The 115,343-nt window shown below is 36.5% G+C and carries 109 protein-coding genes, 3 pseudogenes and 1 riboswitch (2 of these 113 only partly in view); of the genes and pseudogenes, 102 read left to right on the forward strand and 10 right to left on the reverse strand.

The features are described 5' to 3' along the window. The 3 genes from AC3WVZ_RS27760 to cls form a co-directional block, all read right to left on the reverse strand. Nucleotides 1-291, reverse strand: the 5' end (the start) of a protein-coding gene (locus tag AC3WVZ_RS27760) for a DUF4084 domain-containing protein (protein WP_002184091.1). It extends 2,388 nt beyond the left edge of the window; 291 of the gene's 2,679 nt are visible here — the first part of the coding sequence; it begins with the start codon at nt 289-291; its stop codon lies beyond the left edge, outside the window. A gap of 123 nt (nt 292-414) precedes the next feature. Then, on the reverse strand, nt 415-1,368 hold the full coding sequence (uvsE, locus tag AC3WVZ_RS27765) for a UV DNA damage repair endonuclease UvsE (protein WP_002184090.1): 954 nt from the start codon (nt 1,366-1,368) through the stop codon (nt 415-417). A 32-nt stretch (nt 1,369-1,400) separates the two neighbouring features. Further along, entirely contained in the window at nt 1,401-2,594 is a 1,194-nt protein-coding gene (gene cls, locus AC3WVZ_RS27770; RefSeq protein ID WP_233935711.1) for a cardiolipin synthase, read from the reverse strand. A gap of 446 nt (nt 2,595-3,040) precedes the next feature. Here cls and AC3WVZ_RS27775 point away from each other — a divergent pair, with 446 nt between their 5' ends. The 8 genes from AC3WVZ_RS27775 to pyrG all read left to right on the forward strand — a co-directional run bounded on the left by AC3WVZ_RS27775 (nt 3,041) and on the right by pyrG (nt 12,956). Beyond that, nucleotides 3,041-5,152 (forward strand): (Fe-S)-binding protein, encoded by a 2,112-nt coding sequence (locus tag AC3WVZ_RS27775; RefSeq protein WP_001086776.1) that lies wholly within the window; start codon nt 3,041-3,043, stop codon nt 5,150-5,152. Between the two features lie 9 nt (nt 5,153-5,161). Beyond that, complete coding sequence (locus tag AC3WVZ_RS27780) at nt 5,162-6,445, forward strand: acetyl-CoA C-acetyltransferase (protein ID WP_002195957.1); 1,284 nt, start codon at nt 5,162-5,164, stop codon at nt 6,443-6,445. 49 nt (nt 6,446-6,494) lie between these two features. Continuing rightward, the gene (locus AC3WVZ_RS27785) at nt 6,495-7,346 is read left to right on the forward strand and encodes a 3-hydroxybutyryl-CoA dehydrogenase (RefSeq protein ID WP_048656349.1); all 852 of its coding nucleotides are present in this window, start codon (nt 6,495-6,497) and stop codon (nt 7,344-7,346) included. Between the two features lie 73 nt (nt 7,347-7,419). Continuing rightward, nucleotides 7,420-8,550, forward strand: coding sequence for an acyl-CoA dehydrogenase (locus AC3WVZ_RS27790; RefSeq protein WP_001011179.1), 1,131 nt, complete (start codon nt 7,420-7,422; stop codon nt 8,548-8,550). Between the two features lie 21 nt (nt 8,551-8,571). Continuing rightward, nucleotides 8,572-9,711 carry an acyl-CoA dehydrogenase AcdA gene (gene acdA, locus AC3WVZ_RS27795; RefSeq protein ID WP_233935712.1) on the forward strand — a complete coding sequence of 380 codons (1,140 nt, stop codon included), beginning with the start codon at nt 8,572-8,574 and terminating at the stop codon, nt 9,709-9,711. A 62-nt stretch (nt 9,712-9,773) separates the two neighbouring features. Beyond that, nucleotides 9,774-10,403 (forward strand): TetR/AcrR family transcriptional regulator, encoded by a 630-nt coding sequence (locus AC3WVZ_RS27800; protein WP_000238605.1) that lies wholly within the window; start codon nt 9,774-9,776, stop codon nt 10,401-10,403. 154 nt (nt 10,404-10,557) lie between these two features. Beyond that, nucleotides 10,558-11,091, forward strand: coding sequence for a DNA-directed RNA polymerase subunit delta (gene rpoE / locus AC3WVZ_RS27805; protein ID WP_000346278.1), 534 nt, complete (start codon nt 10,558-10,560; stop codon nt 11,089-11,091). Nucleotides 11,092-11,348: 257 nt separating this feature from the next. Further along, nucleotides 11,349-12,956: a CTP synthase gene (gene pyrG / locus AC3WVZ_RS27810; protein ID WP_000170460.1), complete on the forward strand. Its 1,608-nt coding sequence runs from the start codon at nt 11,349-11,351 to the stop codon at nt 12,954-12,956. A 31-nt stretch (nt 12,957-12,987) separates the two neighbouring features. On the opposite strand, the gene AC3WVZ_RS27815 is transcribed toward pyrG, so the two are convergent. Further along, on the reverse strand, nt 12,988-13,512 hold the full coding sequence (locus AC3WVZ_RS27815) for a DUF2529 domain-containing protein (protein WP_000912402.1): 525 nt from the start codon (nt 13,510-13,512) through the stop codon (nt 12,988-12,990). A gap of 201 nt (nt 13,513-13,713) precedes the next feature. Between AC3WVZ_RS27815 and spo0F the strand changes: the two genes are divergently transcribed. The 14 genes from spo0F (at nt 13,714) to AC3WVZ_RS27885 (ending at nt 27,029) form a co-directional block, all read left to right on the forward strand. Continuing rightward, nucleotides 13,714-14,082: a sporulation initiation phosphotransferase Spo0F gene (spo0F, locus tag AC3WVZ_RS27820; RefSeq protein WP_000398594.1), complete on the forward strand. Its 369-nt coding sequence runs from the start codon at nt 13,714-13,716 to the stop codon at nt 14,080-14,082. 210 nt (nt 14,083-14,292) lie between these two features. Beyond that, the gene (locus AC3WVZ_RS27825) at nt 14,293-15,150 is read left to right on the forward strand and encodes a class II fructose-bisphosphate aldolase (RefSeq protein WP_001131855.1); all 858 of its coding nucleotides are present in this window, start codon (nt 14,293-14,295) and stop codon (nt 15,148-15,150) included. Between the two features lie 332 nt (nt 15,151-15,482). Then, the gene (gene murA / locus AC3WVZ_RS27830; RefSeq protein ID WP_000413254.1) at nt 15,483-16,772 is read left to right on the forward strand and encodes a UDP-N-acetylglucosamine 1-carboxyvinyltransferase; all 1,290 of its coding nucleotides are present in this window, start codon (nt 15,483-15,485) and stop codon (nt 16,770-16,772) included. Nucleotides 16,773-16,888: 116 nt separating this feature from the next. Next, a complete protein-coding gene (gene glpX / locus AC3WVZ_RS27835) occupies nt 16,889-17,854 on the forward strand; it encodes a class II fructose-bisphosphatase (protein WP_000442340.1) in 966 nt (321 codons plus the stop codon). A 379-nt stretch (nt 17,855-18,233) separates the two neighbouring features. Beyond that, nucleotides 18,234-19,505, forward strand: a complete 1,272-nt coding sequence (rho, locus tag AC3WVZ_RS27840; protein ID WP_001053903.1) for a transcription termination factor Rho — start codon at nt 18,234-18,236, stop codon at nt 19,503-19,505. Between the two features lie 499 nt (nt 19,506-20,004). Continuing rightward, complete coding sequence (locus AC3WVZ_RS27845; RefSeq protein WP_000643433.1) at nt 20,005-20,250, forward strand: type B 50S ribosomal protein L31; 246 nt, start codon at nt 20,005-20,007, stop codon at nt 20,248-20,250. A 108-nt stretch (nt 20,251-20,358) separates the two neighbouring features. After that, nucleotides 20,359-20,946, forward strand: coding sequence for a thymidine kinase (locus AC3WVZ_RS27850; protein WP_000280859.1), 588 nt, complete (start codon nt 20,359-20,361; stop codon nt 20,944-20,946). Between the two features lie 393 nt (nt 20,947-21,339). Beyond that, nucleotides 21,340-22,407 (forward strand): peptide chain release factor 1, encoded by a 1,068-nt coding sequence (gene prfA / locus AC3WVZ_RS27855; protein WP_000887064.1) that lies wholly within the window; start codon nt 21,340-21,342, stop codon nt 22,405-22,407. Then, the gene (gene prmC / locus AC3WVZ_RS27860) at nt 22,407-23,258 is read left to right on the forward strand and encodes a peptide chain release factor N(5)-glutamine methyltransferase (protein ID WP_233935713.1); all 852 of its coding nucleotides are present in this window, start codon (nt 22,407-22,409) and stop codon (nt 23,256-23,258) included. Before prfA ends, prmC begins: the two co-directional genes overlap by 1 nt. Nucleotides 23,259-23,370: 112 nt before the next feature. Continuing rightward, on the forward strand, nt 23,371-24,237 hold the full coding sequence (gene spoIIR / locus AC3WVZ_RS27865; protein WP_233935714.1) for a stage II sporulation protein R: 867 nt from the start codon (nt 23,371-23,373) through the stop codon (nt 24,235-24,237). Between the two features lie 49 nt (nt 24,238-24,286). Then, nucleotides 24,287-24,745 (forward strand): GNAT family N-acetyltransferase, encoded by a 459-nt coding sequence (locus AC3WVZ_RS27870; protein WP_000758437.1) that lies wholly within the window; start codon nt 24,287-24,289, stop codon nt 24,743-24,745. 108 nt (nt 24,746-24,853) lie between these two features. Then, nucleotides 24,854-25,894, forward strand: coding sequence for an L-threonylcarbamoyladenylate synthase (locus AC3WVZ_RS27875; RefSeq protein WP_000557354.1), 1,041 nt, complete (start codon nt 24,854-24,856; stop codon nt 25,892-25,894). A gap of 77 nt (nt 25,895-25,971) precedes the next feature. Then, complete coding sequence (locus AC3WVZ_RS27880) at nt 25,972-26,520, forward strand: manganese efflux pump MntP (RefSeq protein ID WP_000142475.1); 549 nt, start codon at nt 25,972-25,974, stop codon at nt 26,518-26,520. A gap of 230 nt (nt 26,521-26,750) precedes the next feature. After that, complete coding sequence (locus AC3WVZ_RS27885; protein ID WP_000197472.1) at nt 26,751-27,029, forward strand: DUF3935 domain-containing protein; 279 nt, start codon at nt 26,751-26,753, stop codon at nt 27,027-27,029. A gap of 192 nt (nt 27,030-27,221) precedes the next feature. On the opposite strand, the gene AC3WVZ_RS27890 is transcribed toward AC3WVZ_RS27885, so the two are convergent. Together AC3WVZ_RS27890 and AC3WVZ_RS27895 are read right to left on the reverse strand one after the other, a co-directional pair. Further along, complete coding sequence (locus AC3WVZ_RS27890; protein WP_000949055.1) at nt 27,222-27,833, reverse strand: flavin reductase family protein; 612 nt, start codon at nt 27,831-27,833, stop codon at nt 27,222-27,224. Between the two features lie 158 nt (nt 27,834-27,991). After that, a complete protein-coding gene (locus AC3WVZ_RS27895; protein WP_000968616.1) occupies nt 27,992-28,378 on the reverse strand; it encodes a DoxX family protein in 387 nt (128 codons plus the stop codon). A gap of 375 nt (nt 28,379-28,753) precedes the next feature. On the opposite strand from AC3WVZ_RS27895, the gene AC3WVZ_RS27900 reads away from it, so the two are divergent. From AC3WVZ_RS27900 to AC3WVZ_RS27990, 19 genes are all read left to right on the forward strand, one after another. Next, nucleotides 28,754-29,251, forward strand: a complete 498-nt coding sequence (locus tag AC3WVZ_RS27900) for a PTS sugar transporter subunit IIA (RefSeq protein ID WP_000473665.1) — start codon at nt 28,754-28,756, stop codon at nt 29,249-29,251. Between the two features lie 242 nt (nt 29,252-29,493). Beyond that, on the forward strand, nt 29,494-29,934 hold the full coding sequence (locus tag AC3WVZ_RS27905) for a low molecular weight protein arginine phosphatase (protein WP_000832373.1): 441 nt from the start codon (nt 29,494-29,496) through the stop codon (nt 29,932-29,934). 97 nt (nt 29,935-30,031) lie between these two features. Beyond that, nucleotides 30,032-30,475, forward strand: coding sequence for a ribose 5-phosphate isomerase B (rpiB, locus tag AC3WVZ_RS27910; RefSeq protein WP_233935715.1), 444 nt, complete (start codon nt 30,032-30,034; stop codon nt 30,473-30,475). A gap of 66 nt (nt 30,476-30,541) precedes the next feature. Further along, complete coding sequence (locus tag AC3WVZ_RS27915; protein WP_000136379.1) at nt 30,542-31,114, forward strand: TIGR01440 family protein; 573 nt, start codon at nt 30,542-30,544, stop codon at nt 31,112-31,114. Between the two features lie 253 nt (nt 31,115-31,367). Beyond that, nucleotides 31,368-32,609: a serine hydroxymethyltransferase gene (gene glyA / locus AC3WVZ_RS27920; protein ID WP_000349806.1), complete on the forward strand. Its 1,242-nt coding sequence runs from the start codon at nt 31,368-31,370 to the stop codon at nt 32,607-32,609. A gap of 271 nt (nt 32,610-32,880) precedes the next feature. Continuing rightward, the gene (gene upp, locus AC3WVZ_RS27925) at nt 32,881-33,510 is read left to right on the forward strand and encodes a uracil phosphoribosyltransferase (protein WP_233935716.1); all 630 of its coding nucleotides are present in this window, start codon (nt 32,881-32,883) and stop codon (nt 33,508-33,510) included. Between the two features lie 379 nt (nt 33,511-33,889). After that, on the forward strand, nt 33,890-34,003 hold the full coding sequence (locus tag AC3WVZ_RS27930; protein ID WP_000232962.1) for a DUF4024 domain-containing protein: 114 nt from the start codon (nt 33,890-33,892) through the stop codon (nt 34,001-34,003). Nucleotides 34,004-34,029: 26 nt separating this feature from the next. Next, nucleotides 34,030-34,254 carry an AtpZ/AtpI family protein gene (locus AC3WVZ_RS27935; protein ID WP_001171223.1) on the forward strand — a complete coding sequence of 75 codons (225 nt, stop codon included), beginning with the start codon at nt 34,030-34,032 and terminating at the stop codon, nt 34,252-34,254. After that, the gene (locus AC3WVZ_RS27940; RefSeq protein ID WP_000567600.1) at nt 34,254-34,646 is read left to right on the forward strand and encodes an ATP synthase subunit I; all 393 of its coding nucleotides are present in this window, start codon (nt 34,254-34,256) and stop codon (nt 34,644-34,646) included. The genes AC3WVZ_RS27935 and AC3WVZ_RS27940 overlap by 1 nt, the downstream gene beginning before the upstream one ends. A gap of 7 nt (nt 34,647-34,653) precedes the next feature. Beyond that, complete coding sequence (gene atpB / locus AC3WVZ_RS27945; protein ID WP_233935717.1) at nt 34,654-35,373, forward strand: F0F1 ATP synthase subunit A; 720 nt, start codon at nt 34,654-34,656, stop codon at nt 35,371-35,373. Nucleotides 35,374-35,429: 56 nt separating this feature from the next. After that, nucleotides 35,430-35,648 carry a F0F1 ATP synthase subunit C gene (gene atpE / locus AC3WVZ_RS27950; RefSeq protein ID WP_000052064.1) on the forward strand — a complete coding sequence of 73 codons (219 nt, stop codon included), beginning with the start codon at nt 35,430-35,432 and terminating at the stop codon, nt 35,646-35,648. 129 nt (nt 35,649-35,777) lie between these two features. Next, a complete protein-coding gene (gene atpF, locus AC3WVZ_RS27955) occupies nt 35,778-36,284 on the forward strand; it encodes a F0F1 ATP synthase subunit B (RefSeq protein WP_001142624.1) in 507 nt (168 codons plus the stop codon). Further along, entirely contained in the window at nt 36,281-36,823 is a 543-nt protein-coding gene (gene atpH / locus AC3WVZ_RS27960) for a F0F1 ATP synthase subunit delta (protein WP_000064683.1), read from the forward strand. The genes atpF and atpH overlap by 4 nt, the downstream gene beginning before the upstream one ends. Before the next feature lie 11 nt (nt 36,824-36,834). Beyond that, on the forward strand, nt 36,835-38,343 hold the full coding sequence (gene atpA, locus AC3WVZ_RS27965) for a F0F1 ATP synthase subunit alpha (protein WP_000027518.1): 1,509 nt from the start codon (nt 36,835-36,837) through the stop codon (nt 38,341-38,343). 213 nt (nt 38,344-38,556) lie between these two features. Then, nucleotides 38,557-39,417, forward strand: a complete 861-nt coding sequence (gene atpG / locus AC3WVZ_RS27970; protein ID WP_000157696.1) for a F0F1 ATP synthase subunit gamma — start codon at nt 38,557-38,559, stop codon at nt 39,415-39,417. Between the two features lie 240 nt (nt 39,418-39,657). Beyond that, nucleotides 39,658-41,064: a F0F1 ATP synthase subunit beta gene (gene atpD / locus AC3WVZ_RS27975; protein ID WP_001032595.1), complete on the forward strand. Its 1,407-nt coding sequence runs from the start codon at nt 39,658-39,660 to the stop codon at nt 41,062-41,064. A gap of 20 nt (nt 41,065-41,084) precedes the next feature. Further along, nucleotides 41,085-41,486 (forward strand): F0F1 ATP synthase subunit epsilon, encoded by a 402-nt coding sequence (atpC, locus tag AC3WVZ_RS27980; RefSeq protein ID WP_000847211.1) that lies wholly within the window; start codon nt 41,085-41,087, stop codon nt 41,484-41,486. A 139-nt stretch (nt 41,487-41,625) separates the two neighbouring features. Further along, nucleotides 41,626-42,411 (forward strand): DUF975 family protein, encoded by a 786-nt coding sequence (locus AC3WVZ_RS27985; RefSeq protein ID WP_000578820.1) that lies wholly within the window; start codon nt 41,626-41,628, stop codon nt 42,409-42,411. 49 nt (nt 42,412-42,460) lie between these two features. Then, a complete protein-coding gene (locus AC3WVZ_RS27990; protein WP_000622462.1) occupies nt 42,461-43,105 on the forward strand; it encodes a DUF975 family protein in 645 nt (214 codons plus the stop codon). Nucleotides 43,106-43,128: 23 nt separating this feature from the next. Here AC3WVZ_RS27990 and AC3WVZ_RS27995 read toward each other — a convergent pair whose 3' ends face one another. Beyond that, complete coding sequence (locus AC3WVZ_RS27995; protein WP_233935718.1) at nt 43,129-45,858, reverse strand: EAL domain-containing protein; 2,730 nt, start codon at nt 45,856-45,858, stop codon at nt 43,129-43,131. A gap of 254 nt (nt 45,859-46,112) precedes the next feature. On the opposite strand from AC3WVZ_RS27995, the gene nuoA reads away from it, so the two are divergent. From nuoA to AC3WVZ_RS28155, 32 genes are all read left to right on the forward strand, one after another. Next, on the forward strand, nt 46,113-46,481 hold the full coding sequence (nuoA, locus tag AC3WVZ_RS28000) for an NADH-quinone oxidoreductase subunit NuoA (protein WP_000179273.1): 369 nt from the start codon (nt 46,113-46,115) through the stop codon (nt 46,479-46,481). Then, nucleotides 46,472-46,990, forward strand: a complete 519-nt coding sequence (nuoB, locus tag AC3WVZ_RS28005; protein ID WP_000236331.1) for an NADH-quinone oxidoreductase subunit NuoB — start codon at nt 46,472-46,474, stop codon at nt 46,988-46,990. Before nuoA ends, nuoB begins: the two co-directional genes overlap by 10 nt. Continuing rightward, on the forward strand, nt 46,987-48,348 hold the full coding sequence (locus AC3WVZ_RS28010; RefSeq protein WP_233935719.1) for an NADH-quinone oxidoreductase subunit C: 1,362 nt from the start codon (nt 46,987-46,989) through the stop codon (nt 48,346-48,348). The genes nuoB and AC3WVZ_RS28010 overlap by 4 nt, the downstream gene beginning before the upstream one ends. A 2-nt stretch (nt 48,349-48,350) precedes the next feature. Then, nucleotides 48,351-49,451, forward strand: coding sequence for an NADH-quinone oxidoreductase subunit NuoD (gene nuoD, locus AC3WVZ_RS28015; protein ID WP_000621434.1), 1,101 nt, complete (start codon nt 48,351-48,353; stop codon nt 49,449-49,451). Continuing rightward, nucleotides 49,451-50,452 carry an NADH-quinone oxidoreductase subunit NuoH gene (nuoH, locus tag AC3WVZ_RS28020; RefSeq protein WP_000568570.1) on the forward strand — a complete coding sequence of 334 codons (1,002 nt, stop codon included), beginning with the start codon at nt 49,451-49,453 and terminating at the stop codon, nt 50,450-50,452. The genes nuoD and nuoH overlap by 1 nt, the downstream gene beginning before the upstream one ends. Before the next feature lie 25 nt (nt 50,453-50,477). After that, on the forward strand, nt 50,478-50,897 hold the full coding sequence (gene nuoI, locus AC3WVZ_RS28025; RefSeq protein WP_000677191.1) for an NADH-quinone oxidoreductase subunit NuoI: 420 nt from the start codon (nt 50,478-50,480) through the stop codon (nt 50,895-50,897). Then, complete coding sequence (locus AC3WVZ_RS28030; RefSeq protein WP_001012812.1) at nt 50,894-51,418, forward strand: NADH-quinone oxidoreductase subunit J; 525 nt, start codon at nt 50,894-50,896, stop codon at nt 51,416-51,418. The genes nuoI and AC3WVZ_RS28030 overlap by 4 nt, the downstream gene beginning before the upstream one ends. Further along, nucleotides 51,411-51,725: an NADH-quinone oxidoreductase subunit NuoK gene (gene nuoK, locus AC3WVZ_RS28035; RefSeq protein ID WP_000100079.1), complete on the forward strand. Its 315-nt coding sequence runs from the start codon at nt 51,411-51,413 to the stop codon at nt 51,723-51,725. The genes AC3WVZ_RS28030 and nuoK overlap by 8 nt, the downstream gene beginning before the upstream one ends. Nucleotides 51,726-51,755: 30 nt before the next feature. Further along, entirely contained in the window at nt 51,756-53,618 is a 1,863-nt protein-coding gene (gene nuoL, locus AC3WVZ_RS28040) for an NADH-quinone oxidoreductase subunit L (protein ID WP_233935720.1), read from the forward strand. Then, nucleotides 53,615-55,117 (forward strand): NADH-quinone oxidoreductase subunit M, encoded by a 1,503-nt coding sequence (locus AC3WVZ_RS28045; RefSeq protein ID WP_000998925.1) that lies wholly within the window; start codon nt 53,615-53,617, stop codon nt 55,115-55,117. The genes nuoL and AC3WVZ_RS28045 overlap by 4 nt, the downstream gene beginning before the upstream one ends. 7 nt (nt 55,118-55,124) lie before the next feature. Beyond that, nucleotides 55,125-56,639, forward strand: coding sequence for an NADH-quinone oxidoreductase subunit NuoN (gene nuoN, locus AC3WVZ_RS28050; protein ID WP_345743023.1), 1,515 nt, complete (start codon nt 55,125-55,127; stop codon nt 56,637-56,639). A gap of 202 nt (nt 56,640-56,841) precedes the next feature. Continuing rightward, nucleotides 56,842-57,078, forward strand: a complete 237-nt coding sequence (locus AC3WVZ_RS28055) for a DUF1146 family protein (RefSeq protein WP_000057889.1) — start codon at nt 56,842-56,844, stop codon at nt 57,076-57,078. A gap of 51 nt (nt 57,079-57,129) precedes the next feature. After that, complete coding sequence (locus AC3WVZ_RS28060) at nt 57,130-57,834, forward strand: YwmB family TATA-box binding protein (RefSeq protein WP_025688661.1); 705 nt, start codon at nt 57,130-57,132, stop codon at nt 57,832-57,834. A 39-nt stretch (nt 57,835-57,873) separates the two neighbouring features. Further along, entirely contained in the window at nt 57,874-59,178 is a 1,305-nt protein-coding gene (gene murA / locus AC3WVZ_RS28065) for a UDP-N-acetylglucosamine 1-carboxyvinyltransferase (RefSeq protein WP_000411274.1), read from the forward strand. A 206-nt stretch (nt 59,179-59,384) separates the two neighbouring features. Further along, entirely contained in the window at nt 59,385-60,404 is a 1,020-nt protein-coding gene (gene spoIID, locus AC3WVZ_RS28070; protein ID WP_086401092.1) for a stage II sporulation protein D, read from the forward strand. Nucleotides 60,405-60,504: 100 nt separating this feature from the next. Further along, nucleotides 60,505-61,512: a LytTR family transcriptional regulator DNA-binding domain-containing protein gene (locus tag AC3WVZ_RS28075; protein ID WP_233935722.1), complete on the forward strand. Its 1,008-nt coding sequence runs from the start codon at nt 60,505-60,507 to the stop codon at nt 61,510-61,512. 180 nt (nt 61,513-61,692) lie between these two features. Continuing rightward, entirely contained in the window at nt 61,693-62,535 is an 843-nt protein-coding gene (locus AC3WVZ_RS28080; protein ID WP_000170866.1) for an ABC transporter ATP-binding protein, read from the forward strand. Beyond that, nucleotides 62,535-63,239 carry an ABC transporter permease gene (locus tag AC3WVZ_RS28085; protein WP_016125742.1) on the forward strand — a complete coding sequence of 235 codons (705 nt, stop codon included), beginning with the start codon at nt 62,535-62,537 and terminating at the stop codon, nt 63,237-63,239. The genes AC3WVZ_RS28080 and AC3WVZ_RS28085 overlap by 1 nt, the downstream gene beginning before the upstream one ends. Nucleotides 63,240-63,401: 162 nt before the next feature. Next, on the forward strand, nt 63,402-64,307 hold the full coding sequence (spoIIQ, locus tag AC3WVZ_RS28090) for a stage II sporulation protein SpoIIQ (RefSeq protein WP_001214926.1): 906 nt from the start codon (nt 63,402-63,404) through the stop codon (nt 64,305-64,307). Nucleotides 64,308-64,448: 141 nt separating this feature from the next. Beyond that, nucleotides 64,449-64,583 (forward strand): hypothetical protein, encoded by a 135-nt coding sequence (locus AC3WVZ_RS28095; RefSeq protein ID WP_000008901.1) that lies wholly within the window; start codon nt 64,449-64,451, stop codon nt 64,581-64,583. 308 nt (nt 64,584-64,891) lie between these two features. Then, on the forward strand, nt 64,892-65,164 hold the full coding sequence (spoIIID, locus tag AC3WVZ_RS28100) for a sporulation transcriptional regulator SpoIIID (RefSeq protein ID WP_000544012.1): 273 nt from the start codon (nt 64,892-64,894) through the stop codon (nt 65,162-65,164). Between the two features lie 160 nt (nt 65,165-65,324). Beyond that, on the forward strand, nt 65,325-66,326 hold the full coding sequence (locus AC3WVZ_RS28105) for a rod shape-determining protein (protein ID WP_000457978.1): 1,002 nt from the start codon (nt 65,325-65,327) through the stop codon (nt 66,324-66,326). Between the two features lie 428 nt (nt 66,327-66,754). Further along, entirely contained in the window at nt 66,755-67,189 is a 435-nt protein-coding gene (gene fabZ, locus AC3WVZ_RS28110; RefSeq protein WP_000931959.1) for a 3-hydroxyacyl-ACP dehydratase FabZ, read from the forward strand. Between the two features lie 344 nt (nt 67,190-67,533). Next, nucleotides 67,534-68,211: a CpsD/CapB family tyrosine-protein kinase gene (locus tag AC3WVZ_RS28115; RefSeq protein ID WP_233935723.1), complete on the forward strand. Its 678-nt coding sequence runs from the start codon at nt 67,534-67,536 to the stop codon at nt 68,209-68,211. Nucleotides 68,212-68,469: 258 nt separating this feature from the next. Continuing rightward, entirely contained in the window at nt 68,470-69,213 is a 744-nt protein-coding gene (locus AC3WVZ_RS28120) for a YveK family protein (protein WP_098955269.1), read from the forward strand. Continuing rightward, a complete protein-coding gene (locus tag AC3WVZ_RS28125; RefSeq protein ID WP_205172915.1) occupies nt 69,203-69,904 on the forward strand; it encodes a CpsD/CapB family tyrosine-protein kinase in 702 nt (233 codons plus the stop codon). The genes AC3WVZ_RS28120 and AC3WVZ_RS28125 overlap by 11 nt, the downstream gene beginning before the upstream one ends. A 107-nt stretch (nt 69,905-70,011) precedes the next feature. After that, on the forward strand, nt 70,012-70,779 hold the full coding sequence (locus AC3WVZ_RS28130; protein ID WP_233935724.1) for a tyrosine-protein phosphatase: 768 nt from the start codon (nt 70,012-70,014) through the stop codon (nt 70,777-70,779). Nucleotides 70,780-71,020: 241 nt separating this feature from the next. Next, nucleotides 71,021-71,902, forward strand: coding sequence for a UTP--glucose-1-phosphate uridylyltransferase GalU (galU, locus tag AC3WVZ_RS28135; RefSeq protein WP_205172910.1), 882 nt, complete (start codon nt 71,021-71,023; stop codon nt 71,900-71,902). Between the two features lie 17 nt (nt 71,903-71,919). Further along, complete coding sequence (locus AC3WVZ_RS28140) at nt 71,920-72,600, forward strand: sugar transferase (protein WP_098955260.1); 681 nt, start codon at nt 71,920-71,922, stop codon at nt 72,598-72,600. Between the two features lie 56 nt (nt 72,601-72,656). Further along, nucleotides 72,657-73,628 (forward strand): glycosyltransferase family 2 protein, encoded by a 972-nt coding sequence (locus AC3WVZ_RS28145; protein ID WP_205172907.1) that lies wholly within the window; start codon nt 72,657-72,659, stop codon nt 73,626-73,628. Between the two features lie 44 nt (nt 73,629-73,672). Further along, on the forward strand, nt 73,673-74,506 hold the full coding sequence (locus AC3WVZ_RS28150; protein WP_233935725.1) for a glycosyltransferase family 2 protein: 834 nt from the start codon (nt 73,673-73,675) through the stop codon (nt 74,504-74,506). Nucleotides 74,507-74,511: 5 nt separating this feature from the next. Next, the gene (locus AC3WVZ_RS28155) at nt 74,512-75,807 is read left to right on the forward strand and encodes a hypothetical protein (RefSeq protein ID WP_233935727.1); all 1,296 of its coding nucleotides are present in this window, start codon (nt 74,512-74,514) and stop codon (nt 75,805-75,807) included. Nucleotides 75,808-75,924: 117 nt separating this feature from the next. Here AC3WVZ_RS28155 and tnpC read toward each other — a convergent pair. Beyond that, nucleotides 75,925-77,327, reverse strand: a pseudogene (gene tnpC, locus AC3WVZ_RS28160) (IS66 family transposase). A 179-nt stretch (nt 77,328-77,506) separates the two neighbouring features. On the opposite strand from tnpC, the gene AC3WVZ_RS28165 reads away from it, so the two are divergent. From AC3WVZ_RS28165 to AC3WVZ_RS28205, 9 genes are all read left to right on the forward strand, one after another. Continuing rightward, entirely contained in the window at nt 77,507-78,595 is a 1,089-nt protein-coding gene (locus tag AC3WVZ_RS28165; RefSeq protein WP_098955250.1) for a glycosyltransferase family 4 protein, read from the forward strand. Nucleotides 78,596-78,608: 13 nt separating this feature from the next. Further along, nucleotides 78,609-79,736 (forward strand): glycosyltransferase family 4 protein, encoded by a 1,128-nt coding sequence (locus tag AC3WVZ_RS28170; RefSeq protein ID WP_098955247.1) that lies wholly within the window; start codon nt 78,609-78,611, stop codon nt 79,734-79,736. Between the two features lie 47 nt (nt 79,737-79,783). Further along, nucleotides 79,784-81,157 (forward strand): sugar phosphate nucleotidyltransferase, encoded by a 1,374-nt coding sequence (locus AC3WVZ_RS28175; protein ID WP_205172895.1) that lies wholly within the window; start codon nt 79,784-79,786, stop codon nt 81,155-81,157. A 36-nt stretch (nt 81,158-81,193) separates the two neighbouring features. After that, nucleotides 81,194-82,141, forward strand: coding sequence for a mannose-6-phosphate isomerase, class I (manA, locus tag AC3WVZ_RS28180; protein WP_233935728.1), 948 nt, complete (start codon nt 81,194-81,196; stop codon nt 82,139-82,141). A 111-nt stretch (nt 82,142-82,252) separates the two neighbouring features. After that, nucleotides 82,253-83,164 (forward strand): polyisoprenyl-teichoic acid--peptidoglycan teichoic acid transferase TagU, encoded by a 912-nt coding sequence (tagU, locus tag AC3WVZ_RS28185; protein ID WP_098955241.1) that lies wholly within the window; start codon nt 82,253-82,255, stop codon nt 83,162-83,164. Nucleotides 83,165-83,308: 144 nt separating this feature from the next. Further along, nucleotides 83,309-84,250: a polysaccharide pyruvyl transferase family protein gene (locus AC3WVZ_RS28190; RefSeq protein ID WP_098955238.1), complete on the forward strand. Its 942-nt coding sequence runs from the start codon at nt 83,309-83,311 to the stop codon at nt 84,248-84,250. Nucleotides 84,251-84,323: 73 nt separating this feature from the next. Further along, nucleotides 84,324-85,730 (forward strand): lipopolysaccharide biosynthesis protein, encoded by a 1,407-nt coding sequence (locus AC3WVZ_RS28195; RefSeq protein WP_322371700.1) that lies wholly within the window; start codon nt 84,324-84,326, stop codon nt 85,728-85,730. Nucleotides 85,731-85,773: 43 nt separating this feature from the next. Beyond that, the gene (locus AC3WVZ_RS28200; RefSeq protein WP_233935730.1) at nt 85,774-86,574 is read left to right on the forward strand and encodes an SGNH/GDSL hydrolase family protein; all 801 of its coding nucleotides are present in this window, start codon (nt 85,774-85,776) and stop codon (nt 86,572-86,574) included. Between the two features lie 234 nt (nt 86,575-86,808). Beyond that, entirely contained in the window at nt 86,809-87,516 is a 708-nt protein-coding gene (locus tag AC3WVZ_RS28205; RefSeq protein WP_233935731.1) for a LicD family protein, read from the forward strand. 100 nt (nt 87,517-87,616) lie between these two features. Here the strand turns inward: AC3WVZ_RS28205 and AC3WVZ_RS28210 are convergent, their stop codons facing one another. Beyond that, entirely contained in the window at nt 87,617-89,068 is a 1,452-nt protein-coding gene (locus tag AC3WVZ_RS28210; RefSeq protein WP_233935733.1) for an oligosaccharide flippase family protein, read from the reverse strand. A gap of 235 nt (nt 89,069-89,303) precedes the next feature. On the opposite strand from AC3WVZ_RS28210, the pseudogene AC3WVZ_RS28215 reads away from it, so the two are divergent. The 18 genes and pseudogenes from AC3WVZ_RS28215 to yknW all read left to right on the forward strand — a co-directional run bounded on the left by AC3WVZ_RS28215 (nt 89,304) and on the right by yknW (nt 111,561). Next, nucleotides 89,304-91,183 (forward strand): annotated as a pseudogene (locus tag AC3WVZ_RS28215) (phosphotransferase). Further along, a pseudogene (locus tag AC3WVZ_RS28220) lies at nt 91,164-92,135 on the forward strand (DMT family transporter). The pseudogenes AC3WVZ_RS28215 and AC3WVZ_RS28220 overlap by 20 nt, the downstream one beginning before the upstream one ends. Then, a complete protein-coding gene (locus AC3WVZ_RS28225) occupies nt 92,132-92,830 on the forward strand; it encodes a sugar phosphate nucleotidyltransferase (RefSeq protein WP_205172857.1) in 699 nt (232 codons plus the stop codon). Before AC3WVZ_RS28220 ends, AC3WVZ_RS28225 begins: the two are co-directional and overlap by 4 nt. Nucleotides 92,831-92,860: 30 nt before the next feature. After that, nucleotides 92,861-93,874, forward strand: a complete 1,014-nt coding sequence (galE, locus tag AC3WVZ_RS28230; RefSeq protein WP_233935741.1) for a UDP-glucose 4-epimerase GalE — start codon at nt 92,861-92,863, stop codon at nt 93,872-93,874. A gap of 120 nt (nt 93,875-93,994) precedes the next feature. After that, a complete protein-coding gene (gene galE, locus AC3WVZ_RS28235) occupies nt 93,995-94,984 on the forward strand; it encodes a UDP-glucose 4-epimerase GalE (protein WP_233935743.1) in 990 nt (329 codons plus the stop codon). A gap of 95 nt (nt 94,985-95,079) precedes the next feature. Further along, a complete protein-coding gene (locus tag AC3WVZ_RS28240) occupies nt 95,080-96,804 on the forward strand; it encodes a phospho-sugar mutase (protein WP_233935744.1) in 1,725 nt (574 codons plus the stop codon). A 161-nt stretch (nt 96,805-96,965) separates the two neighbouring features. Next, nucleotides 96,966-98,912, forward strand: coding sequence for a BglG family transcription antiterminator (locus AC3WVZ_RS28245; protein WP_205172448.1), 1,947 nt, complete (start codon nt 96,966-96,968; stop codon nt 98,910-98,912). Nucleotides 98,913-99,055: 143 nt separating this feature from the next. Next, on the forward strand, nt 99,056-101,008 hold the full coding sequence (locus AC3WVZ_RS28250; RefSeq protein WP_205172446.1) for a PTS fructose transporter subunit IIABC: 1,953 nt from the start codon (nt 99,056-99,058) through the stop codon (nt 101,006-101,008). Nucleotides 101,009-101,025: 17 nt separating this feature from the next. Continuing rightward, nucleotides 101,026-101,970: a mannose-6-phosphate isomerase, class I gene (gene manA, locus AC3WVZ_RS28255; protein ID WP_205172444.1), complete on the forward strand. Its 945-nt coding sequence runs from the start codon at nt 101,026-101,028 to the stop codon at nt 101,968-101,970. Between the two features lie 120 nt (nt 101,971-102,090). Next, complete coding sequence (locus tag AC3WVZ_RS28260; RefSeq protein WP_000699553.1) at nt 102,091-102,762, forward strand: response regulator transcription factor; 672 nt, start codon at nt 102,091-102,093, stop codon at nt 102,760-102,762. Nucleotides 102,763-102,773: 11 nt separating this feature from the next. Beyond that, complete coding sequence (locus AC3WVZ_RS28265; protein WP_000054014.1) at nt 102,774-104,204, forward strand: HAMP domain-containing sensor histidine kinase; 1,431 nt, start codon at nt 102,774-102,776, stop codon at nt 104,202-104,204. A 66-nt stretch (nt 104,205-104,270) separates the two neighbouring features. After that, complete coding sequence (locus tag AC3WVZ_RS28270; RefSeq protein WP_000826616.1) at nt 104,271-105,053, forward strand: DUF3919 family protein; 783 nt, start codon at nt 104,271-104,273, stop codon at nt 105,051-105,053. After that, nucleotides 105,050-106,084, forward strand: a complete 1,035-nt coding sequence (locus AC3WVZ_RS28275; protein WP_001225641.1) for an ABC transporter substrate-binding protein — start codon at nt 105,050-105,052, stop codon at nt 106,082-106,084. The genes AC3WVZ_RS28270 and AC3WVZ_RS28275 overlap by 4 nt, the downstream gene beginning before the upstream one ends. A gap of 19 nt (nt 106,085-106,103) precedes the next feature. Continuing rightward, a complete protein-coding gene (locus AC3WVZ_RS28280) occupies nt 106,104-107,438 on the forward strand; it encodes an MFS transporter (RefSeq protein ID WP_000477602.1) in 1,335 nt (444 codons plus the stop codon). A gap of 243 nt (nt 107,439-107,681) precedes the next feature. Then, nucleotides 107,682-108,875, forward strand: a complete 1,194-nt coding sequence (locus AC3WVZ_RS28285; RefSeq protein WP_000937319.1) for an efflux RND transporter periplasmic adaptor subunit — start codon at nt 107,682-107,684, stop codon at nt 108,873-108,875. Beyond that, nucleotides 108,872-109,552 carry an ABC transporter ATP-binding protein gene (locus AC3WVZ_RS28290; RefSeq protein WP_000631603.1) on the forward strand — a complete coding sequence of 227 codons (681 nt, stop codon included), beginning with the start codon at nt 108,872-108,874 and terminating at the stop codon, nt 109,550-109,552. Before AC3WVZ_RS28285 ends, AC3WVZ_RS28290 begins: the two co-directional genes overlap by 4 nt. After that, nucleotides 109,549-110,748: an ABC transporter permease gene (locus AC3WVZ_RS28295; RefSeq protein WP_233935746.1), complete on the forward strand. Its 1,200-nt coding sequence runs from the start codon at nt 109,549-109,551 to the stop codon at nt 110,746-110,748. The genes AC3WVZ_RS28290 and AC3WVZ_RS28295 overlap by 4 nt, the downstream gene beginning before the upstream one ends. Before the next feature lie 114 nt (nt 110,749-110,862). Then, complete coding sequence (yknW, locus tag AC3WVZ_RS28300) at nt 110,863-111,561, forward strand: YknW family membrane protein (RefSeq protein ID WP_233935748.1); 699 nt, start codon at nt 110,863-110,865, stop codon at nt 111,559-111,561. Nucleotides 111,562-111,695: 134 nt separating this feature from the next. On the opposite strand, the gene AC3WVZ_RS28305 is transcribed toward yknW, so the two are convergent. Beyond that, nucleotides 111,696-112,526 carry a helix-turn-helix domain-containing protein gene (locus AC3WVZ_RS28305; RefSeq protein ID WP_233935750.1) on the reverse strand — a complete coding sequence of 277 codons (831 nt, stop codon included), beginning with the start codon at nt 112,524-112,526 and terminating at the stop codon, nt 111,696-111,698. Between the two features lie 484 nt (nt 112,527-113,010). Continuing rightward, a riboswitch (purine riboswitch) is annotated at nt 113,011-113,113 on the forward strand. Nucleotides 113,114-113,242: 129 nt separating this feature from the next. On the opposite strand from AC3WVZ_RS28305, the gene AC3WVZ_RS28310 reads away from it, so the two are divergent. Both AC3WVZ_RS28310 and AC3WVZ_RS28315 read left to right on the forward strand, forming a co-directional pair. After that, a complete protein-coding gene (locus AC3WVZ_RS28310) occupies nt 113,243-114,568 on the forward strand; it encodes an NCS2 family permease (RefSeq protein WP_000833082.1) in 1,326 nt (441 codons plus the stop codon). Nucleotides 114,569-114,713: 145 nt separating this feature from the next. After that, nucleotides 114,714-115,343, forward strand: the 5' portion of a protein-coding gene (locus AC3WVZ_RS28315; protein WP_000929885.1) for a response regulator transcription factor. The gene runs 72 nt beyond the window's last position; the window shows 630 of its 702 coding nt (coding positions 1-630); the start codon lies at nt 114,714-114,716; its stop codon lies off the right edge, out of view.

Below are 115,343 nucleotides of genomic sequence, written 5' to 3' on the forward strand. Positions count from 1 at the left end.
TGAAAATATAGATTGATCATGTATAGAAAGTGAACTAAGAAATAGGGTTATCTCCATAACTAACCCACATAGGCAAGTACATAGTAATAAAATCCAAAATAGTTTATCGCTGCGTTTCATTCTCTTAATAGCTTTATATAAACAGTGACAAGAAAAAAGTGCAGCGAAACAGAATAAGAAAAGAATTCCAATCTCCTTTATATGCGATTCATTTGGAATAAAGAGTATCCAAAGAGCAAATATAGATATGTATATTATGACAAATTGTACATATTTTTTTTGATTAATCATATTATGACTCCGTTTCAATAAAGTTGAATCTCGAGGGAATGCTAATTTAAATAATAGCATATAAAATAGGATGTTTTTTACTATAAAAATTACTTTTTTGAAAAAATGGTGCAAAGTTACAATTTACCACTGTAACATTGCACCACCTATTCTTTTAATTCCTCTTATAGCAGAAAGTTCATCTATTAATTGGAATAGTGCTAAGTCTTTTTGTTTACTTTCAATCATAATATCGAAATTATGATTGTGTTTTTTTGCAATGTGTAAGAAAGGCTTAATAAACTCTAAATCGATATATTCAGCATGAGCCCTAAATTCTTTTTCCGATCTCGGGGAGGAAATGTGAACTTTAGGAGAGATATTTGTATGTGACCAAGTTTCAAAAATTGCAGGAAGCAACTCTTCTAGTGGTTCCTCGCAAAGATTGGCCATATGATGATGATAATCAAATACAAATGGAATATTTTCTTTTTGGCAAATTGATAAAGTTTCAGCGGTTGTATAGGTTTTATCATCATTTTCAAGAGTCATTTGTTTTTTTATATGTGTAGGAAGTTTTTTTATGTTTTCATGGAAGCGCTCAATTGCCTTTTCTTTATTTCCATAGGCTCCACCTACATGAATATTAATGTAAGAAGAATCTGCAATGCCTATAGCATCCAATATTTTATAATGATAAGTCATATCCGTAATAGCGTTAGTAGTAATATGTGGCTTGTCGCTTGTAAATAGCGTAAATTGATTTGGATGAAAACTTATTCGTAAATTGTGTTCTTTAATTAAAGCCCCTATTTTACGCCAAAGTGGTGTGAATACCCCAATATAGTCAAACTCGACTTCGGGATGTGTTGCAAGTGGGACGATGGAAGACGATAGGCGATATAGTGGGATTTCATGCGCTATATTGTAATGAAGGATACGTATTGTGTGCTCTAAATTTTGCCTTATAACATGGTACAGTTTGTCTTCTCGCTCTTGCTTGCTGAGTTTCTTAAAGCTTGTAAACGTCATTGTTTTGGCAGGAGAACAGTCCCAGAGTGCCATTGCATGTGAGACATATCCAAACCGTATAAGCATATGAGATACACCTCTTTTATTCATTGTCTTTCCTATAAAAAGAAAGCAAACATTGTTCCAATCCATTCCTTTCCTCTATCGATAAGAGAAGGCGGGTTTACATCGCTATAGGAAAGTACAGATGCATTCTCTAGATCTTCATGGAATTTCTTTTTTACTGTTTGAATGAAATGTTTATTATATAACAGGCAGTTTATTTCATGGTTAATATATAAACTTCTCATATCAAAGTTTGCTGTTCCGATATCGCAAATATCATCGTCTACTATAATAATTTTGGCGTGAAAAAAACCTTGTTGAAATGCATAAATATTGCAACCAGCCTGTATTAATTTTCGGCAGTACGGAAATTTGGCTTCTCGAACAAGAGGGTGATCAGCTTTTTCTGGAACAAGAATTGTGATTTGAACCCCTCTTTCTCTTGCTTTTAATAAGGCATTCATAATTTTTTTTCCAGGAATGAAATATGGTGTACCGATACAGATTTCTTTTTTTGCCGCGTTAATTAAATGTAAAAAAGTATGCTGTAAATAAGCCCCATCAGTCGGAATAAATTGATGCAGGATGGTACCTGGGTTTTGTTTTGGAAAATAAAGAGAAGCATCTAATACATTTTGTTTCGTATCATCAAACCAGTCATGCAAAAATTGCTTTTGTAAATCTTGAACCCCTTCTCCTGTAAGACGTAAATGGTAGTCTCGCCATAATCCTAAATATTCATTATGCCCTAGATACTCTTCACCGATATTAAATCCCCCGATATAGCCGGTTTTCCCATCAATCACTGTAATTTTCCTATGATTTCGTTGATTGGCAGAAAAGAAAGGCAGAGGAAATTTTACCTTATGACAAAATGAAAAAGATACACCATGTTTTTGCAGGGAGCGAATAGCTTCGTTTGATAAAGAATGGCTGCCAAATCGATCAAGTAAAAGTCGTACTTCAATTCCTTCCTGAGCCTTATCAATCAGCAATTTTAAAAATTCACGACTGATTTTATCGTTTTTTACAATGAAGAATAAAATATGAATGTGATGCTGTGCTTGTTTTATATCAGTAAATAAAGCGTCATACAAATCTTTCCCGTATGTATAAAGGTGAAAATCACTTTGACGTAAAGGGAAAGTGCGAGAGCTTACTCGTTTTAAATGAAGAAGTCTCCCGTATGAAAGGTCAATTGTAGTCCAAAGAGCAATGGATATTAACAAAAGAGATAAGTAGAGCATTAGTGAATTCCCTCCTTCGCATTCTTTTCACCTTCAGTGTGTTACAAATGATACGGGTAGCACGGCTGTTATTATAAATTTCTTTAGAGGATAGATCTTGTACTGGTTAAAGTTTCACTTTATCCCGTTTTAACGGGCAGTAAGCTTCCTATTTCAAAAATTGATGAATAAGCAGAAGCTAGTTTGGAAATCAACTGCCCGTAAAAGCCCGATTGGTTCAACTAATAATCAGCGGGGGATGAACCACCCCTGCTGATTAAAGTTTCACTTTATAGTTTCACCGAAATAAACAGCTTTATGAAAAAATGTGTTGTTCTATAACAAAAAACTGTTGACTGAATGCTCACTCATTATATAATGGGGATAGGGGATATAATTCAGAAAATTATATATTTTTGAAGATTCAAAAAAGAAAGAGGGCTTACAAAGAGAGGGGTAGCATAAAAATGAATAGCTTACTGATCATTAATTGGCTGGCTGCCATTGCTGTTATTGCTTATGCAGGATATTTGTTTGTATATCTTATACGGACGAGAATGGCCTACATACAATTAGGAAAAAAAATTGAATTTGACCGTCGTTTTAAAGAGCGTTGGGATCTCCTTAAGGTCAATGTTTTCGGTCAAAAAAAGCTGCTGAAAGATAAGAAAAGCGGCATCATTCACGTTATGTTCTTTTACGGATTTATTCTTGTCCAATTTGGAGCAATTGACTTCGTTTGGAAAGGACTCGCACCAGGATCACATCTTCCACTTGGACCACTATACCCTGCATTTACATTCTTCCAGGAAATTGTCACACTTGTTATTTTAATTGCAGTATTTTGGGCTTTTCATAGACGTTATGTAGAAAAGCTTGTTCGTTTAAAACGTAACTTCAAATCAGGTCTTGTTCTTATCTTTATCGGTGGCTTAATGATTTCTGTGCTACTTGGTAACGGTATGGGACTTATCTGGCATGGCGAGGAGCTTTCATGGAGTGAACCAATTGCTTCTGCAATCGCTTACGTTTTTAGCGGGATAAATGAAACCGTAGCCATTTCAGTGTTCTATTTTTCTTGGTGGGTGCATTTACTAATTTTGTTAACGTTTTTAGTGTATGTTCCACAATCAAAACATGCGCATTTAATTGCAGGACCAGCTAATGTATTCTTCGGTCGTCTTTCAAACCCAGGGAAGCTTGAAAAGATTGATTTTGAAGATGAAACGCAAGAAACATTTGGTGTTGGTAAAATTGAAGACTTTAGACAAAATCAACTTATTGACTTATACGCTTGTGTAGAGTGTGGCCGTTGTACAAATATGTGTCCGGCAACAGGAACAGGAAAAATGTTATCGCCGATGGACTTAATTTTAAAACTTCGCGATCATTTAACTGATAAAGGAGCTGCGGTAACATCAAAAGCACCGTGGGTTCCAGTAGTTGCCTTCAATAATACACAAGGAAATCAGTTAGCGATGATGGCAGCTGGAAAAGGACAACAAGAATCAGCGTCTACAACGCTCGCTTACGATCCGAGTTTAATCGGAGATGTTATTACAGAAGAAGAGATTTGGGCATGTACAACGTGTCGTAACTGTGAAGATCAATGCCCAGTTATGAATGAGCATGTTGACAAAATTATTGATTTACGTCGATATCTCGTTTTAACAGAAGGAAAAATGGACGCGGAAGCACAACGCGCGATGACAAATATCGAGCGTCAAGGGAATCCGTGGGGTCTGAACCGTAAAGAGCGTGAAACATGGCGCCAAGGTGATGACGAAGTAACAGTTCCAACTGTAAAAGAAAAATCAAAAGCTGGGGAGGAATTCGAGTATTTATTCTGGGTTGGTTCAATGGGATCATACGACAATCGTAGTCAGAAGATTGCGATATCGTTTGCGAAGTTAATGAACGAAGCAGGCATTTCATTCGCAATTCTCGGTAATAAAGAAAAGAATTCTGGAGATACACCACGCCGCCTCGGAAATGAATTTGTATTCCAAGAGATGGCGACAAAGAATATCGAAGAATTTGAAAAGGCAGGAGTGAAGAAAATCGTTACGATTGATCCTCATGCTTATAACACATTTAAAAATGAGTATCCGGACTTTGGCTTGCAAGCAGAAGTCTATCATCATACAGAATTGTTAGCTCAGTGGGTGAAAGAAGGGCGCTTAAAGCCTGTTCACGCTATTGAAGAAACAGTTACGTACCATGATTCCTGTTATTTAGGAAGATACAACGAAGTGTACGAAGCGCCACGTGACATTTTGAAAGCGATTCCTGGAGTGAATCTTGTAGAAATGGCACGTAACCGTGAAACTGGAATGTGCTGTGGCGCAGGTGGTGGCTTAATGTGGATGGAAGAAACAACAGGTTCTCGTATTAACGTTGCTCGTACAGAACAAGCATTAGCTGTACAGCCATCCATTATCGGTACAGGTTGTCCATATTGCTTAACGATGATCAGTGATGGAACGAAAGCGAAAGAGGTAGAAGAGAAAGTTCAAACTCTTGATGTGACAGAGATTTTAGAACGATCTGTTATCGGACAGAAAAAAGAAGCAATGTAGTTTGTAAGAATGTATACAACTTTAGAAGGAGGTGCAATGATTGCACCTCTTCTCAACGTAGGGATACCGAGCGAGCGCTCAGTGTTAAAAAATGAAATGGGGGAAAGAAACATGAGTAAAACAGTTATTTTAAGTGCTGCAAGAACACCAGTTGGAAAATTTGGAGGATCTTTAAAGGATGTAAAAGCGACGGAACTTGGAGGAATTGCAATTAAAGCAGCACTTGAAAGAGCAAATGTTGCGGCTAGTGATGTTGAAGAAGTTATATTTGGAACGGTTATTCAAGGTGGGCAGGGACAAATTCCATCGCGCCAAGCTGCGAGGGCTGCTGGAATCCCTTGGGAAGTGCAGACGGAAACAGTGAATAAAGTTTGTGCATCAGGGCTTCGTGCGGTTACGTTAGCGGATCAGATTATTCGTACTGGCGATCAATCACTGATTGTAGCTGGCGGTATGGAGTCGATGAGTAACAGTCCTTACATTTTACGTGGAGCAAGATGGGGATACAGAATGGGCAACAACGAAGTTATTGATTTAAACGTTGCTGACGGTTTAACATGCGCATTTTCAGGTACACACATGGGCGTTTATGGTGGAGAAGTTGCAAAGGAAGATGGAATTTCTCGTGAAGCACAAGATGAATGGGCATATCGTAGCCATCAGCGTGCGGTTTCAGCGCATAAAGAAGGGCGTTTTGAAGAGGAAATCGTGCCAGTAACGATTCCGCAAAGAAAAGGCGATCCTATTGTCGTTGCAAAGGATGAGGCGCCACGTGAAGATACAACGATTGAAAAGTTAGCAAAGTTAAAACCTGTATTTGATAAGACAGCGACGGTGACAGCTGGTAATGCGCCGGGACTAAACGATGGTGGTGCCGCACTTGTATTAATGAGCGAAGACAGAGCGAAGCAAGAAGGAAGAAAGCCATTAGCGACAATTTTGGCGCATACAGCAATTGCAGTGGAATCTAAAGATTTCCCAAGAACTCCAGGTTATGCAATTAACGCATTGCTTGAAAAAACAGGAAAGACAATTGAAGACATTGATTTATTCGAGATTAATGAAGCCTTTGCAGCGGTAGCAATTGCAAGTACAGAAATCGCAGGAATTGATCCGGAAAAATTGAATGTAAATGGCGGCGCGGTAGCGATGGGACATCCAATTGGAGCAAGCGGAGCGCGCATTATCGTTACACTAATCCATGCACTTAAGCAGCGCGGCGGCGGAATTGGAATTGCTTCGATTTGTAGCGGTGGCGGTCAAGGGGACGCAGTGATGATTGAAGTTCACTAATTAAAGTTCGAGGGTATAAAATTTATTAACAATTAAGGGGGAAGAAAAAATGGGTGTACAAAACATTGTTGTAATTGGTGCAGGGCAAATGGGATCAGGAATTGCACAAGTATGTGCAATGGCAGGATATGACGTGAAGGTACAAGATTTAAAGCAAGAGCAATTAGATAGAGGATTGGCTATCATTACGAAAAACTTAGCACGGCAAGTAGAAAAAGGACGTATGAAGGAAGAAGAGAAGGAAGCCATATTAAATCGTCTTACAGTAACGCTTGATTTAGATTGTGTGAAAGAAGCGGATCTTATTATTGAAGCAGCTGTTGAGAAAATGGATATTAAAAAGAAAATCTTTGCGAATCTAGATGAAATTGCTCCAGAACACGCAATTTTAGCAACGAATACGTCATCTCTGCCAATTACAGAAATTGCAGCGGTAACGAAGCGTCCGGAAAAAGTAATCGGTATGCACTTTATGAATCCAGTTCCAGTTATGAAGCTTGTTGAGATTATTCGTGGTTTGGCTACCGATGATGCGGTATATGAAGCAATTGAAGATATTACGAAAAAAATTGGGAAAGTACCAGTTGAAGTGAATGATTTCCCAGGTTTTGTATCAAATCGTATTTTGCTACCGATGATTAACGAAGCAATTTATACGTTATATGAAGGTGTAGCGACGAAAGAAGCAATTGATGAAGTCATGAAGCTTGGTATGAACCATCCGATGGGGCCTTTGACACTCGCCGATTTTATCGGTTTAGATACGTGTTTATACATTATGGAAGTGTTGCATGAAGGATTAGGAGATAGTAAATATCGCCCATGTCCGTTATTACGTAAGTATGTGAATGCAGGATGGTTAGGGCGTAAAACAGGTCGTGGATTCTACGTTTACGAATAAATGCCCCCTTTGTTACAACATAGTGGTCTTACCAAATTATTTAAAGGATATATAGCAAATGGAGGCGGAATATATGAACTTTCGTTTTAATGAAGAGCAGCAAATGATGAGGAAAATGGTTCGGGATTTTGCACAGAAGGAAATAGCTCCCTTTGTTCCTAGTATGGAACAAGGGGTGTTCCCGAAAGAGATTTTGCAAAAGATGGGTGAGCTTGGATTAATGGGTATTCCAGCGCCTGCAAAATACGGTGGGGCAGAAATGGACTTTATATCTTACATTCTAGCAATTGAGGAAATCTCAAAGGTAAGTGCAACAGTTGGTGTAATTTTAGCTGTACATACGTCAGTTGGAATGAATCCGATTTTATATTTCGGAACAGAAGAACAGAAGAAAAAATATGTTTCCAAACTTGCAACTGGGGAATATTTAGGTGCATTTGCTTTAACAGAGCCAAATGCAGGATCAGATGCAGGGAGTTTGAAATCAAGAGCTGTGAAAAAAGGTGATCATTATATTATTAATGGATCGAAAGTGTTTATTACAAATGGTGGTGAAGCAAGTACATACATTGTATTCGCTTCTACAAATCCAGAGGCAGGAAAAAGTGGTATTTCTGCATTTATAGTAGAGAAAGATACACCTGGTTTAATCATCGGAAAAGATGAACATAAGATGGGACTTCTCGGTTCTCGTACAGTACAACTTACTTTTGAAGATATGAAAGTGCCAGCTGAGAATTTACTTGGGGAAGAAGGACAAGGATTTAAGGTGGCAATGGCGAATTTAGATGTTGGGCGAATTGGAATCGGTGCGCAGGCGTTAGGAATTGCTGAAGCGGCGCTTGGCTGTGCAATTGATTATGCAAAAGAAAGAGAGCAATTCGGGAAGCCAATTGCGGCGCAGCAAGGGATTGGCTTCAAGCTTGCAGATATGGCAACAAGTGTCGAAGCAGCAAGGTTACTCGTATATAGAGCGGCATCTCTTAGGGCACAGGGATTACCATGCGGTAAAGAAGCATCTATTGCGAAATTATTTGCTTCTAAGACAGCGGTTGAAGTCGCGATTGAGGCGGTGCAAGTGTTCGGTGGTTACGGTTATACGAAAGACTATCCAGTAGAACGATTTTTCCGTGATGCGAAAATCACGCAAATATATGAAGGAACAAGTGAAATACAGAAACTTGTTATTAGCCGTGCTTTATAAAAGGGCGAGGGGGAGACGGAGATGCATTTTAAACTATCAGAAGAACATGAAATGATAAGAAAAATGGTTCGAGATTTTGCTAAAAATGAAGTGGCACCAACAGCAGCTGAGCGTGATGAGGAAGAGCGATTTGATCGAGAATTATTTGATCAAATGGCAGAGCTTGGTTTAACCGGTATTCCGTGGCCTGAAGAGTACGGTGGAATTGGAAGCGATTACTTAGCGTACGTAATCGCTATTGAAGAATTATCCCGCGTTTGTGCTTCAACAGGCGTAACACTGTCCGCGCATACTTCACTTGCGGGATGGCCAATTTTTAAATTTGGGACGGAAGAGCAAAAGCAAAAGTTTTTACGACCGATGGCTGAAGGAAAGAAAATTGGTGCATACGGCTTAACGGAGCCAGGATCTGGATCGGATGCTGGTGGAATGAAGACAATCGCAAAGAGAGATGGAGACCATTATACTTTAAATGGATCAAAAATTTTCATTACAAATGGCGGTATTGCTGATATTTACGTTGTTTTTGCGCTAACTGATCCTGAATCAAAGCAGCGCGGTACGAGTGCATTTATTGTAGAAAGTGATACACCGGGATTTTCAGTTGGGAAGAAGGAGAGCAAGCTAGGGATTCGCTCTTCACCAACGACTGAAATTATGTTTGAAGATTGCCGTATTCCTGTAGAGAATCTACTTGGAGAAGAGGGGCAAGGGTTTAAAGTTGCGATGCAAACATTAGATGGAGGTCGTAACGGTATTGCGGCGCAAGCTGTTGGTATTGCACAAGGGGCTTTAGATGCTTCTGTAGAATATGCAAGGGAGCGCCATCAATTTGGAAAACCAATTGCGGCGCAGCAAGGGATTGGCTTTAAACTTGCGGATATGGCAACAGATGTAGAAGCGGCACGCCTTTTAACATATCAAGCGGCTTGGCTTGAATCAGAAGGGCTTCCGTATGGAAAAGAGTCAGCGATGTCAAAAGTATTTGCAGGAGATACAGCGATGAGGGTGACGACTGAAGCGGTGCAAGTATTTGGTGGTTACGGTTATACGAAAGATTATCCAGTAGAGCGTTATATGCGAGATGCAAAAATTACACAAATATATGAAGGAACACAAGAGATTCAGAGGCTTGTAATTTCTCGTATGTTAACGAAGTAGGAACGAAAGCGTAGGTATTTTCCTACGCTTTTTCCTTCCAAAAAATAAGAGAGGTGAAGGGAATGGTTAAACATAATGTACATGCATCGGTGAAAGATGAAAAATTAGTTGCGTTAAGACGTGAGCAAATGATTAAAGGTGCGGTGCAACTGTTTAAACAAAAAGGATTTCCGCGTACAACAACGAGAGAAATTGCAAAAGCGGCTGGATTTAGTATAGGGACACTTTATGAGTACATTCGTACAAAAGATGATGTTTTGTATTTAGTTTGTGATAGTATTTATGAACATGTAAAAGAAAGATTAGAGGAAGTAGTTTGTACAGAAAAAGGGAGTGTAGAAAGTTTAAAGATAGCAATAACGAATTACTTTAAAGTGATGGATGAATTACAGGAAGAAGTATTGATAATGTATCAAGAGGTACGCTTTTTACCGAAAGAATCACTTCCGTATGTATTAGAAAAGGAGTTTCAAATGGTAGGAATGTTCGAGAATATTTTAGAACAGTGTACGGAAAATGGAACATTTACATTAAATAAAAAAGAAATACAGCTTCTTGCCCATAATATTTTTATACAAGGACAGATGTGGGGATTTAGACGCTGGGCGCTGCAAAAACTGTATACGCTCGAAGAATATACAGAAATGCAAATTAGGTATGTATTGCAAGGGGCCCATATGCTTCCGAAATAAGGAACAGACAAATTATAATTTTACTACCCTATAAAAGTTTCCCGTTTTTTTTGTAGCATATTTGTGCGACTTTTGTTTATAATGAATAGTATGGATTTTTTTAAGCAGGCCGTTATATATAAGGTTATATTTGATGAAAGGAAGTGCCGCATAAGTGGATTTTAAGCAATATTCACCAGAAGAGCTAAAAGAATGTTCAATGATTGAAGTTGTACATAGCGTTTTAGGGGATAAAAAACAAGCAACGACATTCAACGAGTTGGTTCAAGAAATCGCTCAAGTGCTGGGACTATCTCAAGAGCAAGTTAATGCGAAAATCGCACAATTTTATACAGACTTAAACATCGATGGACGTTTCATTAATTTAGGAGAAAATCGTTGGGGGCTACGCAGCTGGTACCCATACGAGCAAATTGATGAAGAAATCTTGCCTCAACCAAAACCGAAGAAGAAACGTAAAGTTGAAGAAGACGGTTTTGACGACTACATTGAAGAAGATGAAGATGACTTCGACGATGCAGATGTAAATGAAGACGAAGATGATGATGTAGAAGATTTGGACAAGGTTCTTGAAGAAGAAGACGGAGATGACGACGATCTTGATGATTTAGACGAAGATGACGACGACTTCGCTGAAGAAGAACTTGAGTATGACGAAACTGAAGAAGAAGAAGAGGAAGAACTGTAGTTCTTGACTTTTCATTATCGTCCATGTAGAATCATTTTTGGGCTCTTTAAAAAAGGACGATAATACTTTTAAAGTGTAAATATAAAAGAAAATTGCTCCCTACTTATTACTTTTTGTGATGAGGGGAGCAATTTTCTTTTTTGTTTTTTGTTTAGAAAATAAAAAGAGTCTAACAATAAGATGGATACAGTGTTATCTACATACGTTGCGCTTTGCAACGGTGATTATATAACAGCAAAATAGAAGGGAGCTTTTTCATGACTAAGTATATTTTTGTAACAGGCGGTGTAGTATCGTCTTTAGGAAAAGGTATTACAGCAGCATCTCTTGGAAGACTTTTAAAAAATCGTGGTTTAAACGTAACGATTCAAAAGTTTGATCCATACATTAACGTAGACCCAGGGACTATGAGCCCATATCAACACGGTGAGGTATTCGTAACAGATGATGGCGCAGAAACTGACTTAGACCTTGGTCACTATGAGCGTTTTATCGACATTAACTTAAACAAATACAGCAACGTAACAACAGGTAAAATTTACTCTTCAGTTCTTCAAAAAGAGCGTCGCGGTGAATATTTAGGAGGAACAGTTCAAGTTATTCCTCACATTACTAACGAAATTAAAGAACGCGTATATCGTTCTGGTCGTGAAACAAATGCCGATGTTGTTATTACAGAAATCGGTGGAACTGTTGGTGACATCGAGTCTCTACCATTCTTAGAAGCAATCCGTCAAATTAAGAGCGACATCGGTCGTGACAATGTAATGTACATTCACTGTACGTTAATCCCGTACTTAAAAGCAGCGGGTGAAATGAAGACAAAACCAACACAACATAGTGTTAAAGAACTTCGTAGCTTAGGTATTCAACCAAACATTATCGTTGTTCGTACAGAAATGCCTGTTTCTCAAGATATGAAAGACAAGCTTGCATTATTCTGTGACATTGATACAAAAGCGGTTATCGAAGCTCGCGATGCAGATACTTTATATGCGGTTCCATTATCTCTTCAAGAACAAAATATGGACCAAATCGTTTGTGACCACTTAAAATTAGACAATCCAGCTGCAGATATGACAGAGTGGACTGCTCTAGTTAACAAAGTGCGTAATCTTTCTAAGAAAACAAAAATCGCTCTTGTTGGTAAATATGTAGAACTTCAAGATGCTTATATTTCTGTTGTAGAAGCACTTCGTCATGCTGGTTACTCATTCGACACAGATGTAGAAGTAAAATGGGTAAATGCTGAGCACGTAACAGCAGAAAACGTAAAAGAATTAGTTGGCGATACAGACGGTATCCTTGTACCAGGTGGCTTCGGCGATCGTGGTGTAGAAGGTAAAATCGTTGCGATTCAATATGCTCGTGAAAACAAAGTTCCATTCTTAGGAATTTGCTTAGGTATGCAACTTGCATCAATCGAATTCGCACGTAATGTATTAGGTTTAGAAGGTGCTAACTCTTCTGAAATCAACCCTGACACACCATATGCAATCATCGACTTATTACCAGAACAAAAAGATGTAGAGGACCTAGGTGGTACACTTCGTCTTGGTCTATACCCATGTAAGCTTGCTGAAGAAACAAATGCTTACAATGCTTATAATGAGCCGGTTGTATATGAGCGTCATCGTCATCGTTATGAGTTCAACAATCAGTTCCGTCCGGATATGGAAAAAGAAGGATTTGTATTCTCTGGTACAAGCCCAGACGGTCGTCTAGTTGAAATCATTGAATTAAAAGATCATCCTTGGTTCGTGGCAGCACAGTTCCACCCAGAACTTGTTTCTCGTCCAAACCGTCCACAACCATTGTTCCATGACTTCGTAAGAGCTTCTATTACGAATAAAGAGAGCAAGTAATAAAAAAAGCGCCTGAAATAAGGCGCTTTTTTTAATATTCATTTAACATTTCATCGATTGTAAATTTAATCCCGTGATAAGCAAATAAAGCTACTATTAAACTTGGGAATCCGTAGCGATTACCTTCATCGTCTGGAATAAGACCTTTTAACAGTTTTGTATCAATATGTACGTCTGTATATCGTTCCAGTGATTCTGTCCCTTCTTGAAGAGCAGAAATGCCCACAATAGAGTGTCCCTCTTCTTGTAGTTTTTTTGCAATTTCTACAACCGCTTCATCTGTTGAAAAACGGCTAATAAGAAGTACACGATCCGCAGAGGTTACTTCTGCTTCTTTACCATTTTCAAATAAGCGTTTTGCTTGCTTCATTGGTTCAGCACCGAATAGTGCCTCGGCAACAACGCCCTCCATTTCATTTGTACCATGTAAATAAATGAAACCATCGCCAACTAGTGCTTGAGCAAGTAAACGAGCGCTATCTTCTATATTCATTTCTTCTTTTTGAGAAACTCTGGAGAAATAACCACTTAATTGAGTTGAAAAAATTTTTAACATAATGTTACTCCCTTCGTACGTGTTTGCCGGCTTTCATTATAATTTATTTTTTTAGAAAGGTGAAATCGTAGGGTAGCATAACAAAATAGGAAACGGTAAAATAAGAAAGAATAGGAAGGAATTTGCCAAAGAATAGCGAAATTAAATCGTTAAGATATAAGAAGCTTTAAATCTTGTACTTACACAGAAAGGTTGGGAATTATGGAAGGTAAAATTTTAATCGTTGATGATCAATATGGGATTCGTGTGTTATTACATGAAGTGTTCCAAAAAGAAGGTTATCAGACATTCCAAGCAGCGAATGGATTTCAAGCTTTAGATATCGTGAAAAAAGATAATCCAGATTTAGTAGTGTTAGATATGAAAATTCCAGGCATGGATGGTATAGAGATTTTAAAGCATGTAAAAGAAATTGATGAGAGTATTAAAGTAATTTTAATGACTGCTTATGGAGAGCTTGATATGATCCAAGAAGCAAAAGATTTAGGAGCTTTAATGCATTTTGCTAAACCATTTGATATTGATGAAATTCGTCAAGCTGTGAGAAATGAGCTCGCTGTAGAGGCATAAAAATGAATTTTTTATAAAAAATATGGAAAAAAGCGTTTACATGGACTATTGTGCAGGTGAATACGGTTGAGTTTTTGAGTACAAGTTGTTATCCTATTGAGTGTAGAAAAAAGTCCGGTATGTAGATATACATATTTTACCTTATTCTGGTCATACTACCAGCGATAAGAACTTATCGGATACAAAAAACGTTTTTTAGGAGGATTCACCATGCCTTTAGTTTCTATGAAAGAAATGCTAAACAAAGCACTAGAAGGAAAATACGCAGTTGGTCAATTCAACATGAACAACTTAGAGTGGACTCAAGCTATCTTAGCTGCTGCGGAAGAAGAAAAATCTCCTGTAATCCTAGGTGTATCTGAGGGTGCAGCTCGTCATATGACTGGTTTCAAAACAGTTGTAGCTATGGTTAAAGCTTTAATCGAAGAAATGAACATCACTGTTCCTGTAGCGATTCACCTTGACCATGGTTCAAGCTTCGAAAAATGTAAAGAAGCAATTGATGCAGGTTTCACATCTGTAATGATTGACGCTTCTCACCACCCATTCGAAGAAAACGTTGAAACTACTAAACAAGTAGTAGAATACGCACACGCTCGTAACGTATCTGTTGAAGCTGAGCTTGGAACAGTTGGCGGACAAGAAGACGACGTAATCGCTGAAGGCGTAATTTACGCTGACCCAGCAGAGTGTAAGCACCTTGTTGAAGCAACAGGTATCGATTGCCTAGCTCCAGCTTTAGGTTCTGTACACGGTCCTTACAAAGGTGAGCCTAACTTAGGATTCGCTGAAATGGAACAAGTTCGTGACTTCACTGGCGTACCTTTAGTATTACATGGTGGTACTGGTATCCCAACTGCTGATATCGAAAAAGCTATCTCTTTAGGTACTTCAAAAATCAACGTAAACACTGAGAACCAAATCGAGTTTACAAAAGCTGTTCGTGAAGTATTAAACAAAGACCAAGAAGTTTACGATCCTCGTAAATTTATCGGACCTGGCCGCGACGCTATCAAAGCAACTGTTATTGGTAAAATTCGCGAATTCGGTTCTAACGGTAAAGCGTAAGAATAAAATTCCGTTTTGGAAACCGTCTAGTCTTTTAGACGGTTTCCTTTCGTTGTATAATGAAAGCGTGAACAAGTCTAAAGATTTTATCATTTTTGGTTTTTAAATAGAAAATAATGTGCATAGTCCTATTAATAAATGTGATAACGTATCTAAATTGATAAAGTGAATTCGATGAATAGTTGATCTTTATCTATTCGTGCTACAGGAGAAATGAAGATAATGGTTTCCTATTTATTGAGTTTTGGGATGGAAAGAGTAATTGAGATTCTTAAGGGGAGCTTTCTATAAAAAGATAGAAAGTAAATACATTCACAAGAAGGGAGCTCAATATGGAAAAATTGCTAATTGAAGGCGGAAGAGCTTTAAATGGAACAATTCGAGTAAGTGGTGCAAAGAACAGTGCCGTTGCATTAATTCCAGCGACAATTTTAGCAGATACTCCAGTAACTATTGGTGGTGTCCCTAATATTTCGGACGTGAAAATGTTAGGGGACTTACTAGAGGAAATTGGAGGGAAAGTAACTTATGGACAGGAGGAAGAGATGGTAGTCGATCCTTCTAACATGGTTGCAATGCCTTTGCCAAATGGAAAAGTGAAAAAATTGCGCGCTTCTTATTATTTAATGGGTGCAATGCTTGGCCGTTTTAAAAAAGCTGTTATTGGGCTTCCGGGTGGATGTCATTTAGGACCGAGGCCGATTGATCAGCATATTAAAGGGTTTGAAGCGCTAGGTGCACATGTTACGAATGAACAAGGTGCCATCTATTTAAGAGCAGATGAGCTACGCGGGGCACGTATTTATTTAGATGTTGTTAGTGTAGGAGCTACGATTAATATTATGCTAGCAGCTGTACGAGCGAAAGGTAGAACTGTTATTGAAAATGCAGCGAAAGAGCCTGAGATCATTGATGTAGCTACATTGTTAACAAGCATGGGAGCACGTATTAAAGGTGCTGGTACTGACGTAATCCGAATAGATGGTGTTGACTCTTTACATGGTTGTCACCATACTATCATCCCAGATCGTATTGAAGCTGGTACGTATATGATTCTAGGAGCTGCATCAGGAGGAGAAGTAACGGTTGATAACGTTATTCCTCAGCATTTAGAATCAGTTACTGCAAAGCTAAGGGAAGCTGGTGTTCAAGTTGAAACGAACGATGATCAAATTACGGTGAACGGTAATAGAAAGTTAAAAGTAGTTGATATCAAAACGCTTGTATATCCAGGTTTTCCAACGGATTTACAACAGCCGTTTACGACGCTTTTAACAAAGGCACACGGGACGGGAGTTGTAACAGATACAATTTACGGTGCCCGTTTCAAACACATTGATGAATTACGTCGTATGAATGCTCAAATTAAAGTAGAGGGTCGTTCGGCAATTGTAACTGGTCCTGTGTTACTGCAAGGTGCAAAAGTGAAGGCGAGTGATTTACGAGCAGGAGCGGCACTTGTTATTGCAGGGTTAATGGCAGATGGAATTACAGAAGTAACAGGACTTGAGCATATTGATCGAGGTTATGAGAATATAGTGGACAAGCTTAAAGGGCTTGGTGCAAACATTTGGCGAGAACAAATGACAAAGCAAGAAATTGAAGAAATGAAGAACGCATAAGTGATACTTCCGCAAGGGGGAAGCGAAGCATCACTACTTGCGGAAGTACACTTTATAGAAAAACACGGTTCACAAAATACGGCAGAAATATAAAGGCTTAAAGGAGAGGGATTATCGTGGAAAGAAGTTTATCTATGGAGTTAGTACGTGTAACAGAGGCTGCAGCTTTATCATCAGCGCGTTGGATGGGGCGCGGGAAAAAGGATGAGGCAGACGGTGCAGCAACATCAGCTATGCGTGATGTATTTGATACAATTCCGATGAAAGGTACAGTTGTAATTGGTGAAGGTGAGATGGATGAAGCACCAATGCTATATATCGGAGAGAAATTAGGTACAGGATATGGACCACGTGTAGACGTTGCGGTTGATCCTTTAGAAGGGACAAACATCGTAGCAGCTGGTGGCTGGAATGCTCTTGCTGTCATTGCAATTGCAGACCACGGTAATTTGTTACATGCCCCTGACATGTACATGGATAAAATCGCGGTTGGCCCAGAAGCAGTTGGGGCGGTCGACATTGATGCGCCTATTATTGATAACTTACGTGCAGTTGCGAAAGCGAAAAATAAAGATATTGAAGATGTTGTAGCGACAGTTTTAAATCGTCCACGTCATCAAGAAATTATTGAAGAAATTCGTAAAGCTGGTGCGCGCATTAAATTGATTAATGATGGAGATGTAGCTGGAGCGATTAATACAGCGTTTGATCGTACAGGTGTAGATATTTTATTTGGATCTGGTGGAGCACCTGAAGGTGTATTAGCAGCAGTTGCTTTAAAATGTTTAGGTGGAGAAATTCACGGAAAACTATTGCCACAAAACGAAGCTGAATTAGCACGTTGTAAAAAAATGGGCATAGAAGACATTAATCGTATCCTTCGCATGGAGGACTTAGTAAAAGGTGACGATGCAATCTTTGCAGCAACAGGCGTAACAGATGGAGAACTATTACGCGGTGTTCAATTTAAAGGTAGCGTAGGAACAACGCAATCCCTTGTTATGCGCGCAAAATCAGGCACAGTTCGCTTCGTAGATGGTCGTCATAGCTTAAATAAAAAACCGAACTTGGTTATTAAGTAAAAGGTGGAAGCGGCTCGCTCAGAATCGCAGGAAACTTTCAACTCTCGACCTTGAAGCGCTCTTTGCTTCGAGTGAGAGAGTAAAATGACCGGAGCTGGATTAAATAAAAAGCGTAAGCAGCTCCTTCAGAAAGGTTAAAATGGTCGATCTTTCTAACTATCGGAGCTGGAACTAAATTAAATAAGAAGCGAAGACAAATTTTCTTGTCTTCGCTTCTTGTATTTGTGTTCCAACGTATTGATTAAAACTAGATAAAAGGGTTACAATAGTGAATATTACCCTACTTGAACTTATTGCCTTTCATTATTAATTATTTGCCTTCCGTATTTTTTCCCTTTACCCATGAAAAAAGAGAATAACGTTAAAGTGTGGTGTCTGAATGAATTTGTCAATTGCAGCATTAGAAAACATGAAATTAAAAGAGTTATACGAGCTTGCGAAAGAATTTAAGATTTCGTATTATAGCAAGTTAACGAAAAAAGAGCTGATTTTTTCTATTTTGAAAGCTCGAGCAGAAAAAGAAGGTTTCTTTTTCATGGAAGGCGTATTAGAAATTATTCAATCAGAAGGATTTGGATTCCTACGTCCTATCAACTATTCTCCAAGCTCAGAAGATATTTATATCTCAGCTTCGCAAATTCGTCGTTTCGATTTACGTAATGGAGATAAGGTTTCTGGTAAAGTACGACCTCCGAAAGAAAATGAACGCTATTTTGGGTTATTACAAGTTGAAGCTGTAAACGGAGATGATCCAGATTCAGCAAAAGAGCGTGTGCATTTCCCTGCATTAACACCATTATACCCAGATCGCCAAATGAAATTGGAAACGGAACCGAAAAAGTTACCGACACGCATCATGGATTTAATCGCACCAGTTGGATTTGGACAACGTGGTTTAATTGTTGCGCCTCCAAAGGCTGGTAAAACAAGTCTATTAAAAGAAATCGCGCACAGTGTTACAACAAATCATCCGGAAGCAGAACTAATTGTACTTTTAATTGATGAGCGTCCAGAGGAAGTAACAGACATTGAACGTTCTGTTAAAGGAGATGTTGTAAGTTCTACTTTTGATGAAGTACCAGAAAATCATATTAAAGTAGCTGAGCTTGTGTTAGAACGTGCGATGCGTCTTGTAGAGCACAAGAAAGATGTTATCATTTTAATGGATAGTATTACCCGTTTAGCTCGAGCTTACAACCTCGTTATTCCACCAAGTGGTAGAACATTATCAGGTGGTATCGATCCAGCTGCCTTCCATAGACCGAAGCGTTTCTTTGGAGCTGCACGTAATATTGAAGAAGGCGGTAGCTTAACAATTTTAGCAACAGCCCTTGTTGATACAGGATCACGTATGGACGATGTTATTTACGAGGAATTTAAAGGAACTGGAAATATGGAACTTCACTTAGATCGTTCATTAGCTGAACGTCGTATCTTCCCAGCGATTGATATTCGTCGTTCTGGTACACGTAAAGAAGATCTATTAATTCCAAAAGAACATTTAGACAAGTTATGGGGCATTCGTAAGACAATGCGTGATACACCAGACTTTGTTGAAAGTTTCTTACGTAAGCTTCGTCAAACGAAGACAAATGAAGAGTTTTTACAAAACATTGTTGCAGACTCGAAAAGGTATGTAACAACTAAGTAAAGGGAAAAAATCAAGACTCGCTTATTTTATAGTAAGCGAGTTTTTTATGCTGTTTAGGTGATATTAAAGAGAGAAATAAGTGAAAGAACCTGAGTTAGTCAGAGCTGGATGAGCTCCCTCCAGCGGCTAGAATGGTCGGTGGCTTCGCGTCTTCCTACAAGGTAAAAAGCACCTCTACGTCAGAAGCTCCATCCCCTCCCATTCTGAACGAGCCGCTTCTGCTTTTAAATTGTATCTAGTTCCGACGGCTAGCTCTTCGTGTCTAAGGTTCTCTCGCCCTAAAGGTAAAAAGCACCTTTAGGGCGAGAGAACCTTAGCCGGTCAGAGCTAAACGAGCCGTCTACACTTTTAATTTCAAAAGACAAAAACAGGTAGTTGCAAAATGAAGTTAGCCTTGTTATAATTTCATCATATGTGTTTCATCAATATAGTTGTGTATGCAGCTGAAGATGAAAAACTCTGTTTCGAAAATGATTCAGGGCGGAAGGAGATGAAAAGAATGAAAGCAGGAATTCACCCAGATTACAAGAAAGTTGTATTCATGGACACAAACACAGGCTTCAAATTCTTAAGCGGATCTACTAAAGGATCTAACGAAACTGTTGAGTGGGAAGATGGTAACACTTATCCATTACTAAAAGTTGAGATCAGTTCTGATTCTCACCCATTCTACACTGGACGTCAGAAGTTTGCTACTGCAGACGGACGCGTTGACCGCTTCAATAAGAAATACGGTCTTAAGTAATAAAAACATAAAACAGGCAAGTGTATGTATTCGCTTGTCTGTTTTTTTTGCGAAAATATTATACCTTTACCCTACTTTTAACTGAAAAGTAGATGAAAGGAGAGCTTCATGTACTTAATAAATCAAAATGGCTGGATTGAAGTGATTTGCGGTAGTATGTTTTCTGGCAAGTCAGAAGAGCTAATCCGCCGTGTGCGCCGTACGCAATTTGCAAAACAACATGCAATTGTATTTAAACCATGTATTGATAATCGATATAGTGAAGAAGATGTTGTATCACATAACGGATTAAAGGTAAAAGCAGTTCCTGTTTCAGCTTCAAAGGATATATTTGAACATATTACAGAAGAGCTGGATGTTATTGCAATCGATGAGGTGCAATTTTTTGATGGGGACATTGTGGAAGTGGTGCAAGTATTGGCAAATCGTGGCTATCGTGTCATTGTAGCTGGTTTAGACCAAGATTTCCGTGGTCTACCATTTGGACAAGTTCCTCAGCTGATGGCGATTGCTGAACATGTGACAAAACTACAAGCAGTATGTTCTGTATGTGGATCTCCAGCAAGTCGTACACAACGATTAATTGATGGAGAACCAGCGGCATTTGATGATCCAATTATTTTAGTTGGAGCTTCAGAATCGTATGAACCACGTTGTCGTCATTGTCATGCAGTACCTGCAAACAAAGATAAGTAAAACTCGCGCTGCGCAAGGCGGGTTTTTTTCAAAATAGAGAGAATGAGCGGTGTGAGCCGCTTGCGCTTTTAAATATATCTAGTTCCGGTGGCTAGCTCTTCGCATCTAAGAACCTTCCGCCCGAAAGGTAAAAAGCACCTTTAGGTCGAAAGAACCTTAGTTGGTCAGAGCTGAAAGAGCCACCGCCACTTTTAAATATATTATCTAGCTCCAGCGGCTAGAATCGCAGGCCATTTCGCTCTCTCGCTCGAAGCAAAAAGCGCTTCAAGGTCGAGAGCTCCAATGGCCTGCGATTCTGAGCGAGCCGCTTACGCTTTTAAATATAATTTGCGTTTTTTTGAGTAAGTACCATATACTATTTGTATTAGATACTAGGATGTAGAGGTGAATGATGTGTTAGATCGTTTGCAAGCTGTAGAAAATCGTTATGAGAAGTTAAATGAATTGTTAAGTGATCCAGCGATTATTAGTGATTCAAATAAGCTTCGTGAATATTCAAAGGAACAGTCTGATATACAGGAAACGGTAGAGGTGTATCGTGAGTATAAGGATGTTCGTGAGCAATTAAAAGATGCGAAAGCAATGTTAGAAGATAAGTTAGACGCAGAAATGCGTGAAATGGTAAAAGAAGAAGTTTCTGAGTTAGAATCACAAGATAAAACATTATCAGAGCGTCTGAAAATTTTACTTGTTCCAAAAGACCCTAATGATGATAAGAACGTTATCGTTGAGGTTCGTGGAGCTGCTGGTGGAGACGAGGCAGCTTTATTTGCTGGTGACTTATACCGTATGTATAGCCGTTACGCTGAGGTACAGGGCTGGAAAACGGAGATTATTGAGGCTAGCTATACAGAGTTAGGTGGATATAAAGAGATTATCTTTATGATTAATGGTAAAGGTGCTTTCGCGAAGCTGAAATTCGAGAATGGTGCTCACCGTGTACAACGTGTTCCTGAAACGGAATCTGGTGGACGTATTCATACATCTACAGCAACTGTAGCTGTATTACCAGAGGCAGAAGAAGTAGAAATTGATATTCATGAGAAAGATGTTCGTGTTGATACATTCGCTTCTAGTGGACCTGGTGGACAGAGCGTTAATACAACGATGTCAGCGGTGCGTTTAACGCATTTACCGACTGGTGTAGTTGTATCTTGTCAGGATGAGAAATCACAGATCAAGAATAAAGAAAAAGCGATGAAAGTATTACGCGCACGTGTTTATGATAAGTTTAGACAAGAAGCGCAAGCTGAGTATGATCAAAACCGTAAACAAGCTGTTGGTACGGGAGATCGTTCAGAGCGTATTCGTACGTATAACTTCCCGCAAAACCGTGTTACAGACCATCGAATCGGTTTAACGATTCAAAAGCTAGATCAAATCTTACAAGGTAAGTTAGATGATTTCATCAATGCCTTAGTGATGGAAGATCAGGCTCAAAAGATGGAGGCAGCTGAGTAATGCGTGTCTATGAAGCCCTGAAATGGGCTTCTTCTTTTTTACAGGAAAATGGACGAGATGAAAATGCGGGAGAAATTGTCCTTTGTCATGTATTAAAGGTGAACAGAACAGGATTACTTATGAATATGCGTGAAGAAATAACTGAGGAACAAGAGAAAAGCTTTACGGAGTTTATCCATAAGCATGTAGAAGGTATTCCTATTCAATATATGATTGGTTATGAAATATTTTATGGACGGTCTTTCTTTGTGAATGAAGAAGTATTAATACCAAGGCCGGAAACAGAAGAGCTTATAGTGGGAGTATTAGAAAGAATCGAGCGCCATTTTGGTGATGAGAAACTACATGTAGCAGATATAGGTACAGGTAGTGGAGCGATTTCTATTACGCTTGCTTTAGAAAATAAAAATCTTCATGTGTATACAGTAGATATTGCACAAGAGTCGATTGAAGTTGCAAAAGAAAATGCAAAATCTTTAGGTGCAGAAGTAACGTTCTATCACGGTGATTTATTGTCACCATTTCATAAAACGGGTCAAAAGCTAGATGTTGTTGTTTCAAATCCTCCATATATACCGGAAGAGGATTGGCGTGGTCTTTCTCCTGTTGTGAAAGAGCATGAGCCGAAGAGAGCACTTGTTGGTGGTGAAGACGGATTAGATTTCTATCGCCGTTTTATGGAAGAATTGCCGAATGTGTTGCAGAAGAAAGCGATTGTGGCGTTTGAAATTGGAGTAGGACAAGGTGAGGATGTAAAAAGATTGTTACAACAAGCTTTTCCACATGCTCATGTTGAGGTTGTTTTCGATATTAACGGAAAAGATCGTATGGTATTTGCAGAGATGGAGTAAGGTTCACACCTTACTCTATTTTTTTGTGGAAAAATTCATATAGATTTTGAATTTAATAGTTTAGAAAGATGAAAGTCTGTCCACACTGTTTGTAGAAGGGACGGTGGAGGAAATGAAAAAACAAGTTATTGCTTATCTTCTTATACTATTAATTGGTGCACAGTTACTTGTGCAGTTTGGATATATGAAAGCTGATGCGAAAGGGCCTTCAGTTATTCCGAAAGAGGCCGTTCGATTACGAATTTTAGCAAATAGTGATTCAGATAAAGACCAGGCATTAAAGCGTAAAGTGCGTGATGAAGTAAAAGCACAAATTGATGGATGGGTAGCGGATTTAACTTCATTTGAAGAGGCGCGCAAAGTAATTCAAAGTCATATTCCAGAAATCGAGAAAACGGTGGAAAATACGTTAAAAAGAGAAGGAAGTAAAGAATCATTTCAAGTGAAATTTAGTAAGAATGTAAAGTTTCCTACAAAGGTATATGGGAATTTTATTTATCCGGCAGGGGAATATGAAGCAGTCTTAATTACAATTGGGGAAGGTGAAGGGGCAAACTGGTGGTGTGTATTATTTCCACCGATGTGTTTCTTAGATTTTTCAAGTGGTACAGCTGTAAGGAAAGAAGAACATGTTGTGAAGGCTGAATCTCCTGAAGAGGAGCAAGTAAAACAAATAGATAATGAAGAAGTAGTAAATGTAGAAGAGAAAAAAGAGGATGAGGTAAAAGAAACGAAAGTTGTAAAGCGGGAAGCAGTAAAAAAAGTAACAGCTTCTGAAAAGAAAGTAGTGAAAAATGAAACAAAAGTCGAAGAGCAGCCTGTAAGTAAAGAAGAAACAAAAAATGTGGAAAAAGTGGAGAAATCTGTGGAGAAAAAACAAGAACAGCAAAATGAGTATGTAAACGTAGAAGAGGAAGAAGAAAAGCCAGAAGTTAAATTGTTTATTGTAGAAGCTTTTACATCTTTATTCTCTAAATAGTACTATTAATAAATCCCTCCTCATATATAAAAATGAGGAGGGATTTATTATGAAGAAAGTGTATTTTGCTACGAAAGCAGATGTGGAAAGATTACATTCTTTTTTCGGACAAGCTAATAAAAAAGATGATAAAATAAATGAGTTGTACGCACAATTTATGATTTTGGAAGAGGCGGAAGAAATACGAGCTGTAATTGGTTATGAACAAAGTGGGGAAGATGTACTTATTCGTTCTTGTTTATTCACACCTCATGTGGATAAACAGACTTTCTTATATTTTTTTGAAATGTTTTTGCAGTATATGAAAGAAAAAAGTGTTCAACAATTGTACTTACTAACAAATCATCCACAATCTGTACCGATCTTTCAGTTCTTTGACTTTTTTACTATAGAAAAGGATGAGGTTCCAGAGGGAATTCAACAGCTAGAACATTTTTGTAAAAATATAAAAGAGCAGAATGCAATAATACTAAATTGTCAGCTATTCACAAAGTTATCCACGGATTAATTAGGTTTATCCACATTTTGTGGATAAACCTTGTTTGTCTTTTGGATAAATCTCATAGTAAACTAAAAATAGACAAGTATTTAAGGCTAGAAAAGGACGTGGAAAAAAATGCATACAAATATGTGGGTTGTGGATAATGTTGTGGAAAGAAAAAAATATTATCCACAGTTACAAGAAGCAGCAAAATTATTAAGAGAAAATGAGGCGGTTGCTTTCCCTACGGAAACAGTATATGGGTTAGGGGCAAACGCGATGGATGATGAAGCAATCGCGAAAATTTTCGAAGCGAAAGGAAGACCGAGTGATAATCCACTCATTGTCCACATAGGTACAAAATCTCAGTTAGATGGGATTGTGAAAGAAATTCCACCAGTTGCAGAGAAGTTAATGGCGCATTTTTGGCCAGGACCATTAACAATTATTTTGCCGAGAAAAGAAGGAATTTCAGAGAAGGTGACGGCAGGACTTAATACGGTTGGAGTAAGAATGCCTGATCATCCAATTGCACTTGCTCTTATTGAAGAGGCGAATGTACCTGTTGCGGCACCAAGTGCGAATCGTTCAGGGCGTCCAAGTCCAACATTAGCTTCTCACGTATATGAAGATTTGAATGGGAAGATTGCAGGTATTGTTGATGGTGGTGCAACTGGAGTAGGCGTTGAATCAACTGTAATTGATTGTACAAGCACGGTTCCAACAATATTACGTCCAGGTGGGATTACGAAAGAACAATTAGAAGCGGTGATAGGTACTGTTTCTTTAGATCCAGCTTTAAAGGATGAGAAGGAAAAACCGAAATCGCCTGGAATGAAATACACACATTATGCGCCGAAAGCACCACTTAGTATTGTTGAGGGCTCACGTGAGTTTATTCAGCATCTTGTGGATGAGAAAAAGAAAGAAGGATTTAAAGTAGGCGTATTAACGACAGAAGAGTACCAGTATGTATATAGTGCAGATGTTATATTATCTTGTGGTGTTAGAAGTGACTTAGCTAGCGTTGCGACTAAATTATATGATGTACTTAGAACATTTGATGCAAGTGAAGTGGATGTTATTTTTAGTGAGTCATTCCCTAATGAAGGAATAGGGAATGCAATTATGAATCGTTTAACAAAAGCGGCAGGACATCATATTATTATTGAATGATAAGGTAAGATTAGCAAACAGAATATTTCTCCTTGGATAAGCATATTGTGAAGTAGCACGTCCAAGGAGGGGCATGAATGACGTTTGAACAGCTAATACCTTTAATAATTATGGCATTCGCCTTAGGGATGGATGCGTTCTCGGTGAGTCTTGGTATGGGGATGATGCCCCTAAAGTTAAGACAAATCCTGTATATTGGTATGACGATAGGGATATTTCATATTATTATGCCGTTTATAGGAATGGTACTAGGTCGTTTTTTATCAGAGAAATATGGAGATATCGCACATTTTGCGGGTGCTATTTTATTAATCGGACTAGGGTTTTATATCGTATATTCGACCATTTTACAAAATGAAGAGACTAGAACTGCCCCTATTGGAATTAGTTTATTCGTATTTGCATTTGGCGTCAGTATAGATAGTTTCTCAGTAGGGCTTAGTCTTGGTATTTATGGGGCACAGACAATTATTACGATTTTACTTTTTGGATTTGTTAGCATGTTATTAGCGTGGATTGGTTTATTAATTGGGAGACATGCGAAAGATATGCTCGGTACATACGGTGAGATAGTAGGTGGTATCATTTTGGTTGGGTTTGGATTATATATCCTTTTTCCTATATAATTTTATGTAGGAGGGAATTATGAACAAGCTATTGGAATGGTATGTTAAATTTTTAACCTTCTTTCCTCGATGGCTAAGAAGACTTATAATTTGGGGTATTATTTTGCAAATTTCGATGTTAGGTTGGATTAAGTTAATTCGTGAATGGTGAGATAGTTCCTTTCTGTGAATATTTTGTTTGTACTATATTTATTACGCTAAAAATTACAGATATAGAAAGGATGAGATGAATGACGAGATTGAAGCAAGTTTTTGGTATTATTATTAGTTTTTTTGTTTTTTGGTTTAGTATGCTCGGTGTACAAATGTTTGCTGAGTTTTTAGATATTGAGTCATTGAAATTTGTTGCGGGAAAGACTGAGGCGGCGCGTGCCTTTTACTCTCCGTACCCGTTTTTAATTGTTTTTCTTATTACATTGCTTTCCCTATACTTCTTCGTAATTAAGCTAGGGAAGCCGAAAAAAGAGAAAATGCCTACTTTAGAGGAAAAGAAGGAAGAATTACAATGATAAAATCCCCTGCTAAAAAGCAGGGGATTTTATATTTGAGTGATGGGAGGAATCTAGCTGCCTCCACTTTTAGATATTATCCAGCTTCAGCGGCTAGAATCTCCGGTCATTTCGCTCTCTCGCATGAAGCAAAAAGCGCTTCAAGGTCGAGAGCTCCAATGCCCTGCGATTCTGAGCGAGCCACTTCCACTTTTAAACTGGCCTAACTAATTCAAATTGTTCTCCTAATTTTGCATAGTTGTGTCCTGCTAGGCGGCTTATTGGTTTGAGTCCTTCTGCGTGAATGCGCCCTTTTTCATATAGATGTTCGGCAACGTGGAAACGAACGACGCGTCCAATTAGTAGATCACAAGCTGGTGAGTCTTCCGTTCCGCCAAGTGGAATTGCACGTTCTAATACACATTCCATTCGAATATTTGCTTCTTTTACACCTGGAACAGAGATGACTTCACTTTCGATTGGTGTTAGTTTTGCTAGTTCAATTTCACTTTCATTTGGCGGGAGGTTAGCTGCTGTTTCGTTAATTGCTGCTACATATGATTCGTCAGAAATATGTACGACAAATTCTCCTTTTTCAATTGCGTTTCGGGAAGTGTCCTTTCTTTCTCCTGCTTTTCGTTGTACAGATACTGAGATAAGTGGTGGATTAGCAGCGACAATATTGAAATAACTATATGGTGCTCCGTTTAGTACACCTTCTTTTGTTACAGAAGTAACGAATGCGACAGGACGAGGGATGATACTTCCAGTAAGTAATTTGTAATTATCTTTTTCAGTTTGTTCATTTGGATTAATGGATAACATGCTTGTAATCCCCTTTCTAAATATGAATACTTATTGTTTGTTTACAAGATAACGATGAGAAAATCCTGCTGGAAATAATATTTTGTTTCATAAAAAGAACTTACTTCAATTGTAATGAAGTAAGTTCTTTTTCAAGAATCTCAAATTTGAGATAAAAATTAAAGTAAAACGTATGCGCCAGGTCCAATTAAAGCTACACCAACAGCGACAGCGATTAACATTAAGTTATATTCATATCCGTTTTGTGTTACCCAGTAACCATTTTTTCCGTGAACAGTGAAGATAGCCATTAACATTGTTCCAACGATAAATAATGAACCAACTACAATGAAAATACCTGATGCGAATAAGAAACCACCTAGTAATTCAGTTGCGCCAGCCATAAATGCCATAAATACACCAGGGCGTAAACCAATTGATTCCATCCAGCCACCTGTTCCTTTTAAACCGTAACCGCCGAACCAACCAAATAATTTTTGAGCACCATGACCCATGAATGTAATACCTATAATAAGACGAATAATAAGAAGACCGAAATCCATCATTTTTGAAAACCCCCTAAAAGTTATTAACTTACCTTACGTAAGTAATAATAAAATAGTTACTTACTTTAGTCAAGTTGATTTTGAAAAAATTTTACAAATTAACAACAAAAAATAAAATGTAGTAAAGACCTCTAGACAAGTTGGACAAAAAAAGAGAAAATATAAATAGAAGTTAACTTCTTATTGTTATTCAGACAATCAGAATTGACTGGAATTTTGTGAAGCGCTACAATAAGAGTCTATTAGTAATGACATAATTTATTTCGAAAGCGTTTTTACAGTATAATATTCGAAGTATGAAGTCTTACATGTATCCCGAGTTTTACTAGGGATTGCCCTATAAACTTTTAGGTAAATTATAAGGAGGACTATCCTATGTTTAAAAAATTATTCGGTCTTGGTTCAAAAACAAATGAAGAAACAATCGTAGCTCCATTAACTGGAGCAGTGAAAAATATTGAAGAAGTACCAGATCCAGTATTTGCTGGTCGTATGATGGGTGACGGTGTTGCAATTGATCCTACTGAAGGTGTAGTTGTATCTCCAGTTGATGGTGAAATCGTACAATTATTCCACACAAAACATGCTATCGGAATTAAAGCGAAAAACGGTACAGAAATTTTAATCCACGTTGGATTAGAAACTGTAAAAATGGAAGGTGAAGGTTTCGAAGCTCACGTTTCTGAAGGCCAAGCTGTAAAAGCTGGAGATAAATTAATCTCATTCGACTTAGAATTAATCCGTGAAAAAGCGAAAAGCACAATTACTCCAATTGTTATTACAAACACAGATGCAGCTGAGTCTATTAAGACAACTGTAGGCGTAGCAGCTACAAAAGGTTCAACAGAAGTAATGAAAGTTACAATGAAATAATTGCAATATAAGAGGAATCCGTTTCGTATGAAATGGATTCCTTATTTTTGTTGCGTGTTCAGTATGTATGTTAAAATACTCTAGGCACTTGGAAATAGGGTTTCACATATATGTGGATAAGGCGCATTTTTCTTAGAAAAAATATAAGAGAAATGCGCCTTTTGTATATTCACATTTCTTTTGTTCTATTCTAATGTAAGTTATGATGAATGATAAGAAATCGAATATAGGGGTGGGTTTGAATGAAACGAGTGTTATTTGTTTGTACTGGCAATACATGTCGTAGTCCAATGGCTGAGGCGTTGCTTCGTCATCACGGAGGAGATAAGTTTGAAGTGCAATCTGCTGGTGTTTTCGCCTATCCTGGGAGCGATGCATCGGTACATGCGAAGGAAGCTTTAGCTGAAAAAGGAATTTCAATTGATCATGCGGCGCAGCAAGTAAATGAAACTTTGCTTGATTGGGCTGATATTGTCGTAACGATGACAGAAAACCATAAGCAAATTGTACTTGGACATTATCCGAGCGTTGAAAAGAAATTAAATACGTTATATGGATTAACTGAAGGTATAGGCAAGGACATTTCAGATCCATTTGGAGGCTCGCTTTCTATTTATAAAGAAACGTTAGATGAGATGGAAAAACTTGTACAAACTTTACTGAAAAAACATTCAGTAGGTTGATGTTTCGTGTATAATACGATATTGGAGATCACTTCTTCCTATATGAGGTAGCGAGTGTGAAATGAAGATAATTGATTGAAACTTTGGAGGGGTAAAAATGAAAGTAGTAATAGCATCTGATCACGGCGGTATGAATATCCGCAAAGAACTTGTAAATTTATTAGAAGAGTTAAATATTGAATATGTTGATTTAGGTTGTGAATGTGAAGCTGGTTCTGTTGATTACCCTGACTTTGCGTTTCCAGCAGCTGAAATGGTAGCGAATGGTGAAGTAGATCGTGGTATCTTAGTTTGTGGGACAGGCATTGGTATGTCAATCGCAGCAAACAAAGTAAATGGTATCCGTTGTGGGTTAGTTCATGATACTTTCAGCGCGAAAGCGACGAGAGAGCATAATGACACTAACATGCTAGCAATGGGTGAGCGTGTAATTGGTGCTGGTCTAGCGCGTGATATCGCGAAAATCTGGTTAACAACTGATTATGAAGGTGGTCGTCACGAAAACCGCGTAGGAAAAATTAAAACATACGAAACAAAGTAATAGATTCTAACTATCAGTAGTGTGAAATATAATTTGGTGAACCAACCTGTGAAAGGAAGAGGCGTAATGACAGAAATCGTAAAGGTAAGAGAACAGCTACAAATGTCGCTTTCTGATTTCCAAGAACAAGCTTCATTACAAAGCGGTCAAATTTTTGTAGTGGGTTGTAGCACGAGCGAAGTGCTAGGCGAAAGAATTGGAACATCAGGAACGATGGAAGTAGCAGAGGCGATTTTCTCTGAGTTAAAACAATTTCAAGAGCAAACAGGTATTGAATTAGCGTTTCAATGTTGTGAGCATTTAAACCGTGCTTTAGTAGTTGAGAGAGAAGTAGCGATAAAATATCAATTTGAAATTGTAACAGTTACGCCTGTTAGATCAGCAGGTGGTGCATTGGGGACATATGCGTATCACAATTTGAAAGATCCGGTAGTAGTTGAGTTTATTAAAGCTGATGCAGGAATGGATATTGGTGATACATTTATCGGTATGCATTTAAAGCATGTAGCTGTTCCGGTTCGTACAAGTGTGAAGGAAATTGGAAGTGCGCATGTAACGATGGCCAAAACACGTGGAAAACTAATTGGTGGAGCACGTGCTGTCTATGCGGCAGTGGAAGAGACTACCACTTGCCGTTAAATATGAGAAATTAGAAAGTCATATAGTACCTGTTTATCATAAGGTAAAAGGTATGTTGTCTGACTTTATAATAGTAGAAAGAAAAGACCGATTTTCGGTCTTTTTTTTCTTTTATGATATAGAAAGTCATGTTAGAATGTAGTTGAAAACATGAAGGTTCGAAAGAATTACAACCTGAATTTTCGTTTTTTCTGAATAAATAAGAAAAAACTGTTGGGAATCGATGTAATTCGTTCAGAAAAGGGGGATTTTGGTGGATCATTTAAAACGTCAAGATGAAAAGGTATTTGCTGCAATTGAGGCAGAACTAGGAAGACAGCGTTCAAAGATTGAGTTAATTGCTTCGGAAAACTTTGTAAGTGAAGCAGTAATGGAGGCACAAGGTTCTGTTTTAACGAATAAGTATGCTGAAGGATATCCTGGAAAACGTTACTATGGTGGCTGTGAACACGTAGACGTAGTAGAAGATATCGCACGTGATCGCGTGAAAGAAATTTTCGGCGCAGAGCACGTAAATGTTCAACCACACTCTGGTGCACAAGCGAACATGGCAGTATACTTCACGATTTTAGAGCAAGGCGATACAGTACTTGGTATGAACTTATCTCATGGTGGTCACTTAACACACGGAAGCCCTGTTAACTTCAGTGGAGTACAATATAATTTCGTAGAATATGGCGTGGATGCTGACTCTCACCGTATTAATTACGATGATGTATTAGCAAAAGCGAAAGAACATAAACCAAAATTAATCGTTGCAGGTGCAAGTGCATACCCTCGTGTTATCGATTTCAAGCGATTCCGTGAGATTGCAGATGAAGTGGGCGCTTATTTAATGGTTGATATGGCACATATCGCAGGTTTAGTAGCTGCTGGTTTACATCCAAATCCAGTACCACATGCACATTTCGTTACAACGACAACACATAAAACGTTACGTGGTCCGCGTGGTGGTATGATTTTATGTGAAGAGCAATTTGCAAAACAAATTGATAAATCAATCTTCCCTGGTATTCAAGGTGGTCCACTTATGCACGTAATTGCTGCAAAAGCTGTTGCATTTGGTGAAGCACTTCAAGATGATTTCAAAACATATGCACAAAATATCATTAACAATGCGAACCGCTTAGCTGAAGGTCTTCAAAAAGAAGGACTTACACTTGTTTCTGGCGGAACAGACAATCACTTAATCTTGATTGATGTTCGTAACTTAGAAATCACAGGTAAAGTAGCAGAGCACGTATTAGATGAAGTTGGTATTACAGTGAACAAAAATACAATTCCATTTGAAACAGCAAGCCCATTTGTAACAAGTGGTGTACGTATCGGTACAGCAGCTGTAACATCTCGTGGTTTTGGTTTAGAAGAAATGGATGAAATTGCGTCACTTATTGCTTATACATTAAAAAATCATGAAAATGAAGCTGCGTTAGAAGAAGTACGTAAGCGTGTAGAAGCGTTAACTAGCAAATTCCCAATGTATCCAAATCTATAATAGATTGAAGAAGACTGCCGAGACTTAATTGTTTTGGCGGTCTTTTTTTGGACATATATTATTTTTAAAGTATGTATACAAATGATGAATAAATTTTGGCGATATAATGAAGGATACAGCTCCCATAATTGGTAAAGATACTAGATAGATTCATTGTAAAATCATGATTTTGCCAAATTTGCCCTTGAATATTAGTAGCGTTTTCTTTACAATCGTAAATAGTGTAAAAAAGCGTGCAAACGCATGAATATCATCTAAAGGAGAGATTCACATGGGAAAACTGTATGTATTTGATCACCCGTTAATTCAACATAAGATTACATATATTCGCGATAAGAATACAGGTACGAAAGATTTTCGTGAATTAGTGGACGAAGTAGCAAGCTTAATGGCTTTCGAAATTACTCGCGACCTTCCACTTAAGGACATTGAAATTGAAACACCTGTAAGCAAAGCGACAACAAAAGTGATCGCTGGTAAAAAACTTGGTTTAATTCCGATTTTACGTGCAGGTTTAGGAATGGTTGATGGAATTCTGAAATTAATTCCAGCAGCAAAAGTAGGACACGTTGGTTTATACCGTGACCCTAAAACATTGCAACCGGTAGAATACTATGTGAAACTTCCAACGGATGTAGAAGAGCGTGACTTTATCGTACTAGATCCGATGCTAGCAACAGGTGGTTCTGCGGCTGAAGCAATTAACTCTCTGAAAAAGCGCGGTGCGAAACAAATTAAATTAATGTGTATCGTTGCAGCTCCAGAAGGGGTAAAAGTAGTACAAGAAGATCATCCTGATGTTGATATTTATGTAGCAGCATTAGATGAGAAATTAAATGACCACGGATATGTAGTACCAGGTCTTGGTGATGCTGGTGACCGTTTATTCGGAACGAAGTAAGACAACTGACGAGCAGGGGAGATTCCCCAGCTCGTCTTTTTTGCTGTAAGCAAGTAGGGGAGGGGGAGAGGATAAATATACATCGTATATACAACATAAGTTGCATACACCTCACATATAATATAGAAGTCTTACGTCTGAGGAACACTATATTATGGAAGAAAAGCGTTATATCTCGAAAATATAATAGTGACAAACTTGTGAACATTTCCTTCTATTATAAAGAGAAAACTGTTAGAAATTGCATATATGTAACCAGTATTTAGAAGGGGAACGTTTTCATTTTTGGGAGGAAATGCCTAATACTCAAATTTTTAGATTTTTTACGATTTCTCGTTGACACTGTTAATACCCTATTGTATGCTAACAACGGGGATAGATGGTAGGGCTTTCAGTGACAAAATTACATCTATTCCGTGACGAAAATGTAAACTTTTTGTTTTGTATAGGATTTATGCAAAAAAATGAGTTATTATTAACACATCGTGAATGAGGGTTACATATTGGAGGGATGAATCCTTGCAAAAAAACGATCGCAGCCATATAAAAGCTTATGCTTTAATGTCAGGTATTCTTGCTCAATTAGTCGGTTCTATTCTTGTTGGAATCTTTGGTGGGCAGTGGATTGATAATAAGGTTGGAACGTTTCCGTTGTTTCTTATTATAGGGTTATTACTCGGACTAGGAACAGGGGTATACGCAATGATTCGACTCATTCGACATTACTATTCGGGAGAGCAATGATGATAGACGTACATGGACTTGTCCAAAGACAAAAGAAATATATGTACTACTTGCTTGCGCTTCTAGTGCTAGGATGGGGATTTACCTCTTACAAGGATGTATTTCTTGGACTGATTATCGGTACGATTTTCAGTTTTCTTAGTTTGCGCATCATTGCACGTAGAACAGACAAGCTGCTAGATCGCGTAACAAATGGAGAAAACGTGAAGTTCAAGGCAACAGCGGTAAGTACATATTCAAGATTCGCCACGATTGGGTTATTAATTTTATTTGCAGCCAAATATCAAGAGTTAATCGCGATGTGGGGCCTAGGTGTAGGATTGCTGACAGGATACCTTGTCATGATCATAGATTTTCTTTATTTAGAGTATAAGAGCAGGGAAGAGAGGTGAATTACTAGTGGAACACGGTAAATTAGTTGAATTTCTAGGTTTAACGTTCGATTTGTCATCAGTTATGATGGTTACTGTAGCAGCAGTTATTGTTTTCTTAATCGCTGTTATCGGAACTCGCAGCTTAGCTCTTCGCCCAACCGGGATGCAAAACTTCATGGAATGGGTGTTTGACTTCGTGAAAGGGATTATCAATAGTACGATGGACTGGAAAACAGGTGGACGTTTCTTAACGCTTGGCGTTACGCTTATCATGTTTATCATCGTATCGAACTTCCTTGGTTTACCATTCATGTATTCAGCAACTGAAGCTGGCGAACATATTGCATGGTGGAGATCACCAACGTCTGATCCAGCAGTTACATTAACATTAGCCGTGATGGTAGTTACCCTCACCCATTATTATGGAATTAAGATGAAGGGTACGAAAGAGTACGTAAAAGGTTATTTCCAACCTATCAAATTCTTATTCCCATTAAAGGTTATTGAGGAGTTTGCTAACACATTAACGTTAGGTCTTCGTTTATTTGGTAACATTTATGCAGGTGAGATCTTATTAGGATTACTTGCTAAGTTGGGCGGAGCATCAGTCCTTGGGGCATTAGGTGCGCTTGTACCAATGTTAGCATGGATGGGATTCAGTGTATTCGTTGGATCAATCCAAGCATTTATTTTCGTTATGTTAACGATGGTTTATATGGCTCATAAAGTAAGCCATGACCATTAATATAATTTAAGTAAGAAAAAATTTATTTTTTTATAATACAAAGGAGGACAAATTAAATGAGTTTAGGTGTAATCGCAGCTGCAATTGCAATTGGTTTATCAGCATTAGGTGCAGGTATTGGTAACGGTCTTATCGTATCACGTACAATCGAAGGTGTTGCTCGTCAACCAGAATTAAAAGGCGCACTTCAAACAATTATGTTCATCGGGGTTGCTTTAGTTGAGGCACTTCCAATCATCGGTGTAGTTATTGCATTCATCGTAATGAACAAATAAGGGAGACTCCCCTTACATAGATGGCGAAGAGTGTTTTTCCGAACTTTCTTCGCCATTGCTTTATGAACGAAACGTATGTCTTTTTTTTTCATATGATCAATTTAGATATTTTGAAGGGAGTGAATCCTTGTGCCAACTTTATTATTAGGAGCTTCCATTCCATTTGGAACGATTGCTTATACATTGTTCATTTTCTTACTTCTATTAGTAATGCTACGCAAATTTGCGTGGGGTCCTTTAATGGGAATTATGAAAGAACGTGAAGAGCACGTTGCTAATGAAATCGACGCTGCAGAAAGAAATAATGCTGAAGCGAAGAAATTAGTAGAAGAACAACGTGAGATGTTAAAACAATCGCGTGTTGAAGCACAAGAGTTAATCGAAAGAGCGAAAAAGCAAGCTGTAGATCAAAAGGATGTTATTGTTGCTGCTGCGAAAGAAGAAGCAGAATCAATTAAAGCATCTGCTGTACAAGAAATTCAACGCGAAAAAGAGCAAGCAATTGCTGCTTTACAAGAACAAGTCGCTTCTTTATCTGTTCAAATTGCTTCTAAAGTAATTGAAAAAGAATTAAAAGAAGAAGATCAAGTGAAGTTAATTCGCGATTATATTAAAGAAGTAGGAGAAGCGCGATGAGCAATGGGATTGTAGCAAAACGTTATGCTGTCGCTCTTTTTAAAATTGCAAAAGAAAAACACGTATTAGAAATGTTTGAAGAGGAATTACGCCTTGTACAAAACGTTTATGTAAAGAACGGAGAACTACATAGCTTTTTAACGCAACCGAACATTTCAAAGGAACAAAAGAAAACGTTTCTTGCAAACGTATTCGGATCTGTTTCTGAATCTATTTTAAATACGTTATATATTTTAATTGATAACAAACGCATTGATATCTTACCTGAAATTGCAGATGAATATGTTGTTCTTGCTAATGAAGAACGTAACGTAGCGGATGCAACTGTATATTCTACTCGTCTTCTATCAGAAGAAGAGAAGCTTAACATTGCTGAAGCATTTGCAAAGAGAACGGGAAAAGATGCAATTCGCGTGAAAAATGTTGTAGATGAAGATTTACTAGGCGGAATTAAAGTACGTATTGGAAATCGCATTTATGACGGAAGTTTACAAGGAAAATTAGCACGTATTCAGCGTGAATTAATGAAGAATAGATAGGGGTGAAGCACATGAGCATCAGAGCTGAAGAAATTAGCGCACTGATAAAGCAACAAATCGAGAACTATCAGTCTGAAATCGAAGTTAGTGATGTTGGTACAGTTATCCAAGTTGGTGACGGTATCGCGCGTGCTCATGGTCTTGATAACGTTATGGCTGGTGAACTTGTAGAGTTCTCTAACGGCGTTATGGGACTAGCACAAAACTTAGAGGAAAACAACGTAGGTATTATCATTTTAGGACCTTACACAGAAATCCGTGAAGGTGACGAAGTTCGTCGTACTGGTCGCATCATGCAAGTACCAGTAGGAAAAGAACTAATTGGTCGTGTTGTAAACCCATTAGGTCAACCAGTTGATGGTTTAGGCCCAATCAATACAACAAACACTCGTCCAATCGAAAGTCCAGCACCAGGTGTAATGGATCGTAAATCTGTTCATGAGCCACTTCAAACAGGTATTAAAGCGATCGATGCTCTTGTACCAATTGGCCGTGGTCAACGTGAGTTAATCATTGGTGACCGTCAAACTGGTAAAACAGCAGTTGCACTTGATACAATCATTAACCAAAAAGATGAAGACATGATTTGTATCTACGTAGCAATTGGACAAAAAGAATCAACTGTACGTAACGTAGTAGAAACACTACGTAAGCACGGTGCATTAGAATACACAATCGTTGTAACTGCATCTGCTTCTCAACCAGCTCCATTATTATACCTAGCTCCTTATGCTGGTGTAACAATGGGTGAAGAGTTCATGTACAATGGTAAACACGTATTAGTAGTATATGATGACTTATCAAAACAAGCAGCGGCTTACCGTGAGCTGTCATTACTATTACGTCGTCCTCCAGGTCGTGAAGCTTACCCAGGGGATGTATTCTACTTACATTCTCGCTTATTAGAGCGTGCAGCAAAATTAAGTGATGCAAAAGGCGGCGGTTCTTTAACTGCACTACCTTTCATCGAAACACAAGCAGGGGACGTATCAGCATACATCCCAACAAACGTAATTTCTATTACGGATGGACAAATCTTCTTACAATCTGACCTATTCTTCTCTGGCGTACGTCCAGCGATCGATGCGGGTACTTCTGTATCTCGTGTAGGTGGATCTGCTCAGATTAAAGCAATGAGTAAAGTATCAGGTACACTTCGTCTTGACCTTGCATCTTACCGTGAGTTAGAAGCGTTCGCTCAGTTCGGTTCTGACCTTGATAAAGCAACTCAAGCGAAATTAAACCGTGGTGCTCGTACTGTTGAGGTATTAAAACAAGGATTACACAAACCGTTACGTGTAGAGAAACAAGTTATCATTCTTTACGCTTTAACACGTGGATTCCTAGATGATATCCCAGTAGTAGATATCACTCGTTTTGAAGAAGAATTCCATGCTTGGTTAGATTCTAATGCGACTGACTTATTAGAAGAAATCCGCACAACTAAGAAACTTGCGGATGACGACAAATTTGCAGCAGCAATCAATGGATTTAAAAAAGTATTCGTAGCTTCTGAATAATAAAAGCGGAAGCGGCTCATTCAAGCCGCTGGAGCTAGATAGTATATATAAAAGGCATCTCGGGCTCTGAGATTGCTAAAGGTCATGTAAAGGAAAAGAGTAGGTGCACCTATTCTTTTCCTTCAATCATGAGCAAGAATATCTTGCAACGTAGATTAGGAAGAGGATTCTTACTAATCGTGCCAACTTCCGGAAAAAAGGTGGTGAAAACCTGTGGCATCTTTACGCGATATAAAAGCGAAGATTAACTCGACAAAGAAAACGAGTCAAATTACGAAAGCGATGGAGATGGTATCTGCATCTAAGTTAAACCGTGCAGAGCAAAATGCTAAATCTTTCGTTCCGTATATGGAAAAGATTCAAGAAGTAGTAGCGAGCATTGCGCAAGGAAGCAAAGGGATTAATCATCCAATGCTAAATGCGCGTCCTGTAAAGCGTACAGGATACATCGTTATTACGTCTGATCGCGGACTAGCAGGTGGTTATAACAGTAACGTATTACGTACAGTAAGTAACGTAATTCGTGAACGTCATAATATGGATTCAAACCAATATTCTATTATTGTGCTTGGACGACTAGGACGTGATTATTTAAAACGTCGCGGCTTTAACATTATTGATGAAGTAGTTGGATTATCTGACCACCCATCATTTACTGATATTAAAGACCTTGCTTCTCGAGCAATTGCGATGTTCGCAGATGGTGCTTATGATGAGCTGTACATTTACTACAACCATTACGTAAGTAAAATTTCACAAGAGGTAACGGAAAATAAAATTTTACCGCTTACTGATGTGGCGTCTGACAAACCGACGACAGCTTATGAATTCGAACCTTCTGAAGAAGAAATTTTAAAAGTACTATTGCCACAATACGCAGAAAGCTTAGTGTACGGTGCATTACTAGACGGTAAAGCAAGTGAGCACGCAGCGCGTATGACAGCAATGAAGAGTGCTACAGACAACGCAATGGAAGTTATCGATTCACTTACACTTTCATTCAACCGTGCGCGTCAGGCAGCGATTACGCAAGAAATTACGGAAATCGTTGGTGGAGCAGCAGCGTTAGAATAGTATTAAAAAGCGGAAGCGGTTCGTTCAGAATGAGAGGGGGATGGAGCCTTTTGACGTAGAGGCGATTTGTGCCTCGTAGGAAAAAGCGAAGCCACCGAACATTCTAACCGCTGGAGCTGGATTCAATAAAAAGCGGAAGCGGCTCTTTCAGGAGAGTCGCGTAAGCTAAACTAATAAAAAATTAAAAGCTAACCTCTCTGATAGAGGTAGCTAATTAAAAGAAAGCTAGGAGGGAACCCGATGAATAAAGGGCGCGTTACGCAAATCATGGGTCCGGTTGTAGACGTTAAGTTTGATGGCGGAAAGCTACCAGAAATCTACAATGCCCTTACGGTAAAACAAAGCAACGAAAACGGAAGCATGAACTTAACATTTGAAGTTGCACTTCATTTAGGTGATGATACAGTTCGTACAGTTGCGATGTCTTCCACAGATGGACTTGTTCGTGGCACAGAAGTAGAAGATACTGGTAAAGCAATCTCTGTACCAGTTGGTGATGCAACACTTGGACGTGTATTCAACGTATTAGGTGATGCAATTGACTTAGATGGTGAACTTCCTGCGGATGTACACCGTGATCCAATTCACCGTCAAGCACCTGCATTCGAAGAATTATCTACTAAAGTAGAAATTCTTGAAACTGGTATTAAAGTAGTAGACTTACTTGCTCCTTACATTAAGGGTGGTAAGATCGGCCTATTCGGTGGTGCCGGCGTAGGTAAAACAGTATTAATTCAGGAGTTAATCAATAACATCGCACAAGAGCACGGTGGTATCTCTGTATTCGCTGGTGTAGGTGAGCGTACTCGTGAGGGTAATGACTTATACCACGAAATGAGCGATTCTGGCGTAATCAAGAAAACTGCGATGGTATTCGGACAAATGAACGAGCCACCTGGAGCACGTCAACGTGTTGCATTAACAGGTTTAACAATGGCTGAGCATTTCCGTGATGAGCAAGGACAAGACGTACTTCTGTTCATCGATAACATCTTCCGTTTCACGCAAGCGGGTTCTGAAGTATCTGCCCTTCTTGGTCGTATGCCATCTGCGGTAGGTTACCAACCAACACTTGCAACAGAAATGGGTCAATTACAAGAGCGTATTACATCTACAAATAAAGGGTCTATCACGTCTATCCAAGCGGTATATGTACCAGCCGATGACTATACTGACCCAGCACCAGCTACAACGTTCGCTCACTTAGATGCAACAACAAACTTAGAGCGTCGTTTAACGCAAATGGGTATTTACCCAGCCGTAGATCCATTAGCATCTACATCTCGTGCACTTTCTCCAGAAATCGTAGGAGAAGAGCATTATGAAGTAGCTCGTCAAGTACAGCAAACTTTACAACGTTATAAAGAGCTTCAAGATATCATCGCTATCTTAGGTATGGATGAGTTATCTGAAGAAGATAAGTTAGTTGTACATCGTGCTCGTCGTATTCAATTCTTCTTATCTCAAAACTTCCACGTAGCTGAGCAGTTTACAGGTCAAAAAGGTTCTTACGTACCTGTAAAAAATACAGTTAGTGGTTTCAAAGAAATTCTAGAAGGAAAATATGATGACCTTCCAGAAGATGCATTCCGCTTAGTAGGTGGCATTGAAGAAGTTATTGAAAACGCGAAGAAAATGATGGCGTAAGGCCTTAGGAGGGACGAAGTATGAAGACATTTCCAGTCAGTATTGTAACTCCTGATGGACCGGTTTACGAAAAAGAAGTAGAAATGGTAAGTGTAAAAGCAGAGAGTGGGGAAATGGGGATCTTACCAGGTCACATTCCAACTGTTGCACCATTAAAAATTAGTGCAGTTCGTCTGAAAAATGGTGGACACACTGATTATGTAGCAGTAAGCGGTGGCTTTATCGAAGTTCGTCCAGATAAAGTGACTGTATTATCATCATCTGCTGAAGAAGCAAACCATATCGATATCCATCGTGCAAATGAAGCGAAGCGTCGCGCTGAGCAACGTCTGCAAGATAAACAAGCACATGTTGACTTTAAACGTGCAGAAATGGCATTACAACGTGCTGTGAACCGTTTGAACGTTTCCGATATGAAGTAAAAAAATCCGTAAGGGCTTTGCCTTTACGGATTTTTTTTTGTGTATTTTATGGATAATTTTACAAAACTGGTATAATTATATTGATGCTTGTATAAGTAGAAGTGTACAACAATTTATATTTCATAAAGGGGATGAATCAATGATTGGTGAAATGAAGCGAGAAGCATTGTACTCTTTAAAGGGAAAATGGGGACTAGGTGTTGGATCAACAATTTTATATTTTATTTTAAGTTATGTTGTTTCGCTGGCTGCAATGCTTATACTATTAATTCCAGGAATTATTATATTTCTCTCAGTTGTAAGCTTAACTGGATCATTTGAAGAGGAAACGATGTCAATTGGAGCAGGTATTACCTTTGGAATTTTTTATTGCATTATGATAATTTTGAGTAACGCATCGTATGGGATTACGTCATATGGTTATACAAATGTATTTTTACAGATTAGTAAACGAGAAGATGCTAAAGTAGATTACTTATTCGAAGGATTTCGTGGCTTTAAAAGAATGATGAAAACAATGTGGGCAATGCTTGCGATTTTGTTATATACAGGTACATGGATTCCGATGCTGTTAATAGGCTTATTTGCATTGTTAGGTGAAGAAGGGAATACGTCATTTGCAATAGCTTTCTTCGTACTATTAGCAATTTCAATTGTTGGTATGATTGTGATGTATTTTTCTTATGCACTGACGTACTATGTGATGATTGAAAATCCAGAATATAGTGTTTCGCAGGCGATGAAGGAAAGTAAGAATCTTATGAAGGGTCATAAGTTAGATTTGTTTCTTTTATGGCTGAGCTTCATAGGATGGGCTATTTTAGCGCTGCTTACTTTTGGAATAGGATTTCTTTGGCTTAGTCCGTATATGAGTACGACGACAGCACACTTTTATCGCTACATTTCAAAAGGTGAATTTCAATAGGAACATGCTATACTAATAGAATTATTGTGTATAGGAGGCGAGGCTACGCATGATTAGTGATTTAAAAGGAGAAGCACTAGATTCATTAGAAGGGAAATGGGGATTAGCTGTTGGAGCTACACTACTTATTTCAATTCTTATCACGGCTTTTAGTTTTAGTGTTGATTGGGGATTTTCTTTAATTTTCGGTTGGCAAAAAACAAATGGTTCACTTTCAACGAATATTCTTTCATTTTTTGTAACTGGACCGTTAACTTTAGGTGGATATTACCTTGGTTTAAATATCCTTCGTGAAAAGCAAGCTAGTATTGGTAATGTATTCATTTGGTTTTCAGAGGGAAAGAGATTTCTAAAATCATTTTTATTATATTTATTAGTAAATCTTTATCTTTTCTTATGGACGTTATTGTTCATTATTCCAGGTATTATTAAATCATTTTCTTATGCGATGACATACTTTATTATAAACGATCATCCTGAGTATTCACTGAACCAAGCTATTACAGAAAGTCGTCGTATGATGGATGGACATAAGATGGAGTATTTCATTTTATGTTTAAGTTTTATTGGCTGGTTTATATTAAGTTGTATTACGTTAGGGATTGGATTCTTATGGTTAATTCCATATTTCTATACGACATCTGCAGCTTTTTACGAAGAGATTGCAGAAGAATATTATGAGAAAAAAATTTAGCACTATAAAACCCCCAGTATGAATTATTTGTTCATACTGGGGTTTTTTTGTAGAAATTTTATAAATTGATTACTAGTAAGTGGTTTACTGAAATAGTAACCTTGCATATATTTACAGTTATGTTTTTGCAGAAACTTAAGCTGTTTTTCGGTTTCAATTCCTTCGGCAACGACTGAAAGATTTAAAGTATTTGCGAGGGAAAGTATTGTAGAAACGATGGCTCGTTCTTCAGGACGATGATCAGCTAATTGTGTAAATTCTCTCGGTACTTTTAATGTGTCGATTGGAAAAATTGATAAATAAGCAAGAGAAGAATACCCAGTACCGAAGTCATCAATGGAAGTTTGGATACCGTACTCTTTTAATTGCTTCAGTCTCAATAACGTTTCTTTCTCGTCAATCATTGCAATTCTTTCTGTTAACTCAAGGGTTACATATTTTGGGTCGACTTGCACGTCGTTTAATATTTGTGAAATGTTTTCGATTAATTGATCTTGCCGGAATTCTTTTGCGGATAAATTAACACTTATTTTTAAATTTTGGTAGCCAAAGGTATGCCATATTTTTAATTGGAGACAAGCTTCTTGTAATACCCAATGTCCAAGTGGGACTACTTGTGGCGTCTCTTCTACAATTGGAATAAACTCACATGGTGAAATGTCACCTAATAGCGGGTGTTTCCATCGTATTAAAGCTTCAGCACCGATAATTTTATTTGTTGTCGTATCAATTTGTGGTTGATAAACGAGATAAAATTCTTTGTTTACTAAAGCGATTGGCAAATCTTTTTCAATTCGAGCTTTTCGTTCCATTTTTTTATATAGTTCTTTCGTGTAAAGAGAGCTACCGTTTTTTCCTTTATTCTTTGCTTCGTACATGGCCATATCAGCATGCTGCAAAATGGATAGCGCATCTTCACCTGCTTCAGGATATATTGCAATTCCGATGCTCGGTGAGATTTGTAAATGTTGATTTTCGATTTCAAATGGCTCATTCATGGCCGCTACAATCCTATCAGCTATTTTTTGGACATCTGGCTTTTTTTTGTAATTCTCGATAAGGATTGTGAACTCATCCCCAGCTAGCCGCGCGAGTTTCATATTTGATGTTGCTATTCTTTCGAGCCTTTTTGCTACTGCGATGAGCAATAGGTCTCCTACTCGATGACCGAGGGTATCATTAATAACTTTAAAACGGTCTAGGTCGAGAAACATAACAGCAAAAGGCTTTTTCGATATTTTTGCTCGCGCAATTGCCTGTTCTAAATGTTGATGAAATGCACGACGATTTGCAAGCTCTGTTAAAGTATCATGGTATGCTAGGAAGTTGATTTGTTCTTGTTGTTGTTTGCTTTCCGTAATATCTTTAATCATTAAATAAACCCCAGAAATTTTCTCCTTTAAAAAGATCGGTCCGGCGGTAACGTGCAAGTAGTAAATATCTCTGTTTTTATGGTAAGCCCGTATTTCTAAAGAAATCGAATATCCCTTTTTCACGCGATGAAAGGCGTTAATCATTTCTTCTAAATCTTCTTCGTATATGAGTGAATAGTAAGGCTGGTTTAATAATTCATTCGTTTGATAACCGAGTAAAGTAGTACCAGCGTTATTTACTTTGAGAAAATTACCGTACAAATCTAATGTGAAAATTGGATCTGGATGATGCTCGTATAAAGATTTAAACATTTGTTGATTATGATAGAGTTCATTTTTCTGTTCTACTAAATCTTCTGTACGTAGTTTAATTTGTTTCTCGAGTTCTGAGTTGAATTGCATTTGAGCGATCAATAATATTTTATTTTGTTTTCGAACTAAACTATGACGTATGAGAACGAAAGAAAAAGTTATTATAAGTCCGATTACTATAATAGGCGCAAAAACGTATTCAACTAATATAAAAACAATAAGCATTACTACAGAAATATACGGTAATGATAATCGGATTGATTCGCCAATCTTAGGTGTTAGTAGTACTTGTTCTTGTTTTTCAGGCTTTTTTGTATGGAGAATACAGGCGATTGCTACTAGTACTAAGGTTACTTGATAGAAAGGAGTAACTGTAAACATAGAATACTCTGGTATGAAGTATTTTATATAAGCATAAATCGCATCTGTAGTAGCATATAAAATTAAAGCACTGCCAAGAAGTGCACCGACCTTTTTAGGTAATAAGGATAGTGGTTTGAATAAAAGGTTGATTCCTATTAAGAGAAAGAGTAAATCAGCCATTGGATAGGTAAGTTGAACAAATATGTCGATATAGGATGTTGTAAAGATATGAATAGTTCGTTCAATAAGTAAGTAGTAACTTAAAGTAAATTGGGCTGTAACGATAATACAAATATCACATAGCATAAAAAGTTTTTCTAATAAATCTCGGTTATAAATGATTTCGTATAGAAAGGCAAACGTAAAGCTAACTAAAAAAAGTAAGTAAAAAAAGTCAGATGGATCAACGAACGTATAGAAGTCCTTTACAATTAAACGCTGATAGGCAACGACTATATCACCGATAAAATAAGAGAGAGCTCCAACAGATAATATGATCCAAAATAAACGAGATAGCCCTTCTTTCATGTTTGAAAAATAAAGTATATAACTACAAGCGATAATATCAATTAATAGGGTGCTCGTTCCGATTAATAGCTGAAAAGGAAATGAGTATTCATATACAAAAGGCATTGCTACATAGTGAAGCGTTATAGACAGCAATACAATGCTTATAAGAATACTTACATGTGTTTGTTTTTTCATTTATATCACCTACGGTTTCTTGAAAAGCATATATAAGTTTTATATTTATTTTGCACAATTATAGCAAGTTGTAAAGATAGATTTTAATAATTCTTGTTTCTGTCTCCCAACATATCGACATAGGAATTTGAAGTTTGCTATAATGATTAGAATAGTTGCATTATTTAGAAAAATTTAAAAATAATAATTACTGCAACTAGGACATATTGTTTACTATGTGAACTTGTTCTTAATTTAGGGGGGAGGGTTTCACAATGGCAAGTGTATATGAAAATAGTTATATGATCGTTTTGATTTTCTTGCTATTAGGTATATTGCTGCCGGTAGTGGCTCTTACATTAGGAAGGATGCTGCGCCCAAATAAACCAAGTGCAGCAAAGGCGACGACGTATGAGAGTGGAATTGAGCCTTTTCATGATGCAAATATTCGGTTTCATGCTCGTTATTATATTTTCGCTTTATTGTTTGTGATCTTTGATGTAGAAACTTTATTTTTATATCCTTGGGCTGTTGCGTATGACAAGCTAGGTTTATTTGCATTAATTGAAATGCTCATCTTTGTTGTAATGTTGCTAGTTGGATTAGCGTATGCTTGGAAAAAGAAGGTGTTACAATGGTTATAAATTTTGAGGAATTACATCCAAATGAGCGAGCAGAATTAGAACGAAATATCTTTTTTTCTACATTGGAACAGTTGAAAGGATGGGCGAGGAGCAACTCTTTATGGCCGATGACATTCGGACTGGCATGCTGTGCAATTGAAATGATGGGGGTAGGCTCATCACATTACGATTTAGATCGATTTGGGTCATTTTTTCGAACTTCACCAAGGCAATCGGACGTCATGATTGTATCGGGAACAGTAACGAAGAAGATGGCTCCTATTGTTCGGCGTTTATATGATCAAATGCCCGAACCGAAATGGGTTATTGCGATGGGATCTTGTGCGACAGCAGGTGGTCCGTATGTAAATTCATATGCTGTTGTGAAAGGTGTAGACCAAATCGTACCAGTTGATGTGTATATTCCTGGTTGTCCCCCAAATCCAGCTGCTTTAATCTATGGAATTAATAAATTAAAAGAGAAAATTCGTTACGAGGCAAAGACCGGAAAGCAGGTGACGAATAAATGAGTAATCCAAATAAAGATTTAGAGGATCTAAAAAAAGAAGCAGCTAGGCGTGCGAAAGAAGAAGCGAGAAAACGCCTTGTAGCGAAACACGAGGCGGAAATAAGTGAACTTGAGGAGGAAGATCAAGAAAAAGAGAAAGCGCTACCAAAAAATGATGATATTACTATAGAAGAAGCAAAACGACGTGCAGCAGCAGCCGCAAAAGCAAAAGCGGCAGCATTAGCAAAACAGAAAAGAGAAGGGACAGAAGAAGTAACGGAAGAAGAAAAAGCGAAAGCGAAGGCGAAGGCAGCAGCAACTGCAAAGGCAAAAGCGGCAGCGTTAGCGAAGCAGAAAAGAGAAGGAACAGAAGAAGTAACGGAAGAAGAAAAAGCGAAGGCGAAGGCGGTGGCGGCGGCCAAGGCAAAAGCGGCGGCGTTAGCGAAACAGAAAAGAGAAGGGACAGAAGAAGTAACGGAAGAAGAAAAAGCGAAAGCCAAGGCGAAGGCGGCAGCAGCTGCAAAAGCAAAAGCGGCAGCGTTAGCGAAACAGAAAAGAGAAGGGACAGAAGAAGTAACGGAAGAAGAAAAAGCGAAAGCCAAGGCGAAGGCGGCAGCAGCCGCAAAAGCAAAAGCGGCGGCATTAGCGAAGCAGAAAAGAGAAGGAACCGAAGAAGTAACGGAAGAAGAAAAAGCGAAAGCCAAGGCAAAAGCGGTGGCGGCGGCAAAGGCGAAAGCGGCAGCATTGGCGAAGCAGAAAGCCTCGCAAGGTGATGGGGATTCGGGAGATGAAAAGGCAAAGGCAATTGCAGCGGCAAAAGCGAAAGCAGCAGCGGCTGCAAGAGCGAAGACAAAGGGAGCTGAAGGTAAGAAAGAGGATGAGCCGAAGCAGGAAGAACCGTCCGTAAATCAGCCGTATTTAAATCAGTATGTTGAGGCTATTAGGGAGAAGTTAGGAGAGGGTGCATTAGTAGATTCCTACATTAATAAACTGTCAAAGGATGTGCCAACTCTTGTGGTGGATCCCGAAAAGTATTATGAAGTGATGGAGTCATTGCGATTCCATGAGGGACTTGCTTTTGATTATATGTCAGAGCTACATGCGACGGATTTTGTGACACATATGGAAGTGTATGTTCATTTGTTTTCATATGGCAAGAAACAATCGGTAGCGGTGAAGGTAAAGCTAGACCGGGAAGCGCCGCAAGTCGAGTCTGTGACAGCGCTTTGGAAAGGGGCTGACTGGCCGGAGAGAGAAGCATACGATTTGCTCGGTATTGTATTTAAAGGGCATCCGAATTTAACGCGTATTTTAATGCCAGATGATTGGGTAGGATATCCGCTTAGAAAAGACTATGAACCGTATGATGTGGAGGTGTAGCTATGATCCGCACGGAAGAGATGCTTTTGAATGTAGGACCTCAGCATCCGAGTACACATGGTGTGTTCAGGCTCGTAATTAAGATTGACGGGGAAATTATTAAAGAAGCTACACCTGTTATTGGATATTTGCATCGCGGGACCGAAAAGATCGCTGAGAGCTTACAGTATACGCAAATTATCCCTTATACAGATCGAATGGACTATTTATCAGCCATGACGAATAATTACGTCATTTGCCATGCTGTGGAGACGATGATGGGGCTTGAAATTCCGGAGCGTGCCGAATACTTGCGAGTACTTGCGATGGAGTTAGGAAGAATTGCGAGTCATCTCGTTTGGTGGGGGACGAATCTTCTTGATATAGGAGCGGTCAGCCCGTTTTTGTACGCGTTTCGTGAACGAGAGATGATTATAAATTTATTAAATGAATTATGCGGGGCACGGCTTACTTTTAACTATATGAGAGTTGGTGGTGTGAAGTGGGATGCGCCAGATGGTTGGATTGAAAAGGTGGAAGAGTTTGTTCCGTATATGAGGGAGCAATTAGCAGGTTATCATGATCTTGTTAGCGGTAATGAGATTTTCTTAAATCGTGTGAAAGGCGTTGGTATATATAGCGCGGAAGAAGCAATCTCGTATTCTTTAAGCGGAGCAAATTTGCGGTGCACTGGAGTAAACTGGGATCTTCGCAAAGATGAGCCGTATTCGATTTATGATCGTTTTGATTTTGATATTCCTGTTGGAAGCGTGGGAGATGCTTGGGATCGCTACGTTTGCCGAATGCAAGAAATCGAGGAGTCTTTAAAGATTGTTGAGCAAGCGGTTCAGCAGTTCCCGAAAGATGGAGCTGTGCTGGCAAAAGTACCGAAAATTATTAAGGCACCTAAGGGAGAAGCATTTGTACGTATCGAATCGCCGCGCGGAGAGATTGGTTGTTATATCGCAAGTGACGGAAAGAAAGAGCCGTACCGTTTGAAGTTTCGTAGGCCATCTTTTTATAACTTGCAAATTTTACCGAAGTTATTGAAAGGTGAAAACATCGCTAATTTAATTACGATTTTAGGTGGAGTTGATATTGTACTTGGGGAGGTTGATGGCTAATGATTGAGGCGCTCTTACAATCACCTTCAAGCTGGACGAATTTCTTCATTTTTTTCGGATTAGCGGTGCTTCTACTATTTGCAGTCCTTGGCTTCGTTACATATGGAATTTTGGCAGAACGGAAAGTGATGGGGTTTATGCAAGGGCGGATTGGACCAAACCAGGTTGGAGGCCGATTCGGTTTACTGCAAACGGTAGCTGATGTTTTAAAACTATTATTGAAAGAAGATAGTATTCCGAAAGCAGCAGATAAACCGCTGTTTATATTAGCGCCTGTCATTGCATTTGCACCAGCATTTATGGTGCTTGCGGTTATCCCGTTCACTGATAAATTTCAATTTGCAGATATTGGAGTCGGGCTACTTTATTATATTGCTGTTTCCGGTATTACGACGATAGGTGTTGTAACTGGGGGATGGGCATCGAATAATAAATATTCCCTTTTAGGAGGGATGCGTGCGGCGGCGCAAATGATTTCTTATGAGATTCCGCTCGTAATGAGTGTAATTGGTATCGTTTTGCTAGCTGGTAGCCTGAATTTAAATGAGATTGTAGCGGCGCAGGAGAAAGTCTGGTACATTTTCGTACAGCCAATTGGATTCGTCGTTTTCTTAATCGCAGCAGTTGCAGAGTTAAATAGGACGCCATTCGATTTGCCGGAAGCGGAGTCAGAACTTGTTTCTGGATATCATACGGAATACTCAGGTTTTCGCTGGGCGTTTTTCATGCTTTCAGAGTACGTATATTTCTTCGGGATGGCATCGTTAATTACAGTGCTCTTTTTAGGCGGATGGAATCCAGTCATGTTTCTTGGATTTATCCCAGGTGCCGTATGGTTTGCTTTGAAATTTAGCAGTGTAGTCTTTCTATTAATTTGGTTCCGCGTTACGTTCCCGCGTATAAGAGGTGACCAGTTAATGGAGTTTGGATGGAAAGTATTATTGCCGATTGCACTTGCAAATATTTTCTTAACGGCATTGATTAAGGAGTTATTCTTCTAATCTATGAGGGGGGTGCCCGTAAGAGATGAAAGGACTATTTAAAGGGTTAAAATATACATTAAGTAATTTGAGCAAGAAGAAGGTAACGTATGATTATCCAAATCAACCGTTGCCGTTGCCAGACCGTTTTCGGGGGATTCAAAAATTTTATCCGGAGAAATGTATTGTTTGTAATCAGTGCTCTAACATTTGTCCGACAGACTGTATTCAGTTAACAGGAAAGAAACATCCGGATCCTACGAAAAAAGGAAAAATTATCGACACGTATGATATTAATTTTGAAATTTGTATTCTTTGTGATTTATGTACAGAAGTTTGTCCGACAGAGGCAATTGTCATGACAAATAACTTTGAACTCGCGGAATATTCACGTGATGACTTATTTAAAAATTTGCAGTGGCTTGACGAAAACGACGAAAACGTCAGGAAGGAGAATAAGGCATGAATGGCGAGTTTGTAGCATTCTTTATACTATCCTTGTCTGCAATTATCGGCGGTGTTCTTATGTTGAACTTAACGAAAGTTATGCACATGATGCTAGCTCTCGTTCTGACATTTCTCAGCATTGCAGGTTTGTATTTTCTTTTGTCAGCCGAATTTATAGGCGTTGCACAAATTTTACTTTACTCTGGTGCAATCACAATTATTATGATTTTCGGCATTATGTTAACGAAACATAACGCGGAAAATGAATCGCGTCTTACTCTTCGAAAATGGATTATCTTCTTTGCAGTTGTAGCATTTGGAGCGGTTATGTATTTCGCTGTTAATAATGTTGATTTTGCAAATGAAAGCACACAAGGAAGTTTACCTCTCCATGAAAACAACACACTTCAAATCGGTACGCTTCTCTATTCAAAATATATTATTCCATTTGAACTAACTTCAGTTATTTTACTTGTAGCACTCGTTGGCGCAATTATACTTGCGAAAAAGGACGAGAAAGAGGAGGATTCCAATGAGTAGCGTTCCAGCTTCTGCATATTTAACACTTGCGATTATTTTGTTTTGCATCGGTCTATTTGGAGCTTTAACAAAGCGGAATACAGTAATCGTATTAGTTTGTATCGAATTAATGCTGAATGCTGCCAATTTAAACTTAGTGGCGTTTAGTAAATTAGGCTTATTTCCGAATTTAACAGGTCAAATTTTCTCACTGTTTACGATGGCTGTAGCGGCAGCGGAAGCGGCGGTAGGACTCGCTATTTTAATTGCTTTATATCGTAATCGTACGACAGTTCAGGTGGATGAAATGGATACGCTCAAAGGATAACATTGTGACCGAAAAAGGGGGAAGGAAACAATGATCGATTATGCATGGCTCATACCGCTTTTCCCACTCGTTTCGTTTTTGTTACTTATTATATTCGGGAAGAAAATTAGAGAAAGAAGCAGCGTACTTAGTATTTTTTTCGTCTTTCTCTCCTTTATACTTGCGGTACTTGTGTTAATAGAAAGGTTTTCAGAAGCAAGCGTGAAGCATAAGTGGGTGTGGCTTAGAGCTGGAGATGTGGATATATCATTCGGCTTTGAAGTGACTGCATTAGGAGCTTTAATGTTATTTATCGTGACGCTTGTGAGTCTACTTGTACATGTGTATTCGAAAGGTTATATGAAAGGTGATGAACGATTACCGACCTTTTACGCATATTTAGGACTCTTTACATTTGCGATGTTAGGGCTTGTTATATCAACGAATTTATTACAACTTTATATATTTTGGGAATTAGTTGGCCTTGGCTCATTTTTACTTATCGGTTTTTATTTCTTTAAAGAAGAAGCGAAGGCTGCTGCAAAAAAGGCTTTTATTATGACCCGTATTGGGGATGTTGGTTTATTTATCGGGATGATTTTAATTTTTTGGTACGCAGGTAGTTTTGAATATGACGCAATATTTAGGGCGATTTATACAGGGGATCTACCTCCTTACATGATTACAATAACAGCGATATTAATTTTTATCGGGGCGATGGGGAAATCAGGTCAGTTCCCGCTTCATACGTGGTTGCCAGATGCAATGGAGGGGCCAACACCCGTTTCGGCACTTATTCACGCGGCGACGATGGTCGCAGCTGGCGTATATTTAGTAGCGACGATGTTCCCTCTATTTTCAGCAAGTACAGTGGCGATGCAGACAGTGGCAATCGTTGGAGCTTTCACTGCAATCTTTGCGGCCTCTATCGGTCTTGTGCAAACAGATATAAAGAGGGTGCTTGCTTATTCTACAGTTAGCCAGCTCGGGTATATGATGCTCGCGTTAGGTTCTGCCGGTTATGTAGCTGGTATATTTCATTTAACGACACATGCTTTTTTTAAAGCACTACTATTTTTGGCGGCAGGAAGTGTAATTCATGCTGTGCATACGCAAAACATTAATAAAATGGGCGGTTTACAGAAGAAGATGAAAGTAACTGGTACGCTATTTTTAATAGGTACCCTTGCCATTAGCGGTGTTCCGCTGCTTTCCGGTTTTTTCAGCAAAGATGAAATTTTAGCGGCGACGTGGATGAATGGCAATTACGTTTTATTTACTTTAGCAGTAATTGCGGCATTTTTAACAGCGTTTTATATGTTCCGCCTTTACTTTCTTGTCTTTACTGGAGAAACGAAGACGAAGGAAGAAGTGCATGAATCGCCTCGCGTTATGACGTATCCAATGATTGTTCTCGGCGTTCTCGCAGTAGTGGCAGGATATATAAATACACCATGGTTTGGGACGTTTCTCGGAGATTGGTTGACGAAAGATGTAGGGTTTAAGGTTGAAGAAACGCATGGACCAGTTTGGATTATGATTGTTGCGACACTCGTTTCATTTGCGGGAATCGCTCTTGCATATTTCATATATAGGAAGAAATCAATTTCTAGGAATTGGGCTGGGGGTACGGAAACATCGCTTTATAATCTTTTGAAAGAAAAATATTATGTGGATGAACTATACAACATGACGGTGATCCCTATTACGAAAGGAATCGCTCATGTGCTTCACTTATTTGAAGTGTATGTAGTCGAAGGAATTGCAGTTTTAATTGCAAGTGTAGTGAAAGGCACAAGTAACCTTGGATCGAAACTTCAAAACGGGAATGTACAAGTGTACGGTACTGTAACGGCGGTTTCGCTCGCTGTACTCGTCATTATTTTGCTCTATACGGGAGGGGATTTACGATGAATGATTTGTTGTTAACGTTCTTCATTTTTTCCCCGCTTTTAGGAATTTTATTGCTTGTATTAACACCGAAAAAGGAATTGCGTACAGTGCGAGCGCTTGGCTTATTTGGGACGGCACTTCCATTTGGAATCGCTATCGTCCTCGCTTGTACATATGCTTCTGGAAAGAATTTGTCACTATTCGATGAAAAGATGAAGTGGATTAAGTTCGGCGATTTTACAGCGGTAGATAAAAGGTGGTTTTCTATTTATTACGAGCTCGGTATTGATGGTTTGTCGCTTGTCATGATGGTACTGACGGCTCTTCTAGCAACGCTTGCAGCAATTGCAGCCTTTTCTATTAAAAGAAATTTAAAAGCATTTTATATGCTGTTACTCATGCTAGAAATAGGAATGCTCGGCGTCTTTGCTGCTCAAAACTTAATGTTGTTTTTTATCTTCTTTGAAATTACGTTGCCACCAATGTTCTTATTAATTGGAAAGTGGGGAAAATTGTCGAGTGAAAAGGCTGCGTATAGTTATTTAATATATAACGGTATTGGCTCAGCTATTTTGCTCATTGTTTTCTCAATTTTGTTCGCGAAAACAGGTACAACAAATATTGTGGAGCTGAAAGAGATATTAAGAAGCGTAAACGCAGAGGGAGCACTCGTCATCCCAAGTAGTTTGCAGCTTAGTGTATTTATTGCCATAATGATTGCTTTTGCAATTAAACTACCTGTTTTTCCGTTGCACCGCTGGATGGTCAATGTACACATAGAAGCGCATCCAGCTGTAGTTATGCTTCATGCGGGTGTTTTGCTGAAGATTGGAGCGTACGGTATTATTCGCTTCGGGAAAGGGCTATTCCCGGAATATTTTCACGATGTTGCAACACTAATTGCGATATTAGGCGTAATTAATTTATTATACGGTGCCTTTTTAGCGCTCATCCAAACAGACTTTAGGAAAGTACTGGCTTACTCTAGTATTTCGCATATGGGAATTGTGTTAATGGGACTTGCGTCACTTAATGCACCTGGTACACAAGGAGCGTTATTTCAGGTTGTATCGCACGGTTTAATTGCAGCCTTGCTGTTTTTCTTACTCGGTGTTATAGAACAACGTTTCGGAACATCAGACATTACAGCGCTTGGTGGACTCGCAAAAAGTGTCCCAGTACTTAGCGGCTTCTTCTTAGCAGGAGGAATGGCATCGCTTGGATTACCAGGGATGTCTGGGTTTGTTAGTGAATTTCTTGCCTTTCTCGGTTTATTTCAAGGAGAGCCCGTCATTGCTGCAGTCGGTGTGATTGGCATCATTTTAACCGCTGTATATGTATTAAGGGCGACACTTCAAGTGACATTTGGAAAGAAAGAGTGGGAAGCAAAATCTGATATACACGGATGGGAGTATGTCCCTGTTTTACTACTTATCTTTTGTATTATTGCAATTGGAGTTATGCCAGAAATACTAGGGGATCCGCTTCAAAATACATTGAAAACATTGGGGGTGAAGTAGGATGGATATGAATACGTTATTTAGCTTATCGTGGCATCTAATGGTGCCAGAATTTATTATTCTCGGCGCCACCATCCTCCTTTCCATATGTGATTTGTTTTTTAAGCTGAACCATAGATATGTAGCTCTTGGTGCGATTGCTGCCATCGTATTAGCAATCGTGTCATTAATTACTCTATATAGCGAACCGGCAGGAGATATTTTAAATGGATCGTTTGTGTTAGATGGATTTTCAAAAGGGTTTAAACCGTTGCTATTAGGTGCCTCAGCTCTCATTTTATGCACCGCAATGAGCGATGATAAGAAGAATCCAATTGAAGATAAAGGTGAATATTATTACTTATTTTTAATGGCACTTCTTGGCGCGATGTTCATGGCTTCTAGTGTTGATTTTATTACCCTTTTCGTTGGTTTGGAGTTACTTTCACTTTCTTCCTATATCTTAGTAGGAATACGAAAAAAGAGCCGTGCATCAAATGAAGCGGCAATGAAATACGTCATTAGCGGAGGAATTGGAACGGCGATTACGCTCTTCGGAATGAGTTATTTATACGGTATTACAGGTTCAACTAACATTGTAGATATGCAAAAGGTACTCACTGGGGAACTCGCTAGTGGTATTCAGTTATTGTTAGCTCTCGCATTTCTTTTATTGCTAGTTGGTCTCTCATTTAAAATTGCCACAGTGCCGTTTCATATGTGGGCACCTGATGTGTATGAAGGAGCAGCTACACCAGTTACTGCTTTTCTTGGAACGATTTCTAAAATTGCCGGGTTCCTACTCATTATTCGTTTGTTCCTTATGATCTTTGCAAGTGTATTAATACAAGGAGATATGCAATCTTTATATGGGCATATGAGTATATATATTGCGGTGCTAGCAAGTATTACGATGATTGTTGGGAATGTAGTAGCGTTAAAACAATACAATATAAAGCGTTTATTTGCTTATTCGGGCATTGCTCATGCAGGGTATTTACTCGTTCCACTTGTGGCATTATCACCATTTACGATGGATAGCATGTGGTTTTATATGCTGGCATACATGCTTATGAATATAGGCGCATTTGCCATTATCCACGGCTTAATCTTACAAAATAATGAGGAAAATATAACAATTTTCACAGGTTTATATAGAAGGTCGCCATTTACAGCGATAATGATGACAATTTTTATTTTATCGTTGGCTGGGATACCAGGAACGGCTGGCTTCATTGGAAAGATTAATATCTTTTTAGGCGCACTTCATGTAGAGCCAGCACATTACGTACTAGCTTCGATTATGATGGGTACGACAGTTGTTTCATTCGTATATTATTTCCGTATTTTACAACAAATGTTTTTCCGCACCGGAGAGACAGAAGAGAGAATACGGTTACCGTTAAATATAAAGGTTGTTATGAGTCTTTGTGCAATTTCGATTGTAATACTAGGGATTATGCCGATGATTGGGTACAATTTCTTTTATGAATATTTTCCATTAATGAAAGATTTCTTCTTCTTAGGGAACGTGGTACAATAGTGAAAATAAAAGGTGTGGAGTCAGTACTCTGCGCTTTTTATTTTGTGTTAACTTGTAATGTAGATATACGTTTTTGGAAAGAAAATCACGATGTAAAATGTAAGATGTCTATGTGCATTTGAAAAAGTGTAGCTCCTACTTATTATGGTATCGTTTTTATATTCTTTCATAAGTAGTAGCTGAGTAAAAAGGGGTCGATTTTTTGGCACAACTTTTAGGGCAACAAGCACTGATTGCCATTGTTTCGCATTTATTGTTTATTACCATTACGTGGTGGGCCTTACAAGGCATTCACATTGAGCGTTTAATGAAGTCCGGAAAAGTGCTGCAGACGCGAGTATTACTCATCTTAATTACAATTGCAATTGGGACATCTGTAAGTAACTTTTTCCTTGATTATTTAGGCTATTCGAAGAGTTTAACGTATTTAGTAAAGTAAGTGTATAGAACCTCAAATCTCCGTTAACAATGGGGATAGGAGGGGATGAAATTGAAGCTTAAAGCCATTCTTATTGTTGCACTTAGTGTTGTTTTATTTTTGGTTGGATATAGAGAGATGAAACCGATAAGCGATGAAAAGAAAATGGAGAGCATGATCAAGGCCTTAGAGAAAAATGATGCTAAAGTAGAAAAATGGTCATGGTTAGCGAGAGAAACAAAAACAATTTCTAACATACATACGTTTCAAAAGTTGTTAAACGATGTGAAGGAAAAGGCAAATATTCAAAAGTGGGAAGTAGAGCAATCTCCAGATGGATATAAAGCTACATCCTATAAAAAGCTTTCTTCTTATGAAGAACGAGTAGTAGTAACTTGGAGTAAAGAAAATACTAAAGAAAACACTTTCATTATCTTTGAAGTAAGTGGGGCGAAATGGGACCCGAAGTATGTTCAAAACATGAATAAAATTTTTAGTGAAAAACCTATAATTTACACTTGTGTTCAAGGTGTACTGAATGATAAGATTGAAGGTGTTTTGCAAAATAAAACCAATCAGGTTTTGAAAGATCTTTCAGCAAGAGCGATCGAACAAGTAGAAGAAAGAGCATTTGTGTCAGTCTCCGCATACAATAAAAAGTGGGATGACGCTCTTTCAACAAATAGAGAGAAAATAAATGTGCAAATAGCAATACGTTCTACAGACAACAAAGATACAATTGTGGTTGGCACACCGATCATAACTTCTGAGTATTGAGTGAATAGATACTGAAAAAAGGACACGGAGGGGAATAATTTGGAAAAGATCATCGTCCGTGGCGGAAAGCGGTTAAACGGCACAGTGCGTGTTGAGGGCGCAAAAAATGCTGTATTACCTATAATCGCTGCAGCCCTATTAGCGAGTGATGGAAAGAATGTACTATCTGAAGTACCAGTTTTGTCTGATGTATACACAATTAATGAGGTATTACGTCATTTAAATGCTGAAGTCGTATTTGAAAATAATCAAGTAACAATCGATTCTTCTAAAGAACTAAACATTGAAGCACCATTTGAATATGTACGTAAAATGCGTGCATCTGTTCAAGTAATGGGACCATTATTAGCACGTAACGGTCGTGCTCGTATTGCACTTCCTGGTGGATGTGCAATTGGTTCACGTCCAATTGACCAACATTTAAAAGGCTTCGAAGCAATGGGAGCAAAAGTACAGGTTGGTAACGGTTTTGTTGAGGCATATGTTGAGGGAGAACTAAAAGGAGCTAAAATCTACTTAGACTTCCCAAGCGTAGGCGCGACAGAAAACATTATGTCTGCAGCTACATTAGCAAAAGGGACAACAATTCTTGAAAACGCAGCGAAAGAACCAGAAATCGTTGACTTAGCTAACTTCTTAAATGCGATGGGAGCGAAAGTACGCGGAGCTGGAACTGGAACGATTCGTATTGAAGGCGTTGATAAATTATATGGTGCAAACCACTCTATTATTCCTGACCGTATTGAAGCGGGAACATTCATGGTTGCAGCAGCAATTACTGGTGGAGACATCTTAATTGAAAATGCTGTACCTGAACATTTACGCTCAATTACAGCGAAAATGGAAGAAATGGGTGTTAAAATTATTGAGGAAAACGAAGGTGTACGTGTTATCGGCCCAGATAAGTTAAAAGCGGTTGATATTAAAACTATGCCTCACCCAGGTTTCCCAACAGACATGCAATCACAAATGATGGCATTATTACTACAAGCTGATGGAACAAGCATGATTACAGAAACGGTATTCGAAAACCGCTTTATGCACGTTGAAGAATTCCGTCGTATGAATGCTGATATTAAAATTGAAGGTCGTTCTGTTATTATGAACGGTCCAAACAGCTTACAAGGTGCTGAAGTAGCAGCAACTGACTTACGTGCTGCAGCTGCATTAATCTTAGCTGGTTTAGTATCAGAAGGTTATACTCGTGTAACTGAGTTAAAACATCTTGACCGTGGCTATGTAAACTTCCATAAGAAATTAGCTGCATTAGGTGCAACTATTGAACGTGTAAACGAAAAAGTAGAAGAAGTGAAAGAACAAGAAGTTTCTGATCTTCACGCTTAATTAAAATAGTCTCTATGTCTTTTGACATAGGGGCTATTTTTTTTGGTTATTACTGTTATAGTCAATAAATTCTATACTTATGCACGTACCAGTAAAAATATTTAGAAAATTTCTGTTTTATACTCTTCCCCTTAAGTATGTTCTAAAAGAAAGAGTTGTTCCATAAGAATGAATGGAGTAAAGCTTTTATATTGGAGGAAAATAGGATGAAATTTTCAAAGCCACTTTTTATTACAGTAGCGCTCTTAATAGCGCTCGTTATCATTGTACCTGCAGCCCTTGTTATTCCATTTGCGAAAGCAAAAGTAGGGGAAGAAACGGCCTCTAACACTCCTCCAGCGATAGAAAGCATACCAGCTCCAGGAAAAGTAGATACAGCTGTTCAAGTTGCTGTATATCGCGAAAAACAGAAGAAGGTAGAAACATTACCAGTGGAGGAGTATGTGACAGGTGTAGTAGCTTCTGAGATGAATGCCAGTTTTGAAATAGAGGCACTAAAGGCGCAGGCATTAGCAGCGAGAACATTTGTAGTACAACGTATGCTAAGCGGAGGAAAGAAAAATAATGCGGACGTGACAGATACGGTGAAAGATCAAGTGTACAAAAGCAAAGATGAATTGAAGAAGCAATGGGGTAATAACTACGAAAATAATTTGAAGAAAATCGAAGAAGCCGTTTCGAAAACAGCAGGACAAGTTTTAACGTATGATGGAAAACCAATTTCAGCATCCTTCTTTTCAACGAGTAATGGTCGAACAGAAAATGCAGCTGACTATTGGGGAAATGATTATCCGTACTTGAAAAGTGTAGATAGTCCGTGGGATCAAGCCTCTCCAAAGTTTACGAGCGAGCAAACATTTACAGTAGCTGATTTTCAAAAACGTCTCGGTGTGAAAGTGCTAGCAGACGGAAAGGTTGGCAATATTAAAGACCTTACGGAAGGAAAGCGCGTAAAGGATGTAGCTTTTCAAGGAAAAACATTAACTGGAAAAGAAGTTCGTGAAAAGTTAGATTTACGTTCTTCTGATTTTACGTGGAAACAACAAGGAGATAAAATCATCGTTACGACGAAAGGTTTCGGTCACGGCGTTGGTATGAGTCAATACGGGGCGAACGGCATGGCAGCGGAAGGAAAGAAATATACAGATATCGTTGCTCATTACTATAAAGGCGTTGAAATAAAGACGATGAATGATTATGAAGGAAAGTTGATGGTGAAGAAATAGGTGTCAGAACTCTGGCACCTATTTTTTTCTGTTTAAAATATCATAATTTTCCATTAACTGTTTGATATAATAGGATAAAAAGGCATTTGGGGGAAATGAAATGGCGTTACTAGAGTTGAAACAATTAGGGAAGGCGAACCAGTTACCGGCAATTGAGCTAGAGGTGGAGAAGGGACAATGTATTGTTTTGCAATGCAATAATCATACAGCTAAAGTGTTACACCGCATCATTATTGGTGAAGAAGAAGCTTCGACTGGCAATGTACTGTTTGAAGGAGAAGCAATTGGAAAGAAAAATTATTCCCGCATCGGCTTTTGTTTTTTGAAGGATGAGGCATATGATCGTTTGAAGGTGAAAGAATACTTTAAGTTTTTAATAGGGCTTTATGAATCAAAGATAAGTATAGAAGAAGTTGTGCAGTCTGTTGGTCTCCTAGATAAACTAAACGTTAAAATAGAAAAATTATCATTTTCCGAGAAACGCCGTCTTCATATCGGACGAGTGATGATTCATAATCCGGATTTAATCATTTTGGAAGAACCGGAGCAAAATGTAGATATAGAGAGTACGGTTATTATTCGAAAAGCAATTATGAAAATGAAAGAGCAAGGAAAGGCGATTTTTATTACGTCATCTTTTCTATCGGATGCCCTTTCGTTAACGGAAGATGTATACATACTAAACAATGATGGTGTGAAAAAAGTAGAAATTGAACAAGAGGAAGCAGAAAAAGTCGATGAAGAGAAGGTCGTTCAAATAATTCCGCAAATGAAGTTAGAAAGAATACCTGCGAAAGTGAACGATAAAATCATTTTACTTGATCCGATGGAAATCCATTTCATTGAAACGCAAAACGGAGTAACGCATATTCACGTTCGTGAAGGTGATTTCGTATGTGCATTAACATTAAGTGAACTAGAAGCAAGATTAACAGGTTTTGGTTTCTTTAGATGTCACCGCTCGTATCTTGTGAATTTACAAAGAGTACGAGAAGTGATTACTTGGACTCGTAACAGTTTTAGTTTAATTTTGGATGACGAAAGAAAAAGTTCAATTCCGCTTTCAAAAGGACGCATGGATGAATTAAAAGGTGTTATTGGACTATAAAAGTGCTCCAATAAGCTCAACATGCGATTCATTCACCGGTAAAAATACTCCTTTTACCGGTATTTTACTGCGTAATCCCTTTGTTTTTCATATGATTGAGTCAAGAAAAGCGAAACAAACGAACGAAAAGCGCTAAAGCGACTTTCATCTATAAAGAAGAAAAACAAAGGGGATGAAGAAATGACATTGGCAATTGAAATGAAAGATGTAATGAAAAGTTTCAGTGGAAAAACGGCACTTCGAAATGTAAATATTGAGGTGAAGCAAGGAGAGATATTCGGATTCCTCGGACCGAGTGGATCTGGTAAGACGACAACAGTAAAAATTTTAACTTCTCAATTGCTTCATAGTGTTGGAACGGTAAGAGTATTAGGGAAAGATATTACAGGACCAAGTAGCATCGATTACAAACGAATTGGTATTTTAACAGATAACAGCGGCTTATATGAAAGACTTAGCATTTATGATAACTTACTATTATTTTGTGACTTATACGATTGCAAAAAAGAACGAATCGATGAAGTACTAACACAAGTAAATTTATTAGATGATAAAAAAACACCAGTAAAGAAATTATCAAAGGGAATGAAGCAACGCGTCACACTAGCGAGAGCAATCCTTCATAAACCAGATATCCTCTTCTTAGACGAACCAACATCTGCACTCGATCCAGTAAACGTACAAAACATTCATAAAATCTTAAAAGACTTAAATGAAGAAGGAACGACAATTTTCTTAACGACTCACAACATGGATGAAGCAGAAACGCTTTGTAACCGTATTGCCTTCCTTTGTGGCGGAGAAATTGTAGCACTCGATACGCCAGAGAACCTGCGCTTACAATACGCTAAGGATCAAATAGAGGTCGTATTAAAAGGTAAACGAAAAGAAGTAGTGCAAAAAGATGAATTAGGCGCAAATCGTATTTCAGAATGGATGAAAAAGGGCGAACTGTTATCTATTCATTCACACGAACCAACGCTAGGCGATATCTTTATTGAAGTTACTGGGAGGGGATTATAATGACATTTTCAATGAGACGTGTATCAGCTATTTTTAGAAAAGAAATACAAGATTTTAAGACAAATTCACAAGTGTTGTTAATGGCATTTTTACCAATTATACTTTCATTTTTGTTTAGCAGATTTGGAGTGGGAAAGGAAATGTTAGGTATTACTACTATAACGGCCTTCCTATTTGTCGCAGGCTTTGTTCAATCTATGGTAATTGCAGAAGAAAAAGAAAAACATACATTGCGTGTATTAATGCTATCACCGGCATCTTCGGTTGAAGTTCTACTTGGAAAGAGTTTATTAACATCGGGTCTGACGATGGTCATTTGTATTGCAAATTTATTTATTTTAGATCAGTTAAATATTAACCTTCCATTGGTAGGATTGATATTCTTATGCGGAACTATTTTGTTTATCGTACTTGGAACAATGATCGGATTACTTGCATCTTCTGTACCACAAACATCAATAATTGGAATGCCGATATTAATGACGATGTATTTGGCTGTACAGTTTGAGCCAATGGTTGAAAATAAAGTAATTAAGACGATGATTGGATATCTTCCAACATCTCATATTGTGAAAGCACTTAAAAGCTTAGTAGGTGGGTCGGGATTTAGTAGTATTAGTGGGCATGTATTAAACGTTGCAGTTTGGCTTATTATATCGCTCGTTGTATGTTTAATCGTATATAAAAAGAAACAATTAGACTAAAAACTGAGCTAAAAGTGCTCAGTTTTTTCTTTTTTCTATCATTTCCTCGGAAATTTTACAGTTCTTATACATATTTTTACAGATTTTGTCGAAAAGTAATTAGTTATACGTTGTATAGGATACGTGAATATTGTTCAAAATGATTGCTGAGGTGATGATGGAATGCGAGGAAGAAATAATAAAAAGTCGCAAAAGGTAGTACATTTATTTCAAAAAAGATGGGTGTTTCCGGCACTATACATTGCTTGTGCAGCGGTAATCTTAATGGTTGCGCTATGGTTCCAAGGAGCTAATCCGAAGAAGACTCCAAACCACGATCAAGCAACACCGTATACACAATCGGAAGATCCAGCAGTACCAGTAACGAAATCTTCAGAAGTAGTGAAAATGCCAGCTGCCGCGAATGCGGAAGTAGTCGTACAAAAGAAATTCTATGAAGATGCAGCAACTGAGGCGGAACAAGAAAAAGCACTTGTCTTTTATAACAACACATATTCCCCGAACAAAGGAATTGATATTGCTGCGAAGAATGGAAAAGAATTCAATGTTGCTGCTGCTTTAAGTGGTACAGTAACGAAAGCTGAAAAAGATTCACTTCTTGGTTATGTTGTAACAGTTGATAGTGGAAATGGTGTAGCGGTATCTTATCAAAGCTTAGGCAGTGTGAAAGTAGAAAAAGGTGCAAGAGTTGCACAAGGTGAAGTATTAGGAACATCCGGTCTAAGTGCAATGAATAAAGAGGCAGGCTCTCACGTTCACTTTGAAGTACGTAAAGACAATGTGGCTGTGAACCCTGAACGTTACTTAAATAAATCAGTAACAGAAATTAAAGCTGATGCAGGTGCTGCAAAGGCTACGAATGCTTCTGGTAAAAAAGCTGATGACAAATCTCAAAAAGAAGAGAAGTCAACGAGCACGAAACCAGAAAGTAAAACAGAAGACAAGTCTCAAAAAGAAGAGAAATCAACAAGCGGTTCAACTAGTGACAAAAAAGAAGAACCGAAGAAAGAAGAAAAATCAACAAATGGTTCTACAGAATCATCTAACGATTCTTCTTCACAAGAATAAGAAAGTGAAAAAATCAGTTCCCACTAGGGGAGCTGATTTTTTTATTTTTATATAAAAATACTCAATTTCGAGAAAAAAGTTGCAAAAACAAGGAAAAATGACGAGATTCTCGAATATATATTACAAAAGGGAGGGGATACTGTGTCATTTTTATTTGTTCTGTCGACTGCTATTATTTTATTGTTTGTTTTATTCACCTTATATTATTATATTGCCGGTAAGAAAGAGGTTCCCCACCATCAATTATTAGAAGAAGAGTTTGAAAGAGAAGAATGACGCCTTATATATAAGGTGTCATTTTTTTTCGTCAAAATAGTCACTGTTAACGTATTTCTCACAAAAAAACGTAATTTTTCTTAACTTAGTCCGCAAAAATAGTGAACATGTAGCATATATCAGTAGTGCGGGCAATACAATGGTATAAACCAAAGCAAAGAGAGTGTTTGAGGTGAGAAATCGTGAATCATTTCATTATAAATCCAAGAATGTTTAACGCTTACAAACAGCACTCACACTTACTTCTTAGTCGTATGCAGCGAGGCTCATTTCACCCTTCTCACATCCAAATTAGGGAGGCGAGTGGTGTGCACGATTACATCAAAGAGAGAACTATCAAGATTGGTAAGTATATCGTGGAGACAAGAAAGACAGTGCGTGTCATTGCAAAGGAATTTGGGGTATCAAAGAGTACAGTCCATAAAGATTTAACAGAACGTCTACCAGAAATTAATCCAGAGCTCGCAAATGAAGTGAAAGAAATTCTTGATTATCATAAGTCTATTCGCCATTTAAGAGGTGGAGAAGCAACAAAGCAAAAGTATAGAAAAGAAGATGTAGAGAAGCCTGTACGTCAATAATGTTACAGTAGCAAACATTCCGTTCACATTCGGTAATATTTTTCAGAAGAATTCTTTTTGCGAATATTACGTTTCTGTTAAATTTATGATAAAATCAGAAATTAGGTGAAAAGAATTCGGGTGTAACCTGATTTTGAATATCGAGGAGGAAAAAACGGGAATGTTTGCGCGAGATATCGGAATTGACCTAGGTACGGCTAACGTATTAATTCATGTTAAAGGTAAGGGTATTGTATTAAATGAGCCATCTGTTGTGGCAATCGATCGTAATAGTGGTAAAGTATTAGCAGTAGGTGAAGAAGCGAGAAGCATGGTGGGACGTACGCCTGGTAATATTGTAGCAATTCGTCCACTTAAAGATGGTGTAATCGCAGACTTCGAAATTACAGAAGCAATGTTAAAGTATTTCATTAACAAATTGGACGTAAAGAGCTTCTTTTCAAAACCTCGTATTTTAATTTGTTGTCCAACAAATATTACATCAGTAGAACAAAAAGCAATTCGTGAAGCTGCTGAACGTTCAGGTGGTAAAACAGTATTTTTAGAAGAAGAACCAAAAGTAGCTGCAGTTGGTGCTGGTATGGAAATCTTCCAACCAAGCGGTAACATGGTTGTTGATATTGGTGGAGGTACAACAGATATCGCTGTACTATCTATGGGTGATATTGTTACCTCTTCCTCTATCAAAATGGCTGGCGATAAGTTTGATATGGAGATCTTAAACTATATTAAACGTAAGTATAAGCTATTAATCGGAGAACGTACTTCAGAAGATATTAAAATTAAAGTTGGTACAGTATTCCCAGGTGCACGTAGCGAAGAACTTGAAATTCGCGGACGTGACATGGTAACAGGCTTACCACGTACAATTACAGTATGCTCTGAAGAAATTACAGAAGCATTAAAAGAAAATGCAGCTGTTATTGTACAAGCTGCAAAAGGCGTATTAGAGCGCACACCACCAGAATTATCTGCAGATATCATCGACCGCGGTGTTATTCTAACAGGCGGTGGAGCTTTACTACACGGTATCGACATGCTTCTAGCAGAAGAACTAAAAGTACCAGTATTAATTGCTGAAAACCCAATGCACTGCGTTGCGGTTGGTACAGGCATTATGTTAGAGAATATCGACAGATTACCAAAACGTGCTTTGAGATAATTTGAAAGAACTAAGGCTAATGCCTTAGTTCTTTTTTCGTTTTTATATTTTTTTATTTTGTTTTTTTGCGAAAATGGAAGGAAAATAGAGAAATATGAAGGAAACAGGTAAAATATTCATATATATGGTTAAATTTAATATTTCCTTAATTGAAAACGTTTATAATATAATGAGTCGAATACGACATTAAGGCAAATAATGTTTCAATACATATTGCCTTTCCCTAATTTGGGCATACACTCCTTTCCACCTCCGTGTCAGTTGCAAAAATGTGCAACTATTTTAATGGAATAGAGTGTGTGCATTTTTTTTTAGGAAGTCGTGCTAAATATAAAATGTTACTTTGTAATGACAAACAATAAACAAAATGGGATAATAGCAATATGTCCAAGTGGTAAGACCAATATTACAAAAGGGGCGATTGTTACATGCTAAATATAGAACAAATTAAAGAAATCATTCCTCACCGCTATCCATTTTTACTTGTTGATAAAATATTAGAAGTAGATGAAGGCAAAAGAGCGGTTGGGATTAAAAATGTATCCGCAAACGAAGAATTCTTTAACGGACACTTCCCTGACTATGCAGTTATGCCTGGTGTACTTATTGTAGAAGCATTAGCACAAGTCGGAGCAGTTGCAGTATTAAAGAAAGAAGAAAATCGCGGAAGACTTGCTTTCTTTGCAGGTATCGACAATTGCCGTTTCAAAAAACAAGTACGACCAGGTGATCAGCTTCGTCTAGAAGTAGAAATGACACGCGTACGCGGCCCAATTGGAAAAGGAAAAGCAATCGCAACAGTAGATGGTGAAGTTGCATGTGAGGCAGAAATTACATTTGCGATTGGTGATAAAAAAGAATAGATAGTACTAAAAAATCTCCTTGTGAAAAGACAAGGGGATTTTTTAATTTCTGCTATATAACGATTAAATAATAATATACAAACTAATCAGAAAATATCTTGTAAATAGATGGTAATTACCATATACTTACTTTATTATTTATCTAGAAAACAGGATAAGTGATAAAGGTAATAAAGAAATAAGGGCATTGTCATATTGTTAAGATACTTAAATAAGACAAAGTAGGATGTTATTGATTATGATGAAATGTGGGGAACTCAGCAAGAATATTAATTAGACGTATGAAATCGAGCATAAGAGAGAGAAAAGGGAAATGTCGCATTTCACAAAAGGAGATTATGAATATGTTCGGGAGAAAGAAAAGAAAACCATTACGACAATTAATTACACATAAAGAGCCTAAATCGCGTATTACAGAACAATACCGTAACATTCGTACAAACATTGAGTTTACATCTGTAGATAATCATATTCGTTCTATTATTGTTACTTCAGCCGATCCGGGTGATGGGAAAACAACAACAATCTCAAACTTAGCAGTTGTTTTCGGACAACAAGGAAAGAAAGTTTTATTAATTGGAGCTGACTTGCGTAAGCCGACGATACAAAACTTATTTGCCATTCATAGTTCAAATGGGCTAACGAACTTATTATCAGGACAAGCAAAACTTATGCAATGCATTCAAAAAACAGATATAGAGAACGTATACTTAATGGCAGCAGGTCCAATTCCGCCAAACCCAGCAGAATTATTAGGGAGCCGGGCAATGGACGAGGCGTTGCTAGAAGCATATAACATGTTTGATATTATATTAATTGACACACCACCTGTCCTTGCGGTTACAGATGCACAAATACTTGCGAATAAATGCGATGGAATCGTACTCGTTGTACGAAGTGAAAAGACGGAAAAAAATAAAATCGTAAAAGCGAAACAAATATTAGATAAAGCATCAGGCAAACTACTTGGAGTCGTTTTAAACGATAAAAGAGAAGAAAAAGAGCAGTATGGTTATTACTAAAATATAAAAAGCCAACAAAATTTTTGTTGGCTTTTTTGTTTTCTGAAAATTATTTATCAAGTTATACAGTGTAAAAAACATGATATGATAAAGTTTTTGGGAAATCATTGGAATGTGTTGTCATATTTAAGATTATTTTGTAAGATTAAACTTGTTTCTTGTGAACAAATATAGAACTGAATTATTAAAAATAAAAAATGTAAGATTTATATGTTATAATTTTTCCTATGTGTAAATTTTAGAAAGTTGGAGGAACCTATGGAAGAAACAATTAGTCTAAAAGAGTTATTTCATATCTTAAAAAAACGTTTAGCAATGATCCTCGTAATCGCCTTTGGTGCAGCTATTGTAAGTGCTATCATTAGCTTTTTCTTCATGACACCAATCTATCAATCTTCGACGCAAATTCTTGTTAACCAGAAGAAGCAAGAAGGTGCAATGTTCCAAGCTGGTGAAGTTCAAACGAATATTCAATTAACGAATACATATAAGGTTATTATTAAAAGTCCAGTAATCTTAGATCGAGTAAATGAAAAATTAAATTTAAATATGACAGCACAAGCTTTAACAAAGAAGATTAATATTGCGAATGAAAAGGATTCTCAAGTTATTTCTGTTACTGCTGAGGATAAAGATCCGAAACTAGCTCGTGATATTGCTAATGCAACTGCAGATGTATTTAAAGATGAAGTTGCAAAAATTATGAATGTTGATAACGTAACAGTACTATCTAAAGCAGAAGTTGCAGAAAATCAATCTCCAATTAAACCACGTCCAATGTTAAATGTGGTAATCGCTTTCGTTGTTGGTTTAATGGCTTCAGTTGGTCTGGCATTCTTACTAGAATACTTAGATAACACAGTGAAAAAAGAAGAAGATGTAGAAGACTTACTTGGTTTACCAGTATTAGGTATTGTAGCTCGTATGGATGAAGAAACATTGAACGTGAAATCACACGCTCCATCATCAAGAAAAGTGAGGGGACAAACAATTGGCTCTTAATTTATTTAAAAAGAAAAAGAATCATCGTCAACGTCGTCAATTAATTGCTCATCAACAACCGAAATCACCAATTTCAGAACAATATCGTAATATTCGAACGAATATTGAATTTGCAGCTGTTGATACGAATTTACATTCATTAATGGTCACGTCTGCAAATCCAAGTGAAGGGAAAACGACAACGACAGCGAATATGGCAGTTGTGTTTGCTCAACAAGGGAAAAAAGTATTATTAATTGATGCAGATATGCGTAAACCAGCAATGCATCAAATGTTCCAAGTAGATAACATTTTTGGATTAACGAACGTACTAACACATAGTGAACGTTTAGAGAAGTGCGTGCAAACGACATCTGTAGATAATCTACACTTTTTAGCTTGTGGTCCAATCCCGCCAAACCCAGCCGAATTGTTAGGTTCGAAATCAATGAAAGAACTTCTTGGACAAGCATACAGTATGTACGACTTAGTTATTTTTGATATGCCACCAATTTTAGCTGTAACCGACGCACAAATTATGGCAAATGTATGTGATGCTTCTATTCTTGTTGTTCGTAGTGAATCAACAGAGAAAGAAACAGCAGTAAAAGCAAAAAGTTTATTGGAGTCTGCAAAAGGTAAATTGTTAGGTGTTGTTTTAAACGACCGTGAACGTGAAAACGGCTTATATTATTATTATGGCGCAAACTAATTAAAAGGGTGAGATATGTTTCAACCATATCTCCTTTTTTCCCTTGAATATGAGACGTCTCATATTCAAGGGAAAAAAGATTGATAGGAGAGAAGGAGGCTGAAAGAATGATTGATTTACATTGTCACATTTTACATGGCATCGATGACGGTGCACAAACAGTAACAGATAGTTTAGCGATGGCACAACAAGCCGTTTCAGAAGGAATACATACAATTGTCGCGACGCCGCACCATCAAAATGGAAAATATATAAATGAACGTACCTCAATTATTCATCACGTAAAACAACTAAATGATGAACTACAACAACATAATATTCCACTTACCATCTTACCGGGGCAAGAGATCAGGTTATATGGTGATTTATTAGGAGACTATGAAGCTCGTAAAATTGTTACCTTAAATGAAACAAATAAATACATATTCATTGAATTCCCATCTAATCACGTACCGCGTTATGCTGAACAAATATTATATGAACTGCGCGTTAAGGGAATGATTCCAATTATTGTTCATCCGGAACGTAATGCCGAGTTAATCGAGCGGCCAGATAAGTTATATAACATTGTAAATAAAGGGGCATTAACGCAAGTAACGGCGGGTAGTTTATTAGGGAAGTTTGGCAAAAAAATTAAAAAATTTTCACTTCAACTTGTAGAACATAATTTAACACATATGGTCGCTTCAGATGCACATAACACAACGTCAAGGGGATTTTATTTAGCGGAAAGCTATGAATTAATTGAGAAAGAATTTGGCATGAATGTTATGAGTGATTTGAAAGAAAATCCGTACTTATTAATTAGCGGGAAGGCAATTTACAAAGAAGATCCAGAACAAATTCGTCGTAAAAAATTGTTCGGTATTTTTTAAATAAGAATTGGTGATGTCTCCTAACCGTTATCAACGGGGGCACTCGGTCGTGCTGTGGGTAGAAACCTTATTTCATGCCTACCTTAGACGCTTGTCGTCGGGAGTATGACGTGAGGATGGGTTAGATGCCCATAATTTATTTGTAATAGAAACTCTACCTATGGAGTTATAAAAATGACTCTATAGGTAGGGTTTTTGTTATTGTTACATACAAATAAATAGATTTATAGGGAGAGTATAATTGAAAAAAGTAAGAAAAGCAATTATCCCAGCTGCTGGTCTTGGGACAAGATTTTTACCAGCAACGAAGGCGATGCCAAAAGAAATGTTACCTATCGTCGATAAACCGACAATTCAATACATAATAGAAGAAGCAATTGAATCAGGAATTGAAGACATTATTATTGTTACTGGAAAAGGAAAACGTGCTATTGAAGATCATTTCGATCACTCTTTTGAATTAGAACAAAGCCTTTTAGAAAAAGGAAAGTATGAAATGCTTGAAAAAGTACAAGCCTCCTCAAAAATAAATATTCATTACATAAGACAAAAAGAGCCAAAAGGTTTAGGGCATGCGGTATGGTGCGCTCGTAAATTTATTGGGAATGAACCATTTGCGGTATTACTTGGTGATGATATTGTACAGGCAGAAACACCATGTTTACGTCAATTGATGGATCAATATGAAGGTACACAGTCATCTGTTATTGGTGTACAAACAGTGGCAGAAAACGAAACACATCGTTACGGTATTATCGATCCAGTTGAACAAAATGAACGTCGTTATCAGGTGCGTAAATTTGTAGAAAAGCCAGCCCAAGGAACAGCGCCATCTAATTTGGCAATTATGGGTCGTTACGTATTAACGCCAGAAATCTTTATGTTTCTAGAGAATCAGCAGACAGGTGCAGGTGGAGAAATTCAATTAACAGATGCAATTCAACGATTAAATGAAATTCAGCGTGTGTTTGCTTATGATTTTGAAGGAACTCGTTATGATGTTGGAGAGAAGTTTGGGTTTATTAAGACGACAATTGAAATGGCGCTTCAAAATGAGGAGCTGAAAACAGAATTGATAGAATATATGAATGAACTTTTAGAAAAAGAAAATGTACATGTATGAAGTGAGGTGGAAGTGTATTGGGCTTAACAAAAGTATCCAGTGAAACTGTAAAGAAAAAAGGATTACTTGCTACTGAAGAGGTAAATCAAGATGGATTGTATTTATTTATGAAGCGTTTAATGGATGTACTTGGTTCGTTATGCGGTATTATTTTGCTGGCACCTGTTTTTATTATTGTTACTATATTAATTAAGCTAGAAGATCCAAAAGGTCCTATTCTTTTTAAACAAATTCGTGTTGGGAAAAATGGAAAGGAATTTGAGATGTATAAATTCCGTTCAATGGTAACAGATGCTGAGGAACGTTTAAAAGATTTATTGCAACATAATGAAGTGTCGGGGGCAATGTTTAAAATGAAGGAGGACCCACGTGTAACGAAAATTGGAAAATTTATTCGTAAGACGAGTATTGATGAATTACCGCAACTATTAAATGTGCTAAAAGGAAATATGAGCCTAGTTGGGCCGAGACCACCATTACTAAGAGAGGTAAAAGAATATACTCCATACGACAAGCAGAGGCTACTTATTACGCCGGGATGTACAGGATTATGGCAAGTGAGTGGGAGAAGTAGTATTGGATTCAAAGAGATGGTGGAATTAGATTTGATCTATATTCAAAAAAGAAGTATCTTCTTTGATTTGAAAATTATTTTTAAAACATTTTTTGTCCTTTTAGGATCAAAAGATGCATTTTAAATAACTTCAAGTCTTTGAAGTTTATTATAATAGATGATTTAATAATGGAGGAAAATATGCCTGAAATCACTGTTTTAATGCCAGTATATAATGCGGAAAAATATTTAAAAGATGCCATTGATAGTATATTGAATCAAACGTTTAAAGACTTTGAATTATTGATTATAAATGATGGATCTACAGATAAGTCCGTAGAAATAATTAATTCTTATAAAGATACAAGGATTAATTTAATTAATAATGAGAAGAACCTTAAGCTAATTGATACTTTAAATAAAGGCCTAAAATTAGCGAGTGGGAAATATATTGCAAGAATGGATAGTGATGATATTTCTCATCCAAGAAGGCTAGAGCTTCAGCTTGAGGTAATGAATAGTGATCCGGAAATTGCTATTTGCGGAACTGGTATGGATATAATTGGGAAAAAAATATCCAAACCTTTTTTATTAACTGAAACTAATGCTATCAAAAATTTTCTTTTTGTGAAAAACTGTATGATACATCCTTCTGTTATGTTCAGGACTAGTATTTTAAGGGAGGAAGGTTATTTATATAATAAAAATTCTTTACATGTAGAGGATTATGAACTATTTCAAAAAATCAGTAGGAAATATAAGTTAGTGAACTTGAAAAAGGCTCTTCTTCATTATCGTTTGTCACCAACAGGAATCAGTCGAATTCATGCTGAGGAACAAGAAAACAGAGTAGCAGAATTATCGTTCCAGGCTTTATTAGAAATAGGTATTGATTTTAATAGGAAAGCCTATAATAAGCTAAAATTAAATAAAGATGAAATTTTAATAGCAAAAAGGGAATTAGAACAGATTTATGAAGCAATAGATAAAAATAATCAAGATATGTGTCAGATCATTCAATTTATCTGGCTAGATATTTGTAGAAGAGGAACAGGGCATGGGGGATGGACAATTAAGAATTTGATATCTTTCAAGCATTTGAATTTGAAAGACAACGTGGTAAGAGAATGGAGTATGAGAATTATATTAAAGTGTATGTTTAAAAGAACATAATTTTCTTATTGTTAAATGCTAATGTTTTAAGGAGATATATATTTATGAAACTATCTTTAATAATGGCAACTATTGGAAGGTTTGAAGATATAAAGTTTTTAATGGAGTCTTTAAATAAACAAACGTATAAAAACTTTGAATTAATAGTTGTTGATCAAAATAAACATGAAAAGTTAAAAGAATTGGTCAATGAATATCAAAATTTTTTTACTATTAAATATATAAAATCAAGCCCAGGACTATCTAAAGCAAGAAATATAGGATTAAAGGTTGTAGAAGGAGATATTATTGGGTTTCCTGATGATGATTGTTGGTATGATGAGACAACGTTACAAAATATAGTTTCCTTTTTTGAGAATAATGTGAGATACCAATTAGTAACAGGGATGTGTAAAGATGCTACTGGCAATATGTCTGTTAGTAAATTTAGTGAGGAACCTTGTGAGATAGATAAGAAAAACGTATGGACATGTGGAGTTTCAGTTACATTATTTGTACGAAAGGAAATAATATTTAAAATAAGAGGATTTGATGAAGAGTTAGGAGCGGGAGCAGGGACAATTTTTGGATCTGGTGAAGAAACAGATTTTATACTAAATGCTTTAAAGGAAGGTTTCAATGGATACTATACCCCTAAAATTAACGTATTCCATGAAAATCCATTAATAGAGTATAATGAAAAGTCGTATAGAAGGGCATATTCTTATGGGGCCGGATACCTAAAAGTCTTAAAAAAACATGAATATTCTCCATTTAAAAAGGCATCATCCCTAGTTAAACCGTTATTAGGTATACTCATATATTGCTTTGAAATCCCTAAAATGAAATATTACTATTATTTATTTAAAGGGAGATTTATAGGGTACTTGAAAGGTTGATATATATGAATACAAAAAAGTTTAATAGTATTTTATTAAACTTCGCTTTATTGTCAATTGATTGCATAATTTTACTCATTAGTTATTTAATCTCAGTGGATCCGGATTTATTAATATACCTAATTGTAATGTGGAATTTGGTATTATTATTACCTATATTAATTAACTCAAAAAGTAGCTTATCTATGATTGCCTTTGTTAGTTTATTTATGACATGGTATTCCACATCAGCTTTTATAGCTTCTTTTTTAGGGGTTACATATTTTGATATTCCTCAGCAAATTATCTTTGAGGTTACCCAAAAAAGCTTACTTACCCTAATAGTGTGCCATTTTGTTTTAATATTGTGTAAGATCCTCTTTAAATTTCCGAGCCTGGACTGGATAGAAACAAATTTTATAGGAGTTATTCAAGGATTATCAAAGAATAGAATTAAATTTATGATTGTAATTTTAATGACCTTGGGTGTTTATTTTTGGTATAGAATTATATTTGTTATAGGCATAACATCCCTACTAGAAAATCCAAGAATCTATGCAGCTGTTTTATTTGAACAGGTAGGTTTTTATCATCAGATTATTATGGTACCAATTACATTTATTCTAATAGTGTATATGATAAATACTAAAGGTGCTCATAAGTTAAAGGCCTGGATCTTTATCTCAGGAATACTCATTTGGTTGCCGATGGTATTAGTTGGGGCAAGAAAAGAGTTATATATTTGTGTAATTGTCATTTTTTTATTTGGAGGGATTACACGTATAAAGAAGGTTATATTAGGCATAGTTGTTACATTTATGTTCCTTATTATCCCACTTTTTAGAGAGGGATGGGTAGGGTTTGATAATATAATTTTATCTTTTCAAGAGTTTATTTTACCGCAATATTCCCATTTTATCTTTGAAATACTAGGGGACATTCAAAAAAACGCTATTGTTGATATCTCTGGTTATCAAGCTGGTTTTTGGTCTTTATTCCCAGGGTTCCTTAGACCTCATGAATATGTACCGTTAGGGTTAAGTTTATTTAATTTGAGGCTTACTAATGTTGGAATAGCTGCGCATCCAATTGGTGAGGCAGTATTAAATTTTGGGGAGCTTGGGTATGTATTATTTGGATTTATTTTTGTTGGAGTAACCGTAGTAGCTTTTATCTCTTCCAAAAAATCAATAATTGTATCAGTGATTTTATTTGCATATTTAAGTTTATTAGGTAGGAGCGATTTATGGATTACGATTTTCTTTTGTTTATACACTTGTATAGTTACTAGTTTGTTCTTTATTAGATTACATAAGAAGTAAGTAACTACTCAGCTTCTTCAAATAAAAAAACAGGCCAAATACATGTTTCCGATTCGAAAACATGAAAAGAAAATACTCCAATCAGAGAAAGAATCTATGCCAAATAGAGAAATTCTCTTATGAAGTCGTGTTATTCCAAGGAACCGTTCTAGTTTCTATGACTTGGTTTATCGCTTGTAAGACCGATTGTTTTTGTTTTTTCATGGTACTCATAAAGCTTCGTATCTGACAAAAAGATTCTGCGCCTTTCTTACTTCGGAAAGTCCCAGACACTTTCTGTTTTACTTTCGTCATCCGAATATCCCGTTCTGCTTGATTGTTATCAAATGGAATGGCTGGATGTTCTAAAAACGCTAGAATTCTGTCAGAATACTTGACGAAGCGATTCCATAAATTTTGAGAAGGCGTCTGCTTTCCTTTCTTCTTTTGTTTCGTGGAAAGAATCTGTTGTTCTTTCAATATGGATTGATACATAATAAACAGATTCTTTTGCGTCGCTTTTGGCATGGTACCTTCGGATTGCTTTTTCATCGTCAACGCTTGCGTTAGAAATTTCTGCATCTGTTGTGCCCATTGTTCTCCAGTACTATCTATAATTCCTTGTAAATCTCGTAAGAGATGGGCATTACATAAAACGTGACGACAATCTGTATACGCATCATACGATTTCCAACCATCATGCATCGCAATTCCAGAAAAAGATGGCAAGATTTCTCCAGCATCCATTGCTTCTTTTCCACGTTTTTGATGAATATGTTGCAATGTCACCTCCGGTGTACTGGCAGTATGTAACCATTGTGTTTTGTTTTCTACACGCATACCAGTTTCATCAAAATGGACAACAGGAGACTGCAGAATCTTTTCCTTTACTTCTTTTATGAATGGCTGCAATTGAGAAGCGAAAGCCTGTGTATGATTTACCAGGGTTCCTTCGCTTATAGAATGTCCAAAACAATCCTGAAAGAATTCTTTTGTTCGCTTCAAAGAAATGCATTGATAATGCGTTAAATAGGGAATCAGTCTTTTTATATTTGGACCATATTGAACAGGACGAGATACTGTCGAAGGAAATTGGGCTTCTTGGATAGAATGGCAATGTGGGCATTCTTTCTGTTCTACTTTATGTTCTGTCACTTCGATCTGAATAGGTGGTAAGTCATACACTTGGCGAATGCGATACCCTTTTACAGGCTCGTGGTTCAAGGAAGTATGACAACAAGTACAATATGTAGGAGAATGTGTAATCGTATGATCTGGAGTCGCTGTCAAACCAAGAGTATGTCCCTTGTGGCCCAACTGGCCACCCGTTTGACGATGAGACGGTTTGCGCAAACTTTTTGTAACGGGCTTACCCAAACCATCTGTAGAAGGTGGCTTATGACTATTTTTGGAGTTTTTTTTGAAGCATTTTCTAGTTCTTGTATACGTTTTTCTAACTTAGAAAATGTTTCTTCAAATAAAGAAATAACAGCTTCAGGTCCTTTTTTATATGTATCTAAAATAATTTTTCGATCGACCATAAGATTCACCTCCCCTGTTTGATATACTCAGTATTTACAAATGGGAGGCATATGAAACTAGTAAAATTTAAAAAAGACACCGAAAGGTGGCTGAGTAGTTACAGAAGTAAATTAGGAAATCGGATTATATTTTAGAAATAATTAGTTTTAAAAAGTAAATAAATTATAGGGTGTTTTAGATGAATAATAAAATTATCTATTTAAATGGTAGATTTCTAACCCAAAATGTGACCGGAGTACAGAGGGTTGCCCATGAAATAGTAAAAGAATTAGATTTAATGAGCACACATATAGATTTCAAATTTGTTATTCTCGTCCCTAAAAATGCGGATAGTATATTTGAAAACTTAGAATTGAAAAATATTGAAATTAAAAAAATAGGATTTTTAAAAGGACACCTTTGGGAGCAAATTGAGTTACCTTTATATACGATTGGAGGAGCTCTTGTTAATTTTTGTAATACGGCTCCTCTATTTAAGAGAAATCAACTTGTATATATTCATGATGCAGCTGTATACTCTAGACCAAATGGGTATTCGAAGAATTTTGTACGATGGTATAAAGTTGTATATTCCTGTATTTCAAAATATGCAAAGAGGATTATGACGGTTTCAGAATTCTCAAAGATGGATTTGATAAATCATCTCCCAGCTTTAAAGGGGAAAATTAGGGTGAGTCATATTGCAGTAAATCATATGGATGCATTAAATTTTGATGAGAGTATCTTAAGGAAAGAAGGACTTGAAAAAAATAAATATTTACTTGCTGTCAGTAGTATGCATCCTAATAAAAATTTTCAAGTTATTATGGATGCGTTGAAAAATATGACAGAATTTAATGAACAAGTTGTTATTGCCGGTGGGCAAAATGCAAAGGTTTTTTCAAATTTGTTAGTGCAAGAAAGAAATAACATAAAGTTTGTTGGATATGTTACAGATGAGCAACTTAAGGCATTATATAGTAATGCAAGGGCTTTTATTTTCCCTTCATATTATGAAGGATTTGGTCTCCCACCTTTAGAAGCTATGAGCTTGGGGTGTCCAGTAATAGCCTCTACAGCAGCATCTATACCAGAGGTTTGTGGTGAGGCCGCCTTATACTTTAATCCTGATAAGCCTATGGATTTAGTTAGAAGTATTAAAGAAGTATATGAGAATGACCGAATTATACAGGAAATGAAAACTAGGGGATTGCATAAAAGTAAGGATTTTAGATGGAAAAAAACAACGGAGAATTTGTTAGAAGAGATAGAAAAATATTTTAGATAGCAAGAGGGATTCTATGAAAATAGCAATAGTACACGATTGGTTAGTAACATATGCTGGTGCCGAAAAAGTATTAGAGCAAATGCTTGAAGTATTTCCAGAGGCAGATTTATTTAGTTTAGTAGATTTTTTAGATGAAAAAGAACGAGGATTTATTAAGAATAAGAAAGTTAGTACAACATTTGTTCAGAAACTTCCTTTCGCTAAGAAAAAATACAGGAATTATCTTCCCTTAATGCCATTGGCTATTGAACAGTTAGATTTATCAAAGTATGATGTAATTCTTTCAAGTTCTCATGCTGTAGCAAAGGGGGTCTTAACAGGACCAGATCAGTTGCACATATCTTATGTACATTCACCTATTCGTTATGCGTGGGATTTACAGCATCAATATTTAAAAGAGGCAAACTTAGAAAAAGGCCTTAAGGGACTATTGACCAAGTCTATTCTACATAAAATAAGAAATTGGGATTACCGTACCGCAAATGGTGTAGATTATTTTGTTGGTAATTCTAAGTTTATTGGACGTAGGATATGGAAAGTGTATAGAAGAGAATCAGAAGTTATTTACCCGCCTGTTGATATCTCCGCATTTACACTACATGAACAAAAAGAAGATTTTTATATAACTGCATCACGTATGGTACCTTATAAGAAAATTGATTTAATTGTTGAAGCATTTGCACATATGCCAGACAAAAAATTGATTGTAATTGGTGATGGTCCAGATTTTGATAAGATAAAGGCAAAGGCTAAAAGTAATGTTCAGCTCCTGGGTTATCAATCATTTGAAGTATTAAAAAGTCATATGCAGCGTGCAAAGGCCTTTGTTTTTGCTGCAGAAGAGGATTTTGGGATTACACCAGTGGAGGCACAGGCTTGTGGTACACCTGTTATTACATATGGTAAGGGTGGCGCTACAGAAACTGTTTTAGATTTAAATTATGAGAAACCGACTGGTCTATTTTTTAAAGAGCAGACTGTTAAAAGTATTGTTGAGAAGGTTAATGAATTTGAACAAAGTTATGATAGGTTTACTCCATCTAATTGTAGGGAGAATGCTATTAGATTTTCTCCAGAGAGATTTAGAGAAGAGATTAGAAGCATTGTAGAGGAAAAGTACAAAGAAAAGTTTCTAGGGTGAGGGGATAATATCTTCACCTTTTTTATTTTTTGTAAGGGAGTGCAAATATGAAATTAATACTATTATCTGGTGGTTCAGGGAAACGCCTATGGCCATTATCAAATGATTCGCGTTCTAAGCAATTTTTAAAAGTACTTAAAAATGAGAATGATGAAATGCAATCTATGGTCCAAAGGGTATGGGGACAATTAAATAGCTTGGGGATTGAAAATGACGCAGTTATTGCTACAAGTAAATCTCAAGTAGATATGATTAATAGTCAGCTAGGAAATGATGTGCCTATTATTATTGAACCAGAGCGCCGTGATACATTCCCGGCAATTGCTCTTGCTGCTTCATATCTATACTCTAAAGAGCATGTTGATTTGAATGAAGTTGTGGGTGTATTACCTGTAGATCCATACGTAGAAAATAGTTTCTTTGAAAGGTTACTGGATTTAGAGAAGGCATTAAATTCTTCAAATGCAGATTTAGGTTTAATGGGGGTTACACCCACATATCCATCTGAAAAATACGGCTATATTGTTCCAAATATAGGGGCAAGCACAAAGGAACTTATTCAAGTAAGTCATTTTAAAGAAAAGCCAGCTACTGCCGAGGCGGAGGAGTTACTTAAACAAAATGCACTTTGGAACAGTGGTGTATTTGCATTTAAATTAGATAAAATTATTTCCCTATTAGATCAAAAAGGACTTCCTGTTCAGTATGATGTACTAGTACAACAATATGCAACTTTACCAAAAATAAGTTTTGACTATGAAGTAGTAGAAAAAACGAAAAATATTATTGCATTGCCTTATGACGGATCATGGAAAGACCTTGGAACTTGGAATACCCTTACGGAAGAAATGGGAACAAACATCCTCGGAAAAGGAAATATGGGAGCTGAGTGTGAGAAAAATCATATTATTAATGAGCTAGATATTCCAGTCTCTGTATTAGGTCTTTCTAATATAATTGTAGCCGCTAGCCCAGATGGTATTTTAGTTTCGGAAAAAGAGGCAAGTCCTCGGATAAAAGAATTAGTGGGGGATTGGGATCAAAGGCCAATGTATGAAGAGCGTCGTTGGGGTTGGTATCGTGTGCTAGATCATACTAAATATGATGATGGGAACGAAGTACTAACTAAGCGTATAGGTATTACAGCTAGTAAAAATCTAAGCTATCAATATCATAATAATAGAAGTGAAGTTTGGACAATTGTAAAAGGAGAAGGTATTTTCGTATTAGATGATGAAATACAAGTTGTTCGTTCTGGAGATGTATTAGAAATCCAGCCAGGGCAAAAACATGCAATTAAGGCTGTTACAGATTTAGAATTTATTGAGGTACAATCAGGTAGCGAATTAATTGAAGAAGATATCGTTCGGATTTATATGCAATGGAATGAAATAGAGGAAGTTTGTTATTTAAAAAAGTAAAAATTAGTAGTAAGTGCAACTAGAGGTGGAGTTATTTTGTATAAAGAACCATTATTTTTTCAACCAGTGTTACAGGAACGAATTTGGGGAGGCGAATCTTTAAAAGAATTTAATTATGATTTAACTTCACAAACAATCGGAGAATGCTGGGGGATTTCTGCTCATTTAAATGGACCAAGTGTAGTAAAGAGCGGTAAATATAAAGGGTTAACATTGAAGCAACTATGGGATGAGCATAGATCATTATTTGGAAACTATCAAGCTGAGCAGTTTCCATTGCTAACTAAAATTTTAGATGCAAAAAAAGATTTATCTGTACAAGTACACCCAAATGATGAATTTGCAACTATTCATGAAAACGGTGAATTAGGGAAAACAGAATGTTGGTATATTATTGATTGCAAAAAAAATGCTGAAATGGTGTACGGACATACAGCTCAAACTGAAGAAGAATTTAAGGACATGATTGAAAAGAATGGGTGGAGTCAATTACTACGTCGAATACCAATTAAGCCTGGAGATTTTTTCTATGTACCAAGTGGAACTATTCATGCATTATGTGAAGGAACGTTGGTATTGGAAACACAGCAAAGCTCAGATACGACATATCGTGTGTATGATTATGATCGGATTGATGGTGATGGGAATAAGCGAGAGTTACATGTTGAAAAATCAATTGCTGTATCGATGATTCCTCATGAGGATTATCAAGTTTCTCCTAAAATTGAAAAAGAGAATGGTGCTATTGTTACTAAATATGTACAAGAAAAGTATTTTTCTGTTTATAAATGGGAGATTCAAGAGGAAGCATCTTTTCAAAAGAATCAACCATTTCAATTAGCCAGTGTAATTGAAGGGAAAGCGACCTTAAGAATCGTAGGCGGTGAATTTCGCATAGAAAAAGGAGACCATTTTATTCTTCCTGCTGGGATTGAGAGCTTTGTTGTAAAAGGAAATGTGACTTTAATTGTCTCTCATCCGTAGGATAGGTCACATTAATTTTGTGATTTAACTTTATTATTTAGTATTATTGCTATAATATAATGAAGGAGTCTTAGTATTTTATTTGTAATTATAAGCAAAGAGGGTATAGAAATGAAAAAGAAAATTTTATTTTGGATTCTCGGTATAATAGGAGTGCTCATTATTGGTGGTGGGGCTTATGTCTATCATGTTTATTCTAATGTATCTAACACGTTAGATGCGGTTCATAAGCCTCTTGATCGTGATAAATCAGATAAACGTACAGAAAAAGTTGATGTGTCTGATAAAAAACCTATTTCAATTTTAATGATGGGTGTAGATCAACGTGGTGAAGATCAAGGACGTTCAGATTCTTTAATGTTATTTACACTAAATCCAGCAAAAAAATCGATGAAAATCACAAGCATTCCACGTGATTCTTATGCAGAGATTGTAGGAAAAGGTAAGAAAGACAAGATTAATCACGCTTATGCTTTCGGCGGAATCAATATGTCAGTAAAAACAGTGGAAAATTTCTTAAATGTTCCTGTTGATCATTATATTGAAGTGAATATGGAAGGATTTAAAGATATTGTTGATGCTGTTGGCGGAGTAGATATTAATAATGATATGGACTTTACAATTGATGGTGTTCATTATGCAAAAGGTGACTTGCATTTAAATGGAGAGAAAGCATTGTTATATTCTAGAATGAGATACCAGGATACTCGTGGTGACTTTGGTCGTCAAATGCGCCAACGTCAAGTTATCCAAGCTGTAATTAAAAAAGGTGCAAGTGTATCTTCTTTAGCAAGTTATGGTGATGTATTAAAAGCAATTGAGAAAAACGTTAAAACAAGTTTAACGCAAGAACAAATGTTTGATATTCAAAAGAACTATAAAGATTGCATGCAGAACAGCGAAGAAATTCAAATCCCAGGCGACGGTCACAAAGCTGCTGATGGTATTTGGTACTACTACGTTCCAGATGCAGCAAAACAAGATTTAACGAATAAGTTAAGAGCACATCTCGAATTAAAATAATCTTGCCTTGTGCAAGATTATTTTTTATTTAAAAATATTACAAAAATATTTTGTGGAATTATGTGTTGATATGTATTTTGAAGAAATATAAGCTGATTTAATACTATATTTGAGATAAGTATTTGAAAAGGAGAATTACTAAATATGGAGAGGAATACAATACATCCTATGGAAATGCTTCAGAAAGATTTAAAAGTGATATTATCCGCTATACCAGAAAAGTCTAAAATATATTATATGGAATATCCGGTTTATGGTAATGTAGGGGATCTTTTAATAATGAAAGGAACAGAAAAGTTTTTTGAGGAGTATGAGATCGATGTAGTAAAGCGTTATAGTTTTATTAATTTTAAAAAGGGAACAAAAATTCCTGAAGATTGTATTATTGTATGTCAAGGAGGAGGGAACTTTGGAGATTTATATCCTGGTCCACAGGATTTAAGAGAATATTTAATAGAAAATTACCCTAATAATAGGGTGGTTATTTTACCCCAAACTATCCATTATAAAAATCAAAATAAATTAAAATGTACGGCGAAAATTTTTAATCAACATAAAGATGTACACTTATTTGTTAGAGATGAGAATTCTTACAGATTAATAAAGAATGAGATAGAAAATAATGTGAAGTTATCTCCTGATATGGCACATCAACTATGGCCTATCTATATTGATACAAAACCAGAAAAAGATTTACTTAATTTTATAAGGACAGATGATGAAATGAATCTTAATTTAGAAAGTAGCGAAGATAGTCAAGGAGAGGTTATGGATTGGCCTGTTTTATTGTCTAGTTTAGATCATTCTATTATAAAAGCATTTCAGTTCTTAAGTAGGATAGACAGAGTACTATTTAATTTACTTCCAATACATAAAATTTGGAAGATGTATAGTGATTACTTAGTTAAAAAATCTATTAATATTTTTAGTAATTATAAATGCATAAGAACATCAAGGCTTCATGGACATATTTTAGCCTGTTTAATGGATAAAGAAAACATTGTTATTGATAATTCTTATGGGAAAAATTCAACATATTATCAAAGGTGGACTAAGAGTTTTAAAAAATCTAAACTAATTAAGTAAAATAATATACAAGAATATTTAAGAAAGGGAGAGAATAGAAATTAGCTCTAAATTTACAAATTTATTTAAAAATATTGCTATATTTGCATTGGGATCTATTGGAACTAAAATGATCGTGTTTCTTCTAATTCCTTTATATACTTATACTTTAAGTAAGAGTGAGTTTGGCTATGTAGAGCTAATAAACGTACTTATATTCATTATGGTACCTATAGTTAGCTTCCAATTAGCAGATTCGGTGTATAGATTTTTATTGGATGCTGTAGAAGAAGAAAGAAAAGCCATAATCTCGACTACGTTAATACTATTAGTAGTATCTATATCTGCATGTGGGTTTATTACATTTCTCTTAAGTTATAATGAAAAAATTTCTACATTTTTCAAAGGGAATATATCTATAGTTTTTATTGTTGGTGTGAGTACAATACTTATAGGGATTTTTAAACAAATTGCCAGAGGAATAAACAAATCTATAGCTTTTGCAGCTACTGATATCATACAAACCATCCTTACAGCAATCAGTGCCGTTTATTTATTGTATGTAAAGGATAAAGGTATAGAGGGATACTTTGATTCTCTTATTATTGCAAATATAATGAGCTTAATCGTTTTGTTAATATGGATTAAAATATGGAGATACATTGACTTTAAAAAATTTAATAGGGAGTGTGCTAAAGATTTATTAAAGTATGGAGTGCCATTAGTACCAAATGTTTTAGCGTGGTGGTTTATAAATGCATCTGATAGATTTGTTTTAGCTAGATATACAAATTTTGAAACTATTGGTTTATATTCATTAGCTTTTAAATATGCAGGTATTTTAATGGTCTTTTCTACCATATTTAATTTAGCTTGGCAAACTACAGCTAATGGTTTGAAAAAATCTGATGAAAAAGAAGTTATATTTTCAAAAGTGTTTAAAGCATATTATGTATTTTTTATATTTGTTTCGACATTTATGTTGATTTTTGGAAAAACGGTGTTAGATATTATAGCTACCCCAGACTATTATGAATCTTGGATATTTATTCCTTTTTTACTAAGTGCTAATTTTTGTATTATTATGTCGGGATTCTATTCTGTCGCACATCTTTTAGCTAAAAAAACCACTAAGATATTTTATAGTACTCTTATTGTAGGGACATTAAATATTATATTAAATTTGCTATTAGTACCTAAATTTGGTGCTCAAGCATCCGCTTTTAGTACATTTGTTTCTTGTTTAGTAATGTGGATAATTAGAATAAAAGATACAAAAAAATATATTAATGTTGTTATAGATGTAAAACACCTAGCTGGAAATTTAATTATGCTTTTATTCATAGGGATTTTTCAATTTTTACAGATAGATTCTCTCAGCTATTGGATTGTTAGTCTTGGGTTTGTTATAATTTTACTAATGATTAACTTTAATGTTTTAAAACAAATTAAACCTATGATCACAATAGTAGTCCAGAAATTTAAAAATCATTTCAATTAATTGAAATGATTTTTATAGTAAATAAAAAGATAGAGGTAGATTGATGAATAAGAAGATGACATTTGTTTTTGTTACTTTTGTGTTGCTTATAACTTCTATTGTAAGTGGTAATTTATATTGGAAGAAACAGATTGCTGATGCAACGGAGGTAATAGAAGAGCTAAAAGTACCTAAAATTGAGACAAAGGCTGAAAATAGAAAAGATGTAAATGTATCTTTTAATGAAACATATGCAAAGAATTTACCAGATGCAGTGAAAGGGAAGTTGAGGAAAGCTGCTGAGGAAAAAAAAGCAGTAAATCTTGTTATTATTGGTGATGAAGCGTCTTCATCTGAAAAGGATGCTTGGGCAGCTAAGTTAACGGCTAATTTAGAAACTGCTTACGGTAAAGGCTTATGGAATGTGACAGTAAAGGAATATAAGGGTGAAAGTACAGAGGAGTTAATCGCGAATAAACGTGATAAAGAGATTGCAAAAAATAATCCAGATGTGATTTTATTTGAACCACCATTTATTACTGATAATAGTAAAACTGGTAATGGCAACTCTGTTGTGAATACACAGAAGTTCGTTCAAGCACTTTCTATTAGTGCAAAGGGTGCTACTATTATGATTCAGCCGTCGAACCCAGTGTATGGTGCGAAGAATTATCCGAAAGCAATTGAGGCATTAAAACAATTTGCTTTGCAAAATGGTTATACATATGTTGATCATTGGGGAGCGTGGCCTGATGCCACAACAAAAGAAATTTTACCGTATTTACAAGAAGAGTTTGGTTTCCCAAGTGCTAAGGGAAATGAAATTTGGGCTCAATATATTACGGAATATTTTGTTGATAAATAAAATATGAAAAAGAAGAGAGCAGTTATTGATTATTGGTGCTGCTCTTTCACTTGTTTATTGGGGACTTTATTAACGATATGTATGCTCACGAAGAAATATGGGGCATCAAAATGTAAGTTAGGTTTTAGGGTGTTAACTAATTAGAGAAAGAATAAATTAGTCGAGTACTTAGAAGTATATAAAAGGAGTTAATTTAGTAGAAGAGAATGGAATAAACATAAAGGAGCGCTAAAGATGCGATTTAAGGACATGCTTCGAAAAAGTATATTAGTGAGAAAAATTTTGAAGTATAGATATGATAGGAAAACTAAATGGAGAAGAGACGGGATTGAAAAATATGGAATAGAGTGTCTTCTGATGATAAGAGAGACTTTTAAAGCGCATAATCAAGAGTTTTGGTTAGATTATGGGACGTTACTAGGTGCTATTCGTGAGAAAGATTTTATTAGCCATGATTTAGATATGGATATAGGTACTCTTAATATAAGTGAACAAAAAAAAGAGGAAATTGAGGAGTCTTTAAAAAATAAAGGTATTATAAAGATAAAAGAATTTAGAGTTAATAATAATATAGCAGAACAAACTTTTGTATATAAGGATGCATACGTAGATATTTTTTATTACCATGAAGGTATAGATGAAAAAGTATGGTGTTATTTCTTTGAAGAGACTGACAGTATGGAAAAAATATATAGTGATGGTGAGGAGGAAATTGTTATTGGGTGGAGAGCTAAAACTGCTACTTCAACGTTATTAGGAATAGAACATTTAGAATTTAAGGGTGAAATATTCCCTGTTCCTAGTAATTATGAACAGTATATTATTGAAAACTATGGCCCTAGTTATATGATTAAAGATAAAAATTGGGATTATGCTAATTCAGGGAATAATATTGATATAGTAGGAATTAGTGATGTAAAGGCGACTTTTAAATTAGTTTAGAATAGCTTGTAGGGCAGAGGATAAAAAATCCTACATTAAGGTAAAAGATATTTATAGAAATGCATTGACAAATTATAGTAACTTTTACCTTATATGGGATTTATTTTTTGAAACGAGTAGTTATTTTGTTTAGGAATAAATAAATTATTTCATCTTTTGTTATAAATAAAATAAGTATATATACGATTATATTTATACTTACTAATGATAAGAAAAGTGGAATTGGTTGTGAAATAAATAATCGAACAAAGTAAGAAACAGGTATGAATAATAAGGAATAAAACCCATACTTTATTTTAGATAATTCAAATAGGTGAAATTTTATTTTTAAATATTTCCTTATGTAAAAATACTCTGAGAAAAATAATAAAAAATTAGCGAAAGCTGTGGTTAAAATAGCCGTGAATGGTGATAAAATATTCAGTCGTATTAAAAGAATATTTAGAATTAAATTTATAACCCCACATATAAAAATTAATCTTACTAATATTGTTTCCCTTTTTTTTACATAAAGTATTTGGTTTGCTAAAATTGATTCGAATCCTAGTGAGATCATGTAGATTGCAAAGATAGCTAGTACGTGTCCTGATTTTTCAAACTCAGATCCTCCATAAATATATACCCCCACATCTGATATGATAAATAAGCCAATAGAAGCGGGGAATAAAAAGCATACATAAATTTTTGAAATAGTATTCAACAAATTTATGTAAGAAGCATTATTATCGCTTCCTGATAAATGAGATAATCTAGGAATCGTGACTTGTATGATACTTAACATTAGCATATGGATAATGCTCATAATTTGTTGTGCCATAGCATAATAAGATACCGACTTAGTGCCAACATATTGACCTAACATATAGCGGTCTAGTTGTGTGTATAAAATATTAGCGTTGGAGAATATAACTACTAAAAATAGTGGCTTTATGTGCCTTAAAATACTAATGTTTTTAAAATCAAATTGAACATGTCGCCGTACATAAATGAAGCTAATTATATTATTAAAAAAGGTTGAAAGGACTAATAGCCAGACGTATTGATTGTAGTCATCAGAACCTTTTATTAGGAAGAATAGAAAAATTACATAAAAAATCCGAATGATTATAGTTTTAAGGGCAATAAAATCATAATTTTCAAAGGCTTCATTTACCCATTCTACATAAAAAATAGAGCTAATAAAATTAATTCCATAAATAAGTAGTATGGGGAATATAAGGTTATCTTGATAACCTACATAAGTAAATAGAAGATATATGAGAAGAGTACCTACACTTGTAATAAGTGTTATTGTAAATAGACTTGTAAAAAGCTTATTTACTTTTTGTATATCGTGTTTAATTAGGCTCATTTCTCTCATACCATATTGGTAAACTCCAAAAACTGCGAATATAAAGAAATAGTTAAAAATAGATTCTGAAAATTGTACTTTCCCGATAGAAGATGCTCCAAGTGTACGATAAACATAAGGACCTACCAGTATCGGAAGAATTAAGTTGAAAAGATTAAGTAGCACTTTGTAAATAATATTTTTGAATAGTGATTTTTGCATTTCTATAGCAAACCTTTCTAGGTATTTTAGAGAAAAAATAGTTAGTTTTTCAAATAGAATATTACATTTATTTGAATTTATAAATTAACTGCAACTAGATAATTGTAATATATAACCTATTTTTGAACAATAAAAATGTGAACTTACAAAACATTTACATAGTTAGTTATTAATGTTAATATCGATAACGCATTTAAAAATTGAATGCGTTATCGATATTATGGAGGCTATTGATTTGCAACATATATTAAGAGTATTAGACGTCATTAATCGAGAACCAAAAATAAGTCAGAAAAAAATTGCAGAATACTGTGGAATTTCTACAGGAAAAGTGAACTATATTATTAGTGATTTAGTAAAGAAAAGATATATTTCTAGTGAGAAAATAGGCAAGCAAATAAAGTATTATCTAGAGGAGGATGGATTTGTCTTTTGGCAAAATGAACTAGCTATTCTTCAGAAAAAGAAAATTAAAATAAATCAAAATGGTTATAAAAAAATTAATCAAGCAGTTATTTTAGCCGCTGGGAGTCGAAAAGAATTAGAAATGCCATCAGGTTTATTATCTATAGGGGATAAAATACTGTTAAATAGAAATATAGAAATATTAAGTAATTATGGGATTGAAAAAATAGTTATTATTTCTGGGTATAAAAAGGAAAGGTTTGTTCCTTGGAGTAAACATCGGGGGTTGTATTTTGTAGAGAACCAGGAGTACAAATGGACAGGATCAATGGCTTCGCTTGCTTGTGCAAAAGGAATAATCGATGACGATTTTTTATTAATTGAAGATGATATTTTAATAGAAGAAAATGCAATTAGACAGGTATTACAACATCCTGAAAGAGATTGTGTACTAATTACAAATGAGAGTGGCTCTGGGATGAGGCCTTTGTTGAAATTCAAGAAGGACATTTATATAAAATTTCTAAAGATATCCACCAATTAAATCGTATTGATGGTGAGATGATTGGGGTTTCAAAGGTTTCGTATGAAGTTTTTGATAAAATGTTAGGAGTATTTGCATGTAATCAAAATCCATATGTAAATTACGAATATTTACTTTTAGATATTGCGAGAACTTATGACATCGGATATGTAAAGTTGAAAAATGTTGTATGGGCTGAGATCGATACAAAACAACAATATGAAATTGTTAAAAATACAGTTTATCCTCGTTTAATGCGAAAGGAGGCAGAATTTAAAGAAAAACAAATAAAGCAATTCATTGTAGAGGGATTAGGGGTTCAGGAAGATGAAATTACAGATATTCAGCCATTTGGAGGCATGACTAATACTAATTTTAAAGTGTGTGTGGATAATTCTGAATATGTACTACGTATTCCTGGAAGTGGCACTGAAGATATGATCAGCCGATATGATGAAATGGTAAATTCGAAATTTGTAAGTGAGTTAGGAATTGATGCTGAACTACTCTATTTTAATGAGAGTACAGGTGTGAAATTAGCTAAATTTATTTCTAATGCAGAAACATTAAATCCGAAAACTGCAAAACGTAATGATAATATGGTGTTAACAGCTACAGTCTTGAGGGATTTACATAATTCAAACGCATTAATGAGTAATAGGTTTAATGTATTTGAAAAAATTGAACATTATGAACGGTTGTTAGATAGGGTAAACGGTTCTAACTTTAATGACTATGAAAAAGTTAAAAAAGAAGTCATGGAATTAAGAGGCGTTTATGAAGGAATGAAAATTAAGTTAACGCCGTGTCATAATGATACTGTTCCTGAAAATTTTGTGAAAAGTGGCGGAAATAAAATTTATTTGATTGATTGGGAATATGGTGGTCTAAATGATCCAATGTGGGATATTGCCGCTCATTGTTTAGAAAGTGGATTTTCTGTTGAAGATGAAGAGCTATTTTTAAAGTATTATTTTAATGGGAAAATAGAACCTTCACATAAAAAAAGAATATTAATGAATAAAATTTTCCAAGATTTTTTATGGAGCATTTGGACGAAAATCAAAGAAGCTACTGGGAGCGATTTTGGTACATATGGGATGGATCGTTATCGTAGAGCTAAAGAAAATATGCAATTATTTATAGAGTATTATGGAGGATATCATTATGAATCTAAAGCAAAGTAAAGGTATCCTATATGGTGCTTTTTCAGGTTTTGCTTGGGCTGTAGATACTGTATTAATTGGAATTGTTTTGTCTTCAGCAATTATGATAGATACAAAACAAGTTATATTTCTTGCACCTCTAGTTAGCACTTTTTTGCATGATTTTATGTCTGCAATGTAGATGATGATTTATATGGCTATGAAAGGAAAGTTAGCGACTGTACTTTCAAAATTAAAAACAAGAAGTGGGCGCTTTGTAGTTTTGGGGGCGCTTTTAGGTGGGCCGTTAGGTATGACCTTTTATGTATTAGCTGTAAAATACATTGGTGCATCATATACAGCTGCTATTTCAGCAATATATCCTGCAGTAGGGGCTTTTTTTGCATTTATGTTTCTTAAAGAGCGGTTACATTCTTGGAATTGGTTAGGGCTTATAGTCAGTATAACGGGTATTACTATATTAGGTTTTATAGGAGTAAGTAATCCGACAGAAAGTTACATTTTAGGCTTTGTATTTGCTTTAATTTGTGTTTTGGGATGGGGATTGGAGTGTGTAATTTGTGCATACGGTATGAAGGATAATGAAGTTTCCCCGGAAGAGGCTTTACAAATTCGTCAACTTGTTTCGTCTATTACGTATGGGTTAGTAATTTTACCTTCTTTAGGTGGACATTTTTTAACAAGAGAAGTTGTTTTTAGTAGTGACTTTATTTTAATCATTTTTATTGCATTAGTGGGAACAGCTTCATATGTTTTTTACTATAAAGCAATTCATGAATTAGGACCAACTAAAGCGATGGCATTAAATATTACATATTCAGCTTGGTCCATTTTAATTTCTGTATTTATACTAGGTGCCTCCCTTTCAGGTGGATTAATAATTAGTTGTTTATTTATTATTATGGGGGCTGTTTTAACAGTTTCAGATTCACAAGGGTTTAGAAAGAAAAAATATAGAGGTGAAGCAGCATGAGAGCGATTTTATTAGCAGCAGGTATGGGGACAAGATTACGTCCATTAACTTTAACAAAACCTAAATCATTAGTTGAAGTACAGGGTAAGCCAATGCTAGAACGTCAAATTGAATTTTTACAGGAAAAAGGTATAGAAGAAATTATTGTTGTTACTGGATATTTATCAGAAAAATTTAATTATCTTACTGATAAATATAAAAATATTAAACTTGTATATAATGACAAATATAATGTATACAATAATATTTATACTATGTATTTAGTGAGAGAATATTTATCAAATGCATATGTTGTTGATGCAGATGTATATTTACATCGTAATATTTTTATTGAACAACCTAATTCATCTCTATATTTTAGTGCGAAAAAAGAACATTTTTGTAATGAGTGGATTATTAAATATGGTGTGAATAATAGAGTGTACGATATTGAAGTCGGTAATGGTCATAATGATTATATTTTATGTGGCATTTCATATTGGTCTAAAAATGATGCGGCTTATATAGTGAAAGAGCTTGAAAAGGTAGTTGCTCAAGAAAACTTTGGTGAATTATATTGGGACAACATCGTCAAGGATAATATTACCAATATTAATGTTCATTTATATGAAATCAATAGTAATGATAGTTTTGAAATTGATTCGCTTGAAGATTTAAAAATGGTTGAGGAAAAAATTTCCATGATAGAGGTTTAAATATTAAGTTTTTTTTGGAGGACTATAATTATGGCAATACTTGTAACAGGTGGAGCAGGATATATTGGTAGTCATACATGTGTAGAATTACTAAATAGCGGTTACGAAGTTATAGTAGTGGATAACCTTTCGAATAGCTCGGTAGAATCTATAAATCGAGTGAAAGAAATAACAGGAAAACAATTTAAGTTTTATAAAGAAGATGTTTTAAATCGCGAAGCGCTTGACGCAATTTTTGAAGAAAATGCAATTGAAGCAGTTATTCACTTTGCAGGATTTAAAGCTGTAGGGGAGTCAGTAGCGATTCCATTAACATATTATCATAACAACATTACAAGCACGTTAGTGCTATGTGAAGTAATGCAGAAACATAATGTAAAGAAGATAATCTTTAGTTCATCTGCAACTGTATATGGTATCCCGGAAACGTCACCGATTACGGAGGAGTTTCCATTAAGTGCAACAAATCCATATGGTCAAACGAAATTAATGATTGAGCAAATTATGCGTGATGTAGCATTTGCAGATGCAGAATGGAGTATCGCATTACTTCGCTATTTCAATCCATTTGGTGCACACGAAAGTGGGCGTATCGGAGAAGATCCCAATGGAATCCCAAATAACTTAATGCCATATGTAACGCAAGTAGCGGTAGGTAAGTTAAAAGAATTAAGCGTATTCGGAAATGACTATCCAACGAAAGATGGAACAGGAGTCCGTGATTACATCCATGTTGTGGACTTAGCAAATGGTCACGTAAAGGCGCTTGAGAAAGTACTGAGTACAACGGGAGTAGATGCTTATAACCTGGGCACAGGCATGGGCTATAGTGTACTAGAGATGGTTGAAGCGTTTGAAAAAGTTTCGGGCAAGAAAGTTCCTTATAAAATTACAGAGCGTCGTCCAGGTGATGTGGCAGTATGTTTTGCTGATGCATCGAAAGCAAAGCGTGAATTAGGCTGGGAGGCAAAACGCGGATTAGAAGAAATGTGTGCAGATTCTTGGAAATGGCAATCAAATAATAAAAATGGTTATATTAAATAACGTCTTTAAGTTTTCAGTGTACATACTTTAGACGTTTAAAGCATATGTCCATAATCTCATGTACTATAAATTAAATATTCATAAGCTTGAAAATGAAGTTATGAGGAAAGTAGGAAAACAATGAATTCAATTCTAATCTGCGGTGGAGCTGGCTATATCGGCTCTCACGCTGTAAAAAAATCAATAGATGAAGGTTTATCTGTAGTAGTAGATAACTTACAAACTGGTCATGAAGATGCAATTACGGAAGGCGCGAAGTTTTATAATGGTGATCTTCGTGATAAATCATTTTTAAGAGATGTTTTTAAACAAGAAAATATTGAGGCGGTAATGCACTTTGCAGCTGATTCTTTAGTTGGAGTTAGTATGGAGAAGCCCCTTCAGTATTATAATAATAATGTGTATGGTGCTCTTTGCTTGTTAGAAGTAATGGATGAGTTTAAAGTAGATAAGTTTATTTTCTCTTCTACTGCCGCAACGTATGGTGAGGTAGATGTGGACCTTATTACTGAGGAAACGATGACAAATCCGACGAATACATACGGAGAGACGAAGTTAGCAATTGAGAAGATGCTTCATTGGTATAGCCAAGCCTCTAATTTACGCTATAAGATTTTCAGATACTTTAACGTAGCTGGTGCAACTTCAAATGGTATTATTGGTGAAGATCACCGTCCAGAGACACATTTGATCCCTCTTGTGCTGCAAGTGGCACTAGGTCAACGTGAGAAGATTATGATGTTTGGTGGTGACTATAATACACCAGACGGTACTTGTATCCGTGATTATATTCATGTTGAGGATTTAGTAGCCGCTCACTTCTTAGGGCTTAAAGATTTGCAGAACGGCGGAAAGAGCGATTTCTATAACTTAGGAAATGGTAATGGATTCAGTGTAAAAGAAATCGTTGATGCAGTTCGTGAAGTTACAAATCATGAGGTTCCAGCTGAAGTAGCACCGCGCCGTGCAGGAGACCCAGCGCGTTTAGTTGCTTCTTCTCAGAAAGCGAAAGAGAAGTTAGGGTGGGATCCGAAGTATGTAAATGTAAAAACAATTATTGAACATGCTTGGAATTGGCATCAGAAGAAACCCCATGGGTATGAGAAATAAGGATTTAAAATTAAAATATAAGGAAATAATTTGCTAGTTTAAAAGGTATGTGTTCTATGGCATACCTTTTAAATTTGAAATTGGAGGATAATAGAATGAATTGGAAACAAGAATTTAGTCGCTGGCTTTCTTACGCACAATTAGATGCAGAATTAAAAGAACAGCTAGAAAATATGAAGCAAGATGAGAAGAAAATCGAGGATAGCTTTTATAAAAATCTAGAGTTTGGCACAGGTGGTATGAGTGGTGAACTTGGTGCTGGTACGAACCGTTTAAACGTATATACAGTTCGTAAAGCAACAAAAGGATTAGCAAGCTTTATTGAAAAATTAGGTGAGGAAGCGAAAAAACGCGGTGTTGTTGTAGCCTATGATTCTCGTCATAAATCACCTGAGTTCGCAATGGAAGTTGCTGCTACACTTGGGGCACGCGGTATCACAACATATGTGTTTGAAAGCTTACGTCCAACGCCAGTACTTTCTTTCGCAGTTCGTCATTTACATACAGTAAGTGGAATCGTTCTTACGGCAAGCCATAATCCACCTGAATATAACGGATACAAAGTATACGGTGAAGATGGTGGACAGTTACCTCCAAAAGAAGCAGATGAGTTAATTAGCTACGTAAATGCAGTAGAAGATGAATTAACAGTTGAAGTCGCTGATGTAGAGCAATTAAAAGCTGACGGTTTATTACATATTATTGGACAAGAAGTAGATGATGCATATGCTGCAGAATTGAACAATGTCATCATTAATAAAGAAATGGTGCAAAAGGTCGGCAAAGACTTAAAAATCGTCTTTACACCATTGCACGGAACATCAAATATTTCTGTACGCCGTGGTTTAAAAGAAGTTGGATTTACAGATGTAACAGTTGTAAAAGAGCAAGAGTTACCAGATCCAAACTTCTCTACAGTAAAATCACCGAACCCAGAAGAGCACGCAGCGTTTGAGTATGCCATTCGTGACGGTGAAAAGGTAGGCGCAGATGTATTAATCGCAACTGATCCTGACGCAGATCGTCTAGGTGTAGCAGTGCGTAATCATAATGGTGAGTTCCAAGTATTAACAGGAAACCAAACAGGTGCATTAATGCTTGATTACTTACTATCTCAAAAGAAAGAAAACGGAACGCTTCCGGAGAACGGTGTCGTATTAAAAACAATCGTAACGTCTGAGATTGGCCGTACAATTGCGAAAGCATACGGTTTAGATACAGTTGATACGTTAACTGGATTTAAATTTATAGGTGAGAAAATTAGGCAGTATGAAGAAAGCGGACAATATGAATTCCAATTCGGTTATGAGGAAAGCTATGGTTATTTAATCCGCCCATTCTGCCGTGATAAAGATGCAGTACAATCTGTCCTATTTGCATGTGAAGTAGCTGCATACTACAAATCACAAGGGAAAACGTTATATGACGGTCTATTAGAAGTATTTGAGAAGTACGGTTTCTTCCGTGAAGACCTTGTATCGTTAACGTTAAAAGGAAAAGATGGAGCTGAAAAAATCCAAGAGATGATGGCAACGTTCCGTGAGAATCCGCCGAAAGAAGTAGCTGGCTTAACAGTCGTAGCAGTGGAAGACTATAAAGCAAGCATCGTTACATCTTTACAAGATGGACATAAAGAAGAGATTCACTTACCGAAATCAAATGTGTTAAAATATCAATTAGAGGATGGTTCATGGTTCTGCCTACGTCCATCTGGAACTGAGCCGAAGATTAAGTTTTACTTTGGTGTGAAAGATAGTTCTTTACAAAATAGTGAACAAAAGTTACTTACTATTAAAGAAGACATTATGAATCGTTTATAATAAATTTTAGAAGAGTTCGGTTGAATATCGAACTCTTCTTTTTTATGAACAAATTTCAAACTATAAAATCCACTGATTCACTAATCTACCAATATGCTATGATAAATACACTAAGTTAGTAATATATCGTTTGTAAAGGATAAAAGAAACAGGTGAAATAGATGAATAAAAGACAACAAGAAATTTTACAAGTTTTATTATCTGAGTCTAATGAGTATTTGTTAGTGAAGGAGCTTGCTGATAGGGTAGAATGTTCGGAGAAGACGATTCGTAATGACTTTAAGGTGATTGAGGGATATTTAGAGAAGTATTCAGATGCACTTCTTATTCGGAGACCGGGTTTAGGTGTCTGTTTAGAAATTAATGATTATGATAAGTCCAGTTTGTTTAATAAATTATATGCTGTAAAACAGGATATAGGCTATGCATCAGACGAGGAGAGATTGTTGCAAATTGCGTATAGCTTGTTGATGAATGTTAAGCCGGTTACAGTGAAGGAGCTTGCTGAGCAGTATTTTGTTAATAGAGCTACGGTTAAGAAAGATTTAGATAGAATTGAAACGTGGCTTGAGGAACTAGGGTTAGATTTAGTTGTAAAGCAAAGGATAGGATTAACGGTAGGGAGCGATGAGAGAAGTAAGAGGAAGGCATTAGCTAAACTATCAGATTTAATTAATAATCGTGAATTAATGAATCAATTTATTAAAAAGCAATTTTTGTATCATGAAATTGAGTTTGTAATGACTGAATTGAAAGCGTTACAACAAAGATATGGTACGTTTTTTACAGACGATACGTTAGAGAACCTTTTATTACATACATTAATCATGGTGCGGAGGATGAAGTTAAAACAACCAATTTCAATGTCTAAAGATGATTTGAACTTTGTGCAGGAGACGAAAGAGTATGGGTGGACATTAGATTTTTTAACAAGGTTAGAGTTTGTATTTACGGTTCATTTTACTGAGGAAGAGGTAGCTTATTTAGCCATTCATATTTTAGGTGGAAAGTTTCGCTATCAAGATGGATGGGAAAGAAGTAAGTTAAATGTGAGTAGTCCTGTGCTTTCACAAATTGTATCGTATTTAATAGATCGTATGTCTAGGTTGAATGAAATTGATTTCGAGAAGGATACGTATTTATTAGAGGGATTGCAGATGCATTTGTATACGACATTAAATCGTTTGCAGTATAATCTTTCTGTCTCGAATCCGATGCTTCATGAAATTAAGCGAATGTATCCATATATGTTTGATATGTTAATTCATGAGCTGGATGATATTAATAAATCATTAAGTCTACAAATCCCTGAGGAAGAAGCAGCCTATCTTACTTTACATTTTCAGGCAGCAATGGATCGTTTGAGTGATAAAAAGGTATCGAAAAATGTAATTATTGTTTGTCATATGGGAATAGGGATGTCGCAATTATTACGGACAAAAATCGAAAGGAAATTCCGGTATGTCCATGTGATGGATTGTATCGCAAAGTCCGATTTAGAAGGATACTTAATGAAAAATAAAAAGGTAGAGCTTATTATTTCTACGATAGATCTCCCGCCGTTAAATATCCCTCACTTTGTTGTATCTCCTTTATTAGAGCGGAGTGAAGAAAGTAAGTTAGAGGATTTTATGAAGAAATTAGATAAACTACCGTCTAACGGAAATAAGGACTTTGTGTTATTGAATTACACAACGCCTTTTTTAGTCTTTTTACAACAAGAAGTAGAACATCGATACGAATTAATTGAAAAATTGGCGAGATCTCTTTATGAAAAGGGATATGTAGAGAAAGAATATATTGAAAGTGCGATTGCTAGAGATAGAATGTCAGCAACAACAATTGGTGCAGGGGTTGCCATTCCGCACGGAAGTCCTAAGCTCATTAAACAATCCGCAATTGCAGTGGCTACGCTTAGGGAGCCGTTGGATTGGGGAGTAGAGAAAGTATCGCTCGTATTTATGTTAGCAGTTAAGAGTGATGGTAAGGAAGTTACGAAGCAGTTATTTCATGAGTTGTCTTTTATAAGTGAACAACCTGTTTTTGTACAGAAACTTATAAAGGAAACCAATATAATGAAGTTTTTATCTTATTTAAGATATGAATAGGTAAGGCGAGAAGCCTTACTTTTTTGATTTCTTCGGTAAAATAATGTTTTTTCCGGAAGTTACGGTAAAAAAGAAAACTTTTATGAAGCAAATATTGATATATATTATTTGTAGGCGCTTACATAATGGTAAGGAGGATTAAAATGAAAGTATTAGCGATTACATCGTGTCCAAATGGGATTGCCCATACGTATATGGCTGCAGAAAACTTGCAAAAAGCAGCGGATAAATTAGGGATTAAAATGAAAGTTGAAACACAAGGTGGTATAGGTGTTGAAAATGAACTTACTGAGCAAGAGATTCGTGAAGCAGATGGCATCATTATAGCTGCGGATCGAGTAGTAAATAAAGATAGATTCATAGGTAAAAAGTTATTAGTTGTAGGAGTTAAAGATGGTATTCGTAAACCAGAGGAACTTATTCAAAAAGTAGTAGATGGTAATGTTCCTGTGTATCATTCGGAGGTGCAAAAAACAGGAAATGATTCACAAGGAAAAAAACAAAACCCTATATACCGTCATTTAATGAATGGTGTATCATTCATGGTTCCTTTCATAGTTGTTGGGGGATTATTAATCGCAATTGCATTGACACTTGGCGGCGAAAAAACTCCTGGTGGTTTAGTAATACCAGAAGGATCTTTTTGGAAAACAATTGAGCAAATAGGTGGAGCTTCATTTGCATTCATGGTGCCAATTTTAGCTGGTTATATTGCGTATAGTATAGCTGATAAACCTGGACTAGTTCCTGGTATGATTGGCGGATATATCGCAGCAACGGGAAGTTTTTATGGTAGTGAGAGTGGGGCTGGCTTCCTAGGTGGAATTATCGCAGGTTTCTTAGCTGGTTATGTAGCTCTGGGAATTAAAAAGTTAAAAGTGCCAAAAGCAATTCAACCAATTATGCCAATTATTATTATTCCGGTATTTACATCACTTATTGTAGGTTTAGCGTTTGTGTTTATTATTGGTGCTCCTGTAGCGCAAGTATTTGAATCGTTAACAGCTTGGTTATCTGGTATGCAAGGTTCAAGTTCGATTCTTTTAGCCTTAATTTTAGGTGCAATGATTTCATTTGATATGGGTGGTCCAGTAAATAAGGTGGCATTCTTATTTGGTTCCGCAATGATTGGAGAAGGAAATTATGAAATTATGGGACCGATTGCAGCAGCAATTTGTATTCCGCCAATTGGGATGGGACTTGCTACATTTATAGGAAAGAGAAAGTTCCAAGAGTCGGAAAAGGAAATGGGGAAAGCCTCATTTACGATGGGCTTATTCGGTATTACAGAAGGAGCTATTCCTTTTGCAGCGCAGGATCCATTACGTGTTATTCCAAGTATTATGGCTGGTTCGATGACAGGTGCTGTTATTGCAATGATTGGTAACGTAGGGGATAGAGTAGCACATGGTGGACCAATTGTTGCGGTACTAGGAGCTGTAGATAACGTGTTTATGTTCTTTATTGCTATTATTGCAGGTTCTCTTGTTACAGCGGTTATTGTGAATGTATTAAAGAAAGATATTTCAAAAGCTGAAGAAACACAGGAATTAAAAGAAATGAAAGAAGTGTCAGCAACAAAGGAAGTAGCAGAAGTTCAAGGGCAAGTAATAGAAAAGCAAGCTGAAAAGGTTGAAATTCAGAAATTAACAGATATAACGAGTCTGGAGCTAATTGATATTAATTTAGCAGGAGAGACACGTGACGATATTATTGATGAAATGATTGAGAAATTAAATGCTGTAGGTGTTTTACATTCTGATTCAGAGTTTAAGCAAGCAATTATGAGTCGCGAAGCAGAGAGTAGTACAGGCATTGGAATGAATATTGCGATTCCTCATGGGAAGTCGAATGCAGTAAAAAAACCGAGTGTTGTATTTGGAATTAAACAATCAGGGGTAGATTGGAAGAGTTTAGATGGAACGGATGCAAAATTAATATTTATGATTGCAGTTCCAAAAGAGAGTGAAGGAAATGAGCACTTGAAGATTCTTCAAATGCTTTCAAGAAAACTTATGGATGATAGTTATAGAGAGAGATTAATATCTGTCCAAACGAAAGAAGAAGCACATAAGTTATTAGATGACATCGTATAAAATGGAGGATTTTAATCATGACAGAACCGTTATTTTTTGCACCCATTTTTAAAGAAAGAATTTGGGGTGGTACGAAATTAACTTCTTTCGGATATGAAATACCATCAGAACAAACGGGAGAATGTTGGGCTTTTGCTGCGCATCAAAATGGACAAAGTGTAGTTAAAAATGGAAAGTATAAAGGCTTGTCTTTAGGACAATTGTGGAATAATCATCGAGAATTATTTGGGGATATTGAGGGGGATTGCTTCCCTCTTCTTACAAAAATTTTAGATGCAAATCGTGACTTATCTGTTCAAGTGCATCCAAATGATGAATATGCACGTATAAATGAAAATGGTGAGCTAGGAAAGACTGAATGCTGGTATATCATTGATTGTAAAGAAGGTGCTGAAATTATTTATGGGCATCATGCAAAGACAAAGGATGAACTAGTAGAGATGGTGGAGCAAGAAGAGTGGGACAAGCTATTACAACGTGTAAGGGTGAAGCCAGGTGATTTCTTCTTTGTTCCAAGCGGGACTGTTCATGCAATTGGTGAAGGTATTTTAATATTAGAAACACAACAAAACTCTGATACTACTTATCGATTATATGATTATAATAGAAGAGATTCAGAGGGGAATTTACGTGAACTTCATCTTGATAAAAGTATGGAAGTAATAGAAACGCCATTTGTTTCAAGTCAACAAGTTGTTCAATATGAAGAAATAGAAGATTTATGTGTAACCAAGTTTATTGAGTGCTCTTATTTTTCCGTGAATAAATGGAATTTAGATGGAGTGGTTAATTTAACGCAAAAAAGTCCATTTCTTCTCTTAAGTGTAATAGATGGAGAAGGAGAGTTAATACATGGTAATGAAACGTATCGATTTGAAGAAGGGGATCATTTCATATTACCAAGTAACTTTGGGGAATATAAGATTGTAGGGCGTGCTGAAGTTATTGTTGCGAGTGTGTAAGAGAAAATATAACAGGAGAGGGTATCGTCGACAAAATATGTTCGACAATACCCTCTCTTTTTTTTTAGGATTTTTGCTATACTAAACTGTACTATAATACATGATGGAAGGAGGAGAATGATGAAAATACTTGTGGTTGATGATGAATCGAGTATTCGTAATTTGATTCGGATGCAGTTGGAGATGGAAGGTTATGAAGTATTGGCAGCGGCTGACGGGAGAGAAGCTTTGGAGCGATGGAATGAAGGGCCAGATGTATTGATTTTGGATGTTATGCTTCCGGATACGGATGGGTATGAGTTGCTTCGTTTGTTCCGTGAGAGGGATAGGGATATTCCGGTGCTTATGTTAACGGCAAAGAGTCAGATGAATGATAAGTTGCTGGGCTTGCAGCTTGGTGCTGATGATTATGTGACGAAGCCGTTTAATTATGCGGAGCTTATTCTTCGGGTTAAGAATATGGCGCGGCGTGTAAAGAAGACGGAGGCGGCTGTAAGTCATGAAGTAATTGAGGCTGGAGAGATCGTGATTTGTCCTAAGGAAAGAAAGGTACATGTGAGTGGACAGGAGATTCAGTTAACGTACCGAGAGTTTAATTTATGTCAGTTATTTGTTTCAAATCCGCAGCGTGTGTTTATGAGGGATGAGTTGCTTGAGAAAGTATGGGGATTTGAGTATATCGGAAATACGAGAGCAGTTGATATTATGGTGCAGAGACTTCGCAAGAAGCTTGGGACGAGCGGAGAATATATTAAGACAATTTATGGCGTTGGCTATAAACTGGATTGTTAAGTGGTGATGGTATGTCTTTAAAGCGAAATATGGTGTTTGGAATAGTTGGGCTGTTAATTCCGATTTTTGTTCTTTTATATGCAGTTGTTTATATTACGTTAGAAAAGAATATGTATCATAATGCAGCAGATTCTTTAGAAAAGTTAAGTGTAGAAGCACAAATTTATACGATGAATTATTTAGAGAAGGAAGCAGAAGTGGATACGCTTGGTCCGAATTCACTTTTAATTGCGTCGTATTTAGCGAAGCGTATGGATGTCCGTGTGCAGATGATCGGGAAGAATGGCGATGTTGTTGCAGATACACAAAAAGGAGCATTGCTTCACCGTAACATCGACATTGAGAGTTCCTTGAAGGGGAAGAAGTCGTATGTTTTCGAGGAGGCGGATCCCGCTCCCATTCTTTTGTTTTCAAGCCCAGTTTATTATGGAAACGATGTCATTGGAAGTATTCGTTTTATAAATGAGTTAACGGGTGAGAAGGAAGTTTTAACAAATGTGAGCTGGACGTTCTTAATGACGTCTCTTTGTTTAGTAGCTACCGGTATTTTCTTTGCAATTCGTTTGGCGAAGTCTCTTCATAAACCAATTGATCAGTTGAGACAAATGGCACAGCGGCTCGCGAATGGTGATTATAAGAGTAAGATTGAGTTAAATGAGTACGTGGAAATCGCTCAGCTTTCAGCATCTTTTAACGCGATGGCTGATGGAATTGAGCTGCATATTAAGCAGTTGCAGGAGGAGAAAGAGAAGCAGAAAGATTTCCTAGACCGCATTACGCATGAGCTAAAAACACCGCTAACGGCAATTATCGGTTATGTGGATTTAATTCCGAAGTTACAATCGAAAGAAGATGTACAGGAAAGTCTTCGTTATGTGGCTGTGGAAAGTGAGCGTTTATTATCACTTGTAGAGGAACTGCTTAAGTCTTCGAAATATGGGAAGAGTACGTTTGAAGTGTCTCCTACAGTTGTGAATATAAAGGAATTGGCAGAAGAAGCAGTTTCAATTGTGAAACCTCGCCTAAATCAGTTTGAAATTGAAGTGATAAATGAGTTAACGGATGTACATGTTGTTGCGGATTTTGATAAGACGAAGCAAATTTTCTTAAATGTGCTTGATAATGCAATTAAGTATAGTGATGCTTCGCACATTCGTATGAATGTAATTGTAAATGAGCATGAGGCGAAGGTTTTTGTTCATGATGATGGGATTGGTATAGATGAAGTGGTGCTTGCAGAGTGGAATGAGTCTCCGAAAGGAAAGGCACTTCCTTCTAGTTACGGGAATGGTTATGGTTTGTATATTTGTCAGGAGATTATGAGTAAGCAGGGCGGAAGCATGCGGATTGAGAGTAGTGAAGAAATAGGTACTACAATATTCATTACATTTTTGCTTCCGAGAAGGATGGAAGACATAAAAAACTTGAAAGCGGTTAAATGATACATTTATGAAACAATTATGCGGTATTTTCGAAACAACGTTTTTTTATCTTGGAGGTAGGCAGAAATGAAAAGGCTATCATTTCAAATTCTTATGTTTGTCATTTGTATGATTGTTTCTCTTGTTTTGTTTTATGTTATGGAGAAGCAAATCTATAATCGAATTAACATTGTAAATGATAAACAAGCCGTTTTACAAAGGGTGAATGAATCTCTTCCCATTGAAGTGAAAGTAAGACATGAAAAGTGGGGAGAAATCGTTGTAACGGATGAAGTTCGTTTGCATACGATTGTTTCATTCTTTGACCGAATTCGAATAGAGCCTGAGGGCGTTAAGAGCCAAGAACAAGTATTTACTGGAGAAGTAACGTACTTGAATGGACATAAGCGTACTTTTGCAGTAGGTGACTTGTTCCAGTATGGGGAAAATGTATACGGAAAGAATGGCATGGATCCGATGATTTCAGCACTTCAAACGTATTTATTAAGCCTGTATTACACACCAGAGCGTATTAGTGATTTCTTTGCTTCAGCAAAGGATATCGTAGTACGTCAAGGTGATGTGGTACGTACTATCAATCTTACGCACATACTTGATTCTATTCGATACGCAAAGCAAATTACAGATTACGGAGAAATTCAGAAGTTATTACAATCGCAGAATGAACCGATTGCTTATATTACAGCTTATAAAACAGGTAAGCGTGTAAAGAATGATCGTGAAGATATTCTTACGATTTCTGTGTATCCATCGTACTTTGTTGTGCAATATCTCGGTGATAATAACGGAAATGTCATGTATATGAAAAGCTCTCTAGCAGAGTTATTCGTAAAGGAGAATGCGTCATGAGAAAGATAGCCTTTTTCTTCTTTTTGCTAGTAATTGGAGGAGCGATGTCTAGTTGCTCTCGAGATACAACCTCTATTAAATATAGTAAAAATGGTCTCCCTATTTTGGATGATCGTCATATTGTTGCGTATGTAGCGGCTCGTGAGGAAGTTGGTGAAGCGTTACTTTCATCATTTTGTAAGCCGCGCGGATGTACGTATGAATTTATTCGTCTTTCAACAGAAGAACTTCTTCGTAGAGTGGAAGAAGAAGCTGGAAATCCGAAGGCGGATATTATTATTGGCGGTACAGTAGATGCGCATCAAATGATGAAGCAAAAAAATCTTTCTATTCCTGTGATAAGCCAACATGCAAATCGTATTTCAAAAACTGTTAAAGATAAAGATGGTTATTGGTACGGTTATGAAGTGGAGAAGCTGGCAATTGCGATTAATAAAGAGCGGTGGAACGAGGAAATAGCGCCGCTCGGTCTCTCGTATCCGTTAAGATGGAAAGATTTATTGAATCCAGTATATAAGGGAAAGATTGTCATGCCCGATCCAAATGTTTCAGGTACAGCATATACGTTTTTCCAATCACTGATTGATACGTTAGGTGAAGAGGAAGCGAAGGAATATGTGAAGAATCTGGCGGAACAAGTTGGAGAAGTAACAGTGAATGGTTACATCCCAGCAGAACTTGTTGCGAGCGGTGAATATATGATAGGCATCAACTTTATGGGAGATCAGAGAATGCTTCAAAAACAAGGTTTTCCGATTTTAAGTAACGAACCTGAGCAAACAGGGTTATCTGTTAATGCGATTTCTAAACTAAAACGTGCACCGAGTGGTATTATTGCGGATTTATTTATTGATTATTGTTTATCAGAAGAAGCGGGGCATATTTTAGAAAAAGTGTCGTTTGGCGTACCAACGATGTTTGCGAAGAATGAGAAAGAAATAGAAGGACAGCCGGTTAGAAGAACGAACCAAAATATATCAAATAGCGGAATAATCGAGATATGGAATAGACAGCGTCTCTCTCTGAAGTGAGAAAAGGAGACGGAAATATATGTTTAAATGGCTCAAGCCAGCACCTGCAATTGAAAGATTGCCAGCGGATATGATCGACCGTGTATATCGATTACTACGTATTCGTGTGTTAATCGGGATTTCAGTTGGATATGCTGCTTATTATTTAGTTCGTAGTAACTTTACGTTATCAAGTACGTATTTAGTACAAGAATATGGTTTTAGTACAGCTGAAATTGGTCTACTAGGTTCAGTAATGGCAATTGTTTATGGATTTAGTAAGTTCTTTATGGGGAATTTATCAGATAAAGCTTTCGCCCAGCGCTTTATCGCAGTCGGTTTATTCTTATCAGGGCTTGTAAATATTTGTTTCGGTTTTGCCTCATCATTTGGGATGATTGTTACATTACTTGTTGTTAACGGTATTGTGCAAGGTATGGGAGCACCACCTTGTAGTATTGTTATGACGAAATGGTTCTCGAAGAAAGAACGTGGTACGAAAACAGGTCTTTGGAATATTTCACATAACGTTGGTGGAATGCTTGTGCCACCACTTGTCGGAATTGGTGTAGGTATTTTCGGTGAAAATCATTGGCAAGGCGGCGTATTTATTTTCCCTGCGATTATCGCAATGGTAATTGCAGTTCTTGTTTGGATCAATGCGAAGGATACACCAGAATCTGAAGGTCTTCCTCCAATTGATGAGTATCGTAATGACTATGAAAATCTTGAAAAAGCAGATAATGCTAACAAGATGTCACCAAAAGAAATTTTAATGAAGTATGTAGTGAAAAATAAATTTGTATGGTTCTTATGTATTGCGAATGCTTTTGTTTATTTAATTCGTTTCGGTGTTATTAACTGGGTTCCACTTTATTTAACGACAGTTAAAGGATTTTCAAAAGCAGAAGCGCATGCGGCATATGCAATCTTTGAAGGTATGGCAATTCCAAGTTCATTAATCGTTGGTTTTTTAAGTGATAAATTATTTAAAGGAAAACGTATGCCATTATGTATTATTAGTATGGTTGGAGTTGTTATTGGTACGTTTATATATTGGCAAGCAACTAGCGTACTTGTTGTAAGTATTGCAGTTTCTATTATTGGTTGTTTAATTTATGTACCACAGTTCTTAATCGGTTTAAGTGCGATGGAATTAGTACCGAAATTTGCAGTAGGTACGACAGTTGGTATGTGTGGTCTATTTGGTTATGTAGGCGGAAGTCTTGTAGCTAACGCAGCAATTGGTGTTATTGTTGATAGTTCTGGCTGGGATGGTTGTTTCATCTTACTATTAACAGGAGCGGTTTTATCAACAATCTTCTTATTTATTGTTCAACGTGGACATGAGAGAAAAGATCCTAAAGTAGCGTAATATTTTGTTTGAAAAAGCTATCCAATTATCATTTTGGATGGCTTTTTCTATATAATATAATCTTTCCTTAAATCTATCTTAAAAGATTTAATGTCATATTTCTAATCATTGGAATTTTTGTTACAATATAAATGGATGTGTAAAACTTTGTAAAAAGATTGTAATAATATACAGTTTATTTTCAGAAAGTTTTATACAATTATGTTATTTATTAAACTATTAATTTATAAAGGGAGAGAGAATATGTTACCAAATACGGTTCGTACTCCAAACAAGAAGAAGAAATGGATTATTATTGGGGTTATTGCACTAATTGTTATTGTAGCGGCAATTAATATTTTTGTTATGCAAGGTAAGAAGAAGGGCGCATCAACAAATGCTGATGCTGTAAGTTTTGAGAAAGTGACAGAGCGTAAGCTGAATAATACGAAGTTAATTTCTGGTCAGGTGAAGCCTGGTAATATTGAAAGCTTCTATGCAGATCCGGCCAAAGGGAAAGTGAAAGATATTGAGGTAAAAGAAGGGCAAGAGGTAGAGAAAGGCACGAAGTTATTCTCTTATGATAATGAAGAGATTAACCTTCAAATGAAGCAAGCTGAGCTTGATCAGAAGATGGCGGATATGCGTTATGATCAAGGGAAAAAGAAGATTGATTCGTTGAAGAAAGAAATTAAGAAGGCGAAAGATAGTGGAGCGGGGAAAGAAGTAACAGATCCGATGGACGAGCAAGTAAACGAGTTAGAGATAGGACAAAAAACAATTGACCTTGAGAAAGAAAAAGGAAAGTTGCAGAAAGAAGAGTTAAGTAAGAAGCAGAAAGAACTTACGATTTATAGCAATTTTGCTGGTGTTGTTCAAAAGTTAGATAAAGATGCGGCACAAAGTTCATCTCAAGCGTTAGGTGGTCAAGGAAAAGCGTTTTTACAAGTAGCTTCTAAAGATCCATTCCAAGTTCAAGGTACGTTAACTGAGCTTCAAAAGTCACAAATCCAAAAGGATCAAACATTCACTGTAACTGCAAAAGCAAATAATAAGAAGAAGTGGACAGGTAAGATTACAGAGGTAAGTGAGTTCCCAACAAGTGCAGAGATGGCGCAAGCTGGCGGCATGGGTGAAGCAACTCAAAATATGTCTCAGTATACATATAAAGCTAGCCTTGATAGTCAAGATGGTTTATCTCCAGGTTATCACGTTTCTCTGCAAGTAAACTTAGAGAATAAGACGATGATTGCTGTTCCAAGTAAAAGCATTGTAGAAAAAGGCGATGATGCATTTGTTTATGTTGAGGAAAAAGGAAAGCTTCGTAAACAAAATGTGAAAAAAGGTTCTACTGATGGAGACTGGACAGAGATTACTGAAGGCGTAACAGTGGGGCAAAAGGTGGTTAAAAATCCTTCCGACGATGTGTATGACGGAATGGAAGTGAAAGAGAAATGATTACGTTAAATCATATTGCTAAAACGTATTATCAAGGAAAATTGGCAGTGCCGATTTTGCATGGTATTAGTTTAACAATTCAGAGCGGTGAGTTCGTTTCGATTATGGGACCGTCTGGTTCTGGTAAGTCGACACTTATGAATATTATTGGTTGCTTAGATCGTCCAACAGAAGGCGAATATATGCTGAACGATGTGAATATCTTAACAGCAGACGAGTCAAAGCTTGCTTTAATTCGTAATGAATATATTGGCTTTGTATTCCAGCATTTTAATTTACTACCTCGTCTTTCAGCAGTGGAAAATGTTGAGCTTCCGCTCGTATATGGTGGCGTGAAGAAAGCGGAGCGTCGCAAGCGTGCTTTGGAGGCGTTAGGTAAAGTTGGATTGGCAGATCGCGTGCATCATTTACCAAATGAGTTATCAGGTGGACAGAAGCAGCGTGTAGCGATTGCAAGAGCGATTGCAAATAATCCAACGTTCATTATGGCCGATGAACCGACTGGTGCACTTGATACGAAGTCTGGTGAGCAAGTTATGGATATTTTCACGAAGCTTAATGCAGAAGGTACGACGATTGTTATGGTTACGCATGAAGAGGAAGTAGCAGCATATTCTTCCCGCCGTATTGTACTGCGAGACGGGAAAGTTACAGAAGATAGAAGGTGTGCGGTATGAGTTTACTAGATAGTATAAAAATTGCCCTATCTTCTATTTTAGCTCATAAACTACGTTCAGCTCTTACGATGCTCGGTATTATTATCGGGGTAGGTTCGATTATTACGGTCGTTGCAATTGGGCAAGGCGGGGAAGCTGCATTGAAATCGCAGTTTGTTGGGGCGGGTAATCAAACGGTTCCGATTCATTATAGTGCAGATATAAACGATCCTTTTGGTATGGGAATGGTAGAAGCACCGAAGATAACTGAAGAAGACATCTTTGAAATTAAAAAAATTCCAGAAATCGCACATGTGGTAACAACAAATTCAACCATGGAACTACTTGATATTGAAGATAAAAAAGAAATGGTGAGCATTACTGGGTTAGATAGTGAGTACTTTGCAGTAAATAAAGTAAAGTTGTTAAAGGGACGTTCTTTACAAGAATCAGATGTGGATCAAGGTAATAACGTTGTTATGATTAGTAAACAAATGGAAGAAAAGGTGTTTAAGGATGCCAATCCAGTCGGTAAAATTATTGAAATGAAAGGTCAACCGATGCAAATTATTGGTGTCTACAAATCAGATAATGAGTTTATGGGAATGGGACCATCAGAAGCACTAGTTCCAATTTCATTATGGCCGACACTGTATGGGAAAGATGAAATTCAAAATATTTCTGTTCAAGCAAAAAATGTAGATAATCTAGAAAAAGCAGGTAAAAAAGCTGCAGATGTTTTAAATAGTCGTAAACCGACTGATGCAACTGGTGAATATGAAGTTATGAATTTAAAAGAAATTCAAGAAGGTATTTCGAAGATGACCGGTATTATGACAATGATTATCGGTGGTATCGCTGGTATTTCATTAGTCGTTGGTGGAATTGGTGTTATGAACATCATGCTTGTATCTGTAACGGAGCGTACGCGTGAAATTGGTGTACGTAAAGCACTTGGAGCAACGCGTAGTAAAATTTTATTACAGTTTTTAATTGAAGCAGTTATGTTAACACTTCTAGGTGGTTTAATAGGAATTGGTCTTGGGTATGGCGGAGCATATATCGTTTCTACATTCGCAAAATGGCCACCACTTGTTTCATGGGAAGTTGTCGTTGGAGGCGTACTATTCTCGATGACACTTGGTATTATTTTCGGATTAATTCCAGCAAATAAAGCTGCGAAATTAGATCCAATTGAAACATTGCGTTATGAGTAATTAATAGTGTAGTAACAATACACATTACCGTTCTAGTGGGCGGTTCGTAGCCTCTTGCATGAGGAAGTGAACCGCCCGTTAGAACGGATTATATAAATAGAAGGAGGCGTTATAATGGAAGCGAATTTGAATACGCAAAAGGTTGGCGGAGAGAAGCCATCATTATTTGGAATGATTACTTCTCCTGGTTTACAGTTTGAGAGAATGAAGGCGAGCGAGAAAGTTTGGGGTATGTTCTTTTTAGTTACATTGTTACAAGGGCTTATAGGTGGTTTGACAACATATGTTGTGAACACGTCACCTGAAATGATTGAAATGCAGAAAGAATTAGGTGAACTTGCTGGTAAGGGTTCAATAACATCAGAAGTTATTTATGGAATTGGATCTGGTTTTGTTGGAGCGATGATTGGAGTGCTATTTGTAGCGGCTATTTATAAAGTATTTATGATGATCTTTGGAAATGATACGTCTTACAAGAAGTTATTAACGATTGTTGTATATACTAATATTATTCTTATTATTGGTGGACTTATTAATGGTATTATAGCCCTAATTTTAGATGGTGGAGCAACCCAGTATACAAGTTTAGGACCATTATTTGACCAAGGTTCACTTGCATATGGAATAGGTAATACAATTGAATTGTTCTATTTATGGAATTTGGTTTTAATTTGGTTAGGATTACAAGTTACAGCTGGATTAAGTAAAGTGAAAGCAGCTATTCCAATTATTGTTTTATTCATTATTAAAGCGGTATTCTTAGCAGCAATTTTGGTATTAATAGCTAAGTTTTTACCAAGTATGCCAATATAAATAAATTATATGTATTATAAATAAGTTCAGTGAAAATTAGCAATATTATTAACCGGTGCTTTAATATACAATGTGCCGGTTAATTTGTCTTCGAATGATGTTTAAATGTAGGTAATCTTGTGGAGAACAGATACTCAAATAATAAATGTATCGTCAAAATAGAACTTGTCCATTAAATTGTTAACAATCCCGTTGAAATAAGCGAATTTACCCTTTTTCATTTTCGTTCCAGACTTAATTTTCATAACAAATTCTTTAATAGCTGTTAAGCCGATAGTAAGTTCTTGGTCTTTAGTAAATGCTTTATCACCTGTTGTATGGTTGACGACTTTATTGCACTGTTTTACGACCTTCCACAGTTCTTGAATTGTTTTAGACTCACTGTAAAAAGGGATAACTAAAGAAACAAAACGTTCTGGTACCCAGTGAGCAATAAAATCAGCTTCTTTAATGTTTTCCTCAAGTGTAGTGTTATTTTCATTACTATTACGTTTGTTTATATCTTTTATATTTTGTTTTAAGGAAACAGGTTTTGTTTTAATGGTAGGACACTTTGGAGGACTTTTTATACCTACCTTGTCGGACACTTCCTCCGCAATTGGTTGAATGATAACAGCATTTGAAGTTTGACGCATGTCTTTTTTACGTTTCATTGCTACTTGTTTAACCATTCCTAAATCCACAAGTTTCTTCATTAAACGTTGCACAGTTTTATATGAAACTTCCATGATGTCAGCAATTGAATTTTTACACAGGAAACTAACGCCTACATGTTTGCAACTGTGACGTTTTAAAATTTCAAGTAGTGCAATCAGTTTAGATTGTACATCAGAACGCTTTACGGAGCTTTTAATAAGGTCTCTGTAGGTTCTAACTACTTTGTTTAGTTCTTCTACTTCTTTAAATGTAGAAAGGTTGTGGTAGGATTCTTCTTTTGCTATTACGTCTATGCGTTTCTTTTTCATTACAAATCTTGTCTCCCTTTTGGAAACAAAAAAGCAACAGAATGCCAATTTTAAGCAAACTGTTGCTAAGAAACCCTTACGTACGGTAGAATAGTCCGTAAGAGTACAGCAGGTGTTTGCCTAGTCTAGTTAGGCGGACGGTATATATAGTGTTGTCGCACTATATATACACGCTGTGCTCTTTTGTTTATATGTTGTGTGGTACTCATATGGTACTTGTTTATTTTTATTTGAGTGGTTTAGATGAAAATAAACGCTTTATGCGTTTTAAAAGTATTGATTTATCAGTACGTGTTATTATGCGATACTTTTTGTAAGTTGAGTGGGAATAGTATTTATAAAAAGGTCCATCTATTGCTTATGCATAGGTGGATCTTTTTTATTTTGGTGTTAATACGAACAAAACTATAAAAGTTTATAAAAACGTTCGTTTTTAAATTGACAAAACTACTTCGTCGAGTTAATATGATTATGTAATTCAAACAAAAAGTGAATATTATAGCCGTCGTATAATATCGGGGATATGGCCCGAAAGTTTCTACCTAGCTACCGTAAATGGCTTGACTACGAGGCGTTTTTATAAAGGTGAGGGGAATCTTATCTTTATTCATAGAACGCTTCCATGTATATATGCAATGGAAGCCTTTTTTATTTCTCGGGATAAAAGAGGGCTAGGAGAAATGCGGCGAGTAATCATATAACGGGGGAAACGTAGGATGAAACGCTATTTTCAGTTTGATGAGCTCGGTACGAATTATAAGACTGAGTTCATAGCAGGGTTAACGACATTTCTATCTATGGCTTATGTACTATTTGTCAATCCTGCTACGCTGTCGCTTGGAAATGTTAAAGGGTTACCAGCAGGTACAGGGATGGATCCAGGTGCAGTATTCGTTGCTACGGCATTAGCGGCAGCGATCGGTTCGTTAATTATGGGTATTTTCGCGAAGTATCCAATTGCTTTAGCGCCAGGTATGGGAATTAACGCGTTCTTTGCTTATACAGCAGTGTTAACGATGGGGATTCCATGGCAAACAGCAATTGCCGGAACATTAATGTCAGGTATTATCTTTATTATTCTTACTGCTTCAGGTATTCGTGAAAAAATCATCAATGCAATTCCATCGGAGTTAAAGTTTGCAGTAGCAGCAGGTATCGGATTGTTCATTGCATTTCTTGGATTCCAAAATGCCGGAATTATCGTGAAAAATGATGCAGTTCTTGTTGGGTTGGGGGACTTAACAAAGGGTACAACGTTACTAGCAATCTTCGGGGTTGTTACTACGATCATCTTCATGATTAAGAAAATTAATGGTGCAGTATTTTACGGTATGATTCTTACAGCGATCTTAGGAGTAGCAACAGGATTAATTGATACTCCGAAAGCTGTGGTGGGAGCAATACCGAGTCTAGAACCAACGTTCGGCGTGGCGTTAACGCACTTCGGAGATATTTTCACAGTTCAAATGGGGATTGTTATTATAACGTTCTTCTTTATCGATTTCTTTGATACAGCAGGTACGCTTGTAGCGGTTGCGAATCAAGCAGGATTAATGAAGAACAATAAATTACCACGTGCCGGAAAAGCGTTATTTGCAGATGCGATTGCAACTGTAATTGGTGCGATTCTTGGTACATCAACAACAACGTCTTACATTGAATCGTCTGCAGGGGTAGCAGCAGGAGGACGTTCTGGATTTACAGCAGTTGTAACAGCAGGATTCTTTTTACTGGCACTATTCTTCTCGCCATTACTAAGTGTTGTAACGCCAGCTGTAACGGCGCCGGCTTTAATTATTGTAGGAATCTTGATGGTTTCTTCCTTAGGGGAAATTGATTGGAAGAAATTCGAGATTGCAGTGCCAGCATTCTTTACAATTATCTCTATGCCACTTACGTATAGTATCGCAACTGGGATTGCGATTGGATTTATCTTCTATCCAATTACAATGGTTGTGAGTGGTCGTCGTAAAGAGGTTCATCCGATTATGTATGTTATGGGAGTTTTATTCGTACTATATTTCATCTACGTTCGTAAATAAAAGGGGTTTTTTTAAAGGTCTAGACTTAAGGGGAGTCTAGACCTTTTTTGCGTCTTCAGAAAATCTTAAGGATTTCCGAGCGTTTTTCTTCAGAAGTTTTCCTATAATAGAAGTTAGGGATTAAAAAAGTGATGGGGGAGATATTGTGGCACACGAAACAATACTTGTCGTAGATGATGAAAAAGAAATTCGGAATTTAATTACAATCTATTTAAAGAATGAAGGATATAAAGTATTACAAGCAGGAGACGGAGAAGAAGGATTACGTCTATTGGAAGAAAATGAAGTACATCTAGTCGTATTAGATATTATGATGCCGAAAGTGGATGGTATTCATATGTGTATGAAGGTAAGGGAAGCGAAAGAAATGCCTATTATTATGCTTTCTGCCAAAACGCAAGATATGGATAAGATTTTAGGATTAACAACAGGTGCAGATGATTATGTAACGAAGCCGTTTAATCCGTTAGAGCTAATTGCACGAATTAAATCTCAGTTACGCCGTTATATGAAAATGAATGGTTTCGCTATTCAAAATGAGGACGAGTTAGAAATTGGGGAGATGAAAATCAACATCTCGACCCATAAAGTTATTGTAGAGGGAGAAGAAGTGAAACTAACTCCGAGGGAATTTTCAATTTTAGAATTGCTAGCTAGAAATCCAGGTATGGTGTTTAGTGCGGAGCAAATTTATGAAAAGGTGTGGAACGAACGATCTTTCCAGTCTGATAATACTGTAATGGTGCATATTCGAAAAGTGCGTGAAAAGATTGAG

The organism is Bacillus sp. CPT56D-587-MTF (assembly GCF_058792335.1).

Bases quoted from the DNA above. Each gene is read 5' to 3' on its own strand.
- uvsE (WP_002184090.1), bottom strand. From the start codon at position 1,368: ATGCTTATACGGTTTGGATATGTCTCACATGCAATGGCACTCTGGGAC.
- cls (WP_233935711.1), bottom strand. From the start codon at position 2,594: ATGCTCTACTTATCTCTTTTGTTAATATCCATTGCTCTTTGGACTACA.
- AC3WVZ_RS27775 (WP_001086776.1), top strand. From the start codon at position 3,041: ATGAATAGCTTACTGATCATTAATTGGCTGGCTGCCATTGCTGTTATT.
- AC3WVZ_RS27780 (WP_002195957.1), top strand. From the start codon at position 5,162: ATGTATACAACTTTAGAAGGAGGTGCAATGATTGCACCTCTTCTCAAC.
- AC3WVZ_RS27785 (WP_048656349.1), top strand. From the start codon at position 6,495: ATGGGTGTACAAAACATTGTTGTAATTGGTGCAGGGCAAATGGGATCA.
- AC3WVZ_RS27790 (WP_001011179.1), top strand. From the start codon at position 7,420: ATGAACTTTCGTTTTAATGAAGAGCAGCAAATGATGAGGAAAATGGTT.
- acdA (WP_233935712.1), top strand. From the start codon at position 8,572: ATGCATTTTAAACTATCAGAAGAACATGAAATGATAAGAAAAATGGTT.
- AC3WVZ_RS27800 (WP_000238605.1), top strand. From the start codon at position 9,774: ATGGTTAAACATAATGTACATGCATCGGTGAAAGATGAAAAATTAGTT.
- pyrG (WP_000170460.1), top strand. From the start codon at position 11,349: ATGACTAAGTATATTTTTGTAACAGGCGGTGTAGTATCGTCTTTAGGA.
- AC3WVZ_RS27815 (WP_000912402.1), bottom strand. From the start codon at position 13,512: ATGTTAAAAATTTTTTCAACTCAATTAAGTGGTTATTTCTCCAGAGTT.
- spo0F (WP_000398594.1), top strand. From the start codon at position 13,714: ATGGAAGGTAAAATTTTAATCGTTGATGATCAATATGGGATTCGTGTG.
- AC3WVZ_RS27825 (WP_001131855.1), top strand. From the start codon at position 14,293: ATGCCTTTAGTTTCTATGAAAGAAATGCTAAACAAAGCACTAGAAGGA.
- murA (WP_000413254.1), top strand. From the start codon at position 15,483: ATGGAAAAATTGCTAATTGAAGGCGGAAGAGCTTTAAATGGAACAATT.
- rho (WP_001053903.1), top strand. From the start codon at position 18,234: ATGAATTTGTCAATTGCAGCATTAGAAAACATGAAATTAAAAGAGTTA.
- AC3WVZ_RS27845 (WP_000643433.1), top strand. From the start codon at position 20,005: ATGAAAGCAGGAATTCACCCAGATTACAAGAAAGTTGTATTCATGGAC.
- AC3WVZ_RS27850 (WP_000280859.1), top strand. From the start codon at position 20,359: ATGTACTTAATAAATCAAAATGGCTGGATTGAAGTGATTTGCGGTAGT.
- prmC (WP_233935713.1), top strand. From the start codon at position 22,407: ATGCGTGTCTATGAAGCCCTGAAATGGGCTTCTTCTTTTTTACAGGAA.
- spoIIR (WP_233935714.1), top strand. From the start codon at position 23,371: ATGAAAAAACAAGTTATTGCTTATCTTCTTATACTATTAATTGGTGCA.
- AC3WVZ_RS27870 (WP_000758437.1), top strand. From the start codon at position 24,287: ATGAAGAAAGTGTATTTTGCTACGAAAGCAGATGTGGAAAGATTACAT.
- AC3WVZ_RS27875 (WP_000557354.1), top strand. From the start codon at position 24,854: ATGCATACAAATATGTGGGTTGTGGATAATGTTGTGGAAAGAAAAAAA.
- AC3WVZ_RS27880 (WP_000142475.1), top strand. From the start codon at position 25,972: ATGACGTTTGAACAGCTAATACCTTTAATAATTATGGCATTCGCCTTA.
- AC3WVZ_RS27885 (WP_000197472.1), top strand. From the start codon at position 26,751: ATGACGAGATTGAAGCAAGTTTTTGGTATTATTATTAGTTTTTTTGTT.
- AC3WVZ_RS27890 (WP_000949055.1), bottom strand. From the start codon at position 27,833: ATGTTATCCATTAATCCAAATGAACAAACTGAAAAAGATAATTACAAA.
- AC3WVZ_RS27895 (WP_000968616.1), bottom strand. From the start codon at position 28,378: ATGATGGATTTCGGTCTTCTTATTATTCGTCTTATTATAGGTATTACA.
- AC3WVZ_RS27900 (WP_000473665.1), top strand. From the start codon at position 28,754: ATGTTTAAAAAATTATTCGGTCTTGGTTCAAAAACAAATGAAGAAACA.
- AC3WVZ_RS27905 (WP_000832373.1), top strand. From the start codon at position 29,494: ATGAAACGAGTGTTATTTGTTTGTACTGGCAATACATGTCGTAGTCCA.
- rpiB (WP_233935715.1), top strand. From the start codon at position 30,032: ATGAAAGTAGTAATAGCATCTGATCACGGCGGTATGAATATCCGCAAA.
- AC3WVZ_RS27915 (WP_000136379.1), top strand. From the start codon at position 30,542: ATGACAGAAATCGTAAAGGTAAGAGAACAGCTACAAATGTCGCTTTCT.
- upp (WP_233935716.1), top strand. From the start codon at position 32,881: ATGGGAAAACTGTATGTATTTGATCACCCGTTAATTCAACATAAGATT.
- AC3WVZ_RS27930 (WP_000232962.1), top strand. From the start codon at position 33,890: ATGGTAGGGCTTTCAGTGACAAAATTACATCTATTCCGTGACGAAAAT.
- AC3WVZ_RS27940 (WP_000567600.1), top strand. From the start codon at position 34,254: ATGATAGACGTACATGGACTTGTCCAAAGACAAAAGAAATATATGTAC.
- atpE (WP_000052064.1), top strand. From the start codon at position 35,430: ATGAGTTTAGGTGTAATCGCAGCTGCAATTGCAATTGGTTTATCAGCA.
- atpH (WP_000064683.1), top strand. From the start codon at position 36,281: ATGAGCAATGGGATTGTAGCAAAACGTTATGCTGTCGCTCTTTTTAAA.
- atpA (WP_000027518.1), top strand. From the start codon at position 36,835: ATGAGCATCAGAGCTGAAGAAATTAGCGCACTGATAAAGCAACAAATC.
- atpD (WP_001032595.1), top strand. From the start codon at position 39,658: ATGAATAAAGGGCGCGTTACGCAAATCATGGGTCCGGTTGTAGACGTT.
- atpC (WP_000847211.1), top strand. From the start codon at position 41,085: ATGAAGACATTTCCAGTCAGTATTGTAACTCCTGATGGACCGGTTTAC.
- AC3WVZ_RS27985 (WP_000578820.1), top strand. From the start codon at position 41,626: ATGATTGGTGAAATGAAGCGAGAAGCATTGTACTCTTTAAAGGGAAAA.
- AC3WVZ_RS27990 (WP_000622462.1), top strand. From the start codon at position 42,461: ATGATTAGTGATTTAAAAGGAGAAGCACTAGATTCATTAGAAGGGAAA.
- AC3WVZ_RS27995 (WP_233935718.1), bottom strand. From the start codon at position 45,858: ATGAAAAAACAAACACATGTAAGTATTCTTATAAGCATTGTATTGCTG.
- nuoA (WP_000179273.1), top strand. From the start codon at position 46,113: ATGGCAAGTGTATATGAAAATAGTTATATGATCGTTTTGATTTTCTTG.
- nuoB (WP_000236331.1), top strand. From the start codon at position 46,472: ATGGTTATAAATTTTGAGGAATTACATCCAAATGAGCGAGCAGAATTA.
- AC3WVZ_RS28010 (WP_233935719.1), top strand. From the start codon at position 46,987: ATGAGTAATCCAAATAAAGATTTAGAGGATCTAAAAAAAGAAGCAGCT.
- nuoD (WP_000621434.1), top strand. From the start codon at position 48,351: ATGATCCGCACGGAAGAGATGCTTTTGAATGTAGGACCTCAGCATCCG.
- nuoH (WP_000568570.1), top strand. From the start codon at position 49,451: ATGATTGAGGCGCTCTTACAATCACCTTCAAGCTGGACGAATTTCTTC.
- nuoI (WP_000677191.1), top strand. From the start codon at position 50,478: ATGAAAGGACTATTTAAAGGGTTAAAATATACATTAAGTAATTTGAGC.
- AC3WVZ_RS28030 (WP_001012812.1), top strand. From the start codon at position 50,894: ATGAATGGCGAGTTTGTAGCATTCTTTATACTATCCTTGTCTGCAATT.
- nuoK (WP_000100079.1), top strand. From the start codon at position 51,411: ATGAGTAGCGTTCCAGCTTCTGCATATTTAACACTTGCGATTATTTTG.
- nuoL (WP_233935720.1), top strand. From the start codon at position 51,756: ATGATCGATTATGCATGGCTCATACCGCTTTTCCCACTCGTTTCGTTT.
- AC3WVZ_RS28045 (WP_000998925.1), top strand. From the start codon at position 53,615: ATGAATGATTTGTTGTTAACGTTCTTCATTTTTTCCCCGCTTTTAGGA.
- nuoN (WP_345743023.1), top strand. From the start codon at position 55,125: ATGAATACGTTATTTAGCTTATCGTGGCATCTAATGGTGCCAGAATTT.
- spoIID (WP_086401092.1), top strand. From the start codon at position 59,385: ATGAAATTTTCAAAGCCACTTTTTATTACAGTAGCGCTCTTAATAGCG.
- AC3WVZ_RS28075 (WP_233935722.1), top strand. From the start codon at position 60,505: ATGGCGTTACTAGAGTTGAAACAATTAGGGAAGGCGAACCAGTTACCG.
- AC3WVZ_RS28080 (WP_000170866.1), top strand. From the start codon at position 61,693: ATGACATTGGCAATTGAAATGAAAGATGTAATGAAAAGTTTCAGTGGA.
- AC3WVZ_RS28085 (WP_016125742.1), top strand. From the start codon at position 62,535: ATGACATTTTCAATGAGACGTGTATCAGCTATTTTTAGAAAAGAAATA.
- spoIIQ (WP_001214926.1), top strand. From the start codon at position 63,402: ATGCGAGGAAGAAATAATAAAAAGTCGCAAAAGGTAGTACATTTATTT.
- AC3WVZ_RS28105 (WP_000457978.1), top strand. From the start codon at position 65,325: ATGTTTGCGCGAGATATCGGAATTGACCTAGGTACGGCTAACGTATTA.
- fabZ (WP_000931959.1), top strand. From the start codon at position 66,755: ATGCTAAATATAGAACAAATTAAAGAAATCATTCCTCACCGCTATCCA.
- AC3WVZ_RS28115 (WP_233935723.1), top strand. From the start codon at position 67,534: ATGTTCGGGAGAAAGAAAAGAAAACCATTACGACAATTAATTACACAT.
- AC3WVZ_RS28120 (WP_098955269.1), top strand. From the start codon at position 68,470: ATGGAAGAAACAATTAGTCTAAAAGAGTTATTTCATATCTTAAAAAAA.
- AC3WVZ_RS28130 (WP_233935724.1), top strand. From the start codon at position 70,012: ATGATTGATTTACATTGTCACATTTTACATGGCATCGATGACGGTGCA.
- AC3WVZ_RS28145 (WP_205172907.1), top strand. From the start codon at position 72,657: ATGCCTGAAATCACTGTTTTAATGCCAGTATATAATGCGGAAAAATAT.
- AC3WVZ_RS28150 (WP_233935725.1), top strand. From the start codon at position 73,673: ATGAAACTATCTTTAATAATGGCAACTATTGGAAGGTTTGAAGATATA.
- AC3WVZ_RS28155 (WP_233935727.1), top strand. From the start codon at position 74,512: ATGAATACAAAAAAGTTTAATAGTATTTTATTAAACTTCGCTTTATTG.
- AC3WVZ_RS28165 (WP_098955250.1), top strand. From the start codon at position 77,507: ATGAATAATAAAATTATCTATTTAAATGGTAGATTTCTAACCCAAAAT.
- AC3WVZ_RS28170 (WP_098955247.1), top strand. From the start codon at position 78,609: ATGAAAATAGCAATAGTACACGATTGGTTAGTAACATATGCTGGTGCC.
- AC3WVZ_RS28175 (WP_205172895.1), top strand. From the start codon at position 79,784: ATGAAATTAATACTATTATCTGGTGGTTCAGGGAAACGCCTATGGCCA.
- tagU (WP_098955241.1), top strand. From the start codon at position 82,253: ATGAAAAAGAAAATTTTATTTTGGATTCTCGGTATAATAGGAGTGCTC.
- AC3WVZ_RS28190 (WP_098955238.1), top strand. From the start codon at position 83,309: ATGGAGAGGAATACAATACATCCTATGGAAATGCTTCAGAAAGATTTA.
- AC3WVZ_RS28200 (WP_233935730.1), top strand. From the start codon at position 85,774: ATGAATAAGAAGATGACATTTGTTTTTGTTACTTTTGTGTTGCTTATA.
- AC3WVZ_RS28205 (WP_233935731.1), top strand. From the start codon at position 86,809: ATGCGATTTAAGGACATGCTTCGAAAAAGTATATTAGTGAGAAAAATT.
- AC3WVZ_RS28210 (WP_233935733.1), bottom strand. From the start codon at position 89,068: ATGCAAAAATCACTATTCAAAAATATTATTTACAAAGTGCTACTTAAT.
- AC3WVZ_RS28225 (WP_205172857.1), top strand. From the start codon at position 92,132: ATGAGAGCGATTTTATTAGCAGCAGGTATGGGGACAAGATTACGTCCA.
- galE (WP_233935741.1), top strand. From the start codon at position 92,861: ATGGCAATACTTGTAACAGGTGGAGCAGGATATATTGGTAGTCATACA.
- galE (WP_233935743.1), top strand. From the start codon at position 93,995: ATGAATTCAATTCTAATCTGCGGTGGAGCTGGCTATATCGGCTCTCAC.
- AC3WVZ_RS28240 (WP_233935744.1), top strand. From the start codon at position 95,080: ATGAATTGGAAACAAGAATTTAGTCGCTGGCTTTCTTACGCACAATTA.
- AC3WVZ_RS28245 (WP_205172448.1), top strand. From the start codon at position 96,966: ATGAATAAAAGACAACAAGAAATTTTACAAGTTTTATTATCTGAGTCT.
- AC3WVZ_RS28250 (WP_205172446.1), top strand. From the start codon at position 99,056: ATGAAAGTATTAGCGATTACATCGTGTCCAAATGGGATTGCCCATACG.
- manA (WP_205172444.1), top strand. From the start codon at position 101,026: ATGACAGAACCGTTATTTTTTGCACCCATTTTTAAAGAAAGAATTTGG.
- AC3WVZ_RS28260 (WP_000699553.1), top strand. From the start codon at position 102,091: ATGAAAATACTTGTGGTTGATGATGAATCGAGTATTCGTAATTTGATT.
- AC3WVZ_RS28265 (WP_000054014.1), top strand. From the start codon at position 102,774: ATGTCTTTAAAGCGAAATATGGTGTTTGGAATAGTTGGGCTGTTAATT.
- AC3WVZ_RS28270 (WP_000826616.1), top strand. From the start codon at position 104,271: ATGAAAAGGCTATCATTTCAAATTCTTATGTTTGTCATTTGTATGATT.
- AC3WVZ_RS28275 (WP_001225641.1), top strand. From the start codon at position 105,050: ATGAGAAAGATAGCCTTTTTCTTCTTTTTGCTAGTAATTGGAGGAGCG.
- AC3WVZ_RS28280 (WP_000477602.1), top strand. From the start codon at position 106,104: ATGTTTAAATGGCTCAAGCCAGCACCTGCAATTGAAAGATTGCCAGCG.
- AC3WVZ_RS28285 (WP_000937319.1), top strand. From the start codon at position 107,682: ATGTTACCAAATACGGTTCGTACTCCAAACAAGAAGAAGAAATGGATT.
- AC3WVZ_RS28290 (WP_000631603.1), top strand. From the start codon at position 108,872: ATGATTACGTTAAATCATATTGCTAAAACGTATTATCAAGGAAAATTG.
- AC3WVZ_RS28295 (WP_233935746.1), top strand. From the start codon at position 109,549: ATGAGTTTACTAGATAGTATAAAAATTGCCCTATCTTCTATTTTAGCT.
- yknW (WP_233935748.1), top strand. From the start codon at position 110,863: ATGGAAGCGAATTTGAATACGCAAAAGGTTGGCGGAGAGAAGCCATCA.
- AC3WVZ_RS28305 (WP_233935750.1), bottom strand. From the start codon at position 112,526: ATGAAAAAGAAACGCATAGACGTAATAGCAAAAGAAGAATCCTACCAC.
- AC3WVZ_RS28310 (WP_000833082.1), top strand. From the start codon at position 113,243: ATGAAACGCTATTTTCAGTTTGATGAGCTCGGTACGAATTATAAGACT.